Annotated in this window: 95 protein-coding genes and 1 tRNA gene (2 of these 96 running past the window's edge); 49 read left to right on the forward strand and 47 right to left on the reverse strand. The window is 57.6% G+C overall.

Annotated elements, in window-relative coordinates; genetic code table 11:
* The 4 genes from pyk to tkt all read right to left on the reverse strand — a co-directional run.
* Positions 1-994: the 5' portion of a pyruvate kinase gene (gene pyk, locus AC0L8N_RS05185; RefSeq protein ID WP_473670045.1), read on the reverse strand. The gene continues 440 nt to the left of window position 1, outside the view; the window shows 994 of its 1,434 coding nt (coding positions 1-994); its start codon is at positions 992-994; the stop codon falls past the left edge of the window.
* A gap of 338 nt (positions 995-1,332) precedes the next feature.
* A complete protein-coding gene (locus AC0L8N_RS05190) occupies positions 1,333-2,502 on the reverse strand; it encodes a phosphoglycerate kinase (RefSeq protein ID WP_473666501.1) in 1,170 nt (389 codons plus the stop codon).
* A gap of 64 nt (positions 2,503-2,566) precedes the next feature.
* Entirely contained in the window at positions 2,567-3,580 is a 1,014-nt protein-coding gene (gap, locus tag AC0L8N_RS05195; protein WP_473666502.1) for a type I glyceraldehyde-3-phosphate dehydrogenase, read from the reverse strand.
* A gap of 60 nt (positions 3,581-3,640) precedes the next feature.
* A complete protein-coding gene (gene tkt / locus AC0L8N_RS05200) occupies positions 3,641-5,638 on the reverse strand; it encodes a transketolase (protein ID WP_473670047.1) in 1,998 nt (665 codons plus the stop codon).
* Positions 5,639-5,895: 257 nt separating this feature from the next.
* Between tkt and metK the strand changes: the two genes are divergently transcribed.
* The 4 genes from metK (at position 5,896) to AC0L8N_RS05220 (ending at position 10,204) form a co-directional block, all read left to right on the forward strand.
* Entirely contained in the window at positions 5,896-7,053 is a 1,158-nt protein-coding gene (metK, locus tag AC0L8N_RS05205) for a methionine adenosyltransferase (protein WP_473666503.1), read from the forward strand.
* 56 nt (positions 7,054-7,109) lie between these two features.
* Complete coding sequence (ahcY, locus tag AC0L8N_RS05210; RefSeq protein ID WP_473666504.1) at positions 7,110-8,423, forward strand: adenosylhomocysteinase; 1,314 nt, start codon at positions 7,110-7,112, stop codon at positions 8,421-8,423.
* A gap of 141 nt (positions 8,424-8,564) precedes the next feature.
* Positions 8,565-9,296 carry a metallophosphoesterase gene (locus AC0L8N_RS05215; RefSeq protein ID WP_473670049.1) on the forward strand — a complete coding sequence of 244 codons (732 nt, stop codon included), beginning with the start codon at positions 8,565-8,567 and terminating at the stop codon, positions 9,294-9,296.
* The gene (locus tag AC0L8N_RS05220) at positions 9,293-10,204 is read left to right on the forward strand and encodes a TraB/GumN family protein (protein WP_473666505.1); all 912 of its coding nucleotides are present in this window, start codon (positions 9,293-9,295) and stop codon (positions 10,202-10,204) included. The genes AC0L8N_RS05215 and AC0L8N_RS05220 overlap by 4 nt, the downstream gene beginning before the upstream one ends.
* A 14-nt stretch (positions 10,205-10,218) precedes the next feature.
* On the opposite strand, the gene AC0L8N_RS05225 is transcribed toward AC0L8N_RS05220, so the two are convergent.
* Positions 10,219-10,383, reverse strand: coding sequence for a rubredoxin (locus AC0L8N_RS05225; protein ID WP_068617331.1), 165 nt, complete (start codon positions 10,381-10,383; stop codon positions 10,219-10,221).
* A gap of 125 nt (positions 10,384-10,508) precedes the next feature.
* Here AC0L8N_RS05225 and hemL point away from each other — a divergent pair, with 125 nt between their 5' ends.
* Positions 10,509-11,780 (forward strand): glutamate-1-semialdehyde 2,1-aminomutase, encoded by a 1,272-nt coding sequence (gene hemL / locus AC0L8N_RS05230; protein WP_473666507.1) that lies wholly within the window; start codon positions 10,509-10,511, stop codon positions 11,778-11,780.
* Positions 11,781-11,794: 14 nt separating this feature from the next.
* On the opposite strand, the gene AC0L8N_RS05235 is transcribed toward hemL, so the two are convergent.
* From AC0L8N_RS05235 to AC0L8N_RS05245, 3 genes are all read right to left on the reverse strand, one after another.
* Positions 11,795-12,379: an LON peptidase substrate-binding domain-containing protein gene (locus AC0L8N_RS05235; RefSeq protein WP_473666509.1), complete on the reverse strand. Its 585-nt coding sequence runs from the start codon at positions 12,377-12,379 to the stop codon at positions 11,795-11,797.
* Between the two features lie 74 nt (positions 12,380-12,453).
* Positions 12,454-13,815 carry a UDP-N-acetylmuramate:L-alanyl-gamma-D-glutamyl-meso-diaminopimelate ligase gene (mpl, locus tag AC0L8N_RS05240; RefSeq protein WP_473666510.1) on the reverse strand — a complete coding sequence of 454 codons (1,362 nt, stop codon included), beginning with the start codon at positions 13,813-13,815 and terminating at the stop codon, positions 12,454-12,456.
* A gap of 11 nt (positions 13,816-13,826) precedes the next feature.
* Positions 13,827-14,324 (reverse strand): hypothetical protein, encoded by a 498-nt coding sequence (locus AC0L8N_RS05245; RefSeq protein WP_473666511.1) that lies wholly within the window; start codon positions 14,322-14,324, stop codon positions 13,827-13,829.
* Positions 14,325-14,403: 79 nt separating this feature from the next.
* Between AC0L8N_RS05245 and rnd the strand changes: the two genes are divergently transcribed.
* Positions 14,404-15,483 carry a ribonuclease D gene (rnd, locus tag AC0L8N_RS05250; RefSeq protein WP_473666512.1) on the forward strand — a complete coding sequence of 360 codons (1,080 nt, stop codon included), beginning with the start codon at positions 14,404-14,406 and terminating at the stop codon, positions 15,481-15,483.
* Positions 15,484-15,496: 13 nt separating this feature from the next.
* Here the strand turns inward: rnd and AC0L8N_RS05255 are convergent, their stop codons facing one another.
* Positions 15,497-16,135, reverse strand: coding sequence for an adenylate kinase (locus AC0L8N_RS05255; protein WP_473666514.1), 639 nt, complete (start codon positions 16,133-16,135; stop codon positions 15,497-15,499).
* A gap of 263 nt (positions 16,136-16,398) precedes the next feature.
* On the opposite strand from AC0L8N_RS05255, the gene AC0L8N_RS05260 reads away from it, so the two are divergent.
* Both AC0L8N_RS05260 and AC0L8N_RS05265 read left to right on the forward strand, forming a co-directional pair.
* Entirely contained in the window at positions 16,399-17,661 is a 1,263-nt protein-coding gene (locus tag AC0L8N_RS05260) for a 6-phosphofructokinase (protein ID WP_473666515.1), read from the forward strand.
* 262 nt (positions 17,662-17,923) lie between these two features.
* Entirely contained in the window at positions 17,924-19,963 is a 2,040-nt protein-coding gene (locus AC0L8N_RS05265) for a sodium-translocating pyrophosphatase (RefSeq protein WP_473666517.1), read from the forward strand.
* A 69-nt stretch (positions 19,964-20,032) separates the two neighbouring features.
* On the opposite strand, the gene AC0L8N_RS05270 is transcribed toward AC0L8N_RS05265, so the two are convergent.
* The gene (locus tag AC0L8N_RS05270; protein ID WP_473666518.1) at positions 20,033-22,357 is read right to left on the reverse strand and encodes an EAL domain-containing protein; all 2,325 of its coding nucleotides are present in this window, start codon (positions 22,355-22,357) and stop codon (positions 20,033-20,035) included.
* A gap of 349 nt (positions 22,358-22,706) precedes the next feature.
* Between AC0L8N_RS05270 and AC0L8N_RS05275 the strand changes: the two genes are divergently transcribed.
* The 3 genes from AC0L8N_RS05275 to AC0L8N_RS05285 all read left to right on the forward strand — a co-directional run bounded on the left by AC0L8N_RS05275 (position 22,707) and on the right by AC0L8N_RS05285 (position 25,328).
* Entirely contained in the window at positions 22,707-23,360 is a 654-nt protein-coding gene (locus AC0L8N_RS05275; protein ID WP_473666519.1) for a protein-L-isoaspartate O-methyltransferase family protein, read from the forward strand.
* 48 nt (positions 23,361-23,408) lie between these two features.
* The gene (locus tag AC0L8N_RS05280) at positions 23,409-23,789 is read left to right on the forward strand and encodes a rhodanese-like domain-containing protein (RefSeq protein ID WP_473666520.1); all 381 of its coding nucleotides are present in this window, start codon (positions 23,409-23,411) and stop codon (positions 23,787-23,789) included.
* 102 nt (positions 23,790-23,891) lie between these two features.
* Complete coding sequence (locus AC0L8N_RS05285; protein WP_473666521.1) at positions 23,892-25,328, forward strand: TolC family outer membrane protein; 1,437 nt, start codon at positions 23,892-23,894, stop codon at positions 25,326-25,328.
* Here the strand turns inward: AC0L8N_RS05285 and waaA are convergent.
* The 4 genes from waaA to AC0L8N_RS05305 form a co-directional block, all read right to left on the reverse strand.
* Complete coding sequence (waaA, locus tag AC0L8N_RS05290) at positions 25,325-26,605, reverse strand: lipid IV(A) 3-deoxy-D-manno-octulosonic acid transferase (protein ID WP_473666522.1); 1,281 nt, start codon at positions 26,603-26,605, stop codon at positions 25,325-25,327. The two genes, AC0L8N_RS05285 and waaA, sit on opposite strands and share 4 nt — an antisense overlap.
* 62 nt (positions 26,606-26,667) lie before the next feature.
* A complete protein-coding gene (gene hldE / locus AC0L8N_RS05295) occupies positions 26,668-28,086 on the reverse strand; it encodes a bifunctional D-glycero-beta-D-manno-heptose-7-phosphate kinase/D-glycero-beta-D-manno-heptose 1-phosphate adenylyltransferase HldE (RefSeq protein WP_473666523.1) in 1,419 nt (472 codons plus the stop codon).
* Positions 28,087-28,137: 51 nt separating this feature from the next.
* Entirely contained in the window at positions 28,138-28,854 is a 717-nt protein-coding gene (locus tag AC0L8N_RS05300; protein ID WP_473666524.1) for a TSCPD domain-containing protein, read from the reverse strand.
* A gap of 92 nt (positions 28,855-28,946) precedes the next feature.
* A complete protein-coding gene (locus AC0L8N_RS05305; protein WP_473666525.1) occupies positions 28,947-31,094 on the reverse strand; it encodes an adenosylcobalamin-dependent ribonucleoside-diphosphate reductase in 2,148 nt (715 codons plus the stop codon).
* A gap of 767 nt (positions 31,095-31,861) precedes the next feature.
* On the opposite strand from AC0L8N_RS05305, the gene AC0L8N_RS05310 reads away from it, so the two are divergent.
* The 3 genes from AC0L8N_RS05310 (at position 31,862) to AC0L8N_RS05320 (ending at position 35,574) form a co-directional block, all read left to right on the forward strand.
* Positions 31,862-32,140 (forward strand): hypothetical protein, encoded by a 279-nt coding sequence (locus tag AC0L8N_RS05310; protein WP_473666526.1) that lies wholly within the window; start codon positions 31,862-31,864, stop codon positions 32,138-32,140.
* On the forward strand, positions 32,137-33,480 hold the full coding sequence (locus AC0L8N_RS05315; RefSeq protein ID WP_473666527.1) for a DegQ family serine endoprotease: 1,344 nt from the start codon (positions 32,137-32,139) through the stop codon (positions 33,478-33,480). The genes AC0L8N_RS05310 and AC0L8N_RS05315 overlap by 4 nt, the downstream gene beginning before the upstream one ends.
* 129 nt (positions 33,481-33,609) lie before the next feature.
* The gene (locus tag AC0L8N_RS05320) at positions 33,610-35,574 is read left to right on the forward strand and encodes a transglycosylase SLT domain-containing protein (protein ID WP_473666528.1); all 1,965 of its coding nucleotides are present in this window, start codon (positions 33,610-33,612) and stop codon (positions 35,572-35,574) included.
* Between the two features lie 16 nt (positions 35,575-35,590).
* Here the strand turns inward: AC0L8N_RS05320 and AC0L8N_RS05325 are convergent, their stop codons facing one another.
* Both AC0L8N_RS05325 and AC0L8N_RS05330 read right to left on the reverse strand, forming a co-directional pair.
* Positions 35,591-36,658 carry an aminopeptidase gene (locus AC0L8N_RS05325; RefSeq protein WP_473666530.1) on the reverse strand — a complete coding sequence of 356 codons (1,068 nt, stop codon included), beginning with the start codon at positions 36,656-36,658 and terminating at the stop codon, positions 35,591-35,593.
* A 183-nt stretch (positions 36,659-36,841) separates the two neighbouring features.
* Positions 36,842-38,077: a serine hydrolase domain-containing protein gene (locus AC0L8N_RS05330; RefSeq protein ID WP_473666531.1), complete on the reverse strand. Its 1,236-nt coding sequence runs from the start codon at positions 38,075-38,077 to the stop codon at positions 36,842-36,844.
* Positions 38,078-38,770: 693 nt separating this feature from the next.
* Between AC0L8N_RS05330 and AC0L8N_RS05335 the strand changes: the two genes are divergently transcribed.
* Positions 38,771-40,012 carry a multifunctional CCA addition/repair protein gene (locus tag AC0L8N_RS05335; RefSeq protein ID WP_473670051.1) on the forward strand — a complete coding sequence of 414 codons (1,242 nt, stop codon included), beginning with the start codon at positions 38,771-38,773 and terminating at the stop codon, positions 40,010-40,012.
* 95 nt (positions 40,013-40,107) lie between these two features.
* Here AC0L8N_RS05335 and AC0L8N_RS05340 read toward each other — a convergent pair whose 3' ends face one another.
* A complete protein-coding gene (locus AC0L8N_RS05340) occupies positions 40,108-40,905 on the reverse strand; it encodes an undecaprenyl-diphosphate phosphatase (RefSeq protein ID WP_473666532.1) in 798 nt (265 codons plus the stop codon).
* A gap of 46 nt (positions 40,906-40,951) precedes the next feature.
* The gene (locus AC0L8N_RS05345) at positions 40,952-42,142 is read right to left on the reverse strand and encodes a class I SAM-dependent methyltransferase (protein WP_473666533.1); all 1,191 of its coding nucleotides are present in this window, start codon (positions 42,140-42,142) and stop codon (positions 40,952-40,954) included.
* Between the two features lie 60 nt (positions 42,143-42,202).
* On the opposite strand from AC0L8N_RS05345, the gene AC0L8N_RS05350 reads away from it, so the two are divergent.
* A complete protein-coding gene (locus AC0L8N_RS05350; RefSeq protein ID WP_473666534.1) occupies positions 42,203-42,958 on the forward strand; it encodes a pteridine reductase in 756 nt (251 codons plus the stop codon).
* Position 42,959: 1 nt separating this feature from the next.
* On the opposite strand, the gene folK is transcribed toward AC0L8N_RS05350, so the two are convergent.
* Genes folK through tsaD form a run of 3 tightly spaced genes read right to left on the reverse strand, consistent with a single transcriptional unit; the run spans position 42,960 to position 44,867 of the window.
* Positions 42,960-43,469: a 2-amino-4-hydroxy-6-hydroxymethyldihydropteridine diphosphokinase gene (gene folK / locus AC0L8N_RS05355; protein ID WP_473666535.1), complete on the reverse strand. Its 510-nt coding sequence runs from the start codon at positions 43,467-43,469 to the stop codon at positions 42,960-42,962.
* Positions 43,470-43,477: 8 nt separating this feature from the next.
* On the reverse strand, positions 43,478-43,837 hold the full coding sequence (gene folB, locus AC0L8N_RS05360; RefSeq protein WP_473666536.1) for a dihydroneopterin aldolase: 360 nt from the start codon (positions 43,835-43,837) through the stop codon (positions 43,478-43,480).
* A gap of 16 nt (positions 43,838-43,853) precedes the next feature.
* A complete protein-coding gene (gene tsaD, locus AC0L8N_RS05365) occupies positions 43,854-44,867 on the reverse strand; it encodes a tRNA (adenosine(37)-N6)-threonylcarbamoyltransferase complex transferase subunit TsaD (RefSeq protein ID WP_473666537.1) in 1,014 nt (337 codons plus the stop codon).
* Positions 44,868-45,028: 161 nt separating this feature from the next.
* Between tsaD and rpsU the strand changes: the two genes are divergently transcribed.
* The 5 genes from rpsU to AC0L8N_RS05390 all read left to right on the forward strand — a co-directional run bounded on the left by rpsU (position 45,029) and on the right by AC0L8N_RS05390 (position 49,750).
* Positions 45,029-45,244, forward strand: coding sequence for a 30S ribosomal protein S21 (gene rpsU, locus AC0L8N_RS05370; protein ID WP_068619441.1), 216 nt, complete (start codon positions 45,029-45,031; stop codon positions 45,242-45,244).
* 67 nt (positions 45,245-45,311) lie between these two features.
* The gene (locus AC0L8N_RS05375; protein WP_473666538.1) at positions 45,312-45,758 is read left to right on the forward strand and encodes a GatB/YqeY domain-containing protein; all 447 of its coding nucleotides are present in this window, start codon (positions 45,312-45,314) and stop codon (positions 45,756-45,758) included.
* 172 nt (positions 45,759-45,930) lie between these two features.
* Complete coding sequence (gene dnaG, locus AC0L8N_RS05380) at positions 45,931-47,694, forward strand: DNA primase (RefSeq protein WP_473666539.1); 1,764 nt, start codon at positions 45,931-45,933, stop codon at positions 47,692-47,694.
* Positions 47,695-47,760: 66 nt separating this feature from the next.
* On the forward strand, positions 47,761-49,593 hold the full coding sequence (rpoD, locus tag AC0L8N_RS05385; RefSeq protein ID WP_473666540.1) for an RNA polymerase sigma factor RpoD: 1,833 nt from the start codon (positions 47,761-47,763) through the stop codon (positions 49,591-49,593).
* 80 nt (positions 49,594-49,673) lie between these two features.
* A tRNA-Ile gene (locus tag AC0L8N_RS05390) sits at positions 49,674-49,750 on the forward strand.
* A 282-nt stretch (positions 49,751-50,032) separates the two neighbouring features.
* Here AC0L8N_RS05390 and AC0L8N_RS05395 read toward each other — a convergent pair.
* The 12 genes from AC0L8N_RS05395 to AC0L8N_RS05450 form a co-directional block, all read right to left on the reverse strand.
* Positions 50,033-53,917, reverse strand: coding sequence for a sensor domain-containing protein (locus tag AC0L8N_RS05395; RefSeq protein WP_473666541.1), 3,885 nt, complete (start codon positions 53,915-53,917; stop codon positions 50,033-50,035).
* A gap of 444 nt (positions 53,918-54,361) precedes the next feature.
* Positions 54,362-55,906 carry a TldD/PmbA family protein gene (locus AC0L8N_RS05400; RefSeq protein ID WP_473666542.1) on the reverse strand — a complete coding sequence of 515 codons (1,545 nt, stop codon included), beginning with the start codon at positions 55,904-55,906 and terminating at the stop codon, positions 54,362-54,364.
* A gap of 76 nt (positions 55,907-55,982) precedes the next feature.
* Positions 55,983-56,591 (reverse strand): LysE family translocator, encoded by a 609-nt coding sequence (locus AC0L8N_RS05405; RefSeq protein WP_473666543.1) that lies wholly within the window; start codon positions 56,589-56,591, stop codon positions 55,983-55,985.
* 41 nt (positions 56,592-56,632) lie between these two features.
* Positions 56,633-57,262 carry a rhomboid family intramembrane serine protease gene (locus AC0L8N_RS05410; protein ID WP_473666544.1) on the reverse strand — a complete coding sequence of 210 codons (630 nt, stop codon included), beginning with the start codon at positions 57,260-57,262 and terminating at the stop codon, positions 56,633-56,635.
* An 80-nt stretch (positions 57,263-57,342) separates the two neighbouring features.
* Positions 57,343-59,037 carry a DUF2207 domain-containing protein gene (locus AC0L8N_RS05415; protein ID WP_473666545.1) on the reverse strand — a complete coding sequence of 565 codons (1,695 nt, stop codon included), beginning with the start codon at positions 59,035-59,037 and terminating at the stop codon, positions 57,343-57,345.
* The gene (locus tag AC0L8N_RS05420) at positions 59,034-59,591 is read right to left on the reverse strand and encodes a LemA family protein (RefSeq protein ID WP_473666546.1); all 558 of its coding nucleotides are present in this window, start codon (positions 59,589-59,591) and stop codon (positions 59,034-59,036) included. The genes AC0L8N_RS05415 and AC0L8N_RS05420 overlap by 4 nt, the downstream gene beginning before the upstream one ends.
* 12 nt (positions 59,592-59,603) lie before the next feature.
* A complete protein-coding gene (locus tag AC0L8N_RS05425) occupies positions 59,604-60,047 on the reverse strand; it encodes an MOSC domain-containing protein (protein ID WP_473666547.1) in 444 nt (147 codons plus the stop codon).
* An 82-nt stretch (positions 60,048-60,129) separates the two neighbouring features.
* The gene (locus tag AC0L8N_RS05430) at positions 60,130-61,257 is read right to left on the reverse strand and encodes a DUF3570 domain-containing protein (RefSeq protein ID WP_473666548.1); all 1,128 of its coding nucleotides are present in this window, start codon (positions 61,255-61,257) and stop codon (positions 60,130-60,132) included.
* Between the two features lie 8 nt (positions 61,258-61,265).
* Positions 61,266-61,508: a DUF4266 domain-containing protein gene (locus tag AC0L8N_RS05435; RefSeq protein WP_473666549.1), complete on the reverse strand. Its 243-nt coding sequence runs from the start codon at positions 61,506-61,508 to the stop codon at positions 61,266-61,268.
* Positions 61,509-61,556: 48 nt separating this feature from the next.
* Positions 61,557-62,234 (reverse strand): outer membrane beta-barrel domain-containing protein, encoded by a 678-nt coding sequence (locus AC0L8N_RS05440; protein ID WP_473666550.1) that lies wholly within the window; start codon positions 62,232-62,234, stop codon positions 61,557-61,559.
* The gene (locus tag AC0L8N_RS05445) at positions 62,204-62,998 is read right to left on the reverse strand and encodes an SH3 domain-containing protein (RefSeq protein WP_473666551.1); all 795 of its coding nucleotides are present in this window, start codon (positions 62,996-62,998) and stop codon (positions 62,204-62,206) included. The genes AC0L8N_RS05440 and AC0L8N_RS05445 overlap by 31 nt, the downstream gene beginning before the upstream one ends.
* Positions 62,949-65,642 (reverse strand): HzsA-related protein, encoded by a 2,694-nt coding sequence (locus AC0L8N_RS05450; protein ID WP_473666552.1) that lies wholly within the window; start codon positions 65,640-65,642, stop codon positions 62,949-62,951. Before AC0L8N_RS05450 ends, AC0L8N_RS05445 begins: the two co-directional genes overlap by 50 nt.
* Positions 65,643-66,556: 914 nt before the next feature.
* On the opposite strand from AC0L8N_RS05450, the gene AC0L8N_RS05455 reads away from it, so the two are divergent.
* The 3 genes from AC0L8N_RS05455 to AC0L8N_RS05465 are packed head-to-tail and all read left to right on the forward strand — an operon-like array spanning position 66,557 to position 71,891.
* Positions 66,557-67,735: a hypothetical protein gene (locus AC0L8N_RS05455; RefSeq protein ID WP_473670053.1), complete on the forward strand. Its 1,179-nt coding sequence runs from the start codon at positions 66,557-66,559 to the stop codon at positions 67,733-67,735.
* Positions 67,736-67,746: 11 nt separating this feature from the next.
* Positions 67,747-70,239 carry a LamG domain-containing protein gene (locus AC0L8N_RS05460; RefSeq protein WP_473666553.1) on the forward strand — a complete coding sequence of 831 codons (2,493 nt, stop codon included), beginning with the start codon at positions 67,747-67,749 and terminating at the stop codon, positions 70,237-70,239.
* 26 nt (positions 70,240-70,265) lie between these two features.
* Positions 70,266-71,891, forward strand: coding sequence for a hypothetical protein (locus tag AC0L8N_RS05465; protein WP_473666554.1), 1,626 nt, complete (start codon positions 70,266-70,268; stop codon positions 71,889-71,891).
* A gap of 85 nt (positions 71,892-71,976) precedes the next feature.
* On the opposite strand, the gene AC0L8N_RS05470 is transcribed toward AC0L8N_RS05465, so the two are convergent.
* Both AC0L8N_RS05470 and AC0L8N_RS05475 read right to left on the reverse strand, forming a co-directional pair.
* Complete coding sequence (locus AC0L8N_RS05470) at positions 71,977-73,464, reverse strand: M20/M25/M40 family metallo-hydrolase (RefSeq protein ID WP_473666555.1); 1,488 nt, start codon at positions 73,462-73,464, stop codon at positions 71,977-71,979.
* A gap of 347 nt (positions 73,465-73,811) precedes the next feature.
* Positions 73,812-74,672 carry a class I SAM-dependent methyltransferase gene (locus tag AC0L8N_RS05475; protein WP_473666556.1) on the reverse strand — a complete coding sequence of 287 codons (861 nt, stop codon included), beginning with the start codon at positions 74,670-74,672 and terminating at the stop codon, positions 73,812-73,814.
* A 259-nt stretch (positions 74,673-74,931) separates the two neighbouring features.
* Between AC0L8N_RS05475 and AC0L8N_RS05480 the strand changes: the two genes are divergently transcribed.
* Complete coding sequence (locus AC0L8N_RS05480; protein WP_473666557.1) at positions 74,932-76,314, forward strand: class I SAM-dependent methyltransferase; 1,383 nt, start codon at positions 74,932-74,934, stop codon at positions 76,312-76,314.
* A 10-nt stretch (positions 76,315-76,324) separates the two neighbouring features.
* On the opposite strand, the gene AC0L8N_RS05485 is transcribed toward AC0L8N_RS05480, so the two are convergent.
* Together AC0L8N_RS05485 and fdxA are read right to left on the reverse strand one after the other, a co-directional pair.
* Positions 76,325-77,230, reverse strand: coding sequence for an alpha/beta hydrolase (locus tag AC0L8N_RS05485; protein ID WP_473666559.1), 906 nt, complete (start codon positions 77,228-77,230; stop codon positions 76,325-76,327).
* 25 nt (positions 77,231-77,255) lie between these two features.
* The gene (fdxA, locus tag AC0L8N_RS05490; protein WP_473666560.1) at positions 77,256-77,579 is read right to left on the reverse strand and encodes a ferredoxin FdxA; all 324 of its coding nucleotides are present in this window, start codon (positions 77,577-77,579) and stop codon (positions 77,256-77,258) included.
* Positions 77,580-77,747: 168 nt separating this feature from the next.
* Here fdxA and AC0L8N_RS05495 point away from each other — a divergent pair, with 168 nt between their 5' ends.
* Positions 77,748-79,829, forward strand: coding sequence for a 3-hydroxyacyl-CoA dehydrogenase NAD-binding domain-containing protein (locus AC0L8N_RS05495; RefSeq protein ID WP_473666561.1), 2,082 nt, complete (start codon positions 77,748-77,750; stop codon positions 79,827-79,829).
* Positions 79,830-79,849: 20 nt separating this feature from the next.
* On the opposite strand, the gene AC0L8N_RS05500 is transcribed toward AC0L8N_RS05495, so the two are convergent.
* From AC0L8N_RS05500 to AC0L8N_RS05510, 3 genes are read right to left on the reverse strand one after another with little or no spacing between them, the layout of a single operon-like run.
* A complete protein-coding gene (locus AC0L8N_RS05500) occupies positions 79,850-80,689 on the reverse strand; it encodes an MBL fold metallo-hydrolase (protein ID WP_473666563.1) in 840 nt (279 codons plus the stop codon).
* The gene (locus AC0L8N_RS05505) at positions 80,686-81,519 is read right to left on the reverse strand and encodes an NUDIX hydrolase (protein WP_473666564.1); all 834 of its coding nucleotides are present in this window, start codon (positions 81,517-81,519) and stop codon (positions 80,686-80,688) included. Before AC0L8N_RS05505 ends, AC0L8N_RS05500 begins: the two co-directional genes overlap by 4 nt.
* Positions 81,516-82,112 (reverse strand): hypothetical protein, encoded by a 597-nt coding sequence (locus tag AC0L8N_RS05510; protein WP_473666565.1) that lies wholly within the window; start codon positions 82,110-82,112, stop codon positions 81,516-81,518. The genes AC0L8N_RS05505 and AC0L8N_RS05510 overlap by 4 nt, the downstream gene beginning before the upstream one ends.
* Before the next feature lie 221 nt (positions 82,113-82,333).
* Between AC0L8N_RS05510 and AC0L8N_RS05515 the strand changes: the two genes are divergently transcribed.
* From AC0L8N_RS05515 to AC0L8N_RS05525, 3 genes are all read left to right on the forward strand, one after another.
* The gene (locus AC0L8N_RS05515) at positions 82,334-83,194 is read left to right on the forward strand and encodes an NAD-dependent protein deacetylase (RefSeq protein WP_473666566.1); all 861 of its coding nucleotides are present in this window, start codon (positions 82,334-82,336) and stop codon (positions 83,192-83,194) included.
* Positions 83,187-84,071 (forward strand): rhomboid family intramembrane serine protease, encoded by an 885-nt coding sequence (locus AC0L8N_RS05520; protein WP_473666568.1) that lies wholly within the window; start codon positions 83,187-83,189, stop codon positions 84,069-84,071. Before AC0L8N_RS05515 ends, AC0L8N_RS05520 begins: the two co-directional genes overlap by 8 nt.
* Positions 84,072-84,196: 125 nt before the next feature.
* Positions 84,197-85,042: a mechanosensitive ion channel family protein gene (locus tag AC0L8N_RS05525; protein ID WP_473666569.1), complete on the forward strand. Its 846-nt coding sequence runs from the start codon at positions 84,197-84,199 to the stop codon at positions 85,040-85,042.
* A gap of 70 nt (positions 85,043-85,112) precedes the next feature.
* Here AC0L8N_RS05525 and AC0L8N_RS05530 read toward each other — a convergent pair whose 3' ends face one another.
* Entirely contained in the window at positions 85,113-86,027 is a 915-nt protein-coding gene (locus AC0L8N_RS05530) for a cation diffusion facilitator family transporter (RefSeq protein ID WP_473666570.1), read from the reverse strand.
* A gap of 192 nt (positions 86,028-86,219) precedes the next feature.
* Here AC0L8N_RS05530 and AC0L8N_RS05535 point away from each other — a divergent pair, with 192 nt between their 5' ends.
* The 6 genes from AC0L8N_RS05535 to AC0L8N_RS05560 all read left to right on the forward strand — a co-directional run bounded on the left by AC0L8N_RS05535 (position 86,220) and on the right by AC0L8N_RS05560 (position 92,396).
* On the forward strand, positions 86,220-87,281 hold the full coding sequence (locus AC0L8N_RS05535; protein WP_473666571.1) for a PA0069 family radical SAM protein: 1,062 nt from the start codon (positions 86,220-86,222) through the stop codon (positions 87,279-87,281).
* Positions 87,282-87,482: 201 nt separating this feature from the next.
* A complete protein-coding gene (locus AC0L8N_RS05540; protein WP_473666572.1) occupies positions 87,483-89,003 on the forward strand; it encodes a hypothetical protein in 1,521 nt (506 codons plus the stop codon).
* 54 nt (positions 89,004-89,057) lie between these two features.
* The gene (locus AC0L8N_RS05545; protein WP_473666574.1) at positions 89,058-89,939 is read left to right on the forward strand and encodes a M23 family metallopeptidase; all 882 of its coding nucleotides are present in this window, start codon (positions 89,058-89,060) and stop codon (positions 89,937-89,939) included.
* Between the two features lie 19 nt (positions 89,940-89,958).
* Positions 89,959-90,639 (forward strand): peptide-methionine (S)-S-oxide reductase MsrA, encoded by a 681-nt coding sequence (msrA, locus tag AC0L8N_RS05550; protein ID WP_473666575.1) that lies wholly within the window; start codon positions 89,959-89,961, stop codon positions 90,637-90,639.
* A gap of 49 nt (positions 90,640-90,688) precedes the next feature.
* Positions 90,689-91,288, forward strand: coding sequence for a GTP cyclohydrolase I FolE (gene folE, locus AC0L8N_RS05555; protein WP_473666576.1), 600 nt, complete (start codon positions 90,689-90,691; stop codon positions 91,286-91,288).
* Positions 91,289-91,295: 7 nt separating this feature from the next.
* Positions 91,296-92,396 carry an SMP-30/gluconolactonase/LRE family protein gene (locus AC0L8N_RS05560; RefSeq protein ID WP_473666577.1) on the forward strand — a complete coding sequence of 367 codons (1,101 nt, stop codon included), beginning with the start codon at positions 91,296-91,298 and terminating at the stop codon, positions 92,394-92,396.
* A gap of 16 nt (positions 92,397-92,412) precedes the next feature.
* On the opposite strand, the gene AC0L8N_RS05565 is transcribed toward AC0L8N_RS05560, so the two are convergent.
* The 3 genes from AC0L8N_RS05565 to ileS form a co-directional block, all read right to left on the reverse strand.
* The gene (locus tag AC0L8N_RS05565) at positions 92,413-94,110 is read right to left on the reverse strand and encodes a dipeptidyl-peptidase 3 family protein (RefSeq protein WP_473666578.1); all 1,698 of its coding nucleotides are present in this window, start codon (positions 94,108-94,110) and stop codon (positions 92,413-92,415) included.
* Between the two features lie 324 nt (positions 94,111-94,434).
* Entirely contained in the window at positions 94,435-94,806 is a 372-nt protein-coding gene (locus AC0L8N_RS05570) for a hypothetical protein (protein WP_473666579.1), read from the reverse strand.
* Positions 94,807-95,007: 201 nt separating this feature from the next.
* A complete protein-coding gene (ileS, locus tag AC0L8N_RS05575; RefSeq protein WP_473666580.1) occupies positions 95,008-98,142 on the reverse strand; it encodes an isoleucine--tRNA ligase in 3,135 nt (1,044 codons plus the stop codon).
* A 331-nt stretch (positions 98,143-98,473) separates the two neighbouring features.
* On the opposite strand from ileS, the gene AC0L8N_RS05580 reads away from it, so the two are divergent.
* A complete protein-coding gene (locus tag AC0L8N_RS05580) occupies positions 98,474-99,430 on the forward strand; it encodes an alpha/beta fold hydrolase (protein ID WP_473666581.1) in 957 nt (318 codons plus the stop codon).
* Here AC0L8N_RS05580 and AC0L8N_RS05585 read toward each other — a convergent pair.
* Positions 99,427-100,149: a DsbA family oxidoreductase gene (locus tag AC0L8N_RS05585; protein ID WP_473666582.1), complete on the reverse strand. Its 723-nt coding sequence runs from the start codon at positions 100,147-100,149 to the stop codon at positions 99,427-99,429. The two genes, AC0L8N_RS05580 and AC0L8N_RS05585, sit on opposite strands and share 4 nt — an antisense overlap.
* 253 nt (positions 100,150-100,402) lie before the next feature.
* Between AC0L8N_RS05585 and msrP the strand changes: the two genes are divergently transcribed.
* The 5 genes from msrP (at position 100,403) to AC0L8N_RS05610 (ending at position 103,729) form a co-directional block, all read left to right on the forward strand.
* Positions 100,403-101,362 carry a protein-methionine-sulfoxide reductase catalytic subunit MsrP gene (gene msrP, locus AC0L8N_RS05590; protein WP_473666583.1) on the forward strand — a complete coding sequence of 320 codons (960 nt, stop codon included), beginning with the start codon at positions 100,403-100,405 and terminating at the stop codon, positions 101,360-101,362.
* Positions 101,363-101,378: 16 nt separating this feature from the next.
* Positions 101,379-101,990, forward strand: coding sequence for a protein-methionine-sulfoxide reductase heme-binding subunit MsrQ (locus AC0L8N_RS05595; protein WP_473666584.1), 612 nt, complete (start codon positions 101,379-101,381; stop codon positions 101,988-101,990).
* 36 nt (positions 101,991-102,026) lie between these two features.
* Positions 102,027-102,548: an SEL1-like repeat protein gene (locus AC0L8N_RS05600; RefSeq protein ID WP_473666585.1), complete on the forward strand. Its 522-nt coding sequence runs from the start codon at positions 102,027-102,029 to the stop codon at positions 102,546-102,548.
* Between the two features lie 331 nt (positions 102,549-102,879).
* Positions 102,880-103,308, forward strand: coding sequence for a YeeE/YedE family protein (locus AC0L8N_RS05605; protein WP_473666586.1), 429 nt, complete (start codon positions 102,880-102,882; stop codon positions 103,306-103,308).
* A 1-nt stretch (position 103,309) separates the two neighbouring features.
* Positions 103,310-103,729: a DUF6691 family protein gene (locus tag AC0L8N_RS05610; protein WP_473666587.1), complete on the forward strand. Its 420-nt coding sequence runs from the start codon at positions 103,310-103,312 to the stop codon at positions 103,727-103,729.
* A 140-nt stretch (positions 103,730-103,869) separates the two neighbouring features.
* Here the strand turns inward: AC0L8N_RS05610 and groL are convergent, their stop codons facing one another.
* Positions 103,870-105,516 (reverse strand): chaperonin GroEL, encoded by a 1,647-nt coding sequence (gene groL / locus AC0L8N_RS05615; protein WP_473666588.1) that lies wholly within the window; start codon positions 105,514-105,516, stop codon positions 103,870-103,872.
* Between the two features lie 94 nt (positions 105,517-105,610).
* Entirely contained in the window at positions 105,611-105,901 is a 291-nt protein-coding gene (gene groES / locus AC0L8N_RS05620) for a co-chaperone GroES (protein WP_473666589.1), read from the reverse strand.
* A 340-nt stretch (positions 105,902-106,241) separates the two neighbouring features.
* On the opposite strand from groES, the gene dsbD reads away from it, so the two are divergent.
* From dsbD to dusB, 8 genes are all read left to right on the forward strand, one after another.
* Positions 106,242-108,521 carry a protein-disulfide reductase DsbD gene (dsbD, locus tag AC0L8N_RS05625; protein WP_473666590.1) on the forward strand — a complete coding sequence of 760 codons (2,280 nt, stop codon included), beginning with the start codon at positions 106,242-106,244 and terminating at the stop codon, positions 108,519-108,521.
* Positions 108,521-109,108: a TlpA family protein disulfide reductase gene (locus AC0L8N_RS05630; protein WP_473666591.1), complete on the forward strand. Its 588-nt coding sequence runs from the start codon at positions 108,521-108,523 to the stop codon at positions 109,106-109,108. The genes dsbD and AC0L8N_RS05630 overlap by 1 nt, the downstream gene beginning before the upstream one ends.
* Before the next feature lie 100 nt (positions 109,109-109,208).
* Entirely contained in the window at positions 109,209-109,661 is a 453-nt protein-coding gene (aroQ, locus tag AC0L8N_RS05635; protein WP_473666592.1) for a type II 3-dehydroquinate dehydratase, read from the forward strand.
* Positions 109,661-110,137, forward strand: a complete 477-nt coding sequence (gene accB, locus AC0L8N_RS05640; protein ID WP_473666593.1) for an acetyl-CoA carboxylase biotin carboxyl carrier protein — start codon at positions 109,661-109,663, stop codon at positions 110,135-110,137. Before aroQ ends, accB begins: the two co-directional genes overlap by 1 nt.
* A gap of 9 nt (positions 110,138-110,146) precedes the next feature.
* Positions 110,147-111,487, forward strand: a complete 1,341-nt coding sequence (accC, locus tag AC0L8N_RS05645; protein WP_473666594.1) for an acetyl-CoA carboxylase biotin carboxylase subunit — start codon at positions 110,147-110,149, stop codon at positions 111,485-111,487.
* A gap of 13 nt (positions 111,488-111,500) precedes the next feature.
* Positions 111,501-112,388 carry a 50S ribosomal protein L11 methyltransferase gene (prmA, locus tag AC0L8N_RS05650; RefSeq protein ID WP_473666595.1) on the forward strand — a complete coding sequence of 296 codons (888 nt, stop codon included), beginning with the start codon at positions 111,501-111,503 and terminating at the stop codon, positions 112,386-112,388.
* A gap of 9 nt (positions 112,389-112,397) precedes the next feature.
* On the forward strand, positions 112,398-114,644 hold the full coding sequence (locus AC0L8N_RS05655) for a DUF3426 domain-containing protein (RefSeq protein ID WP_473666596.1): 2,247 nt from the start codon (positions 112,398-112,400) through the stop codon (positions 114,642-114,644).
* 75 nt (positions 114,645-114,719) lie between these two features.
* Positions 114,720-115,343: the 5' portion of a tRNA dihydrouridine synthase DusB gene (gene dusB / locus AC0L8N_RS05660; RefSeq protein ID WP_473666597.1), read on the forward strand. It continues 363 nt past the right edge of the window; 624 of the gene's 987 nt are visible here — the first part of the coding sequence; the start codon lies at positions 114,720-114,722; the stop codon falls past the right edge of the window.

The raw sequence follows: 115,343 nt of genomic DNA on the forward strand, positions 1-115,343 counted from the left end.
TGCAAACGCTGGCCATGGCCTTGATTGCCTCGACTGGGTAGTCGCCTACCGCCGTCTCCGCCGAAAGCATTACTGCGTCGCTGCCATCCATAACCGCGTTGGCCACATCGGACACTTCCGCACGGGTAGGAATCGGGCTGTTAATCATCGATTCCATCATCTGCGTCGCGGTGATTACGACCTTGTTCATGTGCCGCGTGCGCCGGATGATTCGTTTCTGCATCCCGGGCAATTCGGCATAACCCATTTCAACGCCGAGATCACCACGCGCGACCATGATGACATCGGCCGCGTCGATGATTGAATCGATACGTTCAACCGCTTCTGCGCGTTCGATTTTGGCAACGATCATGCCGTGACCGCCGGCATCCCTGAAAAGTCTGCGCGCTTCGCGAACGTCGGCCGCACTGCGCACGAACGACACTGCCAGAAAGTCCATCTCCAGATCGGCTGCCGTCTTGATGTTCGCACGATCTTCACTGGTGAGTGCCGCCGCGGACAAACCGCCACCTTGCCGGTTTATTCCTTTGTGATCGGACAATTCACCGCCGAATTCGACAATCGTATGAATCCGCGTACCTTCCACCCGGACGACCTTGAGCGTAATCTGGCCGTCATTCAGCAGCAGCGTATCGCCTTCGGATATGTCCACGTGCAAGTCGTCATAAGCGACGCTGACACCGTGCTCATCGCCATCATCGCCGCCCAGTGTTGAATCGAGAAAGAATTCGGCCCCAGGATTGAGCATCACTGCGCCATCGCGGAAGCGCCGAATACGAATTTTCGGCCCTTGCAAGTCGCCCATAACGCCAACTTCACGGCCACAGGCTCGCGCCGCTTCGCGTAGTGCTTCGGTTCGACGCCGGTGTTCGGCTTCCACTCCGTGCGAAAAGTTAATACGCACAACATCGACACCCGCTTTGATCATTGCAATCAAAACGGCTGGGTCATCGGTAGCCGGCCCGAGGGTCGCTACAATCTTGGTTCGTTTAATCATGGCGGCGATTATCGCATATGAGCAATGACTTCGTACTGCTTCATCTACATATTTTTGGCGCGGTAGAATTTGCGGGTGACACAACAGCAGCAATCGACTTGCACCGAACTTGTGCGCCACCACTAAGACACGTGACGACAGACGGTAAGCGGGAGGGTGTTACAACTTGTTCAGACGAGAATCAACAATGTGGTTTGCCGTACCACCAATTGCCAGATGCAGGTACGCAAGCGCGACCTGCGATCAGTAACCTCTTCGGCCAACCGGTCGCGCGTCACATTTCGGAATTACGAGTTTCAGCTGCCGCAGATACCAGGCCGATCAGTCGCTACTGCTTAGCTCTGCGCCCGCTTCTCAAGTATCTCCACGGCCGGCAAGACCTTGCCCTCGACAAATTCCAAAAAGGCGCCGCCGCCCGTCGATATGTATGAAATGCTGTCCGCGACACCGTATTTATCGATAGCCGCCAGCGTGTCGCCGCCGCCCGCAACAGAGAACGCACCGCTGGCAGCACACGCTTCGGCGATTGCTCGCGTGCCGTCGCCAAACTGGTCGAACTCAAACACGCCAACGGGGCCGTTCCAGATGATCGTGCCGGCATTTGCCAGCAAGTCCGCGAACTGCTGAGCGGTGCGCGGCCCGATATCCAGTATCAGATCGTCGTCGTCGACATCCGCCAGTTCCTTGACTGTAGCCGTTGCTGTGCTGGCGAACTCTTTCGCCACAACGACGTCTACCGGCAATGGCACAGTGGCTCGACCATCACCCGACGCGATCAGCGACTTTGCGGTGTCCAGCATGTCGGCTTCATGCAGCGATTTGCCGACAGGGTGACCTTCTGCCGCAATAAACGTATTCGCAATGCCACCACCAACGATCAACTGATCAACGATACCCGCAAGTGCATCCAGCACCGTCAACTTGGTGGATACTTTGGAACCACCAACAATGGCAACGAACGGACGCGCCGGGTTATCCAGCGCCTTACCCAATGCCGCCAGCTCCGCTGCCAGCAATGGACCTGCACAGGCCACAGGCGCGAATTTCGCTACACCGTAAGTGCTCGCCTGCGCACGGTGTGCCGTACCGAACGCGTCCATGACGAAAACATCGCATAGATCGGCCAGTCGCCGCGATAACTCATCGCTGCAACTTTTTTCACCATCGATGAAACGAATGTTCTCAAGTAACACAACCGAACCGGGAGCGACGTTCACGCCCGAACTCCAGTCATCGATCAACGGCACATCGTCACCGAGCGCAGCGCCAAGCCAGTCTGCGACCGGCGCAAGCGAGAACTGCGGATCGGGCTTGCCTTCTTCAGGACGTCCGAGGTGAGACACCAGGATGACCGCTGCACCTGCCTGCAACGCCGCCTGAACCGTCGGCAGCGCCGCTTCCAGCCTTGCGGCACTCGTTACTTTGCCATCGGTGATGGGGACATTCAGGTCTTCCCGAATCAGTACGCGTTTACCCGCAAGATCCAGCTCGGTCATTTTCAACATTGGTAGGTGCCCGGTATGGCAGTACGCCCACCGCGAGCGGTGGGCGTAGCCAGAGACTTAAGACTTATTTGGCGTTTGCGAGAGCCAGAGTGGTGTCGAGCATGCGGTTCGAGAAACCCCATTCGTTGTCGTACCAGGCCAGTACCTTGACGAAATTGCCGCCCATCACTCTGGTTTGACCTGCGTCGTAGGTCGACGAGGCCGGGTCATGATTAAAGTCGATCGACACCAGCGGTTCGTCCGTGTAAGCCAGCACGCCTTTCAGCTCGCCTTCGCTCGCTTCTTTCATGATGGCGTGAATTTCTTCGGCTGTTGTATCGCGATTGGCAACGAAGGTGAGATCCACGGCTGAAACGTTGATCGTAGGAACGCGCATGGAGAAGCCATCCAGTCGCCCGTCGAGCTCCGGTAGGACCATGCCAACAGCTACGGCAGCACCGGTCTTGGTCGGGATCTGCGACATCGTTGCTGAACGCGCACGACGCAAATCTGAATGGTAAACATCGGTCAAGACCTGATCATTCGTGTACGCGTGAATGGTGGTCATCAGGCCATGCTTAATACCAATTTTTTCGTGCAGCGGCTTGACCAGCGGTGCAAGGCAGTTGGTCGTGCACGACGCATTGGAAATAACCGTGTGAGACGCCTTCAAGGTATTGTGGTTCACGCCGTATACGATGGTCGCATCAACTTCGGTTCCGGCCGGCGCTGAAACGATGACTTTTTTCGCGCCACCTTTCAAATGTGCCGAAGCCTTTTCCTTTGATGCGAAAAAGCCTGTGGACTCCAGCACAATATCCACACCAAGTTCACCCCACGGCAATTTAGCCGGATCGCGTTCGGCCAGAACCCGAATCCGGTCGCCATTGACGATCATGTAGTCGCCATCGACTTCAACGGTGCCGGGAAAGCGTCCGTGGGCTGTATCGCGGCGCGTCAGGTGCGCATTGGTTTTTGCATCACCAAGATCGTTTACGGCAACAATCTCGATGTCCTTACGCAATTCGCCCTCGTACAGCGCACGCAGGATGTTGCGGCCGATACGGCCATAGCCGTTGATTCCGATCTTGATGGTCATTTAAATCTCCCTGTGTATATCAATTGCCCTGCCCGCCATGCGGGCCGGGAAGCATCAGTTTCAGTCCAGCAATTCCCGGGCAACCGAGACGACGTTGTCGACGCTGAATCCGTAATGTTCAAACAATTTTTCTGCCGGTGCCGACTGGCCGAACGTATCCATGCCGACGACCTTGCCTGCTGTACCGACGAATCGCCACCAACCCTCGGTAACGCCAGCTTCGATCGCCATGCGTGCCGTTACAGCGGCCGGCAATACGCTTTCACGGTAGTCCGCCGATTGCTGGTCAAACATTTCCACACACGGCATCGACACAACACGCACATTCACGCCGCTGTCGCGCAGGACAATGGCAGACTCAGCGGCAAGCGCCACTTCCGAACCGGTCGCGATCATTATGAGATCCGGCGTGCCGTCCGAATCGCTAAGAACGTATCCACCACGGGCGATATTGGCGCGTTGCTCAACACTGCGCGGCTGGTGCGGCAAACCCTGCCGCGTCAGCACCAGACTCGCAGGTCCGCCGCTTCGTTCTATCGAACCCTGCCACGCTACCGCGGTTTCAACCGTGTCACATGGCCGCCACACGTGCATATTCGGCATGAGCCGCAAACTGGCCACGTGCTCAACCGGTTGGTGCGTCGGACCGTCTTCGCCCAGACCGATCGAGTCGTGGGTGTAGACAAATATATTCCGCAAGTCCATCAACGCCGCCATGCGCAGTGCGTTGCGTGCGTAGTCAGAAAATGTCAGGAAAGTACCGGAATAGGGAATGATGCCGCCGTGCGATGCCATACCGTTACAAATGGCGGACATACCAAATTCACGCACGCCGAAGTTTACATAGTTGCCAGACGCGTCGTCACCAGTCACCACCGTGGAGCCATCGTGTTTGGTCAGGTTGGAGCCTGTCAGGTCGGCGGAGCCGCCGATCAGCTCCGGCAAGGCCGGGGCAAAGGCGTTAAGCGCCAGCAGTGATGCCTGACGCGTTGCCATTTTGGCGCCTGCCTCATCGATCTCCGCAATCTTGCTGGCAGCGAAATCGCTCCACGTATCAGGTAGCTTGCCGTGTTGACGGCGCAAAAACTCGGCTGCCAGCTCCGGAAATTCACTTTCGTAGCGTGCAAACAGCTCATTCCAGGCTTGCTCGCTCGCCATGCCTTTGTCCCGCCCATCCCACGCGTTTGCTATTTCTTCGGGAATTTCGAACGGAGCGGATTTCCAGCCCAATGCTTCGCGGGTCGCCGCAATCTCATCGGCACCGAGCGGCGCGCCGTGCGTGCTCGCTGTTCCCTGTTTGTTCGGTGAACCAAAACCTATGACGGTTTTACAGCAGATGATTGTGGGGCGATCGGTATCAGCCACAGCTTCGGCAATCGCGGCGTTGAGCGCATCGCTGTCATGGCCGTCGACGTTGTCGATGACCTGCCAGCCGTAGGCACGAAAACGAGCAGCAGTATCGTCCGAGAACCACCCGGCCACTTCGCCATCAATTGAAATGCCGTTGTCGTCATACAGGCAAACGAGTTTGCCGAGCTTCAGCGTTCCGGCCAGCGAGCAAACCTCGTGGGAAATGCCTTCCATCAGGCAACCATCGCCGGTAAATACCCAGGTCCTGTGATCAACGATCTCAAAACCCGGTCGATTGAACTGCGCAGCCAGCATTTTTTCCGCCAGCGCCATGCCGACGGCATTGCCGATGCCCTGCCCCAGCGGCCCGGTCGTGGTTTCGATGCCGAGCTCTGCCTCACGCTCGGGATGGCCGGCGGTTCGGTAGCCAAACTGCCGGAAATTGCGAATCTCGTCGATGCTTAACGGGTAGCCCGTCAGATGCAGCAGACTGTACAGCAGCATCGACCCGTGTCCGTTTGACAAAACAAAACGGTCGCGATCGATCCATTCGGGGTTCGCCGGATTATGTCGAAGAAAGTCGTTCCACAGAACCTCCGCGATATCCGCCATGCCCATCGGGGCTCCGGGGTGGCCGGAATTGGCCGCTTGCACGGCATCCATACTAAGGGCTCGAATTGCATTTGCGAGGTCGCGTCGCGCTGGCAGCGCAACGTTCCTGGAGGTAGTTTCTAGTGGCATTGGACTCTGGGCTTGGCCGACGATCCGGCGTTATAGTTGATTTTGCGACTGGCGCAGCAAAACAGGCTGGCGCATTTTCCCTGTTTAACTCTAAAGCCGCAAGTGAGCATCGTCCGCGTTGCTCATCCCAACAATGGTTACAGGGAGTTACAAATCGTTCGTGGTACCTGCGGGACCGGCTGGGGTACAATGCCGCCCGGTTTTTTCAAGACAATGTGAGCGCAATGACCCAATCTTTCCTGTTTACCTCAGAATCGGTGTCCGAAGGACATCCTGACAAGATTTCCGACCAGATTTCCGACGCGGTACTCGACGCCATACTGGAGCAGGACACGATGGCACGCGTGGCTTGTGAAACGCTGGTCAAGACCGGCATGGTCATGGTTGCCGGCGAAGTTACCACCACTGCCTGGGTAGATATTGAAGAGCTGGTGCGCAAAACAGTCATCGATATCGGTTACACCGACTCGGACATGGGTTTCGATGGTGCCTCGTGTGCAGTGATCAATGCGCTCGGCAAACAGTCACCGGACATCGCTCAGGGCGTTGATCGGGGCGATCCTGAATCTCAGGGCGCCGGTGACCAGGGCCTTATGTTCGGTTACGCGACTAACGAGACCGACGTATTGATGCCTGCCCCCGTAACCTTCGCGCATCGACTGGTGCGCCGGCAGGCCGAAGTTCGCAAGAACGGCACGTTGTCCTGGTTGCGTCCGGACGCGAAAAGTCAGGTGACGTTCCGCTACGAGAACAACAAACCCGTATCCATCGATGCCGTTGTTCTGTCATCGCAGCACCATGCCGATATCAGCATGAAAGATTTGCGCGACGGAATCATGGAAGAAATCATCAAGCCTGTTATTCCTGCCGAGTGGCTGAGCAATGACACGAAGTACCACATCAACCCAACCGGTCGCTTTGAGATCGGCGGACCAATGGGTGACTGCGGCCTTACCGGCCGTAAGATTATTGTCGACACTTACGGCGGCTCAGCCCGGCACGGTGGCGGCGCCTTCTCCGGCAAAGACCCCTCGAAAGTCGACCGTTCAGCTGCTTACGCCTGCCGTTACGTGGCGAAGAATATCGTCGCTGCGGGTCTCGCCGAGCGCTGCGAAATTCAGGTGTCCTACGCCATCGGTGTCGCTGAACCCACGTCGATCAGTGTGCACACATTCGGCACCAGCACAGTCAGTGAAGACAAACTGACGGCGTTGGTGCGCGAGCATTTTGACCTCCGCCCTTACGGCATCCTGAAAATGCTCGACCTGATTAAACCCATCTACCAGCCGACAGCTGCTTACGGTCACTTTGGCCGGGAAGATCTGGATCTTAGCTGGGAACGTACGGACCGGGCCGACGCACTGCGAAGCGCCGCAGCCTGAACGAGATCGAACTTACCCTTTTGCACGAAATTGCACGAATCAACTAGGAGAGTTTCATGAGCAGCGAAGCTGTTGCCATCCAGAATCAGGACTACAAAGTCGCTGACATCTCGGGCGCTGCCTGGGGCCGCAAGGAAATTGCCATTGCGGAAACTGAAATGCCGGGCCTGATGGCATTGCGCGACGAGTTTGGCGCGCAACAACCATTAAAAGGTGCACGTATTGCGGGTTGTCTGCACATGACAATCCAGACGGCCGTTCTGATCGAAACACTGACAGCGCTCGGCGCTGAAGTTCGCTGGTCGTCCTGCAATATCTTTTCAACACAGGACCACGCAGCCGCAGCGATTGCGGCCAGCGGCGTACCCGTGTTCGCCTGGAAGGGTGAAACGGAAGACGAGTACTGGTGGTGTGTCGAACAGACCATCAACGGCCCGGACGGCTGGCAGCCGAACATGCTGCTGGACGATGGCGGTGACCTGACCCAGCTCATGCACGACAAGTATCCGGAAATAATGAAGGGTGTGCGTGGCCTGTCAGAAGAAACCACGACCGGCGTCAAGCGCCTTTATGACATGCAGAAAGACGGCAGCCTCGCGTGCCCGTCGTTCAACGTCAATGACTCTGTGACGAAGTCCAAGTTCGATAACCTCTACGGCTGTCGCGAGTCACTGGTCGATGGCATCAAGCGCGCAACCGACGTGATGATCGCCGGCAAAGTCGCACTCGTATGCGGCTATGGAGACGTCGGCAAAGGTTCAGCACAGTCGCTGCGTGGATTGGGTGCGACAGTCTGGATTACGGAAATCGATCCGATCTGTGCCTTGCAGGCCGCCATGGAAGGTTACCGGGTCGTCAAGCTTGACGACGTCGTTGATCAGGTCGACATCGTCGTCACCGCTACCGGCAATTACCACATCCTCACCGGCCCGCAGATGGAGCGCATGAAAGACCAGGCGATCATCTGCAACATCGGCCATTTCGACAACGAGATCGATGTTGCCTACCTGAAGAAATTCGACTGGGAAAACATCAAGCCACAGGTTGATCACATCATCTTCCCGAACGGCAAGCGCATTATCCTGCTCGCCGAAGGCCGACTTGTGAACCTTGGTTGCGGCACCGGTCACCCGAGTTTCGTCATGTCGAATTCCTTCACCAATCAGGTACTCGCGCAGATCGAATTGTGGGCCAACGCCGACAATTACAAGAACGAAGTTTACGTTCTGCCGAAGCACCTGGACGAAAAGGTTGCGCGATTGCATCTCGCCCGCATTGGCGCAAATCTGACCGAATTGACAGACGAGCAAGCCGATTACATTGGCGTTAGTCAGGACGGACCGTTCAAGCCGGAGCACTACCGCTACTAAGCGTGTTAGACAGCAGGCCAGTTCCAGACGGGAACTGGCCTGCTTTTCCAGTGCAGGCTATCATGCTGATGTCCGCGCCTTCCGCGCTCAGCGAGACCTGCCGTTAATCAGCCATCAAGACATTCCGTCAGGGTCCTGCAAATTACGGATCCACACTTGTTCGCCGACCCGGCAGCAAGTTTGCGCGGCACGGTGACGCACGACTCGCTCACTGCCGTACTTGACCACGTGCGCAATGCAGGCTGGCCTGCTGACATGATTGCCATGACCGGCGATCTCATACAAGACGACAGCCGCGACGCCTACGTCCGTTTTCAGGAACACTTTTCTTCACTGGGCTTACCTGTTTATTGCTTGCCCGGCAATCACGACATACACGCTTACATGCGGGAAACACTCACTGCAGAACCATTTCATTACTGCGGCAGTTTTGAGCACGAACAGTGGCTGGTCGTCGGCATCGACTCGTGCAAGCAAGACAGTGCGGGCGGGCACGTTGCACACCAGGAGATTGACAGGCTCCGCACCCTCGTCGCTGCAACCTCAGCGAAATACGTACTGGTATGCCTGCATCATCCCCCGCTGCCCGTCGGCAGCAAGTGGCTGGATGGTGTTGGCCTCGACAACGGCACCGAATTTCTGGACGCACTGTCTTCATTGGGCAAGGTGCGCGGTTGCCTGTTCGGCCACATACATCAGGCATTCGACGCAGAACAAAACGGCTTGCGCATAATCGGCACACCGTCAACCTGCCGCCAGTTTCTTCCCGGCAGCGACGACTTCGCCCTCGACAGTCGACCACCCGCTTACCGTCGAGTGGAACTAAACTCCGATGGCTCCATCGAATCTGAATTGATCTGGGTAGATACATGACAAGATTGCAGCACAGTGCGCCGTTAACGACGTTGATAGGACTCGTATTCGGTTTGTTACTGGTGGCGCCGGCTATTGGCGACGAGGCCAAACTGCCAATGTGGCGTATCGACGGCGACAGCAATCGGGTTTACCTGCTCGGCTCGGTGCATTTGTTGCGACAGTCGGACTACCCTTTACCTGCAGGTATCTACGACGCTTACGCTGACGCCGAAGCGCTGGTCATGGAACTCGACATGGATGACCTGGACACCGCCGCCGCACAATCGCTGGCGAGTGAACTGGGCCTGGCCGCCGCGGGAAGCAGTCTGGCTGCGCTGCTCGGCGCTGAGAGCTACGCGCAGGCTGTGACGCTGGCGGCAGAGGCATCCATTCCGCTTGAGCTGCTCGCACAAACAGAACCGTGGCTGGCTGCAATCACCATCGAACAACTGATGCTGACGCGGATTGGATTTGACCCTGCATTTGGGGTTGAGAATCACTTCATGGAACGGGCCATTTCAGACGCGAAAGAAATTCACGGCCTGGAAACAATGCGCGAGCAACTGGAACTGCTGGACGGCTTACCGGCTGATGTGCAGCGCGCGTTGCTCATGCAAACGCTCGAAGAAGGACTCGAGATTCAGGCGCAGATGGACATGCTGGTCGCTGCCTGGCGCGACGGCGACATAGCGACGCTCGAAGAGAATATTTTGGTCGATATGCAGGCACAGCCGGTCTTGTACGAAAAGCTGGTCGTCGCCCGGAATAAGAACTGGGTTAATCAGATTGAATTATTGCTTGAGGAAAGCGACGACTACCTGATTATCGTCGGCGCGCTGCACCTGATTGGCGAAGACGGCGTACCCGAGCTACTGCGGGAGCGAGGACACGCCGCAACGCAGATTGCCCAGCCGGCAATTCGGTAGGCGCAGCTCGCCGCTTAAACCTCGATCATTTCGAAGTCTTCCTTGCCGGCACCGCAATCCGGGCAACGCCACGACAGAGGCACATCATCCCAACGGGTTCCCGCCGGAATTCCTGATTCGGGATCACCCTCTTCTTCACTGTAGAGGTACCCGCAGATAAGACACATGTAGGTTTTCATATCACCGAGACTTTGTCGCGATCACTACTAGCTGTCAACCACTGCGCCGATCCCGGACTTCCTCCACCTGCCGCGCTCCGGTAGCATGCGTGCCCTGCTAACCCAACCGCTAATAGAGGAACACCATGACATTGTTTGCCGACGCCAGGAAGTACATTGCCGGTGGAGTGAATTCACCCGTGCGAGCGTTCGCAGGCGTCGGCGGCGAGCCGGTATTCATGCGGCGCGCGCACGGAGCCTGGCTGGAAACGGAAGACGGTCAACAACTGATCGACTACGTCGGCTCATGGGGACCGATGATACTCGGGCATGCGCACCCCACCGTTATTGCCGCTGTGACGGACACCGCGGCCAACGGATTGAGTTTCGGCGCGCCCTGCGTTCTGGAAACCCAACTCGCGCGCAAAGTCTGTGAGCTGATGCCGTCGATTGAGAAAGTCCGCATGGTCAGTTCAGGTACTGAAGCAACCATGAGTGCCATTCGCCTGGCGCGTGGCCACACCGGCCGGGATAAAATCATTAAGTTCGAGGGTTGCTACCACGGGCACTCCGACTCACTGCTGATCAAGGCCGGATCGGGTGCATTGACACTGGGCGTACCAAGTTCACCGGGAGTGCCCGCAGGGCTGGCGCAACATACGGTGACGCTGCCGTTCAACGACAGCTCTGCCGTTGTCAAAGCGTTTTCGGAAATCGGTGATCAAATCGCCTGCGTTATCGTTGAACCCATCGCCGGCAACATGAACATGGTCTTGCCGGTCGACGGGTTTCTGCAAACGTTGCGGGAACAATGTACCGAAGCGGGTGCACTGCTGATCCTCGACGAAGTGATGACCGGCTTCCGAGTTGCCCGCGGCGGTGCGCAATCGCTGTACGGCATCACGCCGGACCTGACGACACTCGGCAAAATTGTCGGCGGTGGAATGCCCGCGGCGGCGTTCGGCGGTCGTGCCGAGGTCATGAACAGCCTCGCGCCCGACGGCCCGGTTTATCAGGCCGGTACGTTGTCCGGCAATCCGCTGGCAATGGCTGCCGGACTCGCGACCTTGACGTTGCTTGAGCAGAAGGGTTTTTATTCCGCACTGGCAGAAAAAACCCGCGCGCTCGTGAACGGTCTGGCCGACATTGCTGACCGCGCCAACATTCCTCTGGCCTGTGAATCCGTGGGTGGCATGTTCGGTGTCGTATTTACCGACGATGCGCCGGTACGCACTTACGCGCAGGTTGCCAACGCAGATGTCGATCGGTTCCGACGGTTCTTTCACGGGATGCTCGAACGTCAGGTGTATTTCGCACCGTCCGCCTTCGAAGCAGGGTTTGTATCGGCCGCTCACGGCGACGCCGAAATATCCCGCACTCTGGAAGCAGCAGAAGCCGTTATGCCAACACTGACCTGAGCGCTGACCGGGGGTCAGACGAGCTCGGCGCCACGGGCGTCGCGCAGCACGCTACGAACCAGCTGCAGGCGTTGCAACGGATCACTCATCTCAAGGCAATCCTGTTTCTGCTGGGCGCTGAAGGGCAGGATTTCCGCAAACCGGTACCCAACCCAAACCGCGTCGTCATAACGACGCGGCAGGTCCACGTACAGTCGGCCAAGATCGTCCAGTACGCCGTCCAGTATCTGCACTAACGGCAAGAACTCTTCCGGTAAAGGGTAAGCCTCGGAGGCGGGTAACAACTGTGCTTCACCGCGCAGCAGACCATCCGACAGTCGCTCCCTCGATTGCAGTAAGAATCGTTCGGACCCAAGCGCAGTGATACCGAGTATGCCGTCACTGCCTTGGTACCAATCGCTGACCTCGGCGAGCGTGCCGGTATCAAAAGTCAACGCAGGACCTGTTTCACTGCCAGCACGAATCTGCACTACACCAAACGGTGTCCCCTCGCGCAGACAATTGCTGATCATGTCCAGATACCGGGGCTCGAAAATACGCAGCGGCAAAGGGCCTTCCGGGTACAAGACGGTATGCAAGGGAAACAGTGGAATCTGCATAGGACTGGGCTACCCGGGCGCGATGGTCATTCGCCCTCAGTATAGTTGCCAGGGGCAATTCTGCGTTCGCGTATTCAAGGCACTGTTTCCAAAGCCGTCGTCAACTTCTGCCGCACAGCACCGAAACCACCGTTGCTCATGAATACCATATGGTCGCCAGCGCGCAGGCGCGACTTCAGACCAGCGATCAACTCATCATATTGCCGATAGACAGCGACCTGTTCGCCCAGTTCCGCCATCGCCGCATCAAAGCCGGCACTAACACCTTCTGGTCGAAATACAGCAACGTGATCTGCCCCGCCGAGTGCGGCAACCAGCGCTTCGTCGTGCACGCCGAGCTTCATGGTGTTAGAGCGCGGTTCCAAGGCGACGAATAAACGTTCACCGGGGTAACGCGCTTTCATTCCGTCGATCGTGCGCCGAATAGCTGTTGGGTGATGTGCGAAATCGTCGTACACGAAAATTCCCGCAACCTCAGCCGTACGCTCCAGTCGCCGTTTCACACCGCCGAATCGCGACAACGCCGCTGCGGCATCAGCAATGGCCACACCTGCGGAATGAGCCGCGGCAATCGCAGCAATCGCGTTTTCCAGGTTGTAAGCACCGGACAATTGCCATTCCGCTTCGGCCGTTTCGTCACCATGCCGGACAACAAACGAGCGTCCAGTCGCGTCGCTGAATTCCGCATGCCAATCAGCGTTCCCTTGCAGACTGAAAGATTCGATGGGGCTCCAGCACCCCCTGTCCAGCAAGCGCCGCAGGTTGGCGTCCGCTGTATTGAACACTACTCGGCCATTGCCGGGCACGGTGCGCATAAGCTGATGAAATTGCCAGAGTATCGCGTCGAGATCCGGGTAAATATCGGCATGATCAAACTCCATGTTGTTGAGCACAAGAGTTCGAGGCCGGTAATGAACGAACTTTGCCCGTTTATCGAAAAACGCCGTGTCATATTCATCGGCTTCGACGACGAAGTATGGCGAATCGCCATAGCGCGCCGAACTGCCAAAATTGGCCGGTATGCCACCAATCAAAAAGCCCGGCGACAGACCGGCGTCCTCGAGTATCCACGCCAGCATACTCGACGTCGTGGTCTTGCCGTGTGTTCCCGCTACGGCCATGACATGACGTCCGCGCAGCACAAACTTTTCCAGCCATTCCGGCCCTGACATGTACGGCAATCCACGGCTAAGCACTGCTTCAACCGCCGAGTTGCCGCGACTGAGCGCATTGCCAATCACTACACAATCAGGATTGTCAGTCAGCGTATCGGCGCTGTAGCCCTCCTGGATGTCAATTCCCAAAGACTCAAGCTGGCTGCTCATCGGCGGGTAGACGTTGGCATCGCTGCCCGTCACCCGATGCCCGGCAGCACGCGCCAGCGCAGCGACGCCACCCATGAACGTGCCGCAAATGCCAAGTATATGAATGTGCATTGATCCAGCCTTTAGCTGTCGCCCAACATTGCCTGCACGCCGATCTGCGTAAGGAGAGAGGCAATCGCGATCAGGAGTCCGGCCAACCAGTGGCAGCCGACAGTTTTCGACATTATGTGGCCTTCAACCGGAACCGACCAGAGAATAATCATAGACGCAATCGCGCCCGCCTCGACGCGCCCAAGCAGCGGCGCGAAAATAGCGAACTCCAGCGCGAAGACCATCGTCAGCAAGGAGCCGCAGGCGATAATGCAGCTAATGGCAACGAGCATTCTTTCCCCGCGACCGGCAAGAACGATCACCGCTGCGTAGAACAAAATGCCAGCACCATAGGCGAAAAAAGCCGTGGCGTAATTGCTCTCTTCACTGGCCGTAATCAGATATGCCGGGTACGACGACGCCAGCATCAATGCGATGGCAAATGACAATACGTACATCGACGACGGAATGGTTTCCGGACCACGACGCAGAGCGATGATGTCAAAGAATGATTTCAGAAGTAGCAGCACGATTGTCTTGATTACATGATTGCGTATGCGAAATCATCGCATGTTAGTCTGTGGAATCGAAATTATCCTGCAGCGAAACATGGCCGACTACCAATACATAGAACTCTCCACGCCGAAACCGGCCTGTAACGCTCTGCACGGAGCAAGCATGATCGCTGTCGACACCGAATTCATGCGCGAAAAAACCTATTTTTCGCAGCTATGTCTCGTCCAGTTTGCCGTCGATCAGGAATACTGGTGTGCCGATCCGTTACCTGCTGACAATCTGCAAGCATTCTGGGATGCCATCCTGCAACCAGCCTGGGTACTGCATTCCGGTCGGCAGGACCTTGAAGTCGTGCAGCAATCCGCAGGACGGCTTCCGGGCGAACTCTTTGACACACAGGTCGCCGCCGCGTTGTTGGGCTACCCGCCGCAGATGGGGTACGCGAATCTTGTCAGCGAACTGTTTGACGTTGAGCTGGCCAAGTCGCAAACGCGGGCTGATTGGAGCCGACGGCCATTGTCCGAGGCCGAACTTTCCTATGCGGCTGAAGACGTCATGTACCTGCTGCCAGCTTACGAAAAGCTGTGCGAGAAACTGGCGACAACTGGCCGTCTGGAATGGGCTAAAGAGGACAGCGCCGGTCTCCTCGACCCCGCGCTCTATCAAATTGACCTGGATACGGCGATTGACCGGGTCAAAGGCGCACGGAACATGCGCGGGCATGCCCGTCGTATTGCCGTGGAGTTGGCAAGCTGGCGTGAACAACGTGCGGTAAAAAGTAACAAACCGCGGCAGTGGATCTTGCGCGACACCGTGCTGCTGGACATCGCCGGCAAACAACCTGATTCGCTCGAAGCGCTAAACGGGATAGACAACATTTCGCCGGGACTGGTCCGACGCAATGGCGACGAGCTGCTGGCGATGATTGTTGCTACCAGGGATGGTGAAGACGACTATCAGCCGCCGTCCCGCCCCGACGAAGAAGAAAAAGCACTGCTGAAAAAGCTGCAGAAGGTGGTACAGACCCGCGCCAGGCAGATTGATATTCCGCCCGAGGTGCTGGCGCCACGCCGCGAACTGACGGCGGCACTCTCCGGAGAACGTGAGCTACGCGTGTTTCGCGGCTGGCGCGAAGACCTGATTGGAACCGACATCAGGCAAATGCTCGACTAGCTGTCGCCTTCGGCTAGAGTATGTCCAACAAGCGTGCGTAGACTTCTTCAACGCTACCGTTCGCGTCCACTGTCTCCAACTTGTCACGCTTGCGATAGAACTCAACCAGCGGCTCGGTCTGTTCGCGATACACTTCGAGCCGGCTGCGAATTGTGGTTTCGTTGTCATCCTCGCGCTGAATCAGCTCTCCGCCATTGTTGATGCACTCGTCAAGTGCTTCCTGCGGCGAGAAGTACACATTCAACAGCTTGCCCGTGAGTGAACAGGTGCGCCGACCCGTCAGGCGCTTGAGCAACACATCGAATTCAACGTCCATCAGCACAGCGGTGTCCAACGGCTTACCCAATTCGTCCAGCAATTCGGCCAGATCGAGTGCCTGCTGACGGGTACGCGGGAAGCCATCGAGGATAAACCCGTCCTCGGTGTCAGCTTCGCGCAGTCGTTCACTGATAATACCGAGCACGATTTCGTCAGATACCAGCTGCCCTGCATCCATGATGGCCTTGGCCTGCTGGCCAAAACGAGTGCCTGATTCCACAGCCCCGCGCAGTATGTCGCCCGTGGATATTTGCGGAACATGACGCTCGGCCATGAGTTTCTGAGCCTGTGTGCCTTTGCCCGAACCGGGCGCGCCCAATAAAACGATACGCATTCGTTGCTACTCTTTATGATTCTGACGGTTTGGAAAACAAATAAATGGTCGCCGGTGCCCAGCGGGCGCGACCGGAGTCGAAGAAGTGGTGCTTAAGCAGCGCTCTTCCGGGGCGGCATACGCTACCCACAATCCGCGGACGGGTCAATTCATGAGCGCAGTCGACCGAGCCGCAGACTACGCTACAGTTTGTCGGCAGTGAAGCGTTCCGCAGTTTCGGCTATCCTTTACGGCGTATCCGAGTTACTCCAAGGCCCGTCATTATGTCCAGAAAAAACGCGTTTTATGCTCAGTCAGGTGGAGTAACCGCCGTAATCAATGCCAGCGCATGTGGCGTTATAGAGACCGCCCGCGAGAATCGCGACAAGATTGCCAATGTGTACGCTGGCCGCAACGGCATCATCGGCGCATTGACCGAAGACATGATCGATACCAACCGCGAGTCTGCCCGCACCATCGCGGCGTTGCGCCATACGCCCGGCGGCGCGTTTGGCTCAGCGCGCTACAAACTGAAAGGCATTGAGGAAAACCGGCTCGAATACGAACGCCTGATCGATGTGTTTCGGGCTCACAATATTGGTTATTTCTTTTATAACGGCGGCAATGACTCCATGGATACCGCCCACAAAGTGTCACAAATCAGCAAACGCATGGGCTACCCGGTGAACTGCCTGGGAATACCGAAAACAGTGGACAATGACCTGCCGATTACGGACAACTGCCCGGGCTTTGGGTCGGTCGCCAAGTACGTCGCCGTTTCAACCCGCGAAGCCGGGCTGGACGTCCTGTCAATGGCAAAGACCTCAACCAAAGTCTTTGTAATGGAAGTAATGGGTCGTCATGCCGGCTGGATTGCGGCTGCCGCCGGCCTTGCTGGTTCGGAGCCCGGTGATGCTCCGCACATCATCCTGTTCCCCGAAATTCCGTTCGAGCGTGAGGCGTTCCTGAAACGCGTCAATCAAAGCGTCGAGAAGTACGGCTACTGTGTCATTGTCGTCAGCGAAGGCGCCCGCTACGCGGACGGCAAGTTTCTCGCTGAGGCAGGTACGCGCGACGCGTTCGGCCATGCCCAGCTAGGCGGGGTTGCGCCCGTGGTCGCAGGCATGGTCCGCGACGAACTCGGCTACAAATTCCACTACGCCGTCGCTGACTATCTGCAACGCTCAGCTCGCCACATCGCATCAGCGGTAGACGTGGATCAGGCCTACGCCGTCGGCAAAGCAGCCGTCAAATTCGCGCTCGCTGGCAAGACTGCGGTCATGCCGGTCATCAAACGTGTATCGGACAAACCCTACCGCTGGCGCATTGAAGAAGCCCCACTGGCGAAGATCGCGAACAAGGAAAAGATGCTGCCTCGCCGATACATCAGTCGTGACGGTTTCTCGATCACCGAGGCGGCTCGCAAGTACCTGCAGCCACTCATCAAAGGCGAGAATTACCCTCCATATCTCAATGGCTTACCGAAGTACGTCAGCCTGAAGGGAGTGCCGGTAGCGAAGCGGCTCAACACTGATTTTATGGTATGATTCGCGCCACTGACGGCGGGCCGGTCACGGCCGGAGAAGGGACACCGTTAGAGCAACACCACAAACAACAACGATAAAGGTGCGCAAGCCGCACCCTCTCTGACTACCAAGAGCCAGTCCGGAACGTACGTGCCGACTTGTGGCACCCAAATGCGTTCCAGCGATGGCTGGTCTGCTGCGGCTGCCAGAGGGCCAGGATTTGTAGTATTGCCTCGGCCTGTTTCCGGCGGGGGGTGGGGATTACGATCAGGAGAGGAAAGGTATGACTAACGAGTTGGCACTGTGGTTGGCGATAGGTTCGGGGGTAATCGCCATTCTTTACGGACTTCTGTCCACGCAATGGATTTTGAAACAACCTGCAGGCAATGCGCGCATGCAGGAGATCGCGCAGGCTATTCAGGAAGGCGCAAACGCCTACATGAATCGCCAGTACCTCACGATCAGCGTCGTGGGTATGGTGTTGTTCATCGCACTGGTCATGGCACTGGGCTGGACGACCGCCATCGGCTTTGCCATAGGTGCGATCTTCTCAGGTCTCGCAGGCTATATCGGCATGTTCGTGTCAGTCCGGGCAAACGTCCGCACTGCACAGGCCGCCACCATCGGCGTCAACCCGGCACTGAATGTCGCGTTCCGCGGCGGTGCGATTACCGGCCTGCTCGTCGTAGGCCTTGGGCTGCTCGGGGTTGCTGGTTACTACATGGTGCTGTCCTCCATGGGCGTCAGCTCGGATGACGCCATTCACGCGTTGATCGGCCTCGCATTCGGCGGCTCACTGATCTCCATTTTCGCGCGTCTCGGTGGCGGTATCTTTACCAAAGGTGCTGACGTCGGTGCAGACCTTGTTGGCAAGGTTGAAGCCGGCATACCCGAAGACGACCCCCGTAATCCCGGCGTCATCGCCGACAACGTCGGTGACAACGTGGGCGACTGCGCTGGCATGGCCGCTGACTTGTTCGAGACCTACGCTGTCACGATCATTGCCACCATGTTGCTCGGCAGCCTCGTCGCCTCGAGCATTGGCTCCGAAGCCATCATGTACCCGTTGGTGCTCGGCGCCGTATCAATTGTCGCATCGATAATCGGCACCTTCTTCGTCCGCACCTCGGACGGTGGCAAGGTTATGGGCGCACTCTACAAAGGCATGATCGTATCGGGTGTACTCGCCGCTGCAGCGTTCTACCCCATCACCAACATGATGATGGCGAACTCTGGCAATACCGGCGGTATTTACGGTTCCGCGCTGATCGGACTTGCACTGACCGCCGCAATGGTCGTCATTACTGAGTACTACACCAGCACGGAATACAAACCCGTCCGCACGATCGCAGAAGCTTCATTGACGGGTGATGCGACCAACATCATTGCCGGTCTAGGCATCTCGATGAAGTCGACGGCATTGCCGGTCCTGTCTGTCTGTCTGAGCATTTGGGGCGCGTTTGCACTGGCGCCTGAGGGTGACTCAATGGCTGGCCTGTACAACATCGCCATTGCCGCAACCACCATGTTGTCGATGACCGGTGTCGTTGTCGCACTGGATGCCTTCGGCCCGATTACAGACAACGCCGGTGGCATTGCCGAGATGTCGGAACTGCCCGCAGAAGTACGCACGATTACTGACCAGCTCGATGCCGTAGGCAACACAACCAAAGCAGTTACCAAGGGCTACGCGATCGGCTCAGCCGGCCTCGCAGCGCTGGTACTGTTTGCCGATTACACCAACGCCCTGGAAGGCGCCGGCATCATCGTCAACTTTGATCTTTCGGATCATCTGGTCATCATCGGCCTGTTTATCGGTGGCATGGTGCCGTTCCTGTTTGGCGCTATGGCGATGGAAGCCGTCGGCCGCGCTGCTGGCGAGGTGGTCGTAGAAGTTCGTCGCCAGTTCAAGGAAATCAAAGGCATCATGGACGGCACCGGCAAGCCCGATTACAGCCGTGCTGTGGATATCCTGACCAAAGCGGCAATCAAGGAAATGATCGTGCCGTCATTGCTGCCGATCCTGGTGCCGCTGGCCGTTGGCCTGCTACTGGGACCGAAAGCGCTGGGCGGTCTGTTGCTCGGCACTATCGTTACCGGCTTGTTTGTCGCCATCTCCATGACCACCGGCGGCGGTGCATGGGACAACGCCAAGAAATACATCGAAGACGGTAATTGTGGTGGCAAAGGTTCCGATGCTCACAAAGCGGCTGTCACCGGCGACACTGTCGGTGACCCGTACAAAGACACTGCGGGCCCGGCAATCAACCCACTCATCAAGATCATCAACATTGTGGCCTTGCTGATGGTGCCGCTGCTCTAAGAGCGTTCACCACAAGCAAACGAAAAACGCCGGCTCTACGCCGGCGTTTTTTTTGCTGCAAGTTTGCTCTTAGTATCGCAGGGCTCGATACGTTCCGGACGCCGAAGTACTGCCCAAAGTCGCCGCCTCTTCGATGAAATTGCCTTGCACAAAATCGACACCGACGTCGCGCAGCCAGTCGAAGTCCTGCTGGCTTTCGACCTGTTCCGCAATCACCCGAAACTGCATGGTCCGCGCCAGCTTGATCATCGCCGATACCATCTCCTGATTGATATCGTCGTTCGGCAACCCACGCGTATAGGCCCCATCGATTTTCAGGTAGTCAACCGGCAACGACTTGAGCTTGGAGAAGGCACCGAGACCGGAACCAAAATCATCCAGTGCAAACTCACAGCCAATGCCGTGCAGAACCTCGATGAATCGCTGCACATGCTGCATGTCCGTGGTCACCACACTCTCAGTCACTTCAAAACAAATACTGCTCGGCGAGACACCGCTGCGATCCAGCGTTTCCACAACGAATCCCAGAAACCCTTCATCGGTCAGTGTCTGGCCCGAAATATTGATGGAACAACTGCGCCCCCGTGGCAGACGAATTTCACCGGAATTCATGGCCGACAACGTTGCTGCCACGACCCACCTGTCGATTTGCGGCATCAGCTGGTAGCGCTGTGCTGGCCGCAGGAATTCAGCTGAGTTAGCAACTTTGCCTCGCTCATCGGGCAGGCGAATCAATACTTCGTATGCGGGTCCGCTATCCTGGCCGCCCGTCGCAATAATTGACTGCAAAGCGAGTTCAAAGCGATCTTCGTGTAACGCCGTCTGCATTTGTCGCAGCCATTGGATATCACCTCGTTCTCTGGCAATCGCTTCGTCCCGCGCAGAGTAAATGTGCACCTGACCTCGGCCACGCTGCTTGGCTACGTAACAAGCAGAATCCGCTGCGCTTACCACGTCCTGCAACGATCCGCTGGACTGCGTTATCTCGACAAGACCGACGGAAATGCCAATGTTGAATATCTTGTCTTGCCAAACGAAGCGGTAATCGGCGACTGCGTTGCAAATGTCCGCACCGATCTGGCCTGCCTTCTCTACGGGGCAGCCGACCAGCAATGTGCCGAACTCGTCGCCGCCCAATCGACCAACGAAATCCGAATCGCGAACCTGTTCTTTAATGAGCGTCGCTACTTCGCGCAGCATGTTGTCACCGGCAAGGTGGCCGCAGCTGTCGTTCACCGCCTTGAAGCGATCAAGGTCCATGTAACACAACACGTGATTGGCTTCGTCCGCGTGTGCCGAGTCCATGGCCTCCTGAATACGCCGCTCGAACTCCCGGCGATTAACCAATCCGGTTAACGGGTCGTGCGTTGCCTGGTAACTCATCTGTCGGGTGAGGCCACGCAGTTCGCTCACGTCATGGAATACGACGACCGTACCGGTAATGCTGTTACCCGGGCCTTTGATAGGGGATGCGGTAATTTCAACGGAGTGTTCGTGCTCATTGTCGCGACTGACAAGCAATGCCCGCCGCCCCATGTTCACGCGTCGGCGCATGGCGAGACAGCGCTCTACCGGGTCGCCCAGTGAGCGGCGATCAGCCTCGTCGATCAGCGAGAATATCTCACTGACCTGATGACCTGCTGCCGATTCCCGGTCCTTGCCGGTCATGCCTTCGGCGGCGCGGTTCATGTAATCGATACGACCTTCGTTGTCCGTGGTGATTACGCCCTCGGCGATCGACTCAAGCGTGTATTGCGCCTGTCGTTTGCTGCGACTCAAAGACACCTCAAGACTCTTGCGGTAACTAACGTCCCGCGCGACCGTCAGTACGGCTTCATTGCCCCGGTACTCGATCAAAGAGCTCTGCGCCTCGACCCACAACCCCTGATCATTGCCGTTGATCAGCTGAATTTCGAGGCGCCTTGGCACTTTCTGACCGGCAAGCTGCCGGCCCATGGTCTTGCGAAACAGTGCCCGGTAGGCCGGTTTGACAAGGTCGGCGACCTGCCTGCCCTCCAGCTGTTCCGGGCCCAGACCCACAAGACTTGCAGCACTGTCGTTAGCCAGCAGAATGCGTTCATCGTGGATCAGCACAACCTCGGGAATGGTGCGGGCAAAATTGGCGAACAGTCGGTCACGATCCTGAATTTCTTCGTCGCGCTCACCCAGTGCGTCGAACAATCTGTTAACTGTATTGGCGAGGTCACCGAGGGAGTCGCCCGCAGGTACGGCTAACCGCCGCCCAACTGAGGAGTCGGCCGAGACAGCCAGAAGATCGTCCTTGAATTCACGAATTACGCGGTCATGGCGTTGGACACGACTCCAATAAATGATTGCGCAGGCGACAGCGATCACGAGCAACAAAGCCAACGCGATACCAACCGCCTGGGTCATGGCGAATCCGTCAAAGGGTCTGGCGCGTTCATGAAGCTCCTGCCTGTTTCAGTATTTTTATTGTAATGGCAAAGCAAGGTGAGCGATCTCTTTCCTGACTTTCCGCGACAGGTACTGCAACCTGCGCATTTGTTATTATTGGTCGCTCGTGCTGAGTCGTGGTGGTCGGTTGTGCTGTCCGGTTTCAGGCGGACGGGTTGCTCGCACAAGCATAGCCCAGCTACGCCTGCGCACCGCAGCAATTCACCATAATTCGCAATCCGACCCGTGCGGCGGGCAACGCGCATGCCACCACTGGTGTGAACGGAACAAAATTAATTTTTTCAATACGTTAGGGAGCTTTGACAGGATGGATACACGCGCCGCGCAGCTGCAGATGGTCGAGCAACAAATTCGTACCTGGGACGTCCGCGCAGCAACTCTCCTGAATTTGCTGAGCGAGCTACCAAGGCATCGCTTCGTGCCACGTGAATTTGCAGATCTCGCATATGCCGATACGGAAATTCCGCTTGCTCACGGTGAATTGATGATGCGGCCAGCCGTCGAAGGGCGGCTATTGCAGGCGCTGGCAATCGGCTCTCAGGACAGGATTCTGGAGATCGGCACTGGCAGCGCTTATCTGACCGCCTGCATGGCCTGCCTCGGTGGCGAAGTGGTCAGCGTTGATTTGCAGGCTGACTTTGTTGAAAGTGCGAAGGCACTGCTGGCTGAGCTCGCGATTACGAACGTCTCTCTGCAACAACGCGATGCTGTCCAGCAAGGATTTCCCGAGGGTGAGTTCGACGCAATCGTCGTCACCGGGTCCCTGCCACGAATTGACCACGGCTGGCTCAAGAGTCTCAAAGCTGACGGCCGCTTGTTCGTCGTTACCGGCGAAGCACCGATCATGGAGGCAAAATTGGTCGTGCGCGACAAGAATGCAGAATGGGCCGAGAGTAGCCTGTTTGAGACCTGTTTACCCCGATTGCGGCACGTTGCCAAACCTTCCTCGTTTACTTTTTGAGTATGCTGATAATACTCATGAAACCGAATCTCTCGCAGCGGCATCATAATGACAGTGGCCGCAATTCACGGCACTGCTGATGGACGCAATAAAATAAGGAACCCTGCATTGTTTGATGAGCTAAGCCCAACCGAATTTCAGGAACGCCGTAATAGTGGCGAACTTTGGCAGCTCCTGGACGTCCGAGAATCGTGGGAGCTCGCCACAGCCAGCGTTCCCAATGCAATCAGCATCCCAATGGGGGACGTGGCCAATCGACTGGATGAGCTCGATCGCGAACAACCCGTTGCCGTACTGTGTCATTCTGGTGGTCGCAGCGCCCGAGTGGCCAGCCTGTTAGCCCAATCCGGCTTCAACCACGTCGCGAACATCAGCGGCGGTATTGATGCCTGGTCACTACAGCTGGACAGCCAGATCCCGCGCTATTGAACAACCTAAGAGCCGCAATTAACCCAGCTTGACTGATATGGTGATATAGTTGACTATAACACTTAGCTCCCCATCGGCAATCTAACCTGTGGACTGCAGTTTATGAAAAACTCTAATAAAATCCTGACTTTGCTCTCTATAGCCGGCGTCATAGCCAGCACCGGACCGGCACAGGCTGCCTCCCTGATGGAGGTCTACCAACAGGCACTGCAAAGCGATCCATTGATACACGAAGCGGAATCACGGCGCCTGGCGGCACTGGAAACCGTACCGCAGGCACGCAGCGCCTTGCTGCCGCAGCTGTCGGCGACCGGTTACTACGACAAATCGTCGAATTCAGGACGTACGATCATTCAGGACAGCACTGGTATCGGCGTGGCGAGCTCCGAATCGGCAACCGAGACCACCGGCTGGCAGCTCGATCTACGCCAAACTGTATTCCGCTGGGACCAGGTCGTGACGCTCAAGCAAGCCGGCAAACAGGTTGCGAAAGCCGAGGCGCAGCGCGAAGCGGCCCAGCAAGATCTCATCGTTCGGGTGTCGCAACGCTATTTCGATGTGCTTGCCGCTGAGGATCGTCTCACCTCTATACACGCGGACCGACTCGCCATTGCCCGGCAGCTCGAGCAAGCCAAACAACGTTTCGAAGTCGGCTTGATCGCCATTACCGATGTTCAGGAATCGCAGGCCGCGCACGATCAGTCAATTGCGTCAGAAATCGGCGCAAAACGCGAATTGGCTACTGCTCGCGAGCTGTTGCGCGAAATCACCGGCGAATACGTTCCGAAGCTGGACGCGCCGGGCGAAGATTTTCCGTTGCCCTCGCCAAACCCCGGCGATGAAGCGAGCTGGATCGACCTGGCAATGAACCAGAACCTGACACTGGTCTCCAGTCGGCTGGACGAACGTATCGCCCGCGACGAGATTGCATTCCGGCGAACCGGTCACTACCCGACCGTGGAACTGGTCGCCAACTACGGTGATTCGAACACCGACATCACCGATCAGATGCGCGACGGACTGGCGTTCCCCGATTTCGATACGAACAACCAGCAAGATTCCATCACCTTGCAGTTATCGGTGCCTCTGTTCTCAGGCGGTCGGACATCTTCCCGCGTGCGCGAAGCCGTGCACCTGCACCGCGCGTCGAGAGAACAATTGCAGCGAGTCGCGCGCGAGACGGAACGGGCCACCCGCGATGCCTACCTGGGCGTTCTGTCAGAGATAAGCCGGGTTCAGGCGCTCGAACAGGCAGTCGCATCCAGCAGGACAGCACTCGAAGCAACGCAGGCAGGTTTTGACGTCGGTACTCGAACGATTGTTGACGTATTGAATTCGCAGCGAGCGCTGTATTCCGCCATCACCAACTATTATCAAAGCCGTTACGTTTACGTCGGCAACGTACTGCGTCTCAAGCAAGCCGCGGGTACGTTGAAAGTCGAAGATCTGGAACAGGTTGATCGCTGGCTGCAAGAGCGCAAGCCACCCGAGGAAGCGGTTCCTGAGGAATACGGTCTCGGTGCAGCTGCCGAGAGTTAGGCCGCGCCCTGATCAGAATTGAGCAGCGGTTTTAGCAGCACCAGAAGCTTTCTTAATGAGCCGCGGTTGTTGGCTACAATCTCCATGCCTTTTGCGCCCTGCGCAAGCGCATGCTCGCGGTCGGCGAATAGGTTCGTGATTGCCGCACCCAGCTCACCAGCATCCTCAACAATAAGTGACGCACCGACTGCCGCAAACATGTTGGCAATTTCCTGAGTGTTGAACAGGTAGGGCCCGGTCACCACAGGCACACCCAGCGATGCGGGCTCCAGTAAATTGTGACCACCGACCGGAACGAGAGTACCGCCGACAAAGGCAACGTCGCTGGCCGCGTAGAAACGCGGCAGTTCGCCCATCGTATCGAGCAAAAAAATACTCGTATCGACCGAGCATTCCTGCCCGGACGTGCGTGTGACAAATGTCAGTTCACGCCGTTCGAGATAGCTCGCCACACCAGCGAAACGCTGCGGATGGCGTGGCACCAACACCAGCAGCGCCTCGGGATGCGCCTTGAGTACATCGAGGTGGGCGTCGACGACGGCTGATTCTTCACCGTCGTGAGTACTCGCAGCGATCCATACGGGGCGGTCTCGCCACATCGCCTGCCGCAATGCACGACCCCGCTCCGGCAGGCCATCGGGCATTTCAATATCAAACTTGATATTGCCAGTGACCCAGGTCCGTTCCGGACTGGCACCCAGCGAAAGAAAACGGTCGGCGTCAGCCTGGCTTTGAGCCGCAATCAGAATTCCATGGGACAACGTTTCGCGAAACAGGGGCAACAGGCGTCTGTACTTGCCCACCGAGTTTGGCGATATTCTGGCACTTACCAATATCAACGGAATTTTCCGCTTACCGCATGCCCGGTACAAATTGGGCCAGATCTCGGTCTCCATGATCAAGGTAAACGCGGGCTTCACTGCATTGAAAAAACGCGCCACCGCGTCCGGCGTTTCGAACGGGATATAACAGTGTTTGATTCGGTCGCCGAACAAACTTCGCGCATGTGCCGCGCCGGTTGGCGTTACTGTCGTCAACAATAACTGTCGATCCGGAAACTGCTCCCACAACGTCCGCACCAACGGCGCAGACGCTTGCACTTCGCCAACAGACACGGCGTGCAGCCAAACACTGCCCTGCTCCAGTTGCGGGTAGCCAAAACCGAATCGCTGGCCTACCCGATCCCAGTAGCTGCGATCAAAAAAACCGCGTACGACCCAGTAAAGCGCGTAGAACGGCAGGAGAAAATAGGACAGCAGGCAATATGCAACGTGCACCGGAGCGCGCCTCAGCCAGACTGTCCGGGACTGCGCCCGTCCAGCTCGCGGCAGATCACCGTTCAGTCCCCGAGTCGCTGAATGATTCTGCTGGAGGAATGCCCGTCACGAAATGACAGCACACGCACTTCACCGCCGGCGGCCAGTACGTCTTTTGCACCCGCAATTTCAGATGCTGTGTAGTCCCCGCCTTTTACCAAAACCTGCGGCCGAATAGCAGAAATCAACCGGGCTGGCGTGTCTTCTGAAAACGGCACTACCCAATCCACTGCTGCCAGACCTGCCAGTACGGCCATGCGATCAGGTAATGCGTTGATCGGTCGTGACTCGCCTTTCAGGCGGCGAACCGAGTCGTCGTCATTGACCGCCACGATCAGGCGGTCGCCCAGCGCTTTCGCCTCTTCGAGATAAGCAACGTGGCCTGCATGGAGGACATCAAAGCAACCGTTGGTCATGACGACCTGTTCATTGCGCTGGCGTGACTCCGACACCATCGACAAGAGTTCGGCTTCGGTAACCAGACCGCGACCGCCTTGTCCGCGTTGGTGCAATGCAACCTGCAGTTCAGAACGAGTAACCGAAGCCACACCGATTTTGCGAACAACCAAGCCAGCCGCCAGGTTCGCAAGACTGGCCGCGCTCGACAGTGCCGTGCCAGCAGCAACAGCGGCCGCCAACGTAGCGATAACCGTGTCGCCAGCACCGGTTACGTCGAAAACTTCGCGCGCCTGCGTGGACAGCAAGAACGGTTCTTCGCCACGCTCGATCAGCAGCATGCCCTTCTCGCTACGCGTGACCAGCAGGGCATCCAGTTCGAGATCGTCCACCATGGCAGTGGCACGCTCAATCAACTGTTCATCTGTTTCGCAGCGTCCCGCAACGGCTTCGAACTCCGATTGATTGGGGGTCAACAGAGTTGCGCCACGGTAGCGAACGAAGTCACTGCCCTTGGGGTCGATCATGACCGCGCAGCCTGCCGCCCGACAGACGGCGATCATCTGCTGGACATCCGCCAAAGTGCCCTTGCCGTAGTCCGACAAGACCACCACGCGCGACTGCGCCACTTTTGTCGATAACGACTTGAGTAGCCGCTCGCTGCCTGCAGCAAGTCTCTCTTCGCGGTCGAGTCGGATGAGCTGTTGACCGCGGCTTTGCACCCGGGTCTTGGTGATGGTCGGTTGACCGGGGACCCGAACAAAGTCGCATTCGATGCCGCGTGGCTGCAGCAGGCCCTCGAGGCAATTCGCATCATCATCGTCGCCAACAACGCCCAGCAACTGCGTGCGAACGCCCAGGCTCGACAGGTTGACCGCGACGTTGGCCGCGCCACCCGGACGCGCATCTTCGTCTTGTATGTGCACGACGGGCACCGGTGCTTCCGGCGATATCCGGCTGGTGCCACCGAACAGGTAGCGGTCCAGCATGACATCGCCAGCCACCAACACCTGGCCATCGCTAAAATCGGGAATAGTCAGAGTCATGCGGTGATAGTACTACAGCCTTGGTGGCTTACAGTTGCACTGCACGGCTGGCTAACCGCACTTACTATCGCCGCAGCTCAGGCAAGTCATACATCCGTCCATCATGACCAGCGCCACCGTGTTGCACTTCGAACAGAGCTGAGCGCCAGCCGGGTAATCGGTTTTCGCAAAAGCATCCTTCTGGCGGCTTGCTTCCTCGAACTCTGCGCGCTTCTCCTCAATCAGTTTTTGCTGGGCGGCATCGAGCTCCGGCGAGGCCAGCAAGCCAATCAGGATCAAGTGCTTCTCAACGATGTGTCCCAGTTCAGCAATGATAGACGGCATGAACTTGCCGCCTGGCTTCCAGTAGCCGCCGCGCGGATCAAATACCGCTTTCAGCTCGTCGACCAGGAATGTGACATCGCCGCCTTTGCGAAACACGGCCGACATGATTCGAGTCAGAGCGACAATCCACTGGTAATGATCCAGATTCTTGGAATTGATGAACATTTCGAACGGCCGGCGCTTCTCGTGCTCGGTGCCTTCATTGAGAATGATGTCGTTGATCGTCACGTACATTGCGTGATCCGAAACCGGCGTCTTCACCTTGTACGTCGAGCCGATGAGCATTTCCGGTCGTTCCAGCTTCTCATGCATCCGAATGACTTCGGCACGACCTTCTTCCGCGGGCACGCGAGTGACAGCAGGTTTGACTGCCTCTGCTTTCGGGTCCACCGGTTGCTTAACGGCGTAACCAACAATTTTCTTGTCTATGCGTACTTTACTCATCTCTGTATCGACCTTTTGCAGGCATCGTGGCAATACTCAATCACTCACAGTGCCATCAACTAAAAAACCACATTCCGACCAGCAGCTGCCAATCAGAACTTGCCGTAATAACCTTCTTTCAGCGCATCGAACAAATTCGCAGCGGTGTGCACTTCACCGTCGTACTCAATCTCTTCGTCGCCCTGCAAATCGACTTCCTTGCCGTCCTCAAGCGTAAAGGTGTACACGGTATTCTTCAGGTCACGTTCTTTCACCAGCACGCCCTGGAACGCTTCCGGATTAAACCGGAACGTCGTGCAGCCTTTGAGTCCCTGCTCATAGGCGTACATGTAAATATCTTTGAAATCCTCGTAGGGATAATCCGTTGGTACGTTCGCCGTCTTGGAAATGGACGAATCGATCCAGCTCTGTGCCGCCGCTTGTATATCCACGTGAGCCTTCGGCGTGATGTCTTCGGCCGTTATGAAGTAATCAGGCAGCGCTGTCTCGCTGTCTTCTGAATTTGGCGATGCCTTCTGGTTGACCAACGCACGGTAGGACAGCAATTCAAAGGACAAGACATCAACCTTCTCTTTGGTCTTCTTACCCTGACGAATAACGTTCCGGAAATAGTGGTGTGCAAAGCTTGGCTCGATACCATTGCTGGCGTTATTGGCCAGCGACAATGAAATTGTGCCGGTTGGCGCTATCGAGCTGTGGTGCGTAAAGCGTGCGCCGGTTTCAGCAAGCTGTTCAACCAGCTCGGGCGATTCCTTGGCAATGCGTTGCATGTAACGGCTGTACCGCGCATGTAAAACACGGCCAGGCACCTTATCGCCAACTTTCAGTCCGTCCCGCACCATTTCCGGGCGCTTGCTGAGCATCTCCTGAGTCACAGTGAACTCTTCACTCATGATCGGCGCCGGGCCTTTCTCTTTGGCCAATTCAAGCGCGGACTCCCAACCGGCGACAGCGAGTTGCTTGGATACTTCTTCCGTAAAGCTCACGGAATTTTCTTCGCCGTATTTCATGCGCAACATCGTGATGGTTGAGCCCAGCCCCAGAAAGCCCATGCCATGACGGCGCTTACGATTAATTTCGTCGCGCTGCCGGGCCAGTGGCAAGCCGTTAATCTCGACCACGTTATCCAGCATGCGAGTGAAGACTTTCACGACTTTGCGGAACTCGGTCCAGTCAAAGCGTGCTTTTTCGGTAAACGGATCCAGCACAAACTTGGTCAGATTCACTGAGCCAAGCAAACAGGACCCGTACGGTGGCAACGGTTGTTCTCCGCACGGGTTGGTTGCACGAATCGTTTCCGTGAACCAGTTGTTGTTCATCTCATTGACGCGATCGATCAGGACGAAACCTGGCTCGGCGAAGTCGTACGTAGATGCCATGATGACATCCCATACGCGACGCGCTGGCATTGTGCGGTAGATCTTGCAGGCGACGAGGCCATCAGCATTGCGCACGTAATTCTGCGGCTCTGGCCATTCACGCCACACGAACTGGGAGTCATCGTTGACGTCCAGACCATCCTGATCCATTTCCTTGCGGGTCACCGGGAACGCCAGCTTCCACTCGATATCGGCCTTGACTGCCTGCATGAACTCGTCAGTGATCAGCAGCGACAGATTGAACTGCCGCAACCGACCGTCCTCGCGCTTGGCAAGGATAAAGTCCATGACATCCGGATGACCGACATCGAATGTGCCCATTTGCGCACCACGCCGACCACCGGCCGACGATACGGTGAAACACATCTTGTCGTAGATATCCATGAACGACAGCGGACCGGACGTATAGGCACCCGCCCCCGACACGTACGCGCCTTTGGGCCGCAGCGTCGAAAACTCGTAACCAATGCCGCAACCTGCCTTAAGTGTCAGACCCGCCTCATGGACCTTGTTCAGGATGTTGTCCATGGAATCGGCAACCGTACCGGACACGGTGCAGTTGATGGTCGAGGTCGCCGGCTTGTGCTCTCTGGCACCGGCATTTGAGGTGATTCGACCCGCCGGAATAGCGCCGCTGCGCAGCGCCCAGAGAAACTGTTCGAAGCACTCTTCGCGCAGCGGCTCGGCTTCAACGTCAGCCAGAGCACGAGCTACGCGTACGTAAGTGTCATCAATGGTGTGGTCGATCGGTGCGCCGTCTTTTGCCGTCAGGCGGTACTTCGCCTGCCAAATGTCGAGCGATGCGGGCTGAAACTCAATGTCAGCAACGGTTTCAGCGTTCAAATTCACAGCGGACTTCATGTGGTCCTCAACTCCCTATTCCTTTAGAGGGCCCGGCTCGGATCAGCTGCAACGCCCAAATTTCAGCGAATAGCTCCCCGCTCACCAGCTGCCCCAACAAACCGATGAGTGCCAAAATGGCGTCTGATCTACAGTGTCTGCGACACAAGATGTTGTGTCTGTCAGGGCACAAGATTATGCCCGCAAGGGTTGCCTGTCAAGACCCGAGAGGATATCGATCTACAAGCTTTAATTGTTATTTTTCATTATGTTATCGACAATACGGTCGAAATCGCATTAGAAAAATGCAATTTAATTGGCCTGCAGCACGGAATCGAACGTCCACAATATCTAGTGGCATTAAGTGAAATCAATAATTTCACTACTGGACGCGAATTCTCGGCAAAAACCAGCGCTTGAAAAGCCCCTGTCAGCCCGCATCTAGCTCATCGAACACTGCGGCTCAAACCGCACTGCACGGGCTGCTGCCCGTCCGCGGCACCGATCACGAGGATCAATAATGTCCAATCTGCGCAGCAAGACGTGCCGGAGTGTCGCAGCCAAGTGGTTAGCGGGGTTCGACATTCGGGAGCGCAATTTCGCTTACAACGTGTCAGCGGGCATCCATGCCGTCGATCCAGCCGGACGAAGAATCCGCACCGTAGCGAACCCGCCGACGAGCAGTGATGAGCCTGCGCGGACACGGCCGCAGTACGGCCGCGCAATATCGGAGCCGACTTCGGGAGAACACTCTGGCGCCCGACTACGGTTCCGCCAGTGGACATACGATGACACACGATGAACACAATTCACCGGCCATTGAACTCCATAAGAGCGGGCACAACAGGCAGCCCGCATCAAGGTTTCTGCCAACTGACGCGACGAACTGGCACCATGTCGCATCTGCATTGATTGGACGTACTCCTGTTGACACCCCGCGCAAGCAATTTATCAGTGAAGACTGGAACTTTATTACCGCCAACGCGGTCCGCCGTTACGCGGGGGCGCAATCATTGTTAAGTTTCGAAAACCAACATACAAAGCAACAAAGGAATTACCGCCGATGATTAAGACTACTCGCATTTTCTGCGTCGCTATCTGTCTGCTGGCAGTTACAGCAGCCAATGCCGCACTGCCGGACCGGATAGGCAATCAGCCGATGCCGAGCCTGGCGCCATTGGTTGAGCGTACGTCGCCGGCGGTCGTCAACATTCGCGTTAGCCAGACTGTTCAATCCGGCTCACAGTACAGCGATGAAATGTTTCGGCGCTTTTTCGGGATTCCCGACACGCCGAACGGCTCGCGTGAAGTCGCGAGCGCCGGGTCGGGCGTAATCGTCGACGCCGAAAACGGCTACATCCTGACGAACCACCATGTCGTGGACGGCGCAGACCGAATACAGATATCGCTGTACGACGACAAGACTCTGGATGCCGAAGTTGTCGGCTCCGATGCAGCAACGGATATCGCCGTTATCAAGGTCGACTCCGACGATCTGATTGACATCCCTATTGGCGACTCCAGTAACGTCCGGGTCGGCGATTTCGTAATTGCCATCGGCAACCCCTTCGGCCTCAGCCATACAGTGACGTCCGGCATCGTCAGCGCACTCGGCCGCACAGGTATCAGTCGTAACGGCTACGAAGACTTCATACAAACCGACGCTTCGATCAATCCCGGCAATTCGGGCGGCGCGCTCGTCAACATGAACGGTGAACTGGTTGGCATTAATTCGGCCATCATCAGCCGCTCAGGCGGCAATGTCGGCATCGGCTTCGCGGTACCGACGGAAATTGCGCAGTCGATCATGCGCCAACTCATAGACTTCGGCGAAGTCCGTCGCGGATTGCTTGGCGTCACGATCCAGACGATCGATGAAGAAGGGGCGAAAGCACTCGGAGCCGAGGTCGAACGCGGCGCGCTGATCTCGGAAATTACCTCTGGATCGGCTGCCGAAGATGCGGGCCTGAAGGTCGATGACATCATTGTGCGCGTAAACGACAAGAAAATTGGCGACAGCCGCGAGCTGGCCAATGCCATCGGCTTGAAGGGCTCCGGCGACAAAGTCGAGATTGAATACGTTCGCGACGGCAGGCGCAGAACAGTGAACGCAACACTGGGCGAGGCTCGCGCACAAGTAAGTGCCGGTACGGACATCCACCCGGGCCTGCAAGGTGCTGAATTTTCGGCGAACGCGACATCTGCTGGTGAAGGTATAGAGGTCAGTTCAGTTGAAGCCGACTCGCCTGCGGCACAGCGCGGCCTGCGCGCTGGCGACATCATCACTGCAGTCAACCGGCAGCGCGTACAGAACATGTCGCAGTTACGCCAGATCGCGGAGAATAATCGCATTCTGTTCCTGCTGGTTCGTCGCGGTGATCGCACGTTGATGCTGCAAATCCGCTGAAGCAACAAGTCTAAGCAACGCCTGAAGCCCGGCCTTGTGCCGGGCTTTTTTTATTTGCCGCCATCTTGCTGCAACCGCTGGAGCTGAGTATGGTCCAAGCTTCTTTCCAAACCTCTCCCAGCACCCGCCATGCACGAACCCCTGCCAGGACTGACGACTCGATTTGCATGCGTACTTTGCCTGCTGTGGAGCAGCGTTGCATGTGCGACAACCGAGCTGGACGCTCAGCGGGAAGCCTTTCGTGAACGCTATGCCGAGGCCGAACTCGGCATCTGGCAACTGAGCGAACGAGACACCGCGTTGCTCTCGGACTATGTGCTCTGGCCGGACCTGCGTGCCGCCTACTTGCGGGCCACTTTGCGCAACGCGGACGACGCGACGATCCGCAACTTCCTCCAGACTTACGGCATGCTGAAGCCGGCCCGGGAACTGCGGTACCAATACGCCTTGCACCTGGCGCGCAGCAATCAACAGTCCGAGTTTCTGGCCTTGTACCGTCAGTACTACGCCGACCTTGGCGTCGCCCGACTGGACTGCATGGCGCTTGCGGCGGAGCTGCCAACCGCAAGCCCGGCCGCCATTTTGCCGCGCGCACGAACCCTGTGGCTGGTTGGCAAGAACCAGGTTAGCGAGTGCGACCCGGTATTTCAGGCACTGCAAAAGTCCGGCCTGCTCGACGAAACGCTGTATGCAGAACGCTATGCGCTGGCGATCAAGAACCGGCAGTTGCCGATCGCTCGCTACCTGTCCCGCTCCTTGTCTGCCGAGCAGCAACTGGATGCGCGGCGCTGGACTGAAGTCTACGGCTCACCGGCGCGCTTTCTCGACAACGCAGAGCCATCACTGGACAGTGTCAACTATCGACAGAAGCTGCGTGCAGCGATCGAGCAGATTTCGTATAACGAGCCACAAACCGCGTTCGATTTCTGGAACAGCCTGTCCGGAACATTTGACTTCGATGATGATGATCGCGCCGCGCTGGAACGCCACACCGTACTTTGGCTCGCACGCTACCATCAGGCAAATGCTTACCCAGAGCTGATCAAACTGGCTGGCGCTGCGGTCGACGACGAAGTCCGCCACTGGCGAATACGCACTGCATTGCGTGAACGCCAATGGCGTAATGCCCTGCAGCATCTGGATGAATTGTCTGATGCAGACCGGGCCAGCGAACAATGGCAATTCTGGCTGGCCGTAACACGCCAGCAGCTGGGTGACCCATCGGCTCGCGCGCTGTTCGCAACGCTATCCGGCGAACGCAGTTACTACGGCTTTCTCGCCGCCGACGCCATCGACGCTGAATACAACTTCTCTCATGCCGACCTGCAACCGGACGAGGCAATACTGGAAGAATTGGCGCAGCAAACTGAATTCGTTCGCGCTCGTGAATTATTCATGAACGGACTGGACGGTCGCGGCCGCTCGGAATGGGACGCTGCCGTTCGAACTCTGGACGCAAACGAACAGGTACAAGCGGCAATTTTGGCGCATCGCTGGGGCTGGCATTCGCGAGCCATCGCCACAGCGGCGAATAACGGCCGCTACGACGACCTCAGCATCCGCTACCCGCTCCCCTACGCTGAAACGTTCACGGAGCACGCTGTGGCTGCGAATATTCGCCCGAGCTGGGCGTTCGGTGTGGCTCGCAGCGAGAGCTTGTTCATGCGCGATATTCGATCGCCCGCCGGCGCCATTGGCGTTATGCAGTTGATGCCGTCCACTGGCAAGCTTACAGCCCGTGAAATCAACCACCCCTACGACGGCAATATTACGCTCACCGACCCTGGCAGCAATATTCGACTGGGCACCTGGTACCTTGGCCGTATGCAATCGCGATTTTTCGACAATCCGGTGCTGGCCACGGCGGCCTACAATGCCGGCCCTTTGCGGGTCGATGCCTGGTTGCCACAGAACGCCGCATTGAATGCGAGTATCTGGATTGAAACAATTCCGTACTCAGAAACCCGTAATTACGTGCGCAAAGTGCTGACGGCAGACACGATTTTCAACTGGCGCCTCAACGGCAAAATTGAACGATTATCGGCGCGCATGCCGGACGTGCAGCCGGCCGGTCACGGGCTGGCGGCTAATTAGGCGAACACCCAAGCTGTCACGAAGCGGGCCTTTCTTCGCGCTGCTGGCCTAGCACAGCCAGCGCTTCCCGCCGCTCTTCGTACGGCAGCTCTGCCAATTCATCGACGCGATGATAAAAGCACTGCCAGTCATCAGCGCATGCCGCGAACGCAGCTCGAAACGCCGGTACGAAATCGCTGTACATGGCGAACGCGGCCAGTCGCGCGTTATTCAACTCACCACGTATACCGTTGGCTTCCTCACCACGACGTGTGTTCACGTCGGTTAGCAACTGGCTCAGCACTTGCTGTTTACGAGTACGTTTTTGTTCGGGGTCCAACGTGGAATCGTAGACGGTCTGCAGTTTGTCGCGTGCGCCACCGAACAGTGCCATCACGTCTGCATTAAGACGTTCGTGCGCTAGCCACTTCTGCGCTAACTCAGTACTGCCGCGCTTTGCATGCCAGCGCTGCACGCCGAGTTCGGCCACCGCTGAAGCGAACGATTCATTGAACGCCGTATCGTCCTTGATATACATCTGCTGATGGGCCAGCTCATGGAAAAGCAACGCCACCAGGTCGGTATCACCGCGCGTCATCATGGTGTTCAGTAACGGGTCATCGAACTTGCCGAGTGTTGAATAGGCGGGAACGCCGCCAACGAAAACGTCGTAGCCATCGGCTTTGAGTTTTGCCGCAAGCTTGTCCGCACTTTCACGCGAGAAGTAGCCACGATAACCAAGACAGCCAACAACAACGTAACACCAGGTCTTTGGCTGCAGAGAAAACTCCGGCGCGGCAACGACATTCCAAAGCACGTAGTCGCGTTCGAGATCCGCGTAGCCACGGTAGCTATCGTTATCCGGTAGCAGCAATGAATCACTGGCGAAATCCCGCGCCTCCTGCAAGAGCTGCAACCTGCTCGCCAATTCCGGCGCCGTGGCCGGATCGCGGATAACATCCTGCACAGGCCGCTCCTTGCGCCACATCTCGAGTTGTCCGCGCGTTGCCTGCACGTAATAGCACCCTTGCTGCATAGTCAGCAGCAACACAACACAGGCCGAGATCAGGTAACGTTTGCCTGGCAGATACATGGGGTTTAACACCGAGAATCCTTCTGAATACACCTCACTCTAGAGGTGGTGGAAGCGTAAGAATATGGCCGCGCGGGTTCGATTGTAGTCCGTATCGCTGTCGCGACAGCAGCCTGGTAACTGGTGAAAACAATCCGGGGACTCCCGGGCATTATTTTCCGCCAGCCTTGCGCCGCAACCAGGAGGTTTGGCAGCCTATTCCAGCTTCAACACTGCCGCTGGCAATACGACGGTCCGGAAGACCTGACTGGCTTTCCAGAACTCCGCGACGGGGTCCCAACCCTGGAACACAGCAATGACATCGTATTCCGGGAACATCATGATCCGCTGCCCCCCGAGTCCGTTGCCCTCGAAAACGAGTGCACGCCCGTTTTCCTGCTCAGGTATCCACCATTGATAGCCGTAACCATACGGGTTAGCGCTCGCCCCGGCTGAAGAATCCGGAACCTGGGGAGAAATGGAACGACGTATCCAATCTTCTGAAATGACGCGCTTGCCGTCCCACAGACCATCTCGCAAATACAGGTAACCCAGTCGAGCCATGTCGTGGGCCGAAAGGTAAAGCCCACCTTCTGTATCTGCCTCGTCATCGGGCGAAATTTTCCAATAAAACTCGTCGATACCGATTGGGCCGAAGAGCTTTTCTCGCGCCCACGCGTCGACACGCTTGCCGGTCGCTACACTCAGGATTTTGCCGAGGAGTACGCTCGCGCCGTCATTGTATTTGAAGACTGTTCCAGGCTCCGCGTACATCGGCTGGTCAAGAATGAACTGAATCCACGTCTCGGAGTTTTCAAGCGCGTAAGTGCTGTCCGTTTCAGAACCGAATCCACCCTCATCATCCCATGCGATACCGGTTCGCATGGTTAGAAGATCGTTGATCGTTATCCGTTCTTTGCGTGGGTCGGATGTATCAATTTCGTAGTCGTCAAAGAACGGTAGAATCGGCGCGTCGGTTCCTTCGATGAAGCCTTCGTCAACCGCGATCCCGAATGCAGCGGAATTGATGCTCTTCGTTACTGACTGAATGGTATGCAAATCCGTTCCGCGGTAGTACGGGTGCAGATCGGCATCGTCGAAATTGTAGGTCGGATTGCTGAAGTTAGGCGTTAGTCGGTCATCGGGAGCAAGGGTCGCAGCGAGTGCCGCATAGTCCCGCTCGATCCGTTTTTCAGCGACGATACGACCGTGTCGAATGAGCAGAAAATGATCAACGCGACCGTACTTTTCGGCGACCAGGTCGTCAATGAAACGATTGACCGGCTCCGGATTGAAACCTTCAGCCTCAAGGCTGGAATGTTCCCACTCTTCACGCGGCCATGAAACACCCGAAACTAACTCGGAGGCGTTGGCAGAGCTGGCCTCGTCGTTTTGGGGCGAGCTGCACGCCACCGTCAATGCCGCAAAAGCGCTGGCAGTCAACAACGTCACTATTTTAGAAGCGCATTTCGATAGGCGTGCTGTCATTTTTTTATCGACTCATTGAGTCGCCTCGTCTTGGACCCGCTCAGTCATCGGCACGGCAATCTCTATCCGCGTCGGCCACATCCCCAAGCGCGGGCATCCCCGCTTCTGCGAACTCAAGTCAGTCTTCGTTAATTGGACGACTGCGTCAAGCTCCTGAACTTCCTGTTTATGCCCATGGGAATGCACTCTCTCGGGTCGCGTTTTCGGGATGTGCGAGCTGCAGAATCAGGATCACATGCAGTGCGGTTCGGTACAGAACAAAAAAAAACAAAACCAGCGACTCATTCAACACAACAAAAGGCGAGCGTATACCCTTGGGCCTCACCGCCCGAATCCAGGCTGGTGCAAAATCTCAGGTGGGCCACGCTTCAGAACATGGGCTCTACACAATAGTGGCTGTGGCCGGCCCTGGAGTTTCGGCGTTTTCAACAACAGAAAGGCGAGACAGGAGTCAGCGCCTGCCGTGCATCGCTTTCATTTCACCGTCGCACTCTTTCGGCTGATTGAGGCAGGAAGCACGTTACCTCTGTAGTGTATTCTGTTGTCTTGTTTCAGCGTACGCTGGCTCACTCAGGCCTCCGCTGCTCTGGTCAGCTCGAGCGAGTGGCGCTTGAAGTGACCGCACAGTTTGAATTGGAAGAAATAGTGGAAAACACCCTGGAAATTTACCTTGTTGGCGGCGCTGTGCGAGATGAACAACTCGGCTTGCCCGTTGGCGAGCGCGACTGGTGTGTGGTCGGCGCAACGCCTGAGCAAATGGTAGAACTGGGGTACCGGCCTGTCGGCAAGGACTTTCCAGTCTTTCTACACCCGCAAAGTGGTGAAGAATACGCTCTGGCACGTACCGAACGGAAAACAGCACGCGGCTATCACGGCTTTCAATTCAACACCTCCGCCGAAGTTACCTTGGTCGATGACCTGCAACGCCGCGACCTGACCATCAATGCCATTGCGAAAGACGACGACGGCAATCTGGTTGACCCCTGCAACGGACTGGCCGACATTAAAGCCAGACGGCTGCGGCACGTGTCCGACGCCTTTCGTGAAGACCCAGTCCGCATATTGCGCGCCGCAAAATTTGCGGCGCGCTTCGCGCAATTTGATTTCGTGGTCGCCGACGAAACGATGGCACTCATGCGGGCAATGGTCGAAGACGGTGAAGCTGCCGCATTGGAGCCCAGCCGGGTCTGGAAAGAAACTGAAAGCGCATTGCGTGGTCCTGCGCCTGACGTCTTTTTCCGTGTGTTGCGCGATTGTGGCGCGCTCGCTGTGGTGTATCCCGAGCTTGATAGCCTGTTCGGCATTCCGCAGCCGGCCAAGTGGCATCCGGAAATTGACTGCGGTGTGCACACCTTAATGGTTCTTGCCCAGTCGGCAATGCTGAGCGACGAACTGCCTGTTCGGTTTGCCGCTTTGGTTCACGATCTCGGAAAAGCCACGACACCAGCGGACATGCTGCCGAAACATATCGGTCACGAGAAGCGCGGCGTCAACATTATTCGCAAACTCTGCAAGCGCGTCCCCGTGCCCTCGGCGGCGCGTGACCTCGCTCTCGTGGTTGCGCAGTATCACGCCCATTGTCATCGTGCATTCGAACTGAAGCCGGCGACCTTGCTAAAGGTGATTGAAGCATGCGACGCATTCCGACGACCGGAACGGTTCGCCCAGTTTTTGCTTGCCTGCGAAGCTGATGCGCGCGGTCGAACCGGCTTTGAAGATACTCCTTACCCGCAGGCAGATTGGTTCCGCGGTGCGTATGCCGCGGCCGCAAGCATATCTGCGCAGGAGCTGGTCGCGGCAGGCCTTACCGGCGCTGAAATTGGCAAGGGCATGAGCGCTGCCAGGTTGCGAGCCGTTGCCGATTACAAGTCCGCCAACCTTCGCCCAACCGAAGACTAAGCGTAGCCAGCAACAAAGCTTCACCGACCCCGCGCATATCAGCCAGCCATAGCGCGAATCCGGCTCGGCCGCAGCCTGCCATTAGGGCGCGGCAATCAAAGCAGGACGTAGAGGATCAAGCCCGCCAACAACAGTCGATAAATGGCGAATGGCAACAGACCAATCTTGCTGACGAAACGCATGAAGAACTCAATACTCAGGTAGGCGACGATCGCCGACACCAATGCGCCCAGCGCCAGCTCGCGCCATGCGATGGCTGTGCCATCAAGAATCAATGACAGAATCTTGTAGCCACCGGCCAGCAGTATGACCGGCGCTGAAAGTAGAAACGAAAAGCGTGCGGCATCTTGACGACTGAACCCAAGCACCCGCCCGGCAGTAATCGTAATACCAGACCGTGAGGTGCCGGGTACCAATGCCATCGCCTGCGCCAGGCCAATGATCAGCGCATCTTTCAGAGTAACGTCCCTGATCGTGCGCTCGCGACGTCCCAGGTAATCTGCCAGCGCCATCAACACACCGAACAGCGACAAGGTGACGACCACCACGGCAGGCTCACGCAGGTTCGCCTCGATCCAGTCCGCGAACGCCAGTCCGGCGAGCGCTGCAGGCACAGTACCGATAGCTATTGCGAGCGCCATCCGCGAATCGTAGCTCTTGTGATCGCCGCGCAAGACTCCGAAACCGCCACGAATCAGCCCAGCGATATCCGCGCGAAAGTAAATGCATACCGCTGCCAGAGAACCCATGTGCACAGCAACGTCGAACATGAGGCCCTGATCTTCCCACTGTGCAAATGCGGGCACGAGCACCAGATGACCGGAACTCGATATCGGCAAGAATTCGGTAAGCCCCTGGAAGATCGCGAGGACGATGATATGCAGAGTAGTCAAACGAATATCCTTATTCTGATGTTGCGCACTGTGCTACACCTGATCGTCACAATACGTGGCGACGATCAGCGACGGCTATGGCAGGCGGGACGCCAGCACTGCCCTTGGACAGCGCCAGGCATTTGAAGTGTTCGCCCATTTCGCCAGGCAGCGTAAGCAATTTCACCGCACGCGACAATTCGTATTGCTGGATTTGATCGAGCTGATCAAAGTCGGCCATCTCGTCCGCCAAACCACCGTGCAACAAGAACTGACTCTGTGTCACGTAGCTACCGACCGTCATGCCCGCATTGTCCGCGGCCTCGGCTATCGCCGTAAAGTCGACCCATGCTGTCAGGTCCTGAATACCCGGGTACAACAACGGGTCGTCATGTGCGTGATGCCGGAAATAGCAACGTAACCAGCCATTGTCGCGATCTAGTGCATAGTATTCGTGGCGGGCAATGCCGTAATCGAAAAGAAAAACAACCGCGTCCTGCAGGCAATTGGCGATATCCCCGATCCAGCCCTGCAAACCGGGCGAGATTTCAGACTGATAACCCACTGGCAACTCGTTGCCAAGGTCTTTTTCAATTGCGCGGACCCCGGCCGTCAACCACGAAGGCGCCGCAGCAATCTGCCAGACGAAACCCGACTCATCCAGAGCGACCCGAAGCTGCGCGACCGCGTTTTCCACTTTGACAAAACGTTCGACCGGCAGCGCATCGGCGACCTCATTGGCGATGACCACTCCGCGAAAGTCAACGGGTAATTGCTGCAACCATTCGACACGCTCAAGCATTGATGGCAGCTGCTCGCGAATCAGCGCTTGTTGCCGTTCACGCAAGTCGGCTGAAACATCAAGTATCTGATAACGCTCGGGCAGGCAATCCAACGATTGAAGTTTCTGCAAAATCTGTACCGCAAGGGCACCGCTGCCAGCACCGAGTTCCAGTATTCGACCGCCCGGAACGCGGCTTAGCACTTCAGCGCATTGCGTTGCCAGAACCCTGCCGAACAATGGCGACACTTCCGGTGCTGTAACGAAATCACCATCCGCACCAAACTTCCGCGTGCCCGCTACGTAATAGCCCAGGCCCGGCGCGTACAGTGCGTGCTGCATGAACTCGCCGAAACTGATGCTGCCGCCGGCAGCTTCGATGGCGCGAACCAGGCTCGCGGATACTCGCTCGCTGTGCTGCAAACTGTCCGGGTGCGGCGCGGGCAAGGTGTGAATGGGGGTGCGTTGCGGTTGCATAGCGGCGAATGGTATCCAACAATGGCGGCGTTTGTACTCTCTCGATCGGATTAAATCCAAGTGGCAAGATCAAACCACGAAATTCTGCACGGCAAGTGCGCGCTGATCACCGGCGCGTCGCGCCGTATTGGCGCCGGCATCACCCGGCACTTGCACTCGCTGGGCGCAGCCGTCGGTATTCATTGCCGCGGCTCGCTCGATGAGGCGAATACGCTGTGTGCAACCCTGAACAAAGATCGAGCCAACAGCGCACAGGTTTTTCAGGCTGATCTTAATGACACCGCCGGACTCGACGAACTGGTTGCCGAATTTGTGACGTGGGCGGGCGGCATGGATATCCTGATCAACAATGCATCCAGCTTCTACCCAACCCCGCTCGGTAAAATTACCGAGCCTGATTGGGACGACCTCGTTGGCAGCAACCTCAAGGCACCGCTGTTTTTGGTCCAAAGCGCAGCCAGCGCGCTGCGTTCCCGAAACGGCTGCATCGTCAACTTGATCGACATACACGCGCGCCGGCCGTTGCGCGACCACAGTGTCTACGGCGCGGCCAAAGCCGGGCTTGCCATGCTGACTCGATCCTTGGCCAAGGACCTCGCGCCCCATGTTCGGGTTAACGGCGTCGCGCCGGGCGCGATCATGTGGCCGGAAGACGGCATGAGCGATGACGCGAAAGCGTCCATTTTGCGGCAGATTCCGCTGGGCATGCCGGGCACGCCGGGCGATATCGCACAGTGCGTCGAGTACCTGGCTACCGCGCCGTACGTGACGGGTCAGATAATTGCCGTGGACGGTGGCCGCAGTATCGGCTGGTAGCTCAGGCCGCTGGCGGCACGTTGCTGAGCGTAAATTTCAGCTCAACCTTGTCGAGCCGATGCACCTCGCAATCTCGATCAGCCAGATGCTCAGCCATCGTCAATCCGGTAAGTGGGTGGCGCAAGTCCGGCGCGAACTCGGCCAGCGGCTTTAGAACGAACAGGTAGTCCAGCACATCTTCCCGCGGCAATGGCGGCGTGTCCTGGATGCGATCGCCGTACAACAAGAGATCGATATCCAGAGTTCGTGACACCAAACGATCACCACCGCGCACACGGCTCGCCAGTTCATGAATCTGCTCAAACGACCCAAGGAGTTGCTCTGGCGTCTGCTCGCAATCGAATGCCGCAACCATGTTCAGAAAGTCGTCACCCTCAAAGCCGACCGCGGGGTTCCGGTATACCGGTGAAACGGCAAGGTCGTGGTAACGAGCAGACAGCTCTCGGATAGCGAGTTGAAGGTTTTGCTCAGGTCGCAGATTGCTGCCGATGCCGACATAAACTCTGATCACAGCATCACTCAGTCTTCAGCCTGGCTACGGCGAACCTGAACACCAACATCACGAGCGCCGCGAATAGCACCCGGCTTGTTCACTCTGACCTGAACCCAGGGCACGGCGAATTCCTCAAGAATAAGGCCCGCGATTTTCTCTGCCATCGTCTCCACCAGCTGAAAGCTGGAATCGGAAACGAAGGTCTTGACCCGCTTCGCGACCAGTTTGTAATTGAGGGTGTCGTCGATGCAGTCACTGGCAGCAGCGGCGCGAATGTCGGCACCCATCTCAAGGTCAATACTGACCGTCTGCCGTATCTTTCGCTCCCAGTCCCAAATGCCGACCACTGTTTCGACCCGCAGATCGCTCAAGAAAATGGTATCCATAGCTACAACTGATCCTTCAGATCGCGCCGGGCGGCGATAGTGAGTCGAGGCGCCAACGCGCCATTGCCGCAATACTGCCGGGCAGGGCCGCGTCCTGTAAACGACAAGCGCCCGCCACCGCAATCATTGCTCCATTGTCGGTGCAGAATTCCAGCCGCGGGTAGAAGACCTGCCCAGTGAATCGTTCGGATAATTGCTCGCGCAAGCGACTGTTGGCGCCAACGCCGCCAGCAATAACGATGCGCTGGAAGCCCTGCTCTGTCGCCGCCCGGATAGTCTTACCTACCAGCGTGTCGACAACGGCCTCCTGAAACGACGCGGCAATATCAGCGCGTTGCTGCTCCAGTGATCCGTCGGCTTCCGCCTTCCGTACAGCCAGCATGACCGCCGTTTTCAGACCACTGAAACTAAAATCGTGGCCGGGCCGGTTCAACATCGGTCGCGGTAAACGAATGGCGTCCGGTCTACCGGAAACCGCCAGCCGCGCGAGCGCGGGCCCGCCGGGATACGGCAAGCCGAGCAGTTTTGCCGTCTTGTCGAACGCTTCTCCCGCCGCATCGTCCAGCGTCGTGCCGAGCACGGTGTATTCACCGATGCCGGCTACGCCGACCAGCATGGTATGGCCGCCAGACACCAGCAGCGCGAGAAAAGGGAATGGCGGAGGCTCTTCCTCCAGCATGGGCGCCAACAGGTGGCCTTCCATGTGATGGACGCTGATCACCGGGACTTGCCAGGCCAGCGCCAGCCCATTGGCGAGGCCACTGCCAACCATCAATGCTCCGACGAGACCCGGACCAGCTGTGTAGGCCACGGCGTCGGGACGCTCGATCCCGGCGTTGGCCAGCACATCCCTCACCAGTGGCAGCAAGCGGCGAATATGGTCGCGCGAGGCGATTTCGGGGACCACGCCGCCATAGACCGCATGCAGGTCTACCTGACTGTGCAATGATTGCGCCAGCAAGCCGCGCTCCGTATCAAAGACGGCAGCACCGGTCTCGTCGCAACTGGTTTCTATTCCGAGGACTAGCATAGGCGCCGCATCATACCCCAGCGCCCGGCGGGCACCAGCCTCAAGCCCATTCAAAAAGTGCTCGAAGACTTTGCAATGTGTCGATTCTGCCGATATTATGGCTGGTCTGCCCCGGCCCCGTGCCGGGTTTCTTTGTCTCCAAATACAGAATCGATAACCGTATGCCCAGTGTCCGCATCAAGGAAAACGAATACTTCGACGCCGCTTTGCGCCGCTTTAAGCGCGCCTGCGAGAAAGCCGGCGTTTTGACTGAACTGCGTCGCCGCGAGTTTTATGAAAAGCCGACTCAGGAGCGCAAGCGCAAGAAAGCTGCCGCTGTTAAACGCCACCTGAAGCGCATTTCTCGTGAAGCAGCCCGTCGCAAGCGCCTGTACTGAGCAACCCTCCTGACAGCAGAGCTCCGCATCATCGGGGGCCTGCTACCGACGCCGCCGTAGCGCTCTCATGACGCTCAAAGAACGCATCCAGAACGATATGAAACTTGCCATGAAGGCGGGTGACAAGCACCGCCTGAAAGTGGTGCGCATGATTCTGGCGGCAATCAAGCAGATTGAAATAGACCAGCGTATCGAGCTGGACGACCCGGCTGTCAACGGCGTGCTGATCAAAATGGTCAAGCAACGACGGGACTCGGTGACTCAGTTCACCGCGGGCGATCGTCAGGATCTGGCCGACATCGAAATCGCGGAAATCGCGGTACTCGAAGACTATATGCCGGAAGCCCTGAGTGAGGCAGAGCTCGACACCCTGATAGACAAGGCCATCGCCGACACCGGCGCAGAAGGTATGCGCGACATGGGCAAAGTCATGGCTATCGTTAAGGCTGAAGCCGAAGGCCGCGCCGACATGGGCAAAGTCAGCGGCCGAGTGAAAGCTCGTTTGACCGGCTGACCTTCAGCACCCCGCATTCAGGGGTGGCATGTGCGGCACGATTGGCTATTCTTCCAGTCACGCGCAATAACTGACAGCCATGCCAATAGCGCCGCAGACCAGCGCGAATTTTGACCAAAAGAACCTGCGACAGCGGGCCCCTTCCGCCTGAGAGTACTCGTTTGACAGACCTATGAGCGGCCTCATTCCTCAACATTTTATCGACGACCTGATTGCGCGGGCCGATATTGTTGAAGTACTGGGCCGACGAATCCCGCTCAAGAAAGCGGGCCGCGAGTTCAAAGCTGTATGCCCGTTCCACGACGAGAAAACCCCGTCGTTCACCGTCAGCCCGCACAAAGGCTTCTACCATTGCTTCGGCTGCGGCGCGCACGGCACGGCGCTGGGCTTCCTGATGGAGTTCGAGCATCTGAGTTTCGTTGATGCGGTCGAAGCGCTGGCGTCGCTAATGGGCGTTGAGGTACCGCGCGAAGAAGGTCAGCGGCCTGCGCGCCGTTACGACGAACTCTACGAATTGCTCGCACGCGTCGAACGTCACTACCAGAACGAATTGCGCGACCACCAACCCGCGGTCGACTACCTGAAACGCCGGGACATCGACGGCGCCACAGCGAAGCGGTTTGGCATTGGCTATGCGGCAGCCGGCTGGAGCCAGCTGCTGGACAAGTTCGGCGACACGCCGGATGCGATTGAACGGTTACTGGCGACCGGCCTCATCATCCGCAAAGACAATGGCCAGCACTACGATCGGTTTCGCGAACGAATCATGTACCCCATCCGGGATTCCCGCGGCCGGTGTATTGGCTTCGGTGGCCGGGTCATGGGCAACGACGAACCAAAGTACCTGAATTCGCCGGAAACGGCCCTATTCCACAAGGGTCGTGAATTATACGGTCTGTACGAGGCCCGCCAGGCTATACGCCATATCGAACGACTGGTGGTCGTCGAAGGCTACATGGACGTCATCGGTCTAGCCCGCCACGGCATAGACTTTGCGGTAGCCACACTCGGCACCGCTACCACGGAAGACCATTTGAACCGCCTGTTCAGACTGTCTGACGATGTTTTCTTCAGTTTCGACGGTGACCGGGCCGGTCGCGCTGCCGCCTGGCGAGCCCTGGAAACTGCCCTGCCCCACATGCGGGAAGGCCGGCAGATTCGATTTGTGTTCTTGCCAGATGGCGAGGACCCCGATTCGTTCGTGCAGGAACACGGCACCGCCGCCTTTGAGAAATTGCTCGATACGGGCATGCAATTGTCGGACTTCCTGATCAACGAACTGGCATCGCAGGTGGAGCTCACGTCCGTTGACGGCAGAGCGCGTCTCGCGGAACTCGCGAAACCACTGCTCAGCCGCTTGCCGGACGGATTTTACCGGGAGTTACTGACTGCGACACTGGCAGAGACTGTCGGCTTGTCACCAGCAAAACTTGACGCCTTGCTGAACCGCCCGGCTAAAGGTGCCGCGACTACTACGGCAAAGCCAGCGGGGCGCGAACGGCGCGGCAGCTCAAACAGCACCGGCAAGCCGTCCGTAATCCGGCGCGCCATCACGCTGTTGCTGCACTACCCGCAAGCGGGCCTGGAACTCGACTCAACCGTTCTCGGCGGCATAGACCGCCCGGGTGCCGAGTTGCTGAAAGAACTCATTGAAAGCGTTCAAGCCGACCCCGATATCACGACAGCAGGGTTGCTGGAACGCTGGCGGCATCACAAAGAAGGTCGTCATCTGGGCAAACTCGCCGCCACGGAGCTGCCTCTGAGCGAAGATTTTGACGCCGGGGCCGAATTGGCGGATTGTCTGCGCCAGCTGCGCCAGGCCAGCGCCAAAGCAAGAATCGAAAATCTGATTGAAAATGAGCGACTTGGCGCGCTCTCAGGCGATCAGAAGCAGGAACTCAGGTCCTACCGCCGCGATACGACCAGCGGCGGATAAATCTGGCTTAGAGCCGGTCTAAAGACTATACTTGGTCGTTTGCATTTTTCTAGAGGTCATCCCGTTTTGAGCGAGAAACGCGCAGTGGTTCCGGGCAATAAACAGGCTCAACAGTTGAAGGATCTCATTGCCCGCGGCAAGGAGCAGGGTTACCTGACTTATGCCGAGGTGAATGATCACCTCCCCAATGACATCGTCGATCCCGAACAGATCGAAGATATCGTCAACATGATCAATGACATGGGCATCGCGGTGCATGAAAAAGCACCCGACGCCGAAGAGCTGTTGCTGTCGGATGCAGCCGTGTCAAACGACGAGGATGTTGCCGAAGAGGCGGAGGCCGCGCTGGCCAGCGTGGACGCAGAGTTCGGTCGCACGACCGACCCCGTCCGCATGTACATGCGTGAAATGGGTACCGTCGAGCTGTTGACGCGCCAGGGCGAAATCGAAATCGCCAAACGCATTGAAGATGGCCTCAATCAGGTCAAATTCCACATGGCGCATTTCCCGCCGACTATCGAACGCCTGATCCAGGTGTACGAGGCCGTCGCTGCTGGCGAAACCCGCATGCAGGATTTCATCGTTGGCTTCATCGATCCGAACGCGCCGGACGAAATCAAATCGCCGGTCACAAAATCGGACAACGACGATGACGATGACGAAGAAGAGGAAGTAGTAGACACCGGGCCAGATCCGGAAGAAGTTGCTGCGCGCCTCAAAAGTATCGACAGATTGTTTAAACGAGTTCTGACTGCCCTGGAGAAAACAGGTAGTAAAGACAAGAAAACCGCGAAAATTCGGACTGAGCTGGCAGACCTGATCATGGAACTCAAGCTCGCGCCGAAACTGACCGATGCGCTCGTCAAGCATCTGCGCAGCTCGGTATCAGTTGTGCGCATGCAGGAACGCCAGGTCATGCAGATCTGCGTACGTGATTGCGGCATGCCGAAGAAAGATTTCCTCGCAAGCTTCCCGAAAAGCGAGACTGATCTTAACTGGATCGAAAAACACATCCGCGCAAAGCGTAAGCACTCGTCCAGCCTTGCGAAGATGAAGGATGACGTGCTGCGTGCGCAGCGCAAGCTGGTCGCGGTTGAAACCCTGACCAACCTGAAGATTTCCGAAATCAAGGAAATCAACCGGCAGATGTCGATTGGTGAGGCGAAAGCCCGTCGCGCCAAGAAAGAAATGGTTGAAGCCAATCTGCGACTGGTTATTTCCATCGCGAAGAAATACACGAACCGCGGACTGCAGTTCCTGGATCTGATCCAGGAAGGCAACATCGGCCTCATGAAAGCGGTCGATAAATTCGAGTACCGCCGTGGTTACAAGTTCTCGACCTATGCAACCTGGTGGATTCGACAGGCGATCACCCGTTCGATCGCAGATCAGGCACGGACAATTCGTATTCCGGTGCACATGATCGAAACAATCAACAAGCTGAACCGAATTTCGCGACAGATGCTGCAGGAAATGGGCCGCGAACCTCTGCCAGACGAATTGGCCGAGCGCATGGAAATGCCGGAAGACAAAGTGCGCAAGGTCCTCAAGATCGCCAAGGAGCCCATTTCGATGGAGACTCCGATCGGCGACGACGAGGATTCGCACCTCGGCGACTTTATCGAAGACCAGACGGTGCACTCGCCGGTTGACTCGGCAACATCGGAAGGCCTGAAAGAAACGACGCACTCGGTGCTGGCGGGACTAACCCCTCGTGAAGCGAAAGTGCTGCGCATGCGGTTCGGTATCGACATGAACACGGATCACACGCTGGAAGAAGTCGGCAAGCAGTTCGACGTGACCCGCGAGCGGATTCGGCAGATCGAAGCGAAAGCGTTGAGGAAACTACGTCACCCGACGCGATCGGATCAATTGCGAAGCTTCCTGCTGGAAGACTAGGTAAAACCGCAACAGCAGCGGTCGGCAAAATGACCGCTGCTTTCTATTGCAAATCTGCATTAGAATACCCGCCTTCGCGTGGGCCTGTAGCTCAGTTGGTTAGAGCAGGGGACTCATAATCCCTTGGTCGTAGGTTCGAGTCCTACCGGGCCCACCATTTACTCCCAGCGCTCAAACACGGCCGAGTAACATCGGGTGTTAGGTACATGCGCATCTTTTCGCCCGCCAGGAGACGCGACTCCGCGCAAGCTGGCTGTGAAGATATCGGTGATGGACACTGCGCACTGAAGGCCCAAGAGCGCCAGTGACAGTTCCAAGGAATTGCGGAAAACGAAGACTAGGGGATTTCAGATAGACATCATTCCCCACCTGAACCGGAAAAATTAGCAGCCATCGGCACTTTCCGAACGAACTTCCGGTGACTGGCCCGCTAGGCGGATCAGGTGTCTGCGACCTTGCCCGTGCCCAACGTACGAATGACCTCGAACGCTTCGTCTGGCGGCAATGGACGACCCAGATGATAACCCTGCAATTCATCACAGCCCAGATCACGCAGAAGCGTAACCTGCTCTTCAGTCTCAACACCCTCAGCGATAACCTGAAGATTCATCGCTTTAGCCAGAGAAATGATCGACTTGACTATCGCGAGCCCTTCAGAATCCGGGTGAAGATCGGAGACAAAGCTGCGATCGATCTTGAGCGCATCAATTGGCAGCTTCGCTATGTAAGAAAGTGATGAATAACCGGTACCAAAATCATCTACATAGATCTTGGTGCCTACACTGTGGAAGGTCCGCAGCTTCGGGATGATGCTGTCCACGTCATCCATGATCACACTCTCAGTGATCTCTACGTCAATTGCGCTGCCGGCCTCCTTGGCAACAACCTGCGCCTCAATCAAAGTACCCACCAGGTCCGGTTGATTCAGCTGAATTGGGGAAACATTTACAGCCACACGCGGCGCACATACGCCCTGCTCCTGCCAACGCAAACAATCACTGGCAACCTGACGCAAAGCCCAGCTGCCCGCTTGCAGTATCAAGCCTGTGTGCTCCATCACCGGAATGAAAACATCGGGAGGGACCATCTTGCCGGTCTCGCTGTCCGTCCAGCGCATCAGCGCTTCCAGTCCTCGCAAGACACCCGTGCGCGCACAGACTTTAGGCTGGTACCAGAGTGAAAACTCATTGTCTTCCAGAGCGAGTCTGACGCGATTCTCCAATCGCAAGGACTCTGCCACTCGTTCGTTCATGTCCTTGCTGTACAGAAGGAACCGGATATTACGGAGCCGAGCATTTCGTAACGCAACCTCTGCGTTGCCGAGCAAGGCTTCTGGTGAACTGGCATCCTCAGGAAAAATGGCAATACCTGTTGTCGCGGATACGCATACGTCCTCATCACCCAGACGAAAAGCCTCATCGAAAACAGCATGATTCAAATCTTCCAGCTGATGCCCCGTATCCACCGCATCGAACTTGCCGGTCACCGCGATAGCGAACGTGTTTGACCCAATTCGGGCGACGGTGTCGTGATCATCAATGGTAGCGTCAATACGTTCCGCCACGGCGGCAATCACCGCGTCACCTTCATGTCTGCCGTAGGTCTCATTGATCAAACGGAATCGATCGATGTCGATCACGCTCAATATTGTGCGCAGACCTTGTGCCGAAGACTCTTGCAACTGCCGCGATATCTTGTGGAAGAACAGCGTTCGATTAGGCAGTCCGGTTAATGCATCGTACGAAGCAAGGAAATCAACGCGCTCTTCTTTAGCGATGAATTCCAATCCGAAAGACACGTCTTTAGCCAGCTTACTCAAGAGATTCATTTCTTCGTCGTCGAAGAAGTCTCGTTCGTTTGCGTACAGGACTATAACGCCGAAAGTCTCTCCTTCTACGACCAAGGGCAGTGAGATGACCGAGCGAGCGCCATAGCCAGCTGCGCACTGGCGTAGCGGAGTGGTTGCGCCAGTACGCTCGATATCGTTGTCGAATATGACCTGCTGTTGTGAGATCGCGCTTTCACAAGGTCCGTTCGGCAGCAATTGAATAACTTGCGTCATCATGTCGCTGCTCTCGGCACCCATACCGTACTGAGCAATCATCTGCAGCTCACCGGAACCACTATCGATTGCACCAACCACACCAATGCAGAACTGCCCATCCTCTACAGCAATGCGGCAAGTCTCCTGCAGCAGCTCTGTACGGTTTCGCAAGCGCACAATGGCCGAATTAATACTACCCGTCACCGCCTGAATGCGGTTCAGTCGGGCAATCTTCTGTTCCTGCAAATGACGAATGGTGATGTCCTGAAACAGAATCTGCTGCGCGCCTGAATCCAGGATATTGACGCTGACCTCCGCCGGGAAGGTCGTTCCGTCTTTCCGCCTCAGCCGGCACTCAAACCGAATATCATCACCCGGCAGTAGCTCATCGATTCTGTCCAGCGGCGCACTTCCGTCGTGCAGCGCAAGAATTTCAGCCCGCGCAAGGCCCAACAGCTCTGATTCATAGTAGCCAAGCAATTCGCAGCATCGACTGTTCACGAGTTCAACTATGCCGTCGCGATTGCTGATCACGATGCCGGTCGCCGCCTGCTCAATGAGTTGCCGGAACTTCAGCTCGCTCGCTCGAATCGCATTTTCCGCGTGCTTACGTTCGGTAAGGTCCCGCGTGATACCGAGGATCTCGCGTACGTCGCCATCCTGATCCATGAGGGGTACGCAGGTAATACGTAACGAGCGGGCACCGGAGTCCGGAATAGTAATATCAACTTCGACGGCACTAATCTGCTTGGTAAGAAATGCCTTGCGCAAGTTGGGCATGTAAGCCTGATATACCTCCGGCGGGAACACCTCTTCATCGCGTTTGCCGATGAAAAAGCCCGGTGGCTGGCCAGTAACGACTCGGGTCGCATTGTTGATGTACTGAATACGCAGGTCAGTGTCGTAAATGACAACAACATCAGGAATGTTTGCGAGCGCACGACGGAATCGTTGCTCGCTGGCATGCAACGCGATCTGGGAGTGCTTACGCTGGGTAATGTCCCGGCAAACAAAGAACAGGAACTGTTGTGCATCGAATCTGGCGGTCGTGCAGCTCACTTCGGCATCGATGATGCTGCCATCTCGCTTGCGCAGCTGCGCTTCGAAAGTCTCGCCGTCCTTCGCGAGCGTAACCCAGTCCGCCACCACCAACTCGCGTGTTTGACTGTCGACGATCCAATCCCAGGGATGCAGCTGCGTTACCGCCGCGGCGGGATATCCGATCATGTCAGCAAAACTGCTGTTGGCTTCTACAACGTTTTGATTTGCATCAAGGACGAGAATGCCGTCTTTCGCTTTTTCAAACAGTATGCGCCGACGTATGGCTTCGTGCTCCAGCGCCTCATCAGCCCGCCGTCGCAGGATATCCTCCCGGTTGATTGAAGCAGCAGTCAGCCAGATCATCGCGATGAACGCGAGCACACTGGCTGTTGCAAACAAAGCCAGGCCGAATTCCAGTTCGTAGAGTCCCGCCCGCTCCCCTTCCAGTCGTGCCCAGCCGATCAGCACTGGCAGCACCACGCCAAAGGGCAGCAGGGTGCGCGCGAGGCGACTACCGCGACCGTCGGCCGCCAGCACACCCAATGGTCCCTGATCAGGATGAACGCCCAGGATACCGATTGATGCTACGGCGAGTAGCAGTGAGGTATGAATCGAAAGTCCGGAAAAGAACGGCACGGCGTACAACGATTGCGCATCGTAAACATGGCCGATCAGGCCAATCAAACCCAGTGCGCCAACGACCACCCCGAGAATCAGTGAAGGTCGCAAGCCTCCCTTGGTGCGCCAACCTATCGTCAATGCAGCGATCGATGTCAGTAGCAGCCCACTCGAGGTCGCTGCGGACATTTGCGCGACGTAAGGGCTATCGGCACTTTGCTCGTAAGTAAAAAACCACTGGTTGGTATCCATGCCAAGCATGAACACGTAATCGAGCAAGCTGGCGACCGTCAGTAAACCCGCCACTGCCGCCGCCGCACGGCCGATCATGCGCGGCGTAGGCGCATCCTTGATGCCGCCGGGCAAGACGAAAGTAACACCGAGCAACAGGAAACATAATGCGGTACTGAAACTCATGGTCGCCCAGTTCGGCAGCCATCGAGTTATATGACCAATACCAGTAAGCCAGCCCAAGAGGACCACGGCACCTACAACCAACATGATCTTGCCGGCGTTTCTGGATATGCGCGCGCGAATTTCGCGCGGCCGCGGCTGATACGGCAAGCTCATGGCGCTTGCCGACAAACGCGCGATCTCGCTGGCAGCAGCCTTCTGGTTCACGGTCGGAAACCCGTGCGGGACAACAGCGGCAAGAACGTGTGCTGCCCGGTTGGCAACAACGCTGGCCGCGTCGTCGATCCAGACCGAACGCCGCGCCAATTGGCTAGTGAAATACCCATTATTCCCATATACAGTTTTCGACTGGCGAGTCTACCAAATCTGGCTATATGTAAAGTGAATTCCCGTCACATCGGCCGGCTGAAACTGGCTGAAACAAGGGCCCGTAAGGCTGCCGGGTCTGTCGATCGGCACCCAACATTTTTTGCCAGGCCCCAGCCTGCGCAGCCCATTGCATGACTCCCGGCAGTCCTGACAAGTCTGGGCAGTTCCCGTGCATGGTGGTAAACGCAGTCCATCGGCCTACAGACTGTATCGGCGCTGTCGCCGGATTCTTGATGGGCTAGCGCCAGATAGTCCGGAACCGGGCATTGAACAACAATGGCTTCAGGCGTCTGGCTGAACCTTCATCTGAGGCACCAATACAGTAGGCATACCCAGCGACACCGGCACTCTTTGCCCTCGCTTACCGCACGTCCAGCCACCGTCCGCCAGACGGCTGTCGTCAGCCACCATCGAAATGTCCCGCAGCACATCGGCACCGTTGCCAGCGATCTGCAAGTCTCTGAGCGGCATCGTGATTTTGCCGTCTTCTACAAGCCACGCGTTCTTCACGTTGAAACGAAAATCACCGCCGCCGAGCTGTACCTGACCGCCCGTATAGGTTTCCGCAATAATGCCGCGTTTGACAGTTTCGATGATTTCGTCACGCGTGTGCGGACCGTTCTCCATGAAGGTGCAACTCATGCGTGGTGTGGGTTGATGCATGAACGATTCACGACGTGCCGATCCCGTGGACGTGACGGAGAATTGGCGTGCTGTGACAGAGTCGTGTAACAGCGAAGTGAGTCGTCCGCTCTCAACGAGCGGAGTGCGCCCGCAAACTGTGCCTTCATCATCGACGCTCAATGCGCCGCGCTCGAAAGGTATCGTTGCCTCATCGACAATGCTGACGATGTCAGCGGCCACTTTCTCACCGCGTTGTCCCGTGTAGCGACTATCGCCACTTTGCACGTAATCGGCTTCAAAGCTGTGACCTATCGCTTCGTGCAACACCACTCCGCTGTTGCCGGCGGTGAGAATCACTGGCAAATCGCCGGTCGGTGCCTGGCGCGCTTCAAACTGAATCAGGGTACGCTCGCTGGCCCGCCCGCCCAGGCCGGCCAAGCGTTCGTCGGTATACCAGTCAAGACCCGCGCGCGCTGACAGGCTGGCGAAGCCGGAGACAACCTGGCCTCCCTGCTCCGCAACGGCCTGTGCGCTAAGCCTCGACAATGGCCTCCGGTCTGCCAACAGGCGGCCATCAAGGGTGGCTATCAATACGCGTTCGTCGGAATCGCTCCAACGCAATTGCACGTCATTGATCGACGGATCAGCAGCACGGACAGCAGTGTCTATTCGCCGCAACCGTTGCCGAAGTTCTGCCGCGTTCAACTGCTCCATATCCAGATGCTGGTCATACATCGCTGCCGGCTCGACCCACCGGTAGTTTTCGGTCGGCAGCACTTCAACCAATGTCTCGTTGCCAATCATCGAGACAGCCGCCTTCGCTGCGGCGAGCATGCCTGGGAGTGTCAATTCTTCGGTATAGGCGAAGCCGCTGGTCGCACCAATGACAACCCGCAGACCAACACCAGCGATAACCGTGACCTGCTGCGTTTCGGCGCGGCCGTCTGCCAATTGCAGCACACTACTGCGCTTGTGTTGAAAATAGAGCTCCGCTGAATCGGCACCCTTGCGGGTCAGTTCACGCATCACCTGACTGATCATCGACTCATCTATCGCGAAGCTGCTCAGGAACGGATTGAGCGGTTCTTCGGCGACATCGAGACCTAACGGCGAAACACCGCAGGACGCCAGAAACGGTGTGAGCCCCAGCATAGTTCCGCCAGCGGCGAAACGGCTAACAAACTGGCGTCGTGCTTTATTCATCGGGTCTCCGTCGGTAACTCGTGTTTTGATCGTATGACGACCTTGCCGGCTCGCCCGTTCGTGCAAGCGCGTACAGCTAGTTGCCGGTCCGGCTTGCGGCCAGTAAACCGCCCGCTCCAAGTAGCAACATTCCGGTAACCCGGTCTTTCCATCTGCCCATCCGCTGGAGCAGTGGTCGGGCTACTGACGCCAGCACTACCCAACCAGTATCGCCAACAGCAACAATCAACAGGTACAACAACGCCAGACCCGGCAAGTGCCAGCTCGACGTCGCATTTGCCGGCAGAAACTGCGGCAAAAACGCCGCATTGAATAGCAATGTCTTAGGGTTCGATATGGCCAATATCGCGCCACGTGCAATCGCCACCCGCATCGGCAGTTGCGGCATCGGCTGCTCTCCACGTTGCTCGGCGCGATAAAATGCATGTACACCCATACCGATCAGCACCGCAACGCCTACCCATTTGGTCCAGAACAATGCACCGGCAACGACCGAAAGTAACGCGGTATAGCCAGCCACAACGATGGCCAGTTGCGCCATAAGGCCAATCGTTGTTCCAGCCACCGTGGCCAAACCCAAGCGACGGCCATACTGCAGACTGGACGCCACTATCAGTGCCACATTCGGGCCAGGTACAAGTACCAGAATCAAACTCGCCACAGTCAATGCGAAAATATTATCCATGCTTCACAGGCCCTGATACCTGGCAGGTAGGACAGAACAAGTCAACGACGGCGCTGCACGCGCCAGTACTGCAACAACAGGAAGCCGAACAACATGCCACCCAGATGGGCGAAATTGGCAACACCCGGTGACCGCCCGCTGAGACCCAGATACAGCTCCATCAAGCCGTAGAAGAACACGAAATACTTGGCCCGCATCGGAATGGGTGGAAACATCAGCATGACCATGCGATTGGGAAAGAACATTGCATAGGCCAGTAGCAGACCGAAGATACCGCCAGATGCGCCGATCGTCGGGTAAATCCCTCCCTGCAGAGACGCAACCAGTAACTGCACGGCTGCCGCACCCACAACACAGCTCAGGTAGTAGCTGAGAAAACGTGCTGGCCCGAGCAGTCTTTCGATATCACGACCAAACATCCACAAGCCGAACATGTTGAAGAAAATGTGCGTCGGACTGCCGTGTAGAAACCCATAGCTCAATAACTGCCACGACTCAAACTCGGGCCTTACCGATGCGACTGGCCACAGTGCGAAGTAATAGAGCAGGAACGATTCCTGGTACTGTTGCGCCGCGTACGCCAAGCCGTTCAATACCAGCAGTACAAATATGACAGTGGGAATGGTGCTGCTGTCGTAAGCCGGGCGGCGTTGATAAACGTGCTGTGTCAAACCTGGGTATTCCTTTCGTTGCTAGCGCTTGCGCCTCGACAATGTTCGACACGCTTTAGTAAGACTCGTTCGTTACGCGGCTACCAGCCGCCGCCGCCGCCGCCACCACCGCCGCCACCGGAAAAACCACCTCCGCTGCTACCGGACGATGAACCGGGCGGCGACATCGATGAACTGATCGCGCTGGTGAAACTCTTGCCGAGGCCGGCCACAGGCTGACCCGGATTGAGACTATTCCAGGTACCGCTGTACCACAACGGGTGATACGACGTGCCATCAGTCTGCTGCAATCGGGCAAAAACCGCACTGAACTTCTCAGCCCAGGCTTGCTCAACTCCCAGCGCCAACGCAAAGGGCAGCAACGATTCGAACAGTTCTGGCGTCTTGCGCGGAGGGTTGCGGAGCTGTAACTCGTCCTTCTCAGCAATCTCCAGATATTCGCGAAACCCTGCCGTTTCATCCAGCACCTTGCGACCGATACCGGTCGTCTGTTTCAGCAGGTAGACGAATAGCACGATGCTGGCCAGCATCAATGCCAACACGCCAAACACGGCCAGTTTCGGGCCATTGCTGCCGCTGAATACCAGGATGACGGTGGCAACGGCAATCACGATGGCCGGGAGGTTCATCAGTCCGTTGGTACGAAACAGCCTGTTTCGGTAATCCTTGCGCAGGGATTTCCTGTGCGCGCTTTGTGCAGAGCTGAATACCCGATGATTGGTATTCGAAAGCACCACACTCGGCGCACTGGCGAACAGTGCCTCGTATAATTCTGCCTCGCCTTTCGCAAGGGGCAAACGTTCAATCGTCGACTCGACCTTTCGAAGTGTGTACTCATCATCGGCGTTCGCGATAGTCAGGTAGCCTTTAACAGCGAGATTGAGCACTGCTGCTGTAAACACCTTGCTGTCGTACCCCATGCGACCGATATAACGCAAAGATGCCGGTGAAAAGCCTGCCGGCGGTTCGTAGCGGGCGAACGAGACGCCGGGTTGTGGATCCCGCCCGAAGGAATACCAGACTGGAACGTAGTACAGCAGCAATGCCAGAAAACCGGCTAACGCAAATAACAGATCGCGGTTGTCACGAATCAGCCAGACCAGCTGCTGCTGGCGATCAGGTTCTGTGACCAGGCCTTTTGGCCAACTGACGGCGATCGTCAAACCCGAACCGGCCGGTAAGGTGCTGCTGGTCGAAAAGCCCGCCAGCCTGTTTATCTTGCTATACGTAAAAGCTTTTTCTGTCGCCCCCTGCCTTCCTGTCCACGCATCTGCACCGATGTCAGCGGCAGCGACGGCGAACGGGAAACGCACGGTAGCTACAGCTCTATCGATCGGAAAGTCCCAGCCAAGACCGGTTACATTCCAGTAAAGTTCATCGTAGTCGGTGAAAAAACCCAGCATTCGTTCGGCCGTATAACGAAATGTATAGGTGTAGGTACCCGGCTCCAGGAATACATCAGCGCGCCCGAAATACGTGCGCACTCCGTTGCCATAAGACTCGCTGCGCATACCGTCCGCCCGACCATCACGCAATACGCTCAGCGGCTCATAGTCGACAACGACGTTGTTGCCATACTGGTCTTTGTAGCGAGTCGGAAAATCGCGATAAATTCCGCGGCGAATCTGCCTGGCTTCGGAGCGCACAGTGATCGTCTCAACGACTTCAATCGTGGCATCCTGGCGAACGAGGATGTCGGCGCTGAAGTCCAGGATTCGTTCATCAGCAATTGCCGCCATCGGCAGGCACAAGCACAGCCACAACCAACGCTTCATTCGACACTGCCCAAATTGACCAACGGCACATTGGCCACGTCGTCCGACGATTTTTGAAAATACTCTCGCTGACCAAAACCGAAAAGTGACGCAATGAAATTATGCGGCACGGATTCGACCCGCGTATTCAACGCGCGCACAGCACCGTTGTAGTAGCGGCGGGCGAACTGCAAATAGTTCTCCGTCTCTACCAGCTGCTCCTGAAGCCTTGCGAAATTCTGGTTGGCTTTGAGGTCCGGGTAGTCTTCCGCCAGCAGCAGAATGCCTTTGATTTGCTGACCGAGACGTTCTTCAATGTCACCGCGCTCACTGATGCCCACGTTGCTCCCTGCGCTGTCACGCAATGCCGTCACCGACTCCAACGTCGCCCGTTCGTAGGCCGCGTACTGCTTTACCGCTTCGACCAGTTGCGGCACCAGATCATGGCGACGCTGTAACTGGACATCAATATCACTCCAGCCCGCATCGACCCGGTTACGATCACGCACCAGGCGGTTGTAAAGAACCGCTACGAGAATACCGAGCGCAATCAGAAGCAATATGATGAGTTCCATCAGGTCAGTCCGCTAGCCGGAAACGTCAAGATCAACACTGTCGCCCAGCCGGATGTCGCCACCGGCCAGCACGGTGCACGCAACGCCACCACGCCAGTCGGGCGACAATGCCGCGCGCAGACCGTCACACTGTTCATCCATGCGTGAGCAGGGGTCGACCTCCATAGTCACGAGCAGGCGAATCTCGCCTATGCGGATAATATCGCCCGCCCGTTGCGGTAACGGGAGGCCGTCGATGAGGAGGTTTGAGCGCCGCGTGGTCCACGGCAGTTCGCGCCCGAGGTCGGCGCAAACGCGGCGCCAAGCTTCAGCCGAAAGGACGGTTACCTGACGTTTTCCGGGGCGACCTCTGAAATCATCAGCGACACCGCTGGCGGTGGTGATGGTCGCTGCGTCCAGCAACTGCATTGGCGCTCGCTTGGCGTCTCGCCGTGCAATACCTGCAACGCTACCCATATAGCCTCCTGACCGACTTCCAGTAGCGAGGCATTGTACGGAATTTCGGAGCGCACAGGGGACTCATCCCCCGCTCAGGCGTTCAATACCAGAACGAGAAATAGACCTGAATAATATCGGCATCCAGCTGGTACAGCGGCTCACTGCCGACGACAGCACTGCCGCGCAGATCCGCGAAATCGTGATAGTCGACAGACAGAATGTCCAGCGACAAGTTTACTGACCCCTTGTCTATGAATCGCCAGCCGCGGCTAAGGAACTCGTAACTTGCTGCAAGAGTCAGCGTATTGCTGGTCAACGGACTCAGCTCCTTGTCACGCGCGCGGAAGTTGGTCGCTTCAGCGCGTGGAAACAAGTCATTGTAGAACGCGGCACCGGTCTGATCGTGCCAGCGGTACTTGGCCTCGAAGGTCCATGGCCCGATCGGGTGCGTGTAGGAAATCGCTGCGGTGTGCGAGTTGATATCCCAGGTGTCCGTAAAGTACCGGTACTCACCCTGAATTGCCGCCCGGTAAGGAAGGTAGTAGCGTGCCCGCAAACCGACCGCATTGCTGGTCCGGGTTGCCGGGTACAATTCAGGCTCGAAGCTGTAACCGGTGGCACTCGCTGAATCCGCATAGCGAACCGAGCGGTACGGGTTATTCAAGAACCCTTCATCAGTGATGGTCTCGATATTCAACGCCGTGATCAGATTGCGGGTCAAAATCTGCGTTAGGCCGATACCGTAGTGCTGCCGCGTGTTGTCACGCGCAAACTCCAGATCGTCTGAACGGCCCACCACGTCATTACCCAGTGCATAGCTCAAGGTCAACGTCGTGAGATCGCCGAACATGTCCTGACTGACACTGAATCCCCAGGTCTTGGCGTCGAAATCGCTTTCCACGCTGCTGGTAAAACCCAGCGTCATCGTCGTATTGCCGCGCAAATAGTCCATACCGAGAGACCATTGCTCGCGCTCTTCCGTGTACGGGCTTGCGGTTGTCACAACGTCGATGGATGCAGAGCTGACCATATCAACGTAGTAGTTGCCAACCACCGAGACGTTCTTGCCCACTTGCTTGCGCATGAGCAAAGACGGCCCGTCAATCTGCACCCCACCACCGTCATACAGGTGATAAAGAATGTCGCTGCGGTCTTCCGGCAGCACACCGGCATGCGCCGTCGGTACGACGACGGCCAGCAAAATAATAAAATGTCGGAAATGCCGCATCAGCTGTCTCAGTTGCAGCCGCAGCCGCCGCCGGCCGCGCCTTCGCCGCCGCGAGCGCCTTCCCGCGCTTCGTAGACGTGCTGAATGTAGGCGCTCGATACCGGGTTGGCATCCAGGAACATGATCGGATCGGCCAGGCGGTCGCGCTCGTAGGGTTTCACCCACGGTTCAATGCTGCTGCAGCCGCTGGCGGCAACAATCAGCAACATTCCCAGCACTAAACGGCCAGTTTGTAAGGTACTCATATTCATTTTCCCAAGCTTAGCCCGGCCATTAGTCGGCGGACTGTGATCCCTGTATCAGAAGAACACCGTCAAGCCGAGGTGTCCTTCAAGGTTATGCACGGTCTTTTCCTCACCCAGCAAATCGATATCAAACAAGTGATCGCGAACGTCGAGGTGTATGGCCAACATGTCAGTCAGGAGAAAGCGGTAGCCCGCGCCGAAGTTCACGGTAAACCGGTCGTCTCCGGCGAAGCGTGTCGATCCTAAACCTGCAATCAAGTACAAATTGCTGTTGTAAGCGCGGCGCTCACCGACAAACGCTTCGCCCGGCAATATGTTGTAGCCGAGATTCAGGTTGTAATAGGTAAATCGTCGTTCGCTTTCCGAGAGCAACGGTGCGCCGCCACTCAGGCGTTCGAAACTCGTCAGGCCCGTTTCCGTCTGGCCAATCGTGCCTTCAACGAAAAAACCCTCGGTGACGTGATAGGCGATACGCGCGCCGTAGACGACGTTCGATTCGAAGTCTTCTACACTCATGATGCCGACATAGGCCCCGATCTCGAAGTCTTCTGTATCGATATCGGCTTCACGAATTTCCCGCCGCTCTACTTCCGGCTCAATGACCTGACCGGCATCTTCGGCAGGCGGTGGCGCTGATTGCGGCCCCATGCCAAACAGATTGCGCGTCGCCGCACAGCCGCTCATGCTGATCATCAGCACAATCAGAAAAAGAACGCGAATCCGACTTTCCATTCTTCCACTTCCTCGTTGTCGTCACGACTTGTGAACACCACGTAGCTCTTGTACTCCGCACGAAGCATGAAGCGGCGCGTTGTATAAATTCTGAAACCGGCACCAGCATGTGCCGCCTGATCTGTCCGGTCTTCACCTTGCACGATAGTTGATTTCGGCGCTGTGTGAATCACACCGGTTCCGAGCGTAAAAAACGGCGAAATGCGCCAATCAGGCCAGGTCTCGTGGATAACATTAATACTGCCAGCCCAACCGTTGGAGACATTGCCAAGGATCTGCGATCCCCACAATTCGATACCAAGATGGCGGTTCAGCGAATAACCGCCGTAAACAGAGATAATGTTCGCTCCACCAAAATCGCCTGCCAGCAAACCCGCTTCCCAGCGCGAATCCGTGAAGTCGCTTTGGTCCGCTTCCGCAAACTCGATGTTCGAACCGGACGGTTGCAACGTGCGTTCCATCTGGTCGCGATGCACCCAGCCTTCGGTCTCGTTCGGCATCCGCACCAGGAACCAGTCGGTACGGCGCTTCAGGATAGTGACTGTCTCACCGCGTTCGGCGATATGAAATATCGGGTAGCCGCGACCCGGCCCCGTATGCATTTCCAGATAGGGGTCGGCCACTGTGACAGCGGCATCAACTTCGGCGGCCTCGGCAAGCGGTAGTTCGGCAGCCAGGCCCAGGAAACTGAGCAGGAACGCTGCGAGATACGGCTTAATTTTGAGGGACGTCGAAGGGGTTGTTGTAATACTGCGCTCCGACATCCAGCCATTCCGCAAGCAATCGTTTTTCCGCATCGGACAGATAAGCATCGTGACTCTGCCCGGCCTCAAACCGGCTGAAGAACCGGCTGGACGCATTCGCGCCCGCAACATTCATCGAAGGATTGACGTTGACCGTCACCAGAATGGGATTTCCATCGTCATCCAGGCCGGCCTCAACCAGTCTATCCTGTACCGCACCCATATTAAGCTCTTGTTCGTTATCGGGAAACAGCAATTCCCGGTACGAGTTGAATTGATCCGGCTCATCCGGTGACAAACCATCGGCGAGATCCAGCTGTCCGGCCGGCACTCGCGGCGCATTCTCGTCATCCACCGGCGTATGACAATTGGTGCAGTCATTGGTCATTGGCATGCCGTCGCCATCGAGCACAGGGTTGCCCATGTCATCCAGAACCGGTCGCGCCGCTGCCCACAATGGGTGGATGTGTGTTTCGTAATTAATGACAATCCGGCAATTCGATGCCCATGGCTGCGTAATGCAATTCAGGCTCGTAGGCGGTGTGGTTGTTAAATCGGAATACGCATAACTGAAACTGGCATCTGCTGCGCGGCCAGCAGCGACTTCATCCGTCCACACATCGTCGTATTCAAGATCCATTGATGGCTCGATCGACGCGCAATCGGTCGCGCAGGTAATTCGCGCGCGAATTTCCGCCATGGTCTCTCCGACCTCACCGACAAACCACTCGGCCCGGGTATTGGGATAGGAAACACCCGCGACCGACGCACCGGCCCATGCCGACGGAAACGCGTCACTGCGTCCGTGTGACAAGCCACTTTGCGGTACATGGCAACCATTGCACTCAAGCACCTGACCAGGCCGAACCTGCATCCAGTTCTGGTGCCGTGCCGTAATACGGTGGCCGTCTTCATCCAGCACACTGACACCGAACGCGACATTGGCCGGCACCTTGACCATGACGGATCCATCCGGCTCTATCGGCGCGTAACCCACGATTTCTTTCATGCCCTGTGCACGGTTTCGACCGAACGCGGTGTTATCAAGGTCGACAATGTCGTCGTTCGGCAATGACACTGCTTTTACGATGCGCAAGAACCGGGCCGGGCGATCCGCAGCCAGGGTTTGCCCCGGATCAGCAAGCGCGGCGATGTTCGCTACAGCGCCGCCGTCAAAGTCGTAAACGCTGCGAATGTTGATGACGCCAGCACCCTCAGCAACCAGATCCGGATCAGCATCAAACCTGTTTTCGCTATCGAGAATAACCGGCGGCAAGGTTCGCGGATCAGCCGAGACAACTTCGGTATAAGCAAAGCCATCTTCCGGCGGCACGACTGGCAGTTGCGTCTGGTCGCGCGGGTCGTACATCCAGATTCCGTAAACAGGATCCGCTTCCTGCAAGTCGGCGTCCGCAAGATTCTCATCTGTGCACGGATAGATAACCGGCAATTCGCCCATCGGAGGTGGTGTGACATCCGTCAACCGGCACTGGCTCCAGCTCAACAATATACGGCCAGTCCCGTCCAGAACCGGGTACATCGACTGGTAACGACCACCGGGAGACGGCTGATTAACTTCAGTGACAACCGCATTCACAGTTGCCGTTGTTTGCGCTGGCCCTGTCAGACCCGCGTTATCAAGATTCGCCTGTGCGTTTTCAATATAGACCGGGGTATCGATAACCACGATATCGCCGCCATCATCCGTATCGGTAAATGGCCGAACGAGCGTCATCATCCGGCCATCTTCCAGTTCGCGCGGCTTAAGAAACTGAATGATCTGACCGTTGGTTCCGGTGGCGTGGCTGTGCTGCCCGTACAGCAATTCCAGATTCGAACCATCCGGGTTCATTCGGTACAGATTGATCGCGTTGTTTGTGGCTGCGTTGTCCCAGCGACTGAACACAACCTGCCCGTTGGAGACAACGGTCGCATCGATATCGTGACTCTGGTTGTACGATACCTGCTCTATATTCGTGCCATCCTCATTCATGACGTGCAATACGAACGCGTCTTCGTTCTGGTCTTCATCTTGTGCGGCAAATTGCGGCTTGCCTTCGTCCAGCAATACCGCGCTGGAACGCAGTTGCCGGGTCGAGGAGAAAATGATGCGGCCATCCGGCAGATAGTGCGGCGCCAGGTCGTGACCGATCTCGGCACTCAAGTCCGATGCAATCACGCGACGAAGCGTATCTGTCGCAATTTCGTATTCCCAAATATTCCAGGTTGGCTGATCCTCGTCATCGAGTGCGAGGTTCAAATCAACAGGACTGCGCATTGCGAATAACAAACGCGTGCCGTCATAGGATATTTCTACGTCTCGAACTGCACCCAGACCGTTGGTCTCGCGTTCGGTGATATTCACTGCCAGCGCGCTGGGCGACGCACGGTCACGGACGAACAGATCCGCGCCGAAATTAAAGGTGATGAGTTCGCGGGCATCGGATGGCTGAAACTCACCCTGATTGTCTACAGCAAGCGGCTCGCGGATATACGCAATCGGAAAATCGATTACCACCGGATCTGCGTCCTGGCCTGAGCCGATACTGACGCCATCGCCACCGCCGCCGCATGCGCTTAGCGCAGCAACAGCAAGCAACGACGCAGCGAAACGAAGTCCACTCGTCTTGATTGTCGTCTCTGTCGATCGCAAATCAGTAGTCATCTCAGTTACCTCGGACATCCGTCGAAATGACAATGTCCACAAGTCGTACACGTAGTCAGCAACACGGGCATCCCTCCCCAATCGCCAGAAACCATTCTGGAACGTGCACAACTTCAACGATTCATAGTGGACGTGGCGCAACTCGCATACCGTTAACGCGATCACAATCTGTCGGTGTTTGTCGCAGATAAAAGTCTGTTAACGCCAGGCCATGTTTACAACGTGCGCAATATGCACGCGGCGCAGTATAAGAGACCGACTGCACGCAAAGTAATGTCTCGAAACCACGACAGTGCGCAATGTCAAATTTTGCTGATGCTCTCCCGGACCAAGCTCAGATCACGGAGAGACGACAATGTACAAATCTTCGCTCGCACATTTTTTTCGCCCGTTCGTCGGACGCCCGGTCACAGAAATTCGGCCCATTAAAATGTCCGTATCGGGTTTCCTGGCGTTGTCCCTGACTGTCACACTGTCTCCTTCCACCGACAGGCTTGCGCGTCAATAAAATCAGCGACTTGGCCGCAAAGCCCGGATTAGCTGTACGGACCCGCCGACAAGCGCTTGACATATCGTGGTCATCCGGGACACCCGCGAATATGGCGTATCTTATTGAATTAACAGTACTTTCCGAACATTACCCGGCGGCGGTCGCGGGCTGGCACAGCAATTGCTTTGCTTTATACCGAAACGTGCAGGGAACAGCGTTGACGTTCACGCGAAACACCGGCTTTGTGAATGCTTTCACGGTGACGTGTGTGAACTTGCTGCATAGTTTTGCCGCTCAGACCGTGGATCGACACTAACTTACAAGAACGGCGCTGCCACGCTTTGCGGGAAAAGCACTAACGAACACCGGCGCGCTCACTACCGCTGATCAAGCATCTGAAAATGGAATGACTATGGACAACAGGATGTCGACCCGAATTCGCAAATCCGCTATTGACGCAATACTGCGCATCCTGCCGCTTGCAGCAATCTGCATTGGCATGGCGAGCGTTGCAGATGCTGGACCGCGCGAACAAGCCAAGCGCATTCACGATCGCATCGCCGGCGTACCGCCGACAGAAGCGGTTCTGGCGCAGATGGAAGCGGAGATTGCGGCTAACCCGGTAACAGCAGCTTACACAGCCATGTCCAACCCAAACTTCTACAACGTCACCTTGAAGAATTTCGCGGCGCCATGGACCAACCGTGAAGGCAACGTGTTCGTACCGCTTAACGACTATATCGCCACGGTCGTTGGCATGATTCGCGACGACGTGCCATTCAACACGCTGTTATCCGCTGATTTGCTGTACGTCGGCGCGCCCTCTCTCGGCCTGCCAGCCTATTCCATGAACAACAACGATCATTACGAACAACTTGAACGCAACGGCATGGACATGCAGGCCGGCCTTGTGGCAACAGCGCAGTCTGCCGTACCTGGTGGTCTCCCGCCCGAAGCCACCGCAGGCATATTCACGACTCGCGCTGCTGCTGAGTCCTTCTTCGTCGCGGGCACCAATCGTGCGATGTTTCGTTTCACAATGCTCAACCACATGTGTAACGACATGGAGCAAGTGCACGACACACGGCTCTCGCCCGACCGAATCCGGCAGGATGTCAGTCGCAGCCCGGGCGGCGACAGCCGTCTGTTCCTGAATAACTGTATCGGTTGCCATACCGGTATGGATCCGATGGCGCAGGCATTCGCTTACTACAACTTTAACGAAACCAGCGGCAGCATCGAGTACACGCCCGGTACTGTTCAGCCGAAGTATTTCAACAATGAAAGCAACTTCCCGTTTGGCTTTCGCACGCCGGACGACTCCTGGGAGAACTACTGGCGTGAGGGACAAAACCAGTTCCTCGGCTGGGATAACGCACTACCCGGCAGCGGCAACGGCGCAAAGTCGATGGGTGAAGAGCTCGCAAACAGCGATGCATTCGCCAGTTGCCAGGTGAAGAAAGTATTCCGCGCAGTGTGTCTGCGCGATCCGGAGGATGCCGCCGACCGAGCACAGGTCTCGCAGATGGTCACCTCTTTAAAGACCGGCTATCGCATGAAGCAGACGTTCGCAGAAGCGGCCGTCTACTGCATGGGCCAGTGAGGAAGCAGACCATGGAACAGGTATATAAAACGGCTACCCCTTACTCAGCCCTGCGCAACGCAGTAACTGTTGTCGCAGCCGCATTCGTTATCGCCGCTTGCGGCGGTGGTGCAGCAACGACCGAGAACCCGGTCACCAGCGTGACACCTCCGTCCAGCTATCAGGGTCCTCCGCCTGCTACGGACGATATCCAGGCGTTCAAACTGAATGTCTGGGACAACGTGCAGGCGAGTAACCGTTGCGGCGCTTGTCACAACGAATCGGTTAATCAGAATCCGATGTTTGCGCGTCACGACGACGTGAACCTGGCGTACGAAGCAGCCAACAGCGTTATCGATTTGTCGCAGCCGTCGAACTCCCGTCTGGTCAGCAAGGTTGGCAGTGGTCACAACTGCTGGCTGTCGGACCCGCAAGCTTGCGGCGACATCATGACGACATGGATCGAGAACTGGGTTGGTGAAGGTGATGCTGGCGGACGCCAGATTCAGCTTGATCCGCCACCAGAATCCGAGCCGGGCTCGAGCAAAAACTTTGCCAACGCCACTGTGCAGGATTTCGAGAATCTGGTCCATGCACCGATTCTGACCGTCTACTGCGCAGGTTGTCATACCTCGCAAGCGCCGACGTCGCAGCAACCGTATTTCGCAGAAGCCGATGCGGTAACGGCATTCGATGCTGCTCGTTCGCGCATGGACCTGGATGATCCGTCGTCGTCGCGATTTGTCGTTCGCCTGGGCAGTGAATTCCACAATTGCTGGGACGTAGGCTGCTCCGCATCAGCCAGCGAAATGCAGGCGGCCATTGAAGCATTCGCGGATACCGTTCCCGTCACCGAGCTGGATCCGGCGCTCGTGAACAGTAAGGCGTTGCGCATCGTCGATGGCACCGTCGCATCTGGCGGCAACCGCTTTGAGAATAACCAGATTGGACTGTGGGAGTTCAAGACCGGCAGTGGTACAACGGCGTTTGACACCAGCGGTGTCGAGCCAGCCATAGACCTCACGCTGTCCGGCGACGTTACCTGGTTCGGCGGCTGGGGCATCACCATCAACGATGGCAAAGCACAGGGATCGACAGCGGCCAGCAAAAAGCTGCATGACCTCATCAAAGCTACGGGCGAATACTCCATCGAAGCGTGGGTCGTGCCAGCGAACGTCACTCAGGAGATGGCTCGCATAATCAGCTATTCCGCGGGCGATGACGCACGCAACTTCACACTGCAGCAAACTTTGTACGACTACGATTTTCAGCATCGCAGCACGGAAACAAGCTTGAACGGCATGCCGGCCTTGTCGACGCCGTCCGCGGACGAAATTCTGCAAGCATCGCTGCAACACGTCGTTGCCAATTACAGTGCTGTCGACGGACGCAGCATCTACGTCAATGGCGAACTGGTCTCGCAAACGGATCCGGTTCCTGCCGGCTCGCTTGTAGACTGGCAAGACACGTTCGCCTTCGTGCTTGGCAACGAAGTTTCCAACAGCGGCTTGTGGCAAGGCACGCTGCGGATGGTCGCCGTCCACAATCGCACACTGACACCCGGTCAGATCGTGCAAAACTTCGACGTCGGCGTCGGTGAGAAATTCTTCCTGCTATTCAGCATTGCAGACATTATTGACGTACCCAGCAGCTACATCCTGTTCGAGGTTTCGCAATACGACTCCTACGGCTACTTGTTCACGCAGCCGAGTTTCATCACGCTGGACAGTGCGCAGCAACCGGAAGGTATTCCGTTGCAGGGAATGCGCATTGGTATAAATGGCGAAGAAGTGCACGTCGGACAAGCGTATTCGAATCTCGACGTCACGCTAAGTGCAGCGGAATTTGCTGAACTTGGCCAGCCACTGTCAGCACTCGGCGCAGTAATACCTCTCGAGAAAGGCCCGGAAGACGATGAATTCTTCCTCACGTTCGACTTGCTGGGAGACCAGACCTTTGTCCGCAGCCTGGAACCACCATTGATCCTCACACCCGAGGATTTGGTGGCAGCCGAGCGCATTGGTGTACGTACCTTTGATGAGATCAACATGACGATGGCTACGGTAACCGGCGTAGACCCTACGACTACGTCGGTCGACATGACGTTCCAGAGTCTGCGCCAGTCGCTGCCGGCAATTCCGAACGTGCAAACGTTCCTGTCGTCTCATCAGGTCGCCGTCGCGCAGCTCGCCATTGAGTATTGCAACGCGTTGGTGGAAGGCCCCGGCGCTGCAGCGTACTTCCCTGGGTTTGATTTCAACCAGAGCCCGGCAGCTGCTTACAGTGGCGCGAATCGCAATCTGATCATCGACCCGCTGATCGACAGAGTTATGGGCATCGGCATACAGACGCAACCTGATTTCACAACGGTTCGCGACGAACTCGGTTACGTGACGACTGACGGTACCCGACCCAATAATCTGGTCGACCGCTTGTTGGTCAGTGCAGATAATCCCAATACCCGCGCAATTGCGAAGGGCGTATGTGCGGCGGTGCTCGGTAGCGCCGTCACCGTAGTGCAGTAAACAAGGACAGTAACGAGGCATTTGATATGGCCAGCAAACGCAATTCACGCAATTGGGACGCGCCACAACGGCATGCAGACCATCGGCGTCCGATCACCCGCCGCGACTTTGTTTCGCAGGGCTTTCTGTCCGGCTCCGCACTCGCATTGTCGGGCGGCGTTCTCAGCTTGTTCTCGAATCCGCGCGACGCTTACGCCGCGTTGTCGAGTGACCTGACGCCGCTACTCTCCAATCCGTGCAACATTGCAACGGAAGGCGCTGGCAAGATTCCGTTCATCTGCTTCGATCTCGCCGGTGGTGCAAACATCGCCGGTTCGAACGTTCTCGTCGGCCGCGAAGGCGGTCAAATGGATTTCCTCGGCACCGCAGGTTATGAAAAGCTTGGCCTGCCGGGTGACATGGTGCCGGGACTGAACGACCCGACCACCGGCCTGCCCTACGCGAACACCGATTTCGGTCTGGCCTTCCATTCCGACAGCGCATTCAAACGCGGCATGGAACGCAGTATGGCGCCCGGACGTGGTGCCAATCTGAACGGCGCGATTATCCCGTCCCGTTCCGACAATGACACTGGCAACAACCCGCACAATCCGCTGTACGGTATTGCGCGAGCCGGCGCCGACGGCTCTATCCTGACGCTGGCGGGTTCTTCGAACACCGACTCCGGCGGCAATTCGATGGTACCGGCGATGATGATGGACCCGGAACTGCGACCTACCAAAGTGGATCGTCCGAGCGACGTCACAGGTCTGGTCGACACCGGGCAGCTCGTCGGCATCCTGGGTCCGGACGACGCCACGGCTGTTATGGAATCCATTTACCGCATCAGCTCAAGCAAAATGAACGCTGTTGATACCGGTCAGACGGTTAGCGCGGATGCTGTGGTCAAAGACATGGTTCGTTGCGGCTACCTGAAAGCCGCAGACATCGCTGATCGATTCGGCGCAACCCCGCTCGACCCGGCGGACGACCCGGCTATTGTCGGCCCGAATGGCATATTCTCGGAAGCCGAGTTCAATGCCAACAACCGTGATGGTCAGGAGTTCCGCAAGACAGCTTCAGTAATGAAACTTGTCATGAACGGCTTTGCAGGTGCTGCGTGCATCGAGATGGGCGGCTACGACTACCACGGCGGCATGCGTGCTGAAGGCGAAGTGAAAGACGAACGTGCCGGCCGTTGCATGGGCGCATGCATTGAATATGCAGCACGAATAGGCGTGCCATTGATGATGTACGTCTTCAGTGATGGCTCATTGTCATCGAACGGCGCCATCGACAATTCAGCAGAAGGTCGCGGCAAAGGTGAATGGGTCAGCGACAATTCGTCGACGGCCGCCGCCTTCTTCATGGTTTATAACCCGAACGGCAGGCCCGCGTTACGCGGTGGCACGCCAGAGGAGCAGGCCATCCATCAGCAAATCGGCTACATGGATGCCGGCGCCTCAGTACAACGCGCAGCGACGCCGGCCGCCAATAACGTGAACCTGCTGGTAAACACGGTCGTACTGAATTACATGGCTCTGCACGGCGAAGAAGGCTTGTTCGCCAATGTCATTCCTAACCACGGACTCGGCGACAGCTCGTTGCGTGATTCGATGACTGCCTTTGACGCCATAGTCAGCGGCACGATAGGACCTTTGAACCCCGCCTGAACCAGCCCGTGCAACGGGCTAGGCATCAGTTGTGCCGGCAGCATTGCTGCCGGCTTTTTTTTGCCTGCTTACAGGCGACAACCTGCTAGCGCATATCCGAGCGGGTCAGTGCTTTCATCAAGCGGTACAGAAACTCCTGCCCTTCGTAGTACGCCTCAATATTGATGCGTTCATTCTGACCGTGCGCGCGGTTGTCGTCGATATCGTTGAACAAGCCGGATACACCGTATACAGGAATACCGGCATTGCGCAGGTAAAGGCTGTCAGTAGCGCCGGTACTCATCAACGGAATAACGGGAACGCCGGGCCACATGTCCTCAGTGATCGCCTCAATAGGGCCCAATACTTCAGCACTCAGCGGTGAAGGTGGCGATGGCTTCGCGACGGCTACTGGTGTTACCAACACCTGATCACTGGCAATGACACTTTCCAGCGTTCGCTGAACGTCGTCGACTGACGCGCCAGGCAGAACGCGGCAATTTACATTTGCCGTGGCGCGTTGCGGCAAGGCGTTTTCTGCGTGTCCACCGCTAAGTAGCGTAGCAACACAAGTCGTGCGTAAACGTGAATTGTAGAAAGGCATTTTCGACAGATACTCTACCGCCGCCGCATCGGGCGGCGACTTCAGGACATTGCGCATCGCCATTGCCTGCTCACCCTCCTCAAGCGGTGCCGATCGTTCAAGCCAGGCCCGGGTAATTTCATTCAGGCTGACCGGAAAATCGAAATCGCGAATCCGGACCAGCGCGTCCGCCAGCTGGTAGATTGCATTGACCTTCACTGGCAGCGAGCTGTGGCCACCCGGGTTGGTCACTTCCAGTGTGTAGCTCTGAAATACCTTCTCACTGGCCTGCACACCGTTAAACACGCGCACGCCGTCTTTTTTCGCACCCCCGCCGCCCTCGTTCAACGCGTACTCTGCATCGACCAGCTCGGGGTGGTGCTCGAGCAACCACGCAACACCGTTGTGATCGCCACTCTCTTCATCGGCCGTTAGTGCAACGATGATGTCGCGGTCCGGCTGAAACCCTTCGCGCTTCATACGAATCAGGTTGGCGATATGGATGGCTGCTTCGTCTTTGTCGTCGGTGGTGCCTCGACCGTAGAAATAGCCCTCTTGCTCGACAAACGTGAACGGGTCCATCGTCCAGTCAGCGGGATCCGCCTCGACCACGTCGATATGAGCAAGTAACAACAGCGCCTTCCGGCCGTTGTCACGACCGCGGTAACGAACGACCAGGTTGCCGCGGTCCGGCGTCGGCCCGACGATATTGATGTCAGCGTCGTCAAAGCCAGCCGTGCGCAAATGCCGGGCCATCGCTTCGGCCGCGACGGTCGTGTTTCCCGTTGACTGCGTTGTATCGATCTCAACCAGTTCTTTAAGAAACGCGCGTGCCATACCCTCGGCTGACTCCGGCAATGCCTCGACCTGAGTAGCAACTGCAGCCGTAGCAGCCGGCGCAGCACTCTTTTCTGCCGTGTCGTTATTGCTGCTCTGACCGCAAGCAGCTACGAACACTGCAAGGGACAACGATAAACCAATCAAGCTAACGGGTGTTTTCACTGCATGCACGCCGACTCTCCTGTGTTTGGAAGTACGCTGCGGTCGCGCAGGCGCTGGCCTGAGCGACGCGTAAGCCATCATTAGAACGCGTTCGCATGGGGAAAGGAACCACCGCAGAATCGGCAGGCAGAACACCGCGCGTGAATAAGCTCCAGTGGCTCTGCGACTATTGCTTCGCAGTGATCAATATCGCGCTTGGCTAGCAGCCGCCAATATTCGGCGTCGTGCTCTCGCCAGTAATGACTTACTTGCTGAAATTTGAGGCAACAATAGCGGGCAGCAGCTCGTAATTTTACAACCGGCGAACCGCAACCACTGCTTCCTGACAGACTTGCGGATTCGCCGGCCGTTGCCTGCTATTGCGCGGGCTTCACGAAACGCAATGTAAACCGGTCCGACTCGCCGATCGACCGGTACTTCTGCTGATCGGTCTCACCCAGAACCAGCGACGGCGGCAGTGTCCAGACGCCTTCCGGGTGGTCGTGAGTATCGCGGGAATTTCGGTTGATGTCAGATCGACCATCGAACTCAAAGCCCGCTTCTTCAGCAAAGCGAATGGTGCGCTCTTCGGAGATATACCCATTCTCCGCATTCGGATCCTCGGTCGCCGCATCCGGCCAGCGGTGATCAACCACGCCGAGCACGCCGCCCGGCTTCAGGGCATCGAACATGGCAGTGAACGCCAGTCGCGCATGGTTTTCTCCGTAACCGGGACCGAACCAGTTGTGCGCGTTGCGAAAGGTTACAACGAGGTCTGCCGATTCCCGCGGTGCAATTTCGAGTTGATAAGGAAAGTCGAGATGCGTCACAACCACATCTCCGTAAACATCACGTGCACTGCCCAGCTTCGTAAGGAACGAACCGAAATACCGGCGCTGGTAGGAAGCCGGCGGGTTAACACCGTATTGCGCCGCGTAGAATTTCCCTTTTTCTTTCAGTGCAGGAGCCAGAATCTCCGTGTACCAGCCACCGCCCGGCCAAACCTCCACGACCGTCATGTCGGGCCGAAAACCGAAAAACGCCAGCGTCTCGCGCGGATTTCGAAACTGATCGCGAGCCTTGTTTTCGGCGCTGCGATGCTCACCGTTGATGGCTCGATCGAGCGTGGCTTGTGCAAGTGCATCCATATCGGCGGCCGCTGCCGGCACTGCGAACGTCGCAACCGCGACCAACGTAACTACCGCGCCGCACTTGCTGTAGAAAGATCTGCAACTCATTGTCACTCCCCCATTGTTGGTTATTGTCAGTTGTAGCACACAACGTACCGGTCGATCGCCGCCGGCTAACTCGCGCTCCACTTCCGCATAGTCCACAACGTTATGACCCCGGAAAGACCGCAACCAGCCCGTCTTGTGCCTGCAGTACAGAGACCAGCACGTTGGGAATTCGTTCACGCGTACAAGCGCTGATGGCACCGCTCGCCACAGACCGCCATAATGCCCGCACTGGCCGCCATCTACAGTTGATCCGATAACAATGACCGATACAGCCCGCCTGCTGGAACTCCTCGCCTGCCCACGTTGCGACAAGACACCGCTTACCGCGAAAGAAAATCACTTTCATTGCACGGCCTGCAAGACCGATTTTCCGCGCGTCGGGGATATCCCCTGGATGTTTGCGGAACCGGATGCCAGCCTGGGTGAATGGCGCAACCGCCTGCATTTCGCATTGCAACAACTGGGGCACGAGGTGAAACGCCTGACGGCTGAGCTGGCAACCGCGGACCTGAACGAACTCACGCGCATTCGCCTGCAAGCAACGCAGCAGGCGACAGAACATCACCGGCGTACGCTGCAGCAACTGTTGTCGCCGGTAGACGTGCAATCGCAGGACGCCAGTTACGAATCACACCTTGCGTTGCGAACTCGCTTGCCAGGTGATCAGGGCCTGCAGACTTACTACGCGAACGTGCACCGCGACTGGAATTGGGGCGAACAGGAGAACCGCGCGTCAACCGAGCAACTGCGCGCCGTACTGCCCGGGGGCAGCGAGGCAGCGCTGGGCGACACCGCGGTGCTCGGCGCGGGTGCGTGCCGCCTCGCTTACGACCTGCACCAGTCATTCGCCACTGATCGGCTGCTTGCTATGGATTTTAATCCGCTGCTGCTGTTTATAGCTCGCGATGTTGTACGCGGTGAACGTCTCGAAATGCACGAATTCCCGTTGGCGCCAAAATCACAAGCCGACACTGCCGTGCTCAGGGAACTCAGCGCACCCGAAGTGGTTCGGGAAGGCTTCTACCTGCTGTTTGGCGATGTCCTGCGACCACCGTTCGCGGAAGCCTCGGTGGATACCGTCGTAACTCCGTGGCTAATCGATATCGTCAGTGAAGATTTCCCGGTATTCGCCGCCCGCGTAAACCGTTTACTCAAACCCGGCGGTCGCTGGCTGAACTTCGGCTCGCTGGCCTTTGATCACCCGCAGCGCGCACGTCGCTACAGCGCGGAGGAAATTATCAACATCGTGGGCAACACCGGCTTTGAGATGACGGGCGTCAGCGAGGCCGACATCCCGTACATGAATTCACCGGCGAGCCGGCATGGCCGGCTGGAAACGGTGTTCACGTTCTGCGCGACGAAAACCGACAATGCAAAGCGACCTGCGCGTTACAAAGCGTTGCCGGACTGGATTGTCACCGGCAAAGAAGCCGTACCGTTGTTGCCGTCCTTCCGCACTCAAGCCATGTCGACGCAGATTTACACCTTCATCATGTCGCTCATCGATGGCAAGCGAACCATCGGGGACATGGCCAAGGTTCTGGAACAGCAACAGCTGATGACCCGCAAGGAAGCGGTTCCGGCAATCCGGCAGTTTCTGACCAAAATGTACGATGACAGCGAGCGGCAGTCGGGCTTTTAGTCGAAAGGCTCTAGTCTGGTAAGGAAAAAGCTTTGCGAACGTAGGCTGCAATATCCGCGATAGCCCGATTGGCTTCCGGCATCCGGCCAACAAAGAACTGGAATACGTGCCACATCTCCGGCCACACCTGCAATGTCACCTTTCCGCCCGCGGCTGAAATCGCGTCGGCAAAACGTGTTGAGTCATTCAGCAATATTTCGTGATCGCCTACTTGAATGAACACCGGCGGCAAGCCACTCGCGTCGGCAAATACCGGCGATACCAGGGGATCACGTACGGCTTCAGCTTTGCAATATTCACGCGCGACCACCGGCATGTCTTCGCCACGAAACAACGGGTCTTGCTCTGCACGACTACGAACCGAGTCGCCACTGGCACTCAGGTCGAGCCACGGCGAAAGTAAAACGAGCGCTGCCGGCATCGACCGGCCTGTCTCGCGCAACGTCAACGCGCTCGCCACCGTCAGTCCGCCACCTGCAGAATCGCCTGCGATGATGATTTGCTCAGGCAGAACGCCCTGCTCCAGCAGTTGTTCGTAAACCGCACAGGCATCTTCAATGCCGGCCGGAAACGGATGCTCCGGCGCCAGACGGTAATTCGGCAGCAAAGCCCGCACTTTGGCTGCTTTGCAGATCGTGGCGACGAGATGCCGGTGGGTCCGGCTGCTACCCATGACATAAGCGCCGCCGTGCAGATAAAGGATAACAGGTGCGTTTTCCGCACCATCGGGCACTAACCAATCGCAATCGACATCTCTGATTGTCGCTTGCAGCGCCGACACTTCGCGGGGCACACGCAGTCGTTTGGTTACGTCCTCGAACGACTGGCGAAGCTCAGCAATGTCTCGATCAGGTGTAACGCGACGAAAATATTGCCGCGCAAGATAGCGGATCAGCCGTGCGCGCAGGCTCAACATCGGACTGCTGTCTGCAGGCGATTCACTAGCGTTCGAGCAGACTCAGCTTGTCTTTGACGTCGCGCCAGTCGTCGGCATCGGCGGGCGGATCTTTGATTTCGGTAATAACCGGCCACTTGGCAGAAAGCTCGCGATTAAGCTCGATGAATTGCTCCTGCCCTTCCGGCAGTTCGTCTTCCGAGAAAATCGCCTCGACCGGGCATTCTGGTTCGCACAGGGTGCAATCGATGCATTCGTCCGGATCAATGACCAGCATATTGGGCCCCTCGTGAAAACAGTCCACCGGGCAAACCTCGACACAATCGGTCAATTTGCATTTGATACATGTCTCGGTCACTACGAAGGTCATGCCTGATCCTGCTGGTCTTGGTATGGGAGGGAGAGTTTACGCTATTCGATGTTTTAGGGCACATCAAGTCTTGCCTCGCCCGGCCTGTCGGAAATCGACAGCCACTCCCAACCACCTGGCCAAATCTGCGACAATGCGCGCCGAACGCGAACTGACAGGAACCAGTAAATGAGCATCACGGAGCTAAATCGACAAGGACGTATTGCCGTTGTCAGCATCAACAATCCGCCAGTCAATGCGTTGTCGCACGCGGTACGCGCAGGCCTTATGCAATGCCTGCAACAACTTGCGGATGACGACAGCCTTGACGCGGCCGTTGTACATTGCGTTGGCCGCACCTTCTGTGCCGGCGCGGATATTCGCGAATTCGGCAAGCCGCCACAGCAGCCGTTTCTGCCCGAACTGGTGCTGGCGCTGGATGCATCGACCAAGCCGGTGGTCGCGGCATTGCACGGTACCGCCCTCGGCGGTGGTCTTGAAGTCGCGATGGGCTGCCATTACCGGGTCGCCGCCACGAGCGCAAAGGTCGGTTTGCCGGAAGTTCTGCTGGGGCTTTTGCCGGGCGCTGGCGGCACCCAGCTATTGCCCCGCCTTATCGGTGCTGAAGCAGCGCTTGATGTGATCCTGGACGGCAAACCTCGCAACGTTGCCGACAAGTCGATCAATGGCCTCATCGATGTTATTGCTGACGACGACGAATTGCTCTCGAGCGCCGTTCAGTTCGCGACCGAGGTTGCCAGCAAGCCAGTTCAACGCAGCAGTGAACGGTCTGTCGCCGCTGTCGATGCCGGTTACTTCGAGCAGCGCCGTAGCGCGATCGCGAAACGCACTCGCGGCCTGATTTCGCCGTCAAAGATCATCGACTGCGTACAGGCCGCTACGACATCCTCATTCGCCGATGGCATGCGCCTCGAACGCGAAGCGTTTCTGGAATGCCAGGGCTCGAGTCAGTCGGCCGGACTACGCCATGCCTTCTTCGCCGAACGCACGGCAAGCAAAGTACCCAACCTCGACCGCGACGTGTCGGCACGCAGCCTGGAACAGATCGTCGTGATCGGCGCTGGCACGATGGGTGCCGGCATTGCGCACAACTGCCTGACCGCTGGCTACCGGGTACGACTGCTCGACAAAGACGCGGACGGCGTGGCCCGTGGCGATGCCACTGTCCGCAGCCTGATGCAAGGCGGCGTCGAGCGCGGCAAGCTCACCACAGCCGCTGCCGAGGCCTGTCTGTCCCGCTTCGAAACCAGTGACGACCTGACGGCGGTAAGTGACGCTGATCTCGTGATCGAGGCCGTATTCGAAAACATGGCCGTCAAACAGCAGGTTTTTCGCGGGCTGGGCGAACACTGCAAGCCCGGCGCCATACTCGCCAGCAACACGTCTACGCTCGACGTCGACGCTATCGCCGCGGCCAGCGGCCGCGCGGGCGATGTTATCGGCATGCACTTCTTCAGTCCGGCGCACATCATGCGACTGCTTGAAATCGTGCGCGGCCGCGACACGTCCGACGATGTGCTGGCAACGTCTATCGCGTTTGCGAAAGCGCTGGGCAAGATTGGCGTTGTAGTCGGCAATTGCTACGGCTTCGTTGGCAACCGGATGTTGTACAGCTACGGCCGCGAGAATCAGATGTTATTGCTGGAAGGCGCAGCACCCGAGGTCATCGACCGGGTATTGCAGGACTGGGGTATGGCCATGGGCCCGAATGCCGTCAACGATTTGGCGGGCATGGATATCGGCTACAAAGCCCGCAAGGAGCGCAAGGACAAGCCGGACGACCCGCGCTTCTACCGCGTTGCCGACGTGCTCGTCGAAAAAGGCTGGCTCGGCCGGAAAACCGGGCGTGGCACTTACCTCTACCCTGACGGCAGCCGGACACCCGTACCCGACCCCGAGGTTCAGGCGCTGATTAATGCCGAGGCAGCACGGCTTGGCGTAGAGCAACGGGAGATCAGTGAGCAGGAAATCATCGAACGCTGCATCTACGGATTGATTATCGAGGGTGCCCGCATTCTGGAAGACAAGATCGCCTACCGCGCCTCGGACATCGACGTGGTCTGGACCAACGGCTACGGTTTCCCGAAGTACCGCGGTGGACCCATGCACTACGCTGACCAGGTCGGCCTTGACAAAGTCTACTCACGAATTTGTGATTTCTGCGAACGCTTCGGTGACACCTACTGGAAGCCACCGGCGCTGCTGGCAGAGCTGGCAGAAAACGGCGGGAAGTTTTCAGACCTGGGCTGAAAAACCGAAACAGCGGTGGTCTAGCCTGACCGGTAACGCCACCGCTGTTCCACGCAGTCGGCACGACCGTCCGCCTGCAGTTTCAGAAGATGAGCAAGTAAAGAACGTTCTGCGACCGGGTGCAGGTGTTGACCGACGTCTGCGTACACCACGAGCGTCAACTCCATGGACGTCACGTCGGGATTCGACTGCAAGGCTTTGACAACGCCCGCCTCTCGCTGCAAACGGTGATCGATGATCCAGTCGATTGCCGCGTGCGGATCGTCCATTAAGTCGCCATGACCGGGCGCAATGGCCGCAAGTGCCTCCTCGCGCAAGCGTGCCAATGACGCGAGATAGTCAGCCAGATTGCCATCAGGCGGATCGATAACCACCGTCGAGCCATTGATGACGTGATCGCCGGTGAACAACAGGCCGTCCGTTTCACGCAGGAAACACAAATGGTTCGACGCGTGACCCGGCGTGTGAAAAACCCGCAGCGCACTGCCGTCGGCGCTAACGACATCACCGTCCTGCAGTACCCGGTCAGGCACAAAGCCCGCGTCCTGATGCCGCCCTGGAGGTGCTGGCCTGCCGAGCAACTGCGCGCCACAGCGCGCCACCAGCATCTTCGCCGCCGGTGAATGGTCGCTGTGCGTGTGAGTGACCAGCACGTAACGAATATCACCGTCGGCATTGGCGCAAAGGGCATCGACGTGTGACTCAATCGCAGGCCCGGGGTCAACGACCATAACCTCGCCGCGACCGAGCAAATAACTGTTCGTACCTGGTCCGGTCATCATGCCCGGATTGGGCGCGATGAGACGCACAACGTTCTCAGCCAGCGTAACCGGAACGCCGGGGATCAACTCACTGCTCATTCCTGCTGACCCTCAAGCTCGGCCGGGTAGTCCGGATCACCGGGCAGGACGATACGCGCTGCATCGCCATGACCGATGACCGCCGGCAAGATGCAGGGCACACCGTCGGCCTGCTGTTGCCGCGCCCAGGCAAGAGCGTCCTCAACAGCATTGAGCCCAGCGAGATCTGATAAGGTCGCGCGTGTTGGTGGCGGCAGGACCAGCTCACCGGCATCCGCCGCGTGCAGCGCTTTCGTCGGCGTCAACCAGCAGCTGTCGGTCAACTCGGTGCCGTCGTGCCACGCTTGCTGCCCCTGCGGCAAGGCGCAAACAAAAAACCGTGTTGTATAGCGTCTTCTGCGATCACGCGGTGTCACCCAGTACGAAAAATAATGCAACTGATCGCAGGCAAGTCGCAATTCATGTTGTTGCAAGAACCTGCGCCACGACAATTCGCCGCCGTGAATGCAGCTGCGCGCATCATCAAATTCATTGTTCTCGACCAGCGTGGCAAGGCCTTCGGCGCTATTGCGACGCGCCAGCAACACGCCGGTTTCTTCGAACAGCTCGCGAATCGCCGCGCTGTAGTATTTCAGGCCTTCAGTGTCGATCCCCAGGCAATCGCAGGCCGCGCTCTCAGTGCAGCCATCACACAGATCGGCTACCTCGGCATCGACATCTTCGTGCAAGCCACCCGGGAAGGCATGGCTTGCACCGAACGAGGCTTTACTGTGTCGCCTGACAAGCAATGCTTCGGGCCCGTCTTGTGCATCACGCAGAACAACCACCGTCGACGAACGGGCCGGTGCCGGCGCGGCTCGCGTGTCGACTGCAGATACGCGCGCCATCATTCAGAGAGCGCCTTGGCATAGTCGAGGAGTCGCTCCAGCTGCTCACCCAGCACGGCATCGACCGGTTCCGAGAGCCCGTCCAGACCCTCGGCGTGGTAACCACCCACGGCATAGCGCAACGTTAGCGTGGAATGACCTGGATCATCGGCGACATCCTGAAACTCGAGCGTCATGTTGCCGTTGACGCCCATCAGCCCCAGGGGACCCAGACCGCCGGTTAAGCGCAAGATCACACCAGGGTTCACGAAGGTCACCATAAGATGCACAAGCCCGCCGTCCTCGCCCAGCTGCTCACAAAAGCAGCCCATCGGCACGGCGCTGATGTACAGATTGGCAGCGTCGCCGGAAACCGTGTGCTCACCATTCCACCAGCGCCCAATGTCGCCGACCACGGCCGCCCAGGCCACCGGTCGCGTTACCGGCAAGGTGACACTGTGCTCAATCGTGAAACCGCCGCTGGCCGAGTCCTGCACCTCAGCGGCAGCCATCCCACCGCTTAGCGGAAACAGAAAAACCAGGAAAATCAGCCGTGTGCGCAAGGTGCTCATGAGCGTGCCGCAGAAACCAAAACCAGCGCGCAGTGTACTCGCCACTGTCGGTGAGGTCACCCGCACCCGGCCCGCTGCTAGAGCAACGAATACAGCAGGAATACCAGCGAAACCAACGCCAGTGAGAAATAGATTTTCCGGAAAATGCCCATATGTCCTACCGTCAGGCGTTGCGCTTTGGTTTTCCCGGCGCAGTGCCGCTATCGACTAACCGGCCACCAGTTTGCCGTATGCTCGCTGAACAGATTCTGAAGGATTGTTGACTCATGCAAGAAGGCGATAGCGCCGACCTGTGCCGGTTCCTGCAGCAGCATGAACGCGTCGCGGTACTTACCGGTGCCGGTTGCAGCACGGCGTCCGGCATTCCCGAATACCGCGATGATCTCGGTGAATGGAAGCACGCGCCGCCCGTGCAGTTTGCCGACTTCATGGCCAGCGATACGATGCGACAACGTTACTGGGCGCGGAGTTACAGCGGCTGGCCGCGCATGTCGGCGGCGCAGCCGAACGCCGCGCACCAGGCACTGACCTTGCTCGACAAAACAAACCGCAGCGCCGGGCTGATCACGCAGAACGTTGACAATTTGCACAGCCTTGCCGGTAGTCGCAATGTGCTGGACCTGCACGGCACTCTGAAACGCGTTCGTTGCATGAGCTGCGACGAAACCTTTCGCCGCACGCAAATTCAGGACCGGCTCACTGCGGACAATCCCGGCTGGCAATCGCCCACTGCGGATGTGCGGCCTGACGGCGACGCAGACCTGGGCAATGCGCCAGTGACGCAGTTTCGCGTTCCCGCCTGTGAGCTGTGTGGCGGCATACTTAAACCGGATGTCGTTTTCTTCGGCGAAAGTGTGCCCGCGGAGCGCGTAACCCGCGCCACGCGATTTATCAGTGATGCCGATGCGTTGCTGGTCGTCGGTTCGTCATTGATGGTGTATTCGGGTTTTCGCTTTGTCCGACAGGCCAACGACAGCGGCAAACCCATCGCCATCGTCAATCGCGGTTCAACCCGAGGTGACGCACTTGCCACCTTGCGAGCCACTGGCGATTGCGGCGAATTGTTGCAGGATGCCTGCGCGCAGCTTGCTGAGGTCACGACACCAGCGGACAGCACTCATGACTGAGGGCTGGCTTGCCGTATTCGAGAGTCAGCAGCGTGGCGCCTGCGTTGATCGCGCCCTGGTGCTGACGTCGTTGTCGATCGCACATGAAATCGTTGACGCGCCCGGTCTTTGTCAACTGCTGGTTGCCGAAACCGACCTGCACCGTGCGCGCCACGAATTGTGGCTCTATGAACAGGAAAACCAGCCTTCGCGCCGCCGCCCTGTTGCCACTGTCGTCAGCAATCACAACCCCTGGCCGGGTGTTGCCGGCTACGTACTGACCGTTTGTCTGGTCGCCTGGCTGGCTGGCAACGGCGCGTTTGGCTACAACTGGCTGGAGGCTGGCCGGGTTGACGGTGCGCTTATTCGCGACGGCGAATGGTGGCGCGTGATCACCGCGCTCACCTTGCACAAGGACGTCGGGCACTTGCTCGGCAACCTCGGCTTCGGTGGATTGTTTGGTCTGCTTGCCGCGCGCGTGATCGGCTCCGGGGTTACCTGGCTGACCGTCACGATTACCGCCGCCCTGGCCAACACGCTGAACACCATTATGTTAATTCCGAGCCACCGCTCGATCGGCGCGTCAACGGCCGTTTTCGCCGCACTGGGCCTTGTTGCCGGCTTTGTCTGGCGGGGACGGCTAATGGCGCAGGACCGCTGGCCGTACCGTCTCGGCCCGATCATTGGCGGCATCGCGCTGCTGGCCTACACCGGTACCGGTGACGAATCGACCGACATAGGCGCGCACCTCGGCGGCTTCGTCTGCGGCTTTGCCGGCGGCTTCCTGCTGACTCGTGCCGCGGCGGTGTTTGAGCGCTCTTCCGTGCAATGGCTGTGCGGCGCCGCGGCGCCATTACTGGTGATCGCGGCCTGGTGGCTGGCGCTGTCCGGACACTAGTTCAGCCCTGGCACTGGCAGTCATCGCCACAGTCCTTACAATGGCGCCCAAACCGCGCACTGGCGCGCGGGAGTCAGCACGCACCGCCTGACGCAAACAGAATTCACGAAATAGGAAACAGTTTTATGAGTAATTCGAGCATTCCCAGCTTTGACATCGACTGGGGCGACCTGTACGACAAGTTCCAGACCATCGGCGTCGATTTCGGCATTAGCCTGATCACCGCTATCGTCATTTTCTTCGTTGGCCGGTTCATAGCGCGGGTAATGGCACGCGGTTTGCGCAAGCTGCTGAAAGCGCAGAATGTCGACAAAATTCTGGAAAGCTTTGTTTCCAACCTCGTTTACTGGGCGTTAATGGCTTTTGTCATTATCGCGGCAATTACCGAACTCGGTGTAGAGACGACATCCTTCATTGCCATGCTGGGTGCCGCGGGTCTCGCTATCGGTCTTGCCATGCAAGGCTCATTGTCGAACTTCGCTGCTGGTGTGTTGATCGTCCTGTTCCGTCACTACCGGGTTGGTGACTGGATCGAAGCCGGTGGCGTTGCCGGTTCAGTTGAGAATGTCCAGATTTTGACGACGACGCTGAAGACGGGTGACAACAAGTCGATCATCATTCCGAACAGCGAGATCATGGGCAACATCATCATCAACTACTCGGCCAACGATACCCGCCGTGTCGACATGGTCTTCGGCGTTGGCTACGGCGATGACATCGACAAAGTTCGCAAAGCCATCAAGGACGTCATCAGTAAAGACGAACGCATCATGGCGCAGCCGGAATGCCTGATTGCCGTTGCTGAACTGGCAGACAGCAGCGTGAACTTCAATGTGCGACCGTGGGTAAAGACCAGCGATTACTGGGCCGTAAAATGGGACATCACCGAGGCCGTTAAAAAGCGTTTCGACGAGGAAGGCATTTCCATCCCGTTCCCGCAACGCGATGTCCACATCATCAAAGACGATTGAAGCTCAGTTCGGCGTCAAACAAAAAGGCCGCGATTGTTCGCGGCCTTTTTTTTGCTTGCGACGTTCGAATTCAGTCATCGAAGTCCGGCTCAATGAACGACCAGCGGAGTTTGGGAATTCTCTGCTTCAGTGCAACTTCCATCTCATTGATTCTGGCAACGGCGGTGGCCAGATCCAAGCCTTCGCGAAAACGAATCTTTGCCGCGAGCATCGTGTCCGGCCCGTACTGAATAGTTATCGTGTTGTAGACCTGTTCGATTTCCTCGACTTCGCTGATCACGGCGTCGATCGCCTCGCGAATATCAGGGTCCGCCGAACGCCCGACCAGCAAGGCATGCACGCGTATGGTCAGGAATATGGAAATGATGATCAGCACGACGCCGATGCAAATTGAACCGATAGCGTCATAGGTGGTATTGCCGGTAATCGCGGCCAGCGCAACAAACACGAACGCGAGCACCAGACCGAGCAATGCCGCGGTGTCCTCGCCGAGCACGACAGTCAGCTCCGCATTGCGCGTGTGCTTCAACCAGTCGAGAAAGGGGCGATCGCCGCGAACATGGCGGATTTCCCGCAAGCAGCCGAGCAATGAAAATGTTTCCAGCACCAATGCCAGAGCCAGTACGACGAGTGCCACCCACGCCTGTGACAACGGCTCGGGGTGCAGGTACTTGTGAACACCCTCGTACATGGAGAACAAACCGCCAACGCTGAATAGCAACATGGCAACTATGAAGCTCCAGAAGTAACTGGACTTGCCGTAACCGAGCGGATGTTCTTCATCAGCAGCACGCGTCGACTGACGCAAACCGAGATACAGCAACACCTGGTTGCCGGCATCAGCGAAGCTGTGTATCGCCTCGGCCAGCATGCTGCCCGAGCCTGTCAGCCAGGCCGCCCAGCTTTTCGCAATCGCGATACCTGAATTGGCCACGAAGGCATACAGGATCGCGCGCGCTGTGGAGTCATGAGTGGATGAAGACATACGCTGTGTTTCCGAAAGTTGGCGGCAGTACACCGCGCACGAAGGGGTCGGACGCTTGCACGTTACCCCACTGTCAGCGTTTTGTGCCAGCCGTCGCTGCAGTCCTGCGCAGTTCAGCGCCCAGCTCCGCATTGACCGCAGCAAAACGGCAGACTACTGTATATTCATACAGTCCAATAACATGGCAATACAATGACAGCACACAAGGGCCGTGGCGCGGTTGGCCAGAGCCGCCATCGATTTGACACCCGGCCCGTGGAGCTGTCGGCGGAAGAAGCCTGGGATTCCGCGCGCACTGCGCCGGAGACCGTGCTTCGACCGATGACCGCGCGCAGTATCATCAGCCATAACGAATCGCCGGATATCCCGTTTGACCGCTCCATCAATCCCTACCTGGGCTGCGAACACGGCTGCGTTTACTGCTACGCGCGACCATCTCACAGCTACCTGGACCTCTCGCCTGGCCTCGATTTCGAGACGCAGATTTTCTACAAGCCCAATGCCGTCGAACGACTGCTGGCAGAATGGGAGAAACCCGCCTATACCTGTGCACCCATTACCATAGGCGCCAATACGGACCCGTATCAGCCCGTCGAGCGCGAACAGCGCCTGACACGCCGCTTGCTCGAAACGTTTCTGCGCCACCGCCACCCGGTGAGTCTTATCAGCAAGGGAACGCTGATGCGCCGCGATCTGGATCTGTTGCGCGAATTGGCCGCTGACAACCTTTGTTCCGTCGCCATCAGCATCCCGACCGTGGACAAGCACCTGAAGCGGATAATGGAGCCCCGGGTCCCGGCCGCGGCCGCTCGCCTTCGCCTCCTGGACGATTTAAGCGCTGCTGGCGTGCCCTGCACGCTGCTCATGGCGCCGATTATTCCGGCCGTCAATGACAGTGAAATTGAAACCATCGTCGCGCGTGCCGCCGACAGCGGCGTGCAACGCGCGGCATGGATACTGCTGCGCCTGCCGCATGAGTTGCGCGGGATTTTCTCAGACTGGCTTGACGAACACTTGCCGGACCGGGCAGCGCACGTGCTGAGCCTACTGCGTCAGGCGCATGGTGGTCAGGACTACGACAGCCGCTTCGGTATCCGCCAGACCGGTCGCGGCCCTTTAGCTAAAATCATCAGTCAACGCTTCACTTCTGCCTGCCGTCGGGCCGGTATCGTCTACGGCGAGAGCTTGCAGGAGCTGGACTGCTCGCAGTTTCAGAAACCCGGCGCACAACAGCTGGGACTGCCCTTCGGCTAAGTACCGGCCGCGCATTTGCGCGCTCCATGGTCACAGAACCCGCGCCCGCCGCCAGTTTCATTCAATACCAATACCGCTGACGCCAGTACCGTCCGCAATGGTGAGCTTGTATAGTGAGTGGACGGATTTTGGCTCGTCGAGAACTTCCGTTTTTGCCGGGAGTCTCATGATGAACACTTCAGGAGTTGCATCGCACCGCCAATGAGATTCATTCACGTTTACAGAATCGCCCGTTCGACGCCGCTGGCCTTGATCCTGCTTGCGTCCAGCCAGGTATTGTCGGCACAGGAATCGGCCGACAGCAACGCCGTCTCCAATGCCGATGACGAGTTGCAACCCATTACCATCGCCGACCCCCGCTATACCGACAACTTCGCGGATGAAGACCCGCTGGATGACGAGCTCATGAGCGAAGAGCAGTTCGCCGAACCGCTGCTGTCACCGGCCGATCGCTTGCGCTCGCTGTTCAAGCTGTACCGCGACGCCGTTGCGGATTCCATGTTCGCCGAAGCAGACACGCTCGCGAAACAGATAGTCGAACTCACTATCGAAATTCACGGCCTCGATAGCGAAACAACGGCCCGTGCCATCACCAACCTGGCAATAGCGCAACACGGCAACGGCGACTACGCGTCGGCCAAACTCAATTTTCAGTCGGCTATCGACATCATCGAGCGCATCACAGACCGCTTGAATGAAGACCTTATCAATCCGCTGAAAGGTCTGGCCGCGTCGGAGATGGCGCTCGGCAATACGGTCGCTGCCACGGAAACGTTTCAGCGCGCCACGCACATCAGTCACGTAAATCTGGGTCCGCACAACCTGGATCAGATTGAGCTACTGGAGTCACTGGCGGAGTCCCATCTCGCCGCTGGCAATCTCGACGAGGCAGTTGCGATTCACGAGCGCATTTTCTCGCTGCAAGCACGTAATGTTGATCTCGACAGTGAAGACATATTGCCGGCATTGCACAATCAGGCGCGCTGGTTGCATCGCGTGCAGATGTACGACCGGGAACGCTATATCTGGCGACGCGTACTCACAATAATGGAAGAACATCGTGGGCGTGACGACCTCAGCCTGATCGCACCACTGACCGGTCTCGGCCAGTCCTACCTTTATTTTTCGGTTCCTGACACGAACTACTTTCACCCTACGTCAAATACAACCGGTGAAATTTACCTGAAGCGCGCATTACGAATCGCCGAAGAAAACCCGCAATCCAATTGGGAAGTCGAGGCTCAGGCCATGATCGCGCTGGCGGATTACTACACGCTGACCGATAAGCCGAGTCGCGCTGAACGGGTCTACCGGGATGCGTGGGACTTGCTGACCGCAAACCCGGAACATGAAAAGCAGCGTATGAACCTGCTGCAGTCGTTACAAATACTGCAGGACATTCAACCGCCAAGGTTTTACGGCATCGACACTGATTCCGCCCCGGTGCGAAGCGTCGATGGCTTTGAGTCCGGCACGATTGTCTACCAATACTCCCTGTCATCGCGCGGCAAACCGACGAACATCACCTTGCTGGAAGCTAAGCCGGAAATGCTCGACGACATGGAACGAGCCGTCGCGCGCGAATTGCGACGCTTTGTGCAGCGGCCCAGAATAGTGGACGGCAACACGGTACAAACCGACAACCTGACCTACACACACAATTTCTTTTACCGCGAAAGTGATCTGCCGGATGCAACAACCGCCGCCGAAACTTCGCAATAACGAATGGCGGGTAGCCGGCAACGCGTCGCCAGACAATCTCCCCCGATTACACTCGTGACACTGCGCTTGCTCGCACTTCTGTTCGGCATGAGTTGGCCGGCTGCGCAGGCTATTGCTGCCTGCGATCCCGAGTGGCTCACTGTGTCTGAACAGCGCGCCGCTGACGACCTGGTACTCAAGGTCGAAAACCGCAGCGATTTCCCACTCACATTCACGCTACGGGCCCGAACACGAACGGGCGATGTGCAGGTCGACGGACCAGCCGTCGTAACGGAAACGCTCACTGCCGGTGAGTCCCGCGCCGTAATGACGCTAATCGATTTTCCGCCGGCAGCCACTTCCCGGCGTACTCCCTACTCCTGCTCATGGACCGTCGGCGACCAGCTTGCCATCCACGATGATGAACATATCTATCAATTGCCCTACGCCGCCGGCGATAGCTACCGGGTATTGCAGGGCTACGGTTCGCGGTTCAGCCATACGGGCCGCGAGTATTACGCCGTGGACTTTAAAATGCAGGAAGGAACCCCAGTTCATGCGGCCAGAGACGGTATCGTTGCGCGGGTCGAGGAATCAAACGACATTGGCTGCTGGGAAGACGGTTGCGGCAAATACGCAAACTTTGTCGTTGTTCTGCACAGTGATAATACGACCGGCGAGTACTACCATTTGCAAAAAGACGGTGCGCTGGTTGAGCCTGGGCAAACCGTGCGGGCCGGCGACCTGATTGGCTTGTCGGGAAACACAGGTCATACGACGATGCCGCATTTGCACTTTGCGGTATACCGGGCACTTGCATGGGGCCGGACGCAATCGCTGGAAGTGCGCTTCGCAAGCGCCGAGGGCATCGTCGACCGCCCGCGACGAAACGCAGAATACGCCGCCGTTGCCACCGACCATCCAACCGGCAGCAGCGACAGCGCTACCCGACGTTAACGAACAACAGGACAAAAACATGAACGCAACAGACTCGAAAACCCGGACGCCGAACGGTTCCGCTGCCTTACCGGGCCGTGACGAAGTTGTCGCTGTGCCGGAAAAGCACTTCGTCAACGGCAATGCCATGCAAGGACCGTTTCCCGCCGGCCTGCAGCAACTTGTCGTCGGCATGGGCTGCTTCTGGGGCGCTGAACGCCTGTTCTGGTCCACACCCGGCGTTTACTCCACCGCCGTAGGCTACGCCGGCGGCCAGACCAGGAACGCCAGTTATCGCGAAGTGTGCAGTGGTCAGACGGGCCACAGCGAAGTGGTGCAGGTGATATTTGACCCCAGCGAAGTCAGCCTGGAGGCGTTGTTGAAACTGTTCTGGGAATCGCACGACCCTACCCAGGGAATGCGCCAGGGCAATGACATCGGCAGCCAGTACCGGTCAGTGATTTTTACGAGCAACCCGGATCACACAGTCATCGCCGAACAATCACGCGACAGCTACCAGCAACAGTTGACGCAGTCCGGCTTTGCCGCAATCACGACCGAAATTGGGCCGCTCGATACGTTTTACTATGCCGAGGATTACCACCAGCAATACCTGGCAAAAAATCCCGACGGGTATTGCGGTATCGGCGGCACGGGTGTCAGTTGTGCGATAGGCACAGGCGTCAGCCACGGAACCAGTGGCAATGCGTTGGCGGGCTAATCCGCGTAATATCCGCAACCATTCCCCGACCCAACGAAGGTAGTAGCCATTGGCGACCCGGACTCCACGCAAACCGAGAAAACCCAGCCGCAAGCAAGCGGAAGAAGCTGTCAGCACCCTGCTGTTGTGGGCGGGAGATGACCCGCGTCGTGAAGGGCTGGTCGACACGCCAAAGCGGGTTGCGCGCGCCTACGAAGACTGGTTCAGCGGTTACAACGACGATCCGGTCAATTACCTGAAGCGCACCTTTGAGGAAGTGGAAGGCTATGACGAGATGATCGTCCTTCGTGACATCTCGTTTGAATCGCATTGTGAGCACCACATGGCGCCTATCATCGGCCACGCCCACGTCGGCTATTTGCCGAACGACAAGGTCGTCGGCATCAGCAAACTCGCCCGCGTGGTCGAGACCTTTGCCCGTCGCTTCCAGGTACAGGAAAAAATGACGGCACAGATAGCGCACTGCATACAGGATGTACTGAAACCCAAAGGGGTCGGCGTCGTGATCAGTGCTTCGCACCAGTGCATGACCACCCGCGGCGTCCACAAGTCCGGTGTTTCGATGGTCACCAGCCAGATGCTTGGCACTTTCCGCAAAGACGCGAGAACCCGCGCCGAATTTCTGAACATGATCGGGCCAGCCCGCTAAGTACGCGATGCGACGTCTGTCGGTATCGATCGCGGCAGCGGCTGGCACAGCATTGCTGCTGGCTCTCGCTTACCTGCTGTTTTGGCCGGTAGCGGTGCAACCGAGAGCCTGGCAGGCGCCCGGCGATGAAGGTCATGTCGATCCCTATGAAGCCAATAACCGCTTGCGAGCGGCAAGCATCATGGACCTCGGCGGGCATTCCGGCCCGGAGGATGCGGCCCTGGGACCGGACGGCGTCCTGTACCTGAGCAGCAATGAAGGCGTAATTCTGCGCTTTGCAGGCAACACACAAGCAGCCGAGGTCTGGGCACACACAGAAGGCCGTCCACTGGGCATCGAGTTTGATGGCGAGGGCAATTTACTGATTGCCAATGCGGAACTCGGTCTGCAACGCATCAACCGCGAAGGGACTGTGGAGCTCCTGCTGGATAGCGTGGCTGGCGAAGCGCTGGTCTACCCTAATGACGTCGCGGTTGCCGCTGACGGCAAGGTATACCTCAGCGAAGCCACCCGCCGCTTCAGCCCGGCATCCTTCGGCGGCACTTACGCCAGCAGTATTCTGGATCTGATCGAACACGGCACATCCGGTCGGGTAATCGAGTTCGATCCCGCCAATGGCACAAGTCGGGTATTTGCCGACGGCCTGAGTTTCGCCAACGGTGTCGCCGTCAGTGCCGACCAGCGCTATTTGCTGGTTGCTGAAACCGGCGCCTATCGCATTTGGCGTTACCCCCTGGATGGCGCACCTCGCGAGATACTCATCGACAACCTGCCGGACTTCCCGGACAACCTGAACAACGGTCTGCAGGGACGCGTGTGGGTAGGCCTTGTTGCGCCGCGCAACCCGCTGCTCGACCGCTACGCTTCGCGGCCATTTCTGCGCAAGGTCATCCAACGCCTGCCAGCAAACTGGCGTCCGAAGGCAGAGCCGCACAGCCACGTTATTGCCGTTAACGTAGACGGTCAGGTGTTAATGAACCTGCAGGACACGGCTGCCGGCACGCCGATGATCACCGGCGTACTCGAAACGCGGCAAAGCCTTTACCTGACCAACCTGACGAGTGCGCATCTGGCGCGACTCGACAAGCGCGACCTTGCAACACAGTAGCCGCCGGCCATTGCATTCAGTCCAGTCCGAGTACCCGCACTCCCTGATCAAAAATAATATCGACCGGAATATTGGCGTCGGTCAAACGATCAAGATCGCGCTGCAGGGACTCGCGAATCACGCCGGTTTCGTTGGTCAAACGACTCGCACCGTCATAGTCGCCATCGCCCTGCAAGGTCAACAACACATCGGATAACGATGCCATCGCCTCCTCCATGCGCTCGAAATCAACCTTGTAGGTGCCGCTTGCATCATCACGCACAAACGCTCCGTGATCGGCGAAGAAGTTGAATCGCACCATATTGGCCTTGCCATGCGCGCTGCTGGCACCAAAGCGCACGGAACGAAAAATTCCGGCCATAAAGGTGACGTAGTTATCACGCAGATCGATGTCGCCCAGTTCACCCGCTTCGTGCAATTTCGTGATCATGTAGAGGCCGAGGATGTCGGCTTTGCCTTCCTCCATGCTCGACGCAACATCCTTCAGCGCCGCGCGCACAGTGCTGTTGCCGTCAATCGTGTTCTTGATACCGAGCCCATGGGCGACTTCGTGGAACATCGTATTGGCAAAAAACGCGTCGAACGTAATGTGCTGTCGTTGCGATTCGTCCATCAATATTCCCGCAATCGGCTGCAGGATTTTCTCGAACTTCGCCTGCATTGCATTCTTGAGCTGAAGACGTCGCGTGCCCTTCGCGAGTTGCACTTGCTCATCATTCGGCAGGTTAATTGCGATCGTCTTTGAGCCGGCATTGCTGTGTCCGGAGTAGTAGACAACGTCATACGCGTTCAGATCAGAATCCGTCCCCGGCGTTTCCGTCTTGTAGGCATCGGCCACCGGCAAGCCTCGTTGCAGTTCCGGAAGAAACGCCGCAAAACGGGCCAGCCGTTCGCTCCAGTCGGCATCTTTGAGCAACACGTACGACTCGTACGCCGTGCGATAACCGTACAGGCGATCTTCGTAGCTTTCGATAGGACCGATAACGAGCTCGATGGCGTTCGTCTTGACGTCCATCCACGCCATATCGCTCGCCTGGAATTCGCCTGTTACAAGTGCCTCCGCGCGCAAACGCAGGTAGTTACTGAAGCCGTCATCCTCTTCGAGTTCGGCGGCTTGCCGCAGCAAGTCCGCGGCACGACCAAGTTCGGCAGCATAGGCCACGTGGTAGGGGACGAGCTGCAGCTTGCCGCTTTCATCGCGGCGTACGAGCGTATACAGACCGTCTTTACCCGGCTGGTCCCACGCATCGAACTCCTCGCGGGTAATGTCGGCCGGGTACAGGTTTGCACCCAGCGGCTTTGCGCCGACACCTTCCATGAAAGGCTGTTCATCGGCAAGCCGGTCCCAGGGACCGTAGTTGATGGCGGCGAAGCGCTTTTCCTGCGCGTCGTCGATGCCTGCCAGCCATTGTCGCCAGTCGTCACGGAAAGCCTGACGCCAGAACAGGTCGTCCATGATGTCGGACGCCTCGATCATCAGGCGAAGCATATCCCGCTGCGCTTCGGACAAAGCACTCACATCGGCCGTCAGGGGGAACGATGCGTAGACATCGGGTCTGGGCAACCCTACCGCCGGTGTTGCCGTATTTGCAGAGGCCGCAGCGGGGGCTGCATCAATCGCGACAGGAGCAGCATCTTTCTGGCCGCACGCTGCCAGCGTGAATGACGTTACGATGAGCGCGCCCAACTGGCGCAACGACGGAGCTTTATTCACGGTGCGGACTCCCGTGCAGGTTGCAGACAGTTGCGGATTATCGCACAGCCAAACGACCAGGCGGCCAGTCCGTTTCTGCGGCCGGGTTCGTACCAGTGCCTGCTCCGGTCATCAGTCGTCGGCCGGAGCAAACACGCGCAGGTCGGCTGAGAACAGACTTGTCAGCGAGATAAGGGAGGCTGGAACGGCGTGCTGCGGTAGCAGCCGCAAACACCTTGCCAGCGGTTACGCCTGCAACAGCGTGGGACAGGATTCGCCAATTTTGCTTTGGCTCGGCCAGCGGCCATTGCACGGCCGCACGCGGGTGATCGGTCTGCGTCTCGCTCAGCCCGACTTGACGAGGAATGGTGGTACCGGCGACGGTTCTTCAACAACCAGCGGCAGTGCTTTCTGGCCACCGTCACTGTTGCGAATCGCCGCAGCGTACAACTCCAGCATCAGCTGCGCGCAACGCTCGGTTTCGGCTGGCGACATTTTTCTTACCGACGCACAGATCGGCCCTTCGCCGTTGTGCGGCGCAACCCGCTTCATCAGGTGCGTCAAATCGGCAAACATCTGGCGCATCGGGATCGGCAATTGATCGTTCTCAAGCTCCAGCAGGTGATCCTGATAGGCGCTCGTAAGTCGTTGTTTTATTTGACCATTACCGACAATTACCGCTAACGCAGCGGCAAAGCAATCTACCTGGTGGGACATTTCCACTCCAGCGTTTTTATTCTGGTGAAGCCGCAGTCCTCTCAGCTACGGCCTAAATACGCTTTGTTCGTGGCCCGCCTCCTGCGGTCCGCGCTGTACGCGTCATTTCCTTTTGTACACGTGGTCAGTCAAGCACCTGCGCCCAATTCTTATAACAAAACTAAGGAAGGCTTCGCAAGTAGTGTTGACCGCAACGCGAAATCAGCTTGTTTTGGTAATTTCTATTGTCCAGCGGTGCTCGTCCACATCACGTTCTGCGCTGTACAAAGGATCAGCCTGTCCACAGCTCCAGTCGCTGGCAAGCGTCTCTCGCATCAGGTAATCACGGTGCTCAGCGAGGGCCGCCTCGACCCCTTCCGAACCGCTAACGCCGAGTACGATACGGTCAGATACCTCAAGGCCCGCCTGCTTGCGGGCGTCCTGAACCGAGCGCACCAGTTCGCGAGCTACACCTTCGCGGCGCAATGCGTCATCGAGGCTGGTATCGAGCGCGGCGAGATAACCGGAATCCTCTGCACAGGCATAGCCCTCGGCTGAACTGGTTTCGATCAGCACGTCTTCCGCGGTCAGCGTAATCGCCTCATCACCCAGCATTACCGTAAAGGGTTCGCCATTGGCCGCCGCACTGGCAATGACTGCGCCATCCGCATCAAGCAGAGCTTGTTTCAATGCGGGAATACGTTTGCCGAACTGCTTGCCGATGCGTGGCAGGTGCGGCTTGATGCGGTAGTCCACCAAACCCGCATCGCGGGCAATGAACTCAACAGTCTTAACGTTGAGCTCTTCCAGAATCTGATCCTGGTGTTCCGCGAGTGCAGCAGCAGCCGCATCATCAGGAGCGCGCAACAACAATCGCGACAACGGCTGCCGCGTACGCACACCGGACTGCGCACGGGCGGCGCGACCCAGACCAACCGTCTTCTGCACAACGTCGACGGCAAACAACAAGGCATCGTCTTCCAGTGATGCATCGGCCTCCGGCCAGTCACTCATGTGCACACTCATTGGCGCGTCGGCATCCACTCCACGCACAAGATTCTGGTAAACGTGTTCAGCGAGGAACGGTACAAACGGTGCCATCAAGCGATGTGCAATGTTCAAGCACTCGTACAGCGTGAGATACGCCGCACGGGTATCCGCCGGATCGGTCGACTTCCAGAAACGTCGGCGGTTGCGCCGCACATACCAGTTGCTTAATTGATCGATGAACGATTCAACCGCATCGCCCGCGGTCTTCGCATCAAAGTTATCCATTGCTTCGGTAACTACGCGAATCGTGCGGTGAGCGAGCGCGAGCGCCCAGCGATCGATTTCCGGTCGCTCCGAAACAGCAATATCGTTGGTCAGATCAACCTCATCGATACGCGCGTACAACACGAAGAAACCGTAGGTATTCCAGAAGGTGTTGATAAAAGAGCTTGCGACGTCGGCAACGATCTCTACGGAAATGCGTTTCTGCGCTTCGGGTGCCAGGCGCGCGAGGAAATACCAGCGCAAGGCGTCGGCGCCGACCGTATCGAACACGTCATAGGGATTGACGATGTTGCCAACCGACTTCGACATTTTCTTGCCGTCTTTATCAACTATGTGACTCAGGCATATGCAGTTGCGATACGCAACACTGTCCGATACCAATGTCGAAATGGCATGCAGCGTGTAGAACCAGCCACGTGTCTGATCAATGGCCTCGCAGATGAAATCCGCCGGGAAGTGCTGCTCGAACGTGTCCTTGTTCTCGAACGGGTAATGCCATTGCGCGTAAGACATCGCACCGGAGTCAAACCAGCAGTCGATAACTTCCGGTACCCGCTGCCAGGTTTTGCCGTCTTTCTCGAACGTGATCTCGTCGATGGCCGGGCGGTGCAGATCAAGATCGGACAACGAACGACCCGTCAGTTCCTCCAGCTCAGCGACTGAACCAATACACACATACTCGTCATTGCCGTCTGTCCATACCGGTAATGGCGTGCCCCAGAAGCGCTCACGCGACAACGCCCAGTCGATATTGTTTTCCAGCCAATTACCAAAGCGGCCGTCGCGAATGTTTTCCGGCACCCATTTGATCGACTGGTTGAGCTCAACCATGCGGTCTTTGAAATTGGAGGTACGGATGTACCACGCGTTCTTCGCGTAGTAGATGATCGGATCACCCGTGCGCCAGCCAAACGGGTAGTTATGCAGATAGGTTTCGGACCTGAACATCAGTCCGCGATCCTTGAGAATCCGGATCAGCGGCTTGTCCGCATCTTTGAAGAACAGCCCCGCTACCGGTTCAACGTCCGGCAGGAAGAGGCCGTCTTCGCCAACGCCATGCACAACCGGCAGTCCTTCAGCCTGACCGAGCGCCAGATCGTCGACACCGTAGGCCGGTGCCGTGTGCACGATACCGGTACCGTCTTCCGTGCTTACAAAATCTGCATGCACGACCCGGAACGCATCGCCCTCGATTGTGAGGTAGTCGAACAAGCGTTGGTAACGCAGCCCGATCAGCTCGCTGCCCTTGACGCGTTTCGTTATCGTGTATTCCTGCTCACGAAATACCCGGTCACAAAGGGCTTCCGCCAGGATCAGGGTTTCGCCGTCGCTTTCTGCGTAAACATAGTCCACGTCGGTATGGACGGCGAGCAGCATGTTGGCCGGCAAGGTCCACGGCGTTGTTGTCCAGACCAGAAATGAAGTATTCGCCTGGTCCTTAACATTGAAGCGCACGAACACGGAAGGGTCTTCGACTTCGCGATAGCCCTGAGCGAGCTCGTGTGACGACAACGTGGCACCGATACGCGGGTCGTAAGGCACGACTTTGTAACCGCGATAGATCAGATCCTTGCCCCAGATATTTTGCAGCAGGTTCCAGACGCTCTCGATATAGCTGTTATTCAGCGTGTAATAGGCTTCGTCCAGGTTGACCCAAAAGCCCATACGGGTCGTCATCTTTTCCCAGTCGCTGATGTAGCGCATGACAGATTCGCGGCAACGTTTCGTGAACTCCGCAATACCAACCTGGGCTTCAATTTCTTTCTTGTCGAAGATGCCGAGTTCTTTTTCTATCTCGTGCTCGACCGGCAGACCATGGGTATCCCAACCGGCCTTACGCGGCACGTGGTAGCCGCGCATGGTCTTGTAGCGTGGGAAGGCATCTTTGAAACTGCGCGCCAGCACGTGGTGAATACCCGGTTTGCCGTTGGCTGTTGGCGGGCCCTCATTGAACGTAAAGCGCGGCCGCTCAGCCGACATCTCCAGCGTCTTTTCAAAGACCGCGTGCTCACGCCAAAACTCGAGAACCTCTGTCTCGAGTCCCGGACCGTCGTACCTGCCTGCTACTTCTTTAAATGCCATCACATTTCCAAATAAAAACGCCCCGAACGCAAACTGCGTCCGGGGCGACAAAATTTCGCGGTACCACCCGGTTTCGCAGGGAAGCTGGCTCCCTGCCTCGAATGCCCTGTCTCGGGGGCGACCGGCTGCGTCTACTGCGCACGGCGTGCGGTTCGGGCAGCGACTCCGGGGCGATCTTCGCAGGCCATCGTGCCAGGGCTCACACCGTCCCCTGGTCGCTCAATCACGGGTCAGGCCAGCTACTCTTCCCCTTCAGCGTCGTGCAGGGGAAACTAGCGCCCACCCGCGCAAAATTCAAGCACTTATCCACGACAACCGGATGACACGGTCAATGCCTCCATTTCCAGCGCCGCAATTCGTTGCCAGCAATGGCATTCAACTCGCGATCCACGAGGCCGGCTCGGGACCTGCAGTTTTGCTACTGCACGGTTTTCCGGAACTCGCCTACTCCTGGCGCCACCAGTTGCCGGCGCTTGCGGCCGCTGGCTACCGCGCTATCGCACCCGACCTGCGTGGCTACGGGCAAAGCAGCAAGCCGGAAGCGGTCGAGGAATACCGTATCGAGTGCCTGATTGACGACATGGCCGGCTTGCTAGCAGCGCTGGAGATCAAGGATGCCGTAATTGTCGCGCACGACTGGGGCGCGCTGCTTGCCTGGCAAATGGCACTGTTGCGACCGGATCTGGTACGCGGCCTGATTTGCCTGAATATCCCCTTTCTGCCGCGCGGCCGCCGCGACCCGATAGAGATCATGCGCGAGCATTTGGGACCTGAGTTTTACATTGTCAATTTTCAGGACTCGGACGAAGCTGACCGACGCCTGGCAGAAGATCCGCGCAATTTTATCGACCGGATGATGCGCCGGGATGTCATCAGTCGCCCGCAGTTCGAAGCCTTACCGCCGAGTCAACGGGTGATCAGTCTGCTCGCCACCCTCGATAAACCAGACCCGCGAGGAAAACCATTGCTGACGACCGAAGAACTGGACTACTACGCAGACGCGTTTGCCGACGGCGGATTCACCGGACCGATCAATTGGTACCGCAACTGGAGTCACAACTGGCGCGTTACCGAACACGTCACACAACTTATCACGGTGCCAACATTGTTCATCGGCGCCGACAACGACGTGGTCGTGCAAACCAGGCAGATAGACGCCATGAAAGCGTACGTGCCCGATCTGGAAATGCACATGCTGGTCGACTGCGGCCACTGGACCCAGCAAGAAAAACCGGCAGCGACCAACCAGCTGATTCTGGACTGGCTGGCGCGGCGGTTCCCTACCTAGTGCAGTGAGCCTGACACAGGCTGCTCGCTGTCATCGCCAAACATTGCACGATCGAACGCTTCAACCAACACCGGTGCTGGCTGCGCGCCGATGACGAACAGACGACCGTTGATCAGGAAGTTGGGCACGCCGGAGACCCCACCCCGACGAACTTCAGCTTCCTGCTCCTGCAAGTGCAGCCGCAAGGCATCGTCTTGCAGACAGCGTGCGACATCCGAGCGCTGCAAACCGTGGTTGCTGCCGATATCGAGCAACACATCATGACGGCCGATATCCAGTCCCTCTTCAAAGAAAGCGCTCAACAATCCTTCGGCCACACTGGCAACACTCGCGCCTTCAGTTTGTGCGTGACTCAGGAGGCGGTGTGCAGCAAGCGTGTTCGGCACCCGCTTGATCAGGTCAAAGCGAAAGCGTATGCCCTGCTCCACACCTTGTGCCATCAGGCCGTCCAGGCCCGGCTGCACCTTTGCCGGATCACCGAATTTGCTGATCAGGTACTCATCAAACCCCATACCTTCCAGGGGCATGGACGGGTTCAGCTGGTAGGGAATCCACTGCAGCGTGCTCGGCCCGTGCACAGAATCCAGAGCAACATCCAACCGCCGCTTGCCGAGGTAACACCACGGGCAAATCAGGTCGGCGATAATCTCAACGCGCAGCGTCGCCGTCGACACGGAGTCGCTGAAATTTGAACTACTGCCTGGTTGCTGATGAATCATGGTTCCGCCTTTGCGTGTTCGCTACCTGCAACCCGTAAGATGCGGGCTGCGTTACTGGTTTCAAGCACCATAAAAAGACTCTTTACCAACCTTAACGGTCTGTTCCCTTGTGCCAAAGTGTGCCGCATTCAGCCTGAACCGCAGCTGACTGCGAGCCCACGCCAGTCCCGCCGTCGTGGTTTCGTTACAATATGTTGCAATAGTTCGGCGCCAGACCGGGTCTAATGCAGTACAGGAATAATGGAGAGTGACATTGCGCACGCATCGAATCGGCAAGATAAGACCCTCGGAAATCACCAGCGAGAGCAACTACCTGAATCGGCGACGTTTTTTGGAAGGGAGCCTGCTGGCCGGGGCCTCGTTGCTGGCTGGCGGAGCAAACAGTGCAAGCCTGCCCGCTACTGCCGGTGCAAAACTGTCCGGGGTCGTGAAAAGTGAATTCAGCACCAACGAAGCGGCCAACAGTTTCGAAGATGTCACCACCTACAACAATTTCTACGAGTTCGGCACCGGCAAGTCCGATCCGCATGAAAATGCTCAGGACTTTAAGCCGCGGCCGTGGACACTGGAAGTCGCCGGCCACGCCGAACAAACTGGCCGGTTTCAGCTTGAAGATTTCATATCGCCCTACACGCTGGAAGAGCGAATTTACCGCATGCGCTGTGTCGAGGCGTGGTCGATGGTTATCCCATGGGTCGGTATTCCACTGGCCGATATCATCAAGAAAGCAGCGCCAACGTCGAACGCAAAGTTCGTCCGTTTCGAAACGCTCAATGACCCGCAACAAATGCCGGGCCAGCGTTCGCGCGTCTTGCAGTGGCCCTACCGCGAAGGCCTGACGATGGCTGAGGCCATGCACCCGTTGACCCTGATGGCGGTTGGACTTTACGGTCAGGTATTGCCGAATCAGAACGGCGCGCCCATGCGACTGGTTGTTCCCTGGAAGTATGGTTTTAAAGGCATCAAGAGCATCGTAAAAATAGAATTCGTCGAAAAAATGCCGGATACAACCTGGAACATGTCCGCGCCGCACGAATACGGTTTCTATGCGAACGTGAACCCGAACGTCTCGCACCCGCGCTGGAGCCAGGCACGTGAACGCCGTATCGGCAGTGGCTTGTTTGCAAGCAAGCAGGAGACCTTGATGTTCAATGGCTATGCCGAGCAGGTAGCCAGCCTGTACGAAGGTCTCGATCTGAAACGCAATTTCTGATGTCGATAGCCGCCCGTTGAACTCCCTCAATCAAATCCGCTATGTCTGGAAACCCCTCGTCTTCGCCCTCTGCCTGTTACCCGCACTCAAGGCAGTTGGCGACACGTTCGGCTGGACGGGCTACCTTGGCGCCAATCCGGTAGAAGCACTGCAGGATCACTTCGGCAACTGGGCGCTGCGCTTTCTGATGATTGCTTTGGCCGTCACACCGTTGCGGCAATTGACGGGCCGCAACTGGCTCAGCCGTTTTCGCCGGCCACTCGGGCTGTTCGCGTTTTTCTATGTGCTGCTGCACTTTCTTGTCTGGCTGTTTCTCGATCAATCATTGCACTGGCAGGCCATCACCGAAGACATCTTCGAACGGCCGTTTATCACTCTCGGCTTTGCCGCGTTGTTGATTTTATCGGCGATGGCACTGACCTCAACCGCGGGCATGCGCCGTCGGCTAGGTCGACGCTGGCAGCAACTGCATTACGGCGTCTATCTGGCCGCTGTGCTGGGCGTCTGGCACTACTGGTGGCAGGTCAAGAAAGACATCAGCGAACCGCTGATCTACGCACTGATACTCAGCGCATTGCTGGGCTACCGCCTGTTCCGTCGCTGGCGCAAAACGCCGCGTCACGGGTAACATCGGCAGCTGGCTCTGGCGACTGCGGGGTGCGAAATGAAAACATTGATACTGCTGCTGGCGGCACTGCTGGCTACACCAGCCGGCGCGCAATTCCACGATTCGAAATTCGAGTCTATTGCGCAATTGTATGGCGATGAAGAACGCGGCCTGCGTTACTACGAGCGCGGCGAGTATGACCGGGCATTCGAATACCTTAGCGAAACTGCGACGCGCGGCCTCAAAAAATCGCAATACCTGCTCGCATTCATGTTCCTGAAAGGACAGCATGTCGAGAAATCCGTCTTGCTGGGCATGGGCTGGCTCGGCGTCGCCGCCGAGTCTGGCGACGAAGAATGGGTGAGCCTGTTTGATCGGCTGTATGGCAGCACCAACCCCGCACAGCAACAGATGATCGATCGCAAAGTTGAACAGTACAAACGCCAGTACGGCATGCGGGTTATGAACGTCCATTGCACGGAACAACCGGTCACCGGCAGCCGGCGACCCGAGCATCGCTGCCTGAAGATCGACGGCCCGGCCCACGACATAGTCCCGGTTGAATTGCGCCCGGACTGACCCGTCGCTGCAGGTCTGACATCAGGTTAGCCGCTCCCGATCAGCATCGCAGTGCGGTTCGTACGGCGCTGACTCGATGCCGCTTGCCCCTGTTTAAGTGAAGGCGTAGTAATGGGTCTAACACCTTGCGGGCTGCGACTCCCCAGACCAGTCACAATGCTGCCTGGCGTTGTGGCGGTACCGACCAGCTAAGCGGAACGCGGCGTTATCCGGGCACGTACGTATTGAGTAACGGTGCTAACTCAGGCCGCGTGCGGTCGCGGCGCCACCGGGGAGTGCTGGCAGCGGCGCTCCGGATTTCCGGACAAACGAATCGAAAGGAATACGAAACGTGGAAAACTTCACCCCTGTAAGCGCACTCGCCGGCGGCGCCTTGATCGGCCTCGCGGCCGCGTTGCTTTATTTGCTGAACGGCCGTATCGCCGGCATCAGCGGTATCTTCAACGGCGTGTTGCAACCCAAAGAGGGCGACACCGCATGGCGAGCCTGGTTTCTCGCGGGACTGGTCATTGCTGGCGGTCTGTATGCTGTGTTTGTGCCACTGCCCTTTGCACTAAGAGTGAATTACCCACTCGGCCTGCTAGCGGCGGCCGGCTTTCTGGTCGGCGCCGGAACCCGCATGGGTAGCGGCTGCACCAGCGGGCACGGCGTTTGCGGCCTGGCACGACTGTCGTTGCGGTCACTGGCCGCCACGCTGACGTTTCTGATCACCGGCATTCTGACCGTGTGGCTCGTCACTCGTCCGTTCACGGGGAGCTAAGATGAAAACCAAACTTGCTGCACTGCTTGCCGGCACTCTGTTCGGCCTCGGCCTCGCCATCTCACAAATGATCAACCCGGAAAAAGTCATCGCGTTTCTGGACGTGTTCGGCAACTGGGATCCGTCGCTGGCACTGGTACTGGCGGCCGCCGTTACGGTGAGCTTCATCGGCTTCCGCCTCGCGAAAGTCCGGGTCACTCCGTTGCTGGCGCCAGCGTTTCGCACGCCCACACGGACTGATCTCGATGGCCGCCTGCTCATGGGCGCTGCAATTTTCGGCGTTGGCTGGGGACTCGCCGGTTACTGCCCGGGTCCAGCTATCGCTGCATTGGCAATCGGCAGCTGGGAACCCGTCGTGTTTCTGCTCGCCATGACCGCCGGTTCGCTCGTCATGGGCCGCATTGACCGCCGACGAGCCTGAACCACAGCGACATCTGTACGACTCTTGGGAGCGGCGTGCGACTGCGGCTGCAGACGATACCCGCGATCGCAATCGAGCAAAAAAAAGCCCCGCTTGCGCGGGGCTTTCTTGGTCTTGCTAGCCGTACGAGTGGCTGATGCTTACATCATGCCGCCCATACCGCCCATGCCGCCCATGTCCGGCATTGCCGGGCCACCAGCATCGTCATCCTTCGGTGCGTCGGCGATCATAGCTTCGGTCGTCAACAACAGTCCGGATACAGATGCAGCGTTCTGCAGTGCGTAACGGGTGACTTTCGTCGGGTCGAGAATGCCGAGTTCGATCATGTCGCCGTACTCGCCGGTAGCCGCGTTGTAACCGAAATTGCCCTTGCCTTCCGCAACAGCATTCAGCACAACACTGGCGTCACCGCCGGCATTCTTCACGATCTGGCGCAGCGGCTCTTCGACAGCGCGACGCAGGATAGCGATACCCACGTTCTGGTCGTCGTTGTCGCCTTTCAGCTTGCCCATGCTGTTCACAGCACGGATCAGCGCAACACCACCACCGGCAACCACGCCTTCTTCAACGGCGGCACGGGTTGCGTGCAGCGCGTCTTCAACGCGGGCTTTCTTCTCTTTCATCTCGACTTCAGTTGCAGCACCAACCTTGATCACGGCAACACCGCCGGACAGCTTGGCAACACGCTCCTGCAGCTTCTCTTTGTCGTAATCAGACGAAGAATCGGCAATTTCGGCGTGGATCTGATCAACACGACCCTTGATTTCATTCGCCTTGCCAGCGCCGTCGATTACCGTGGTGTTTTCCTTGGTGATCTGTACTTTCTTGGCTTCACCAAGATCATCCAGCGTGGTCTTCTCAAGTGACAAACCAACTTCTTCAGAAACAACCTGACCACCGGTCAGAACAGCGATGTCCTGCAGCATAGCTTTGCGACGATCGCCAAAACCTGGTGCTTTAACAGCAGCCACTTTGACGATACCGCGGATGTTGTTCACAACCAAAGTCGCCAGTGCTTCGCCTTCAACGTCTTCAGCAACGATCAACAGCGGGCGGCCAGACTTGGCAACGCCTTCGAGGACCGGCAGCAAATCACGGATGTTGGAGATCTTCTTGTCATACAACAGGATCAGCGGGTTATCGAGCTCGACACTCTGGCTCTGCTGGTTGTTGATGAAGTAAGGAGACAGGTAACCGCGGTCGAACTGCATGCCTTCAACCACGTCCAGCTCGTTTTCGAGACCGGAACCTTCTTCAACGGTGATCACGCCTTCTTTGCCGACTTTCTTCATGGCATTGGAAATGATCTCGCCGATTTCGGTGTCAGAGTTGGCAGAGATTGAGCCAACCTGTGCGATGGCTTTGTCATCGTCGCAAGGCTTCGACAGCTTTTTCAGCTCGGCAATGATACCGATCGTTGCTTTGTCGATACCGCGCTTCAGGTCCATCGGGTTCATGCCGGCAGCAACTGACTTCAGGCCTTCGCGCAGGATTGCCTGTGCCAGAACTGTTGCTGTCGTGGTGCCATCACCAGCAACGTCAGAGGTCTGGGAAGCGACTTCCTTAACCATCTGCGCGCCCATGTTCTCGAATTTATTCTCGAGCTCGATTTCCTTGGCAACTGATACACCGTCTTTCGTGACGGTCGGAGCGCCAAAGCTCTTGTCGAGTACTACATTCCGGCCTTTCGGGCCCAGCGTGACTTTCACCGCATTCGCCAGGATGTTGACACCCGCGAACATCTTCTGGCGCGCGTCGTCGCTGAAACGAACTTCTTTAGCAGCCATTATTAATTCCTCTGTTTAAAGCTATGGGAAGCACACATTCAGCACTTCCCTCAATTTTCAAAACGTAAAGCTTGTGAAACTGGTATTCGAAGGCTTAGCCCTCGATGACGGCCATGATGTCGTCTTCTTTCATTACCAGCAGCTCTTCACCATCGACCTTGACTTCGGTGCCGCTGTACTTGCCGAACAGCACCTTATCGCCAGCCTTGATGTCGAGAGCACGGATTTCGCCGTTTTCGAGGATTTTGCCGTTGCCTACAGCAACAACTTCACCCTTGATGGGCTTTTCAGCAGCGGCGTCAGGGATAACGATACCACCCGGTGACGTGCGCTCTTCTTCCATGCGCTTTACGATGACTCGATCATGAAGCGGACGAATCTTCATCGATTGTTTCTCCTGTAAATTGTTGAATTCTAACCGACTTTTGCGGTTTTCCGAGCTGCGCTTGTTAGCACTCAACTCAGAGGAGTGCTAATCATAGTGCCGCGCTGACAGAATTCAAGGGCCGCCCCGAATTTAGGGCAGGAAGCCGTCACGCCGGTTCAGGCTCCGGGCCCGCGAACCATGGCGGCGAATTTGCGGCCTGCGTCCATGACAGCCCCGACGGTGCCGGGTATGCTCCGAATCCGCTGCCAGCTCACTTGTGCCGTAACAAAGCGGCCACTCACGCGGTCTAGGGATAAGCAGTATGACCGCACGACTTCGTACTCCAGACAGAGGCCCCATGCCAGCAATCGCCCATAGCCGCCCGCTTCGCTACCTACTTGCCCTGCTTGTTGCACTGGCGGCCAGCACTTTCGCGTGGTCGCAACAAAAGGACCTCATTCCGCCCACGGAAGCGTACCGGTACGTCGTCGTGGACACCGGCGAGGCATTGGAGATCGACTGGGCTATCGAAGACGGTTACTACCTGTACAAGAATAAACTGTCCTTTGAAAGCGGCTCAGACGGCGTGCGGCTCGCTGACTACACGCTACCTGAAGGCTTGCATCACGAAGACGAGTTCTTCGGCGTGCAGCAGGTCTACCGTGACCGCTTTTTTGTCACGATTCCGTACGACGCCGACAGTCCACGCCCTGACTCGGCGACACTCGTGATTCGATCGCAGGGTTGCGCCGATATCGGCATTTGCTTTCCACCGCAGACCTGGAACGCAGAAGTGGCACTCGTTTCGGCAGCCGCCAGCGAGGCCAACAATGCATATGCTCTCAGTTCGCCGTTCGGCAATGTGAGCGGGCTCGGCGATTTTCTGCCAGTGGACGAAGCGTTTCACCCCTACCTGCTGGTCATTGACGGCAACACCGTCGAGCTATCCTGGCAGGTAGCGCCCGGCTACTACCTGTATAAGGACAAGATTTCGGCCAGTACGTCCTCGGACAAGGTGCAGCTCGGTCGCATAGACTTGCCCAAGGGCGAAGAGAAAACAGACGAGTACTTCGGCAAGACCGAGGTCTACCACAACGACGTATTTGCGAAGCTGCCGCTAGCCCGCGCGACGCCGGAACCGATGACTCTGGAAGTGGAAGTCAGCTACCAGGGTTGCGCCGATGGCGGCATTTGTTACCCGCCGGTGACCCGCACCCTCAGCGTTGATCTGCCGCAGGCAACTGCAACGCAGGCACTGAGTGCCGCCAGCAGCAGTGGAAGCGGGATGGTGTCAGAGCAGGACCGTCTTGCCGCACTGATCGGTAACGCCAGCATACTGGCAGTCATTGCGACATTTTTTGGCGCCGGCTTGCTGCTGGCGTTCACGCCGTGCGTCCTGCCAATGATTCCAATCCTGTCGGGCATTATCGCCGGCGATGGCGACAAGGTCAGCCCGGCGCGCGGTTTCTCGCTCGCGTTCAGCTATGTCATGGGCATGGCACTGATTTACACAGGCGCCGGCATTATTGCGGCGGCAATCGGCGTGCAATTGCAGGCCGTGTTCAATGCGCCGTGGGTTCTGAGCCTGTTCGCCGCGTTATTCGTCGTGCTCGCACTCGGCATGTTCGGCATGTTCGATCTGCAAATGCCCTCCGCGATACAAAGTCGCCTGGCCGGAGTCAGTGGCAAACAGAAAAGCGGCACCATCATTGGCGCATTCATCATGGGCGCGTTGTCGTCGCTCATTGTCACCGCCTGTGTCGCACCGCCACTCGTTGCGACCCTGACGGTCATCGGCCAAACCGGTGACATGCTGCGCGGTGGCACGGCATTGTTCGCCTTGAGCCTTGGGATGGGCGCACCGTTATTGGCCGTTGGCGCATCCGCTGGCCGATTGCTGCCAAGTGCAGGGCCGTGGATGGTGGCCATTAAGAACGCGTTTGGCTTTATGATGCTGGGCCTCGCCATCTGGATGCTTTCACGCATTCTGCCAGGCAGCGTGACACTTGCACTGACCGGCGTACTCGTGTTCATGGCCGGTGTGTGGCTGGGTGGTTTGACTACATTGACTCCTGGCGCAACGGACACGCAAAAACTCGCCAAAGGCAGCGGGCTGTTAGCCGTGATATACGGCGCTGCTCTGTTGCTGGGCGCATTGGCAGGCGGCAGCGACCCGATTCGGCCGCTGGCCAGCATTGGTTTTGCGGCCGGCGCAGCCGTCGAAGAAGACCACGGCCTGGCTTTTCGGCGTGTGAAATCAGTTGCTGATCTGGAACGCGAACTCGACAACGCTGCTGCCAGTGGCAAGACTGCGATGCTCGATTTTTATGCTGACTGGTGCGTATCGTGTATTGAAATGGAAAAATACACGTTCACCGACACCGAGGTTCAACAGGCGTTATCCGGCACTGTCTTATTGCAGGCCGACGTGACGGCCAACGATGCGGAAGATCAGGCGTTGCTGCAGCACTTCGGTGTCTTTGGTCCGCCAACTATCATATTCTTCGACAACAATGGATTGCAGAGAAACGGCTTCGAAGTCGTCGGCTACATGAAAGCAGCGCAATTCAGCGAGCACGTGCGGCAAGCGGTAGGATCCGCCGCTGCAATGACAGCGCAGACAACGACGAGCGATTAATGACCAGAAAACTATTGGTAGCGGTCCTGCTGGTGGCGGCCGCGGCGGGTGGCTATTTGCTGCGCAGCCAGTTGCAGGACAAAGAAGTGACGGCCATCAACACTGCGCCAGTCAGCGACCAGCGGCTGGAGTTCACGCTCGCCGACCTCGAGGGCATGCCGCGCGAGTTTGCCGAATGGGACGGCAAGCCGCGCATCGTCAATTTCTGGGCAACGTGGTGTGCGCCGTGCCGGCGGGAAATTCCGTTACTAAAAGACACCCAGGACAAGCACGGCAGTGACGGTCTGCAGATCCTCGGTATCGCCGTTGATTTCGTTGAGGATGTAAAAGCTTACGCTGAAGATGCGCAATTCAACTACCCAATACTCGTCGGCCAGGATGACGCGATGGCGGTTGCCGAAACGTCGGGCGTGCCGTTCATCGGTCTGCCGTTCACGTTGATCGTCGCGCCGGACGGCCGGATGCTGGGCGCTCACATGGGCGAAATCCACGCTGAGCAGATCGAAACGATCGTCGAGCAATTTGCTCTCTTCGAGAGCGGCGCGACGTCGATTGACGAGGTTCGCAGCGCCCTCAAGCAACTCTGAGCTCAGCCGGAACACCTTCCAGCCCGAATCACTTGCGTTAACTGCCCTGAAAAGGGTTAGAATTGCCGCCATCTTCGGCTATCTGGCGCTCATTCCGCGTATGGCAAAACTGCTACTACTGAACGGACCCAACCTGAACCTGCTCGGTTCGCGGGAACCCGGGGTCTACGGCCGCACCGATCTCGCGGAAATCGAGTCGACACTCGTCACTCAGGCAGAGCGCCTGGGCCACGAAATGGTGTGCTTTCAGAGCAATGCCGAGCACGAGCTGCTGGACCGCGTACAACGGGCGGCAGATGACGGTATCGCGTTCATCCTGCTCAACCCGGCGGCGTTTACGCACACCAGCATTGCGCTGCGCGACGCCTTGTTGGCGGTTGCCGTGCCATTCATCGAAATTCACCTCAGCAATACCTATGCACGGGAAGAATTTCGGCAAATTAATTATTTCAGTGATATTGCTGCGGGTTGCCTCATAGGCCTCGGAGCACAAGGCTATGAACTTGCATTGCAGGCTGCCCACAAGCAGCTCATGGATGCTGAGGGAGACTGATGGACATACGCAAGGTTAAAAAACTGATCGAACTGCTCGATGAATCCGGAATAGCGGAAATCGAAATTACGGAAGGCGAAGAGTCAGTACGAATTTCACGTTACGCGCAGGGCGCCACGATGATGGCACCCATGCCGGCACCGGTCGCCCAGGCGCCCGCACCGGCTGCAGCGCCTGTTCCTGCCGCAGCGCCTGCCACGCCCGCCAGCCCGGCAGAACCAGAGGAAGACGGCCACATGGTGATCGCACCGATGGTCGGTACTTACTACTCCTCGCCTACGCCAGGTTCGGCACCGTTCGTGCAAGCTGGCGATCGCATCAACCCGGGCGACACGCTGTGTATCGTTGAAGCCATGAAAATGATGAATCAGATCGAGTCGGAAGTATCCGGCACGATCAAGTCGATTCGCGTTCAGAATGGCGACCCGGTGGAGTACGGCCAGGTGCTGTTCGTCATCGACCAACGCACGAGCTAGGCGCCGGTCATGCTGGATAAAATCGTCATAGCAAATCGCGGCGAGATTGCCTTGCGGATCCTTCGCGCCTGCCGCGAAATGGGCATCAAGACAGTCGCTGTGCACTCCACTGCCGACAACAACCTGAAGCACGTTTTGCTCGCCGACGAGACCGTCTGCATTGGCCCGCCGCCGTCCAGCGAAAGCTACCTCAACATGCCCGCCATCATCAGCGCGGCGGAAGTGACCGACGCCGTCGGTATACACCCGGGTTACGGTTTCCTGTCAGAAAACGCCGATTTCGCTGAACGGGTCGAATCGAGTGGCTTTACGTTTATAGGCCCGCCTTCGGAATGCATACGCCTGATGGGCGACAAGGTTTCAGCCATTCAGGCTATGAAGGCCGCGGGCGTGCCTTGCGTACCAGGATCCGACGGACCGCTGGGCGACAATGCCGAAGAAAACCTGCGCATGGCGCGCCAGATTGGTTACCCGATCATTATCAAAGCCTCTGGCGGCGGTGGCGGTCGGGGCATGCGTGTCGTGCATTCCGAAGCGTCGCTTACCAGCGCGATTACGGTGACTCAATCGGAAGCCCTCGCAGCGTTTGGCAATGAAACGGTCTATATGGAGAAGTTTCTCGAACAGCCGCGCCACATCGAATTCCAGATACTCGCTGACAAACACGGCAATGCCGTGCATCTGGGTGAGCGGGACTGCTCAATGCAACGGCGTCATCAGAAAGTGATCGAAGAGGCACCGGCACCCGGTATCAGCGAAGAACAGCGTCAACGTATCGGCGAACGTTGCGTGCGCGCTTGCCAGGAAATGGGCTATCACGGCGCGGGCACCTTTGAGTTCCTTTACGAGAACGACGAGTTCTACTTCATCGAGATGAACACCCGCCTCCAGGTCGAGCATCCGGTAACGGAAATGATTACCGGCATCGACATCGTCAGGGAACAATTGCAGATTGCCGCTGGCGAACGACTCAGCATTACTCAGGATGACGTGCGTATTTACGGCCACGCCATCGAGTGCCGGATCAACGCTGAAGACCCGAAGACCTTCATGCCATCACCCGGCATGGTGCACCTTTGGCATTCGCCCGGCGGACCCGGCGTGCGCGTGGACAGCCATGTGTACAGCGGCTACCGCGTACCGCCAAACTACGATTCAATGATCGGCAAACTGATCACCCACGGCAGCGACCGCAAGTCGGCCATCTCGCGCATGCGCAACGCACTGAACGAAATCGTCATCGAGGGCATAAAGACCAACGTTCCGTTGCATCACGAAATTTGCCAGCACGCGGCATTTCAGGCGGGTGGCACCGACATCCATTACCTGGAGAAGCGGCTGGGGCTCTAGCGGCCTGGCAACGATGGACTGGCGTCAGTTTGTAATGGACCTTGAAGCGCTGCCAACGGACGCGGTTGAGGATCTGTTCCTGCGCCACGGTGCGCACGCAGTAACGCTGAGCGACGCAGGGGATGACCCGGTACTCGAACCGGGGCCGGGCGAAACCCCCTTGTGGTCCCGAACCCGCATCACCGGACTGTTTTCTCCTGATGCCGACTTCGACGCCCTGCAAGACGCCTTGCGAACCGAGTTCGAGCTGAAGTCACTCCCGGACTATCACATAGAAGATCTTGCCGATCGCCCGTGGGAACGGGAATGGCTGAAAGACTTCCACCCTATGCGCTTCGGCTCGCGCCTCTGGGTGTGCCCGAGTGGGCAGCTCCCCGACGCCGGCGACGAGGCCATCTGCCTGCAGCTGGATCCCGGGCTGGCCTTCGGCACAGGCACGCACCAGACCACCGCCCTTTGCCTGCGCTGGCTTGATCAACAACACGAACGCGGCAAACTCAACGGCAAGTCGGTACTCGACTTTGGTTGCGGCTCAGGGATTCTCGCCATCGCCGCTTTACGACTGGGCGCAGCCAGCGCGCTGGCAATTGATATTGATCCACAGGCCATTACAGCGACGCAGAGCAATGCCTTGCAAAATAACGTTGCCGACCGGATCACGACACAAATCGAACGAACAGACGAGGTTTTCGATCTGGTGATCGCCAACATACTGGCCGCGCCCTTGATCGACTTCGCCGAATGGTTGTCACAGCGACTGGCCGACGGGGAATGGCTGGTACTTTCCGGTATCCTCCGTCATCAGGTCGACGATGTGTGTGCAGCTTATCAACGGTGGATCGATCTGGAACCACCGGAATTCGACAACGACTGGGCGCGGCTGTCCGGTCGCAAACGCTGAGAGAGCGGCATGTATACAGTGTGCCCGGAATGCAAAACAGCATTTCGACTAAACGCAAAGATCCTCAAACAAGCGCACGGCCGCGTGCGTTGCGGTGGTTGCAGCAGCACGTTTAATGCGATTGACCACCTGGCAGAAGACTTGCCGGACGACGAACCGGGAAACACCCAAACGGCGCACACCTTCGACGAGCGCAGCAAAGAGCTGCTACACACACTCGACCAGTTAACCGGCCCTGATGCCGTACGTATCGAAGACACCGGCGTTGAATGGCGGGTTCTTGATGTCGACAGCGATTCTGGCAACGATGGCGATGATGATGACGACACCGGCACGGTCGCGGACGACGACACCGACCCCGTCGAATACAAGCCTGCCGACGAAATTCAGTGGAGCCTGGAGGAACCGGACTACGAGCTACCCGCTGACACGGGCAGTACCGCCGAGTATTCGGCCCTCGCAGCCACCGAGCTGGAAGCCAGCGACGACGAGCCGGAGAACAGCCACTCTGAGCAACAGCCCGCCTATAGCGATGACATGGGTATCGAGGAAGACGATAACAGTGACGACGCTGAAATCGATAGCGACGCCGGCACATATGAAGAAGCAGAGAGCTTAACGACCGAATCGCCGTCCGACGAGACTGCAGAGCCGCGGCAGGACTTCCGCTACGACGACAACACTCCCCTGCCCGATGAGTTCTTTCGCCCATCGGACGATTTTCCGGTAGAACCAGATGAAGCCGACAGCGCGCTTCAGGAACCCGCAATTACGGCGGACCCTTACCGCGATGAGACGCCAACGATGGCGGGTGACGACGCTCAGGCTGACCTGATCTTCGGCGACATCGATGAATGGCAGGATCTGCTCTCGGAAGTGGCGACGGACGACGACGCCGAACCGGCCGGCAGCGAACCGCTCACTGATCGCGAATCCGCATCCGAAATCGATAGCGAGCTTGATACCGACGAAGACGGTGCCGGCGATACCGCGCTGCAGAACCTCGACAACAGTGACGACGACCAGCAACCGACAGACAACGATGCAGCGTCGGCGGGAGACGTTTCGCTCGAACTGGCTGCCCCTGATTCGCACGACGACGATGACGCCGCGGACCCCGACGACGAACTGATCGTCAATGAGTTCGTACCCGACCCGAACGCACCGAAAATCGATCTGGATGCCGAACTCGTTGCGGATGAATCCGAGGAACCGACCGGGGTGCACCCGGTGCTTATCGACGGCATTGGTGAACAAGCAACTGACGACGAAAACGCCGCCGATCACCTGGAGGATAAGCAGGCCGACGACGTACCGCCGACCAAGCCGACTGATGAAGCAGCGCCCAGCGAAGATCCGCCTGCCGACTCGGCACAGGACCCGGCGGCGAACGACGAGCTGTCTGCCGAAGCGCCGGCAAGCGACGACGCCACGTCGGACAACGAGGTCGAGGCAGCGCAAGCCTTTGACGAACTGTCGGTCGAGATGGAAATTGACCAGGAATTACTACGCGCGGCTGCGCTGCAGGCCGGTGACGAACCGGCTGACACGCAGGATGAGCAGCCCGAAGTCAGCGAGAACCGGCTGGTCGAAAGCATCATCATGGAAGGTGACACGGTCACCGACCTGATTGGCGATACCGAACTGAAATTCAACACTGCGCTGCTGGAAGCGAGTCCGGACGGCGAGGAACAGACGCTCGACAATGACTCGGCGACAACGGCACCACCGCCAAGCCGTCGTTTGCGCGGCGCCAGCATTGCCGCGGCCGCCGGCTTGGTTCTGCTGCTCGCCGTGCAATTGCTGCACGCGAATCGCGCCACTCTGGCGACATCACCCGTATTCGAAAACACACTCGCGCCGCTCTACCGGGCCATTGGCCAGCCGGTAACGCCCGCGTGGGATGTGCGCGGTTGGCGTTTCGAATCCACGACCGGCAGTACGGACAATGCTGATCAACGACTTACGATCAATTCACGTATTGCCAACAAGTCAACGCAGGCTCTGCCCTACCCGCTGGTATACGTCTCCCTCACCGACCGCTTCGAGGAAATCGTTGGTAGCCGGATCCTGCGTCCGGACGAATATTTGGCAGGCAATGTCAGCTACCGCAAACCCGTTGCACCAGACGCCGACTTCAACGCGGTCATTACCATCGATTCGCCAGCGCCGGAAGCCACCGGCTTCAAGCTCAATGTCTGCTACCGGACAGGCTCGCAGCAGCTGCGCTGCGCGATCGAAGACTTCCGAAACTAAGAGACCCGCAGGCATTGCTGCCAGTTGCTGCTCCGGTCGGCTACAATGGCGGGCCGTGGTGAGCTGCTCCCCGTTATGCAAATCGGACCCTGGACAATTCCCGGACGCTTCGTGCTTGCGCCGATGGCAGGCATTACTGACGCGCCGTTTCGAAAACTATGCCGGCGTTTCGGCGCAGCGCTGACCACCTCCGAAATGACGACCGCCGATACCCGTCTGTGGCAAACGGCCAAGTCGCGCCGCCGCCTCGATCTCGACATGGATGCCGAGCCCTGCATCGTGCAGATCGCTGGCTCAGATCCCGCGCAGTTAGCTGTAGCCGCCGCTGCTTGTGTTGCGCGTGGCGCGCAGATTATTGACATCAACATGGGTTGTCCGGCTAAGAAAGTGTGCAGCAAGCTTGCAGGCTCCGCATTGTTACAGGACGAACCACTGGTTGCGCAGATACTCGACGCCGTGGTTGCGGCTGTGGACGTACCGGTTACGTTAAAGATTCGCACCGGCTGGGACCCCGAACATCGCAATGGCCCGCGTATAGCGCGCATCGCCGAAGATTGCGGCGTGCAGGCCATTGCTGTGCACGGCAGAACGCGCGCGTGCCGTTTCAAGGGTCTTGCCGAATACGACACCATCGCTGAAATCAAGAACTCGGTGAAAATTCCAGTCATTGCCAATGGGGATATCACCACTTCGCAGAAG

Source organism: Woeseia sp. D3-10 (genome assembly GCF_055809415.1).

Coding starts and splice junctions, on each gene's coding strand:
- AC0L8N_RS05190 (WP_473666501.1), bottom strand. CDS start 2,502: ATGTTGAAAATGACCGAGCTGGATCTTGCGGGTAAACGCGTACTGATT.
- gap (WP_473666502.1), bottom strand. CDS start 3,580: ATGACCATCAAGATCGGAATCAACGGCTATGGCCGTATCGGCCGCAAC.
- metK (WP_473666503.1), top strand. CDS start 5,896: ATGACCCAATCTTTCCTGTTTACCTCAGAATCGGTGTCCGAAGGACAT.
- ahcY (WP_473666504.1), top strand. CDS start 7,110: ATGAGCAGCGAAGCTGTTGCCATCCAGAATCAGGACTACAAAGTCGCT.
- AC0L8N_RS05220 (WP_473666505.1), top strand. CDS start 9,293: ATGACAAGATTGCAGCACAGTGCGCCGTTAACGACGTTGATAGGACTC.
- AC0L8N_RS05225 (WP_068617331.1), bottom strand. CDS start 10,383: ATGAAAACCTACATGTGTCTTATCTGCGGGTACCTCTACAGTGAAGAA.
- hemL (WP_473666507.1), top strand. CDS start 10,509: ATGACATTGTTTGCCGACGCCAGGAAGTACATTGCCGGTGGAGTGAAT.
- AC0L8N_RS05235 (WP_473666509.1), bottom strand. CDS start 12,379: ATGCAGATTCCACTGTTTCCCTTGCATACCGTCTTGTACCCGGAAGGC.
- mpl (WP_473666510.1), bottom strand. CDS start 13,815: ATGCACATTCATATACTTGGCATTTGCGGCACGTTCATGGGTGGCGTC.
- rnd (WP_473666512.1), top strand. CDS start 14,404: ATGGCCGACTACCAATACATAGAACTCTCCACGCCGAAACCGGCCTGT.
- AC0L8N_RS05255 (WP_473666514.1), bottom strand. CDS start 16,135: ATGCGTATCGTTTTATTGGGCGCGCCCGGTTCGGGCAAAGGCACACAG.
- AC0L8N_RS05260 (WP_473666515.1), top strand. CDS start 16,399: ATGTCCAGAAAAAACGCGTTTTATGCTCAGTCAGGTGGAGTAACCGCC.
- AC0L8N_RS05265 (WP_473666517.1), top strand. CDS start 17,924: ATGACTAACGAGTTGGCACTGTGGTTGGCGATAGGTTCGGGGGTAATC.
- AC0L8N_RS05270 (WP_473666518.1), bottom strand. CDS start 22,357: ATGACCCAGGCGGTTGGTATCGCGTTGGCTTTGTTGCTCGTGATCGCT.
- AC0L8N_RS05275 (WP_473666519.1), top strand. CDS start 22,707: ATGGATACACGCGCCGCGCAGCTGCAGATGGTCGAGCAACAAATTCGT.
- AC0L8N_RS05280 (WP_473666520.1), top strand. CDS start 23,409: ATGACAGTGGCCGCAATTCACGGCACTGCTGATGGACGCAATAAAATA.
- AC0L8N_RS05285 (WP_473666521.1), top strand. CDS start 23,892: ATGAAAAACTCTAATAAAATCCTGACTTTGCTCTCTATAGCCGGCGTC.
- hldE (WP_473666523.1), bottom strand. CDS start 28,086: ATGACTCTGACTATTCCCGATTTTAGCGATGGCCAGGTGTTGGTGGCT.
- AC0L8N_RS05300 (WP_473666524.1), bottom strand. CDS start 28,854: ATGAGTAAAGTACGCATAGACAAGAAAATTGTTGGTTACGCCGTTAAG.
- AC0L8N_RS05305 (WP_473666525.1), bottom strand. CDS start 31,094: ATGAAGTCCGCTGTGAATTTGAACGCTGAAACCGTTGCTGACATTGAG.
- AC0L8N_RS05310 (WP_473666526.1), top strand. CDS start 31,862: ATGACACACGATGAACACAATTCACCGGCCATTGAACTCCATAAGAGC.
- AC0L8N_RS05315 (WP_473666527.1), top strand. CDS start 32,137: ATGATTAAGACTACTCGCATTTTCTGCGTCGCTATCTGTCTGCTGGCA.
- AC0L8N_RS05320 (WP_473666528.1), top strand. CDS start 33,610: ATGCACGAACCCCTGCCAGGACTGACGACTCGATTTGCATGCGTACTT.
- AC0L8N_RS05345 (WP_473666533.1), bottom strand. CDS start 42,142: ATGCAACCGCAACGCACCCCCATTCACACCTTGCCCGCGCCGCACCCG.
- folB (WP_473666536.1), bottom strand. CDS start 43,837: ATGGATACCATTTTCTTGAGCGATCTGCGGGTCGAAACAGTGGTCGGC.
- tsaD (WP_473666537.1), bottom strand. CDS start 44,867: ATGCTAGTCCTCGGAATAGAAACCAGTTGCGACGAGACCGGTGCTGCC.
- rpsU (WP_068619441.1), top strand. CDS start 45,029: ATGCCCAGTGTCCGCATCAAGGAAAACGAATACTTCGACGCCGCTTTG.
- AC0L8N_RS05375 (WP_473666538.1), top strand. CDS start 45,312: ATGACGCTCAAAGAACGCATCCAGAACGATATGAAACTTGCCATGAAG.
- dnaG (WP_473666539.1), top strand. CDS start 45,931: ATGAGCGGCCTCATTCCTCAACATTTTATCGACGACCTGATTGCGCGG.
- AC0L8N_RS05400 (WP_473666542.1), bottom strand. CDS start 55,906: ATGAATAAAGCACGACGCCAGTTTGTTAGCCGTTTCGCCGCTGGCGGA.
- AC0L8N_RS05405 (WP_473666543.1), bottom strand. CDS start 56,591: ATGGATAATATTTTCGCATTGACTGTGGCGAGTTTGATTCTGGTACTT.
- AC0L8N_RS05415 (WP_473666545.1), bottom strand. CDS start 59,037: ATGAAGCGTTGGTTGTGGCTGTGCTTGTGCCTGCCGATGGCGGCAATT.
- AC0L8N_RS05420 (WP_473666546.1), bottom strand. CDS start 59,591: ATGGAACTCATCATATTGCTTCTGATTGCGCTCGGTATTCTCGTAGCG.
- AC0L8N_RS05425 (WP_473666547.1), bottom strand. CDS start 60,047: ATGGGTAGCGTTGCAGGTATTGCACGGCGAGACGCCAAGCGAGCGCCA.
- AC0L8N_RS05430 (WP_473666548.1), bottom strand. CDS start 61,257: ATGCGGCATTTCCGACATTTTATTATTTTGCTGGCCGTCGTCGTACCG.
- AC0L8N_RS05435 (WP_473666549.1), bottom strand. CDS start 61,508: ATGAATATGAGTACCTTACAAACTGGCCGTTTAGTGCTGGGAATGTTG.
- AC0L8N_RS05440 (WP_473666550.1), bottom strand. CDS start 62,234: ATGGAAAGTCGGATTCGCGTTCTTTTTCTGATTGTGCTGATGATCAGC.
- AC0L8N_RS05445 (WP_473666551.1), bottom strand. CDS start 62,998: ATGTCGGAGCGCAGTATTACAACAACCCCTTCGACGTCCCTCAAAATT.
- AC0L8N_RS05450 (WP_473666552.1), bottom strand. CDS start 65,642: ATGACTACTGATTTGCGATCGACAGAGACGACAATCAAGACGAGTGGA.
- AC0L8N_RS05455 (WP_473670053.1), top strand. CDS start 66,557: ATGTCGACCCGAATTCGCAAATCCGCTATTGACGCAATACTGCGCATC.
- AC0L8N_RS05460 (WP_473666553.1), top strand. CDS start 67,747: ATGGAACAGGTATATAAAACGGCTACCCCTTACTCAGCCCTGCGCAAC.
- AC0L8N_RS05465 (WP_473666554.1), top strand. CDS start 70,266: ATGGCCAGCAAACGCAATTCACGCAATTGGGACGCGCCACAACGGCAT.
- AC0L8N_RS05475 (WP_473666556.1), bottom strand. CDS start 74,672: ATGAGTTGCAGATCTTTCTACAGCAAGTGCGGCGCGGTAGTTACGTTG.
- AC0L8N_RS05480 (WP_473666557.1), top strand. CDS start 74,932: ATGACCGATACAGCCCGCCTGCTGGAACTCCTCGCCTGCCCACGTTGC.
- AC0L8N_RS05485 (WP_473666559.1), bottom strand. CDS start 77,230: ATGTTGAGCCTGCGCGCACGGCTGATCCGCTATCTTGCGCGGCAATAT.
- fdxA (WP_473666560.1), bottom strand. CDS start 77,579: ATGACCTTCGTAGTGACCGAGACATGTATCAAATGCAAATTGACCGAT.
- AC0L8N_RS05495 (WP_473666561.1), top strand. CDS start 77,748: ATGAGCATCACGGAGCTAAATCGACAAGGACGTATTGCCGTTGTCAGC.
- AC0L8N_RS05500 (WP_473666563.1), bottom strand. CDS start 80,689: ATGAGCAGTGAGTTGATCCCCGGCGTTCCGGTTACGCTGGCTGAGAAC.
- AC0L8N_RS05505 (WP_473666564.1), bottom strand. CDS start 81,519: ATGATGGCGCGCGTATCTGCAGTCGACACGCGAGCCGCGCCGGCACCG.
- AC0L8N_RS05515 (WP_473666566.1), top strand. CDS start 82,334: ATGCAAGAAGGCGATAGCGCCGACCTGTGCCGGTTCCTGCAGCAGCAT.
- AC0L8N_RS05520 (WP_473666568.1), top strand. CDS start 83,187: ATGACTGAGGGCTGGCTTGCCGTATTCGAGAGTCAGCAGCGTGGCGCC.
- AC0L8N_RS05525 (WP_473666569.1), top strand. CDS start 84,197: ATGAGTAATTCGAGCATTCCCAGCTTTGACATCGACTGGGGCGACCTG.
- AC0L8N_RS05530 (WP_473666570.1), bottom strand. CDS start 86,027: ATGTCTTCATCCACTCATGACTCCACAGCGCGCGCGATCCTGTATGCC.
- AC0L8N_RS05535 (WP_473666571.1), top strand. CDS start 86,220: ATGACAGCACACAAGGGCCGTGGCGCGGTTGGCCAGAGCCGCCATCGA.
- AC0L8N_RS05540 (WP_473666572.1), top strand. CDS start 87,483: ATGAGATTCATTCACGTTTACAGAATCGCCCGTTCGACGCCGCTGGCC.
- msrA (WP_473666575.1), top strand. CDS start 89,959: ATGAACGCAACAGACTCGAAAACCCGGACGCCGAACGGTTCCGCTGCC.
- AC0L8N_RS05560 (WP_473666577.1), top strand. CDS start 91,296: ATGCGACGTCTGTCGGTATCGATCGCGGCAGCGGCTGGCACAGCATTG.
- AC0L8N_RS05570 (WP_473666579.1), bottom strand. CDS start 94,806: ATGTCCCACCAGGTAGATTGCTTTGCCGCTGCGTTAGCGGTAATTGTC.
- ileS (WP_473666580.1), bottom strand. CDS start 98,142: ATGGCATTTAAAGAAGTAGCAGGCAGGTACGACGGTCCGGGACTCGAG.
- AC0L8N_RS05580 (WP_473666581.1), top strand. CDS start 98,474: ATGCCTCCATTTCCAGCGCCGCAATTCGTTGCCAGCAATGGCATTCAA.
- AC0L8N_RS05585 (WP_473666582.1), bottom strand. CDS start 100,149: ATGATTCATCAGCAACCAGGCAGTAGTTCAAATTTCAGCGACTCCGTG.
- AC0L8N_RS05600 (WP_473666585.1), top strand. CDS start 102,027: ATGAAAACATTGATACTGCTGCTGGCGGCACTGCTGGCTACACCAGCC.
- AC0L8N_RS05610 (WP_473666587.1), top strand. CDS start 103,310: ATGAAAACCAAACTTGCTGCACTGCTTGCCGGCACTCTGTTCGGCCTC.
- groL (WP_473666588.1), bottom strand. CDS start 105,516: ATGGCTGCTAAAGAAGTTCGTTTCAGCGACGACGCGCGCCAGAAGATG.
- groES (WP_473666589.1), bottom strand. CDS start 105,901: ATGAAGATTCGTCCGCTTCATGATCGAGTCATCGTAAAGCGCATGGAA.
- dsbD (WP_473666590.1), top strand. CDS start 106,242: ATGCCAGCAATCGCCCATAGCCGCCCGCTTCGCTACCTACTTGCCCTG.
- AC0L8N_RS05630 (WP_473666591.1), top strand. CDS start 108,521: ATGACCAGAAAACTATTGGTAGCGGTCCTGCTGGTGGCGGCCGCGGCG.
- aroQ (WP_473666592.1), top strand. CDS start 109,209: ATGGCAAAACTGCTACTACTGAACGGACCCAACCTGAACCTGCTCGGT.
- accB (WP_473666593.1), top strand. CDS start 109,661: ATGGACATACGCAAGGTTAAAAAACTGATCGAACTGCTCGATGAATCC.
- accC (WP_473666594.1), top strand. CDS start 110,147: ATGCTGGATAAAATCGTCATAGCAAATCGCGGCGAGATTGCCTTGCGG.
- prmA (WP_473666595.1), top strand. CDS start 111,501: ATGGACTGGCGTCAGTTTGTAATGGACCTTGAAGCGCTGCCAACGGAC.
- AC0L8N_RS05655 (WP_473666596.1), top strand. CDS start 112,398: ATGTATACAGTGTGCCCGGAATGCAAAACAGCATTTCGACTAAACGCA.